This is a genomic window from Streptomyces sp. NPDC055400 (assembly GCF_053644375.1).
The window spans coordinates 686,558-801,900 of record NZ_JBSHLM010000001.1; the positions used below are offsets into that span (position 1 = coordinate 686,558).

A 115,343-nucleotide genomic window follows, 5' to 3' on the forward strand; every position below is an offset into this window, starting at 1 on the left:
TACCAGGCCGTCGACCGAGCCGTGCGGATCATCGAGCGCAGCAGCCGTCTCCTCGGCCTGGATCGGCCCGCCCGCACAGAGCTGTCCGGCCCGGACGGGGCTGCCGTCCAGGTGGAAACCGCGGGCCTGCAGGAGTTGGAGCGGCTGATCAACCTTGCCAGCGACGATGCGGGCGAGGGTGGCCAGGGCTGACGAGGCCGCGGTCCTTCAGCTCTATCGGTCGCTTCCCGCGCAGCGCCGCCGTGAGATAGCCGCAGCCTCCACCCCCGAACTGCGCGCCCAACTCGCATGCATTGAGCGCGATCTGGCGATGGACCGATCGCCCGGTGCTATGGCATCGGTTCTGACTGACGGCCGGGAGATGCAGGCTCCGCACCTGGCGAAGATCGACGCAGCGTTCGAGCAGGTCGCTGCGGGTAAGCCCACGAAGCTGTTGCTGACGATGCCGCCGCGGCACGGCAAGAGCCGCCGGGCTGCCCGCTGGGCTCCGCTCTGGTATCTCCGGCGCCGTCCGGAGCATCGGGTGATGATCGCCTCGTACTCATCGGATCTTGCTGATGATCACGGCCGGTGGATCAGGGATGCAATCCTCAACTACGGACCGCAGATCGGCATCAGCCTCCGAGCTGGCTCCTCCGCAGCAAACCGCTTCGATCTGGCCGGCACCGAGGGCGGCGCGGTCATGGCTGGTGTCGGTGGAGGGCTCACCGGCAAGGGCGCACACCTGGCCGTTGTAGACGATCCGATCAAGGACGCCGCTGAAGCGTCCTCCCCGACGATGCGCAAGCGGCTGTGGGAGTGGTGGCAGGCCGTTCTGTTGACCCGCATCGAGCCTGGCGGCTCGGTCATCTTGATCCAAACTCGCTGGGATGAGGATGACCTCGCCGGCCGGGTCCTGGCAGACGAGGGCGACCGGTGGACGGTCATCGACCTGCCAGCCCTGGCCCTGTCCGAGGATGACGCGCTCGGCCGCCCGGTCGGTTCGGCTCTGTGGCCCGAGCGGTACGACACCGACGCTCTCGCCGAGATCCGCCGCTCCGTCGGCGAGCGTGTCTGGTGGAGCCTCTACATGCAGCAGCCACGACCGCAGGACGGCGGCGTCTGGCAGTGGCCCTGGATCACCAATAACCGCGTCAGTGCGGCTCAGTTCCGCGGCATCGACCTCACTCGGATCGTCGTCGCCGTCGACCCTGCTGGTGGCGAGTCCGCCGTCGGTGACGAGACTGGCATCGTCGCCGCGGCCCGCGACCGTGACGGACACCTCTACGTCCTGGACGATCGCTCCGGCAACCGCGGCGCCGACGCGTGGGGTCGTGAGACCTGCCTGCTCGCCATCGAACTCCGCGCCGACGCCATCGTCATCGAGTCCAACTACGGCGGGGACATGAGCCGCCAGATCCTCAACCAGGCCTGGCAGGAACTCGTGCGTGAGAAGCGCACCGAGAACATGCTCCTGCCCGCCGTGCTGTCCGTGACCGCCAAGCACGGCAAACGACTGCGCGCGGAACCGATCGCCCAGCTCTACGAGCAGGACCGCGTCCACCATGTCGGTGAGTGGCCGAAGCTGGAACAGCAGATGGTGACCTGGGTCGCCGGGATGGACTCCCCAGACCGTATGGATGCCGCAGTCCACGCCCTGACACAGCTCGCCGACCCGGCCGAGAGCGGGATGATCGCCTCGGCCTACCAAGATGGGCGCCTGTCTGGACGTCGATGAGATGTGGGGAGGCCTTGGACGGCACCAGGCCCTATTCCCGCTACAACACCAGGCACGCAGGGACCGCCCGACACGGTGTCTCGCGAAAATCTCTCCTCCCTCGGACCGTTTCTACTGTTCAGCAGCCCAATACTCCGGACAGAACAACTAGTTCGTAAGCATTTGCCACCTCAAGAGGCATTTGTCGGTATCCGGGCAGTGCCCAGCAGCCGATGGTTCAGGGGCCTCGCACAGGCGTTGGGCACCATGAACTTGCTGCTGCCAGACGTCACGCCGCTCGTGATGCCCCTGGGGACGAAGCAGGAACGCCGACTTCCCCAGGGGCATCACGGTGCGCGCACCTCATTCCACATGCCCGTCCCGTGATCTAGGACCGGGACTACACGACGGGCTGGGCCGCCTCTGGCTCACCTACGCTGAAGGTGGCGCGGGGCCGACGTTACGGACCTGCCCCGTGGGCCTACGCAACTTCCTCACCGACGCTTGGTCGTGGCTGAACTACAAACCCGTCATGGCTGGCACGCACGACGGGCGCCCCCATCGTGCTCTCGCCCCTGAACTCCAAGCCAACTGGCTTCCCGAAGACGCGGTACGTCGCTTGGCCGCGTACAAGCTCCTGGGGGCCTACGACTCGAATCAGGCCGGCGAACTCGCCGCCCTGACGGGGAACGAATCAGCAGCAGAGCGACGTGAGTTCGGCGAACCTTCGGTCTTCGTCGACACCGCGCTGGCTCACATGCTCGGCAAGAACCAGCAGATCATCGTGCCCGGCGCCGAGCACGCCAGCGACGACGATCCTTCACCTGAAGCAATCGCGGCGGCAGAGGTCCAGCAACGTCTACGGGACTGGGCAGAAGCGGAGTTGCTTCCGCTGCGGATGCAGGCCGCGGAGCGCAAGGCGGTGCTACTCGGTGACGGCATCTACCTGCTGGCATGGGACCCGTCGAAGAACCGTGTGCGCTTGAAGACGTACGACCCGGGCTTCTACTTTCCCGTCCTTGAGGACGACGCCGACCCCGGCGACTTTCCGAACAGAGTGCACCTTGCCTGGGAGACGCCCGAGGACCCGAAGCAGGGCATCAAGGCCAAGCTGCGCAGAATCACCTACGAGTTGGGGCCGATCGCTCCGCCCACTCACAGCCTCACCGCGCGAGAAGGATTGGTTCAGCGGGAGCTTGCAGAGGACAAAACGGCAGGCCTGCTATTCGCCCCTGGCGATACGCACGTAAAGAAGACCGGGGCCATCGAGCGCATCTACCCCTGGGCGCCGGACAGGCTGTCGGCCATCACCTGCTATCTGACGGATGCCGAATGGCTGTTGGAGGATCTGCGCCACGGGCAAGCCCTCGATGATCTGCCGCTGGACAAGGCCACGTTCTGTACGCGAACCGACGGCGAGGTCCTCAACAAGCTGGACCTGCAGATCGACTTCTTGCCGGTGATCCACATCAGCAACAGCATCGCTGACGGTGAGCACTTCGGTCAGTCTTCGCTGGCCAAGGTCATGCAGGTTCTCGATGAACTCGCGGAGACGGACACAGACTCCGCGAAGGCCTCCGCAACAACCGGAGCGCCGATCATCGGCCTGGCCGGCGCACGGGCGGAGGTCGACCGTGTCACCGGACGGCCCAGGCCCCTGGCCATCCAGCCCGGCACCGTGTTCCAGCTCGCCGATGGCGGCCGCATGGACGTGCTGGACACATCAGGGCAGCTCGCTGAACTGCGGGCCCGCACGGAAGAAGTCCGGGACCGGGCGGCGATCAACGCCCGACTGCCTGCGGTGAGCTTGGGCACCGTGGATCCGTCTGATGTTCCAAGCGGCTACGCCCTGCAACTCTCCTTGGGGCCCTTGGACTCCCTCGTCGACTCGATGCGCCTGGCGCGTGCCCACAAGTACGTACTGCTCCTCAAACTGGTCCAGCGCCTCCATCAAGCTGGGCGGGCAGAGGGCTGGCCGGTGGGCGGAACCCTGGCTGCGCGGCTGGTCTTTGGCCCGCACACGCCGACCGACAGGACTGCCATCCTGGACGAGGTGGTCAAGGGCGTGACGGCCAATGTGCTTTCACTGGAGACCGGGGTTCGGATGCTTCAAGACGCCGGGTATCCGATTGAGGATGCGCGGGAAGAGGTTCGTCGCATCCAGGCTCGTGCGGCACCGCCCAAGGCGAAGCCGCGGGCAGCGCCACAAGAGTCGGAGGTCGGTAGCGGTGAGCAGGAGGTTTGACCTGACGTCGGTCAGTGCTGCCCGGACAGGGCGTAATGCTTTTCCACCTTCACCGACTGGATCTCCACCGTGAAGTCCTCGCCGGTGGGGCTGTCGATGTGCGTCTCCTGCTCGGCGCCGGACTGGTCTGCGTTTGAGCCGTGGGCGCCCAGATCCCGCTTCTGCTGCGTGATCTCGTACTGGGCCGGGGCCTTCCGGCTGCACTCCGGTCACGGCCACAGCGTGCGGATTCACGTCCTTGCCGCCGCGCATCACCTTGACCGTGATCGTGTAGTCCTTGGCATCGTCGGAGTCGTTGTACGCCGTCACCGAGATGTGGGGCGTGTAGGTGCGGTCACCGGAGTTCGGGATGTTCGACGACGCCTTGTCGACGGATTGGTAGGCGATCTCGATGCGGCCGCCGTCGACGGGGATCGTCGTCTGCTCGGCATCGGTGAGGACACGACCCCAGGTGCTGGTGGACTCCTTCGGGGACACCATCCACCAGCCACCCGAGGCCAGTGCGGCGGCACACACCGCGCCGACGCTGACGATCAGTTTCTTGTTCTGCAGCTTGCCCACGGTCCCCCCATGATCTTTTAGTCAAAGGGTAACGAACCGTGCACAGTTGTCGATCTTGCTGCCCTATGTGCGAGACAGGGCTTCTTCGGTGGCGTGCTTCCGACGGCGCAGCAGGGCGAGGACCGCGACGGCGCCAAGAGTCATCCAAGCCTTTCCGAGGATCTGCCCGGGCAGGTAGCCGAAGGAGCCGAAGGCCATCTTCAAGAAGATCAAGCTGTCGGCGAGAAGGCCTACCGCGTTCGAGACGAGCATGGCGACAAGGAGCCCTCGCGTGCGGAGCGGCTCGTAGACGGCGAAGTCCATGGTCTCGGCGACGGCGAAGGCCGCGGCCGAGGCGAAGGCCAGGGCCGGGTCGGCGAGGAAGTAGGAGACGACGGTGCCGATGACTATCGCCGCGAGGATTGCCTTGCGGCCCGCGGCCTCGCGGGCGAGGTCACGGAGGACGAGGGCCAGGCCCACCATGTAGACGCCGGCCGGTGCGGCGCAGCCGAAGCCGACCGGCACAGCTCCGACATGAGTGACAAGCAGGTTGGCGGCGGGGATGGTGGCGATGTAAGCGACGAGCGTGGCTATGCCAGCTGGAGCGGGGACGTTCACGATCTTCTTTCTGTCTCGGTGTGGCAGGACCCTGCCCAGACCTGCGTTGAGCGGAACGAAGGCGGGAGGGCGCCCAGACAGTACAGCGCACAGCACTGACAACAGCGGGTCGTCCGAGCCTCAAGACCCTGGCGCGAAGAGTGCCCCACGCTCACGGCTGATCGAGAAGATCCGGGTCAGCGCCTGCCCCGACTCCGCCCCAGACTTGGGCGGGCGCTCCGGGGATCTCCCCAGATCAGGTACACGCGCGAGATGAAGGCGGGAGGCGTTCACGCTGAGCACGATCGCCGAGTTCGGCCGCGAGACGCATGGTTGGTTTCGGCCATCGTCACGCATCGGCGCATGGCCGCCGTGGACTTCAGTGATCCGCTTTCAGTGAAATTGGACAGTTATGCCAGGTCCGGAGCGAGGGTCCAGTCAGGTATCCCCAGCCATTATCGAATGCGCTTGCGAATGCATGTGAAGCATCTTTGACGCTGTTGTCAGTGCCTCGGTTTAGGCTCATCAGCGTTGGCATACGAGCAGGTGGGGGCGAGAAGAAGGATGTCTTCAGGCTTCGCAGTCGGACACCTCGTCGAGTTCACGGGGGCTCCGGGCATCGGCCGGGTTGGGGCTGTCAACGGCGACATGCTGCGCATCGACTTCTTCGAATCCATAGCGGAGGAGGTCGTACACGCCCAGCATGTGCCGGCCAAGAGTTGCTGGCGTGCCCGGCTCGACCCCGAGACACGGGTCTACTGGCGCCAACCGAGCACCGGAGACTGGCTCGCCGGCCGAGTCACGGGAGAGCGCCTCCCTGAATATTTCATCCAGGTTCCCAACGAGAAGTGGAACGAGCTGGCGAGTGAGCGCGACCTCAGGGTGCGTTGGGACCGCCCCGTCCACAACCCCCGTCAAGTCCTCACGAGCGGCGGCAACGAGTCCGGGTACTTTCGTGATGCTCGGCTGCCCTTCCTGCGCGATCTCGTAGCCCAACGAGCTGCCTGCGCGAACATGGCGGCGCTGCTTTCCTCGGCTGCCGAGATCTTCCCGCACCAGGTCCGTGCGGCAATGACGGTGCTCTCCGATCCGGTACAGCGATATCTCCTCGCCGATGAGGTCGGCCTGGGAAAGACCATCGAGGCCGGCTTCATCATCCGTCAGGCCCTTCTCGATGATCCGCAGGCGCAGGTCACCGTCGTCACCCCCGAACCGCTTCGGCGCCAGTGGGACAAGGAACTCCGCACCAAGTTCTTCATCGACGACTTTCCTTCAGCGCGGATCGTGATCACTTCGCACGGAACGCCGGAGAAGTGGTCCGCCTACCACGACAGTGCCCTCGTCGTCGTGGACGAGGCTCATGCGCTGGTCCAGGACAGCGGTGAAAACCTCACTCCCTACCGCGAACTGGCCGCCTTGGCACATGCTGCCCCGAAGCTTCTACTGCTGTCCGCGACTCCTGTGACCTCTCGCTACACCACTCACCTCGGGCTGCTCCATCTGCTCGACCCCAACCTCTACCGTTGGGACGATCGCGAAGGCTTCGAGCACCGCTACGCCCTGCGCGCCGAATTGGCAGACAGCGTCTACGCCCTGGACGCCACCTTCACCTTCCTGCTGAGGTCAACGCTCGACGACATCCGGCAACTCCTCCCCCATGACCCCGGATTCGAGAACCTTGCGGGTCGGGTCGCCGAGTGCCTCACCGAGGACGATGACCTCTGCGACGGAGTACAACCCGCAGATCTTTCCCTTCGTGTAGAGGAGTTGCGAGGGCACATCAGTGAGACGTACCGCCTGCATCGCCGGGTGATCCGGCACCGGCGCGACCAAGTGGTGCTTCCAGACGACGAAGACGAAGAGAGCGAGCCCTACGCCGTCCGCGGCCGGGAACGCCCGCAAGTTCTCAGCCTGCCCCCCAACTTCGACGCCGTCGAAACCGCCCTCGCGGAGTGGCGCACCGGCGTATCGGACCACTTGCTCGATACCGGCCTCGAAGGCGAGATCACCGCCTACGGACGCATCCTCAGCGTCCTTGTCTCCCGAGCAGGCGGGCCCTTCGATGACTTCGCCGATACTTTGCGCTGGCGCGTAGACGGAGACGCTCAAGCGGCACAACGTGCCGGTCTCAGTCCACAGGAACAAGCCCTGCTCGCCACCCCCGTCCTCATCCCTGCAGAGGGGCAGGCACTCCTCGAACTTGAGAGGCAACTCAACGAGACAGAAGGACACCAGCGGGTGAAGGCGACGGTCAACGCCCTCATCCCGACCTTGAATCGCGGTGGGCGGATCGTCGTCTTCTGTGGTCCCGGGGCACTGGCGCACCAACTCGCAGCGCGCCTAGGAGGCTTGTCCCGGAGCGCGCAGGTTACGGAACACACCCGGCGGATCGGCGCCAAGGGTTCCGAGGACGCGGTCGCAAAATGGCGCACAGCGGCAGGCACGTCGGTCCTCGTCGTCGACGATACCGCCGAAGACGGTCTGAACCTTCAGGTCGCAGATGCCGTCGTCCATGTGCGTCTGCCGTGGAACCCAAACCAGCTTGAGCAACGGATCGGACGCGTAGACCGTTATCGCAACACCGAATCCGTCAGTCAGTCCGATGCCGCTAGCCAGTACGTGCTCATCGCAAGCACCGAGCACGAAGCCCTCGGCACAGCGTGGCTGGACCTGCTGCTCGACGGTTACAACATCTTCTCGAAATCGGCGTCGACACTGCAGGACGCTATCGCGGAAGGCCTCGACGCAGTCTGGACCGACGCGCTGCGGGACGGCCCTGCAGAGCTCGCATCTGCGCAGCAGCGCGTGAAGGATCAGCTTCTCGAAGCTCGCCGGCAGATCGAGAAGATGGACATGCTCGAGGCCATCTACCTTGACGCCGATGGCCGGGACAACACGACCAAGGCTCTCAGAGACCTGGAAGTGAAGTGGAAGGACATCCAGTGCGCTGCCTTCCAGTACACGAGCGAGGGATCTGGCGGCATCAACATTCGACGCTCCGATCACATCGTCGGCGAAACCGTCTTCGACCTCGTAGAGTCCCGGCCGCATGTGCCACCGCGCCTGTACCTGGCACAGACTGCCGCGCTGACGCCGGCCGTGACGCGGGGGACATTCAACCGGTCAAAAGCTCTGCGCTCCCCAGGCACCCGGGTGTTCCGCATCGGCAACCCCTTCATCGACATGCTCTCCTCGCTGAGCGCCATCGACGAACGTGGCCAGGCAACTGCCTTCCAGCGCATTGACTCCAGCCACACGGGGGATCCAGAACCCTACTTCGGCTTCGATTTCCTTGTTGAGGCCGATATTTCGGCAGCAGCAGAGACGATGACCAACCCGGAAGAGGTAAGCCGGGCGTTGCAGCGACAGGCTGACCTTCTGCTTCCACCGTTCACTCGCAGAGTGTGGGTGCGGGCAGGAAGCACCGAGGCGCTGACCCTCGCCACGGCGCTCGAGTGGCTCAACAGCCCTTACGACAACCGGAAGTGCCGGAACTTCAACAACCAGCGGGTTCGTGAGCTCGTCGGCATCTTCGGCGGCTGGTCGGAGTTCCAGCACTCTGCTGAAACCGCCGAGAAGGTCGCACGCAACGAACTCTTCCGCGTCACCGACCTGGCGGCGCTCTGCGCCGAAGCCCAGGAGCGGGCTCGCCGGCGACTTGCCGTGACCCGGGCCCAGGCAGCGGCACGCAGGGCTGCCGGACGACTCTTGCGCGACACCGAGAGCCAACTGGCCGACGTGAACACCGCCAGCCTGCTCATCGACGGACTCACGCAGCCGAACGTACGGCTCATGTCCGCTACATGCGTTGTCCGCGGGGGAAACGGAGCCCAGCGTCATGCGTGACAGTTGGACCGGGGCTCAAGAGCTCTTTGAAACCTGGCCGTTGGTTCCCCCGACGTCCGAGGACACGGAGTACCGCGGAACTCTGCGACGGCTCAAGGACACCCTCGAAGGGCTGATGGAACGCCGGTCTTCATGGCGTGACGTGGCAGCACTGACACGGCAAATCCTTCTTGAAGCCCAAGCCCACGGAAACAACTCTGGCCTCGAAGTCCCGCTCGGCGCACCGCTGCCCACACGGCTGCAGTGGGAACAACTCCACTGCCACGCCCTCCCAGCTGGTCGTCGCATCCTGGTCACAGCCCTGCCATGGCACCCCGACGTATCAGACCAGAAGGCCACCGAGGCCGCCGAGCACGACTTCCAGCAGATTCACCTCGGAGAGAGCCTCCATCAACATCTTGCATTGGAGCCCTGCCCAGCCGACCCCTTCTGGACCCAGGCCCTCGGCGAGGACTACGCCGAGTACAAATCGATCGGCCAGCGCCAAGCAGCACGTGCCGTAGCACTCGCAGAACCAGGCAGCACGGTGATCGCCTGCCTGCCGACCGGCCACGGAAAGACTGCACTCGTGCAGGCTCCCGCACTCCTCTCAAGCAAGCGCAGCGGCGTGACCCTGGTCGTCGTGCCAACAGTTGTGCTCGCCCTGGACATGGAACGCCGCGCCCAAGAGCTGCTGAGCTCCCGCGGCCGGCAAAGCCCTACTGGCCGATACGCCTACATCGGCAACCTAGATGAGAACCTCAAGCAGCAGTTGCGCGAGGACATCCGGTCGGGCAGCCAGCGGCTGATCTTTACGAATCCTGAATCACTCGTGTCCGGCCTCAAGTCCGCCCTCGAAGACGCTGCCGAGGCAGGCCACCTGCAGTACTTCGTCGTCGACGAAGCGCATCTGGTCGAACAGTGGGGCGAGGGCTTCCGACCTGAGTTCCAAACCATGTCCGTCCACCGTCGTACCTGGTTGAGCACCGCCCCTGCAGGACGTGCACCCGTCACCGTCTGCATGAGCGCGACACTGACCGAACAGCAAGTGACCACGCTCGAGAAGCTCTTCGCCGGAGCCAAGCCCGCTGAGATCGTTTGGGGCGCCCAGCTGCGCCACGAGCCCACCTACTACATCGACAACTTCGCGAGAGAAGAGGAACGCACGACGGCAGTCCTTCGTGCCGTCGACCGGCTGCCGAAGCCACTGGCTCTGTACGTGACAGAGCGGAAAGACGCCCGGGCATGGGCTGACCGCCTCCGCACCGCTGGCTACAGGCGAGTCGCCGATGTCGCAGGCTATTCAAGCCCCGACGAGCGTCGACAGGCCGTAGAAGGATGGGGTGGTCGTTCCGCTCTGGGGCCCATCCCTACCCAGTACGACATCGTCGTAGGAACCTCAGCCTTCGGCCTGGGTGTTGACCTCCCCGACGTCCGCAGCGTGGTGCACGCATGCCTGCCGGAAACCGTCGACCGCTACTACCAAGAGGTAGGACGGACCGGCCGGGACGGATGCCCGTCCGTGGCCTACCTGGCATCGGCCCCTCGAGACCTGCCCGTCGCCGAGGGCATCAACCGGCAGGCGATCATTAGGGCCGACACTGCCTGGTCAAGATGGCGGTGGATGTGGGACGTCCGGGATAAGACCTATGCGCGTCCGCGGCACTACCTCGTCAACCTCGACTCGATCCCGGACAACGTCCATGACATCTCCGAAGCCAACCGGGACTGGAACATTCGCACCCTGAACCTCATGCTGCGCGCAGGGCTCATCGAACTCCATGTCCCTGAACCACCTCAGCGGAGCGAAGGCGAACCGCGTGTCGTCTTCCAGGAACGTCTCACCCAGTTCTACGAGTTGGCGTCCACACATGTCGACGTCTCCATCGCGGACACTCAGACCAACGACGAAGGACACTTCCAGGGTCGCTTCGAGACTGAGCGCCGGCGCTCGATCACTGCTCAGAGGACCGCACTTACTGATCTCCGGACCTTGCTGCGCGGCGATCGGTGCACCGGCGAGGTACTCAGCACCTACTACCGGGTGCAACGAGGCGCAGCCCCGCTGCTGTCGGGTATCAACTGCCGAGGCTGCCCTAGCTGCAGATCGACAGGTCTTCCTACAGACAACGGCTTTTACAGACTGGCGGGAGACCCTCATCCGCTAGTTCCTTCCCCCCCGAGGGCCAATCGCGACCCCCTCGGAACCTTGCGTGGCACCGCTTCATGCCTCAGCTTGTGGTGGGGGACCGACGCCGAGCGCCAGGTTAATGTGCCCCGGCTTCTGGAAATGTTGGCCCTTCGCGGTATGAACGTGATCGGCGGGCCAGGGATCACCTCCCGCCAAGCCGAGACCCTCCAGGAGGATGTGGCGCCCCGCCCGATCATCCGTGACACCGACGCAGACCTGCTGCGCTTCTACGACGGCCCCATCGTGTGGGTTCTGGACGATGATCCGTCGTCCGTCGACAGCGTGCTCAGGTCACGACTTGGTTCACCAGACGTGACGTACCTGATCCACCCACGGGGCATGCCACATCCAGAGCGGACCGACCTCCCCTTCACCGCTCTTCATCCTCAAAACTTCCCCGTCCGGAATGCGTTGGAGTCGTTCTGATGGCCCTGATCAACGTGGACGCTTCGCGCCCTGACCCCATGTGGGCAGTCATCCGTCTACTGGCCCACTCGAAGAAGCCTGTATCGCTCAACAGCGCACGCGCCCTATTGAGCCCGCCCACGCTAGCTTCCCGAGAGAAGGACGATGCGTCGGAGATGTTCAGCAAGGCCATCAAGACGCTGCGAGAACTCGGGTTGCTTCACGTTCACGACTCCACCAGTGAACTGAAGCTTGTCGGACCCGCCGCACCTCTCGACGGCCGCGACTGGGATGCCTTCTCCGCTGCTCTACGCGCCGCCGTGCTCGCACCTGAACGCAACAGCGGTTTGGGAGACAACGACGAGCAGAAGGAATCCCGCGACCTCACTCGGGCCCTGGCCTGGTTTCTCGCCCTGGATCCTATGGAGGCTCCAGTGGCTTGGGAGCAAGCGCAGAAGCTCAGGCAGAACGCTTTGAAGCCGGAGGCCGGCCCTGCCATCGTCAACGCTGAGCGTTGGCGGCCGTTCGGAGACTGGGCTCCCGCGTTGGGGCTCGCTGCCCGCCCCCTCCTCTCTGGGGAAGGCAGTAGTCCGCTGACTCCGGACTGCACCGCCGCCGTCAGGTATGTCGCTCAGAGCCTGTGGGAGCCTGGCCAGCAGATTAACGCCGTAGCAGCCGTCCGAAGCATCCGTGAGCACTTGCCAGTGCTGCCGGGCGGCAAATACTCGCGAGCTCTTCAACTCGACAACCCGGGCGACCGTGTGGCCGGGGCTGCCCTCTCCTTTGCACTGCTGCGTGGTAGCGACGAGAAATGGCTGCGTCTGGAACTCGACTCCGATGCCCCTCTAGTGCTGCAGGTAGCCGACCCAGAGCAACCTTCGAGCCCGCGCTATGTAAGCGACATCACGATGCAGGAGGTCCCCAGTGCCTGACTTCCGTGGACAGGTCTGTTGGGACCCCGCGACTGCTGCGAACACCATCGGCGTCGAGGCCATCTCTCCTTCTCCTGCCGTCTTCCGGGCCACGCACGCTCCTTTGCGGATCCAGCGAGCGCGACTCGATGGCCGCCAACTTGTGCGCGAGGGGGAGCCGGTCGATGAACGGGCGGTCCTTGATGACTTCCTGAATCATGAGTCCAACACCGGCGCGCTGCTCATGCCCATCGTGGGCGAGTCTGGTTCTGGAAAGTCGCACCTCGTCCGGTGGGTGCGCGAGCATCTTGATCTTGTCGACGATCAGCCTGAGTCTCGTGAGGTCATCTACCTCGAGAAGCACAGGACGAGCCTGAAGGCAGTAGTGCAAAGCCTGATCGCCCAGGCTGACAGCGATGAGCTGAAGCAGTTGAAGGCGGAGATCGACAAGTTCACCGCTGACATCGACGCATCAGTGCTCGCTCGGCGCCTCATCCATTCTCTCAACGAGACCCTTGTAGCCGAGACAGGGCGCGGGGTCTCGGGGCCGGCGCGGCAGCTCTTCGGCCCTCAGGGGCTCGGGGCACTCCTTGACGATCCGCACGTCAGTGAATTCATGCTCAGGCCGGAGAAGTTTGTTCCTCAACTGGCCACCTACCTCCTGCGGGACCGTACCAAGGGGGAAGGGGACCGCCCTCCGAAGTTCACCGTTCATGATCTTCCGCTGGACATCACCGGCGTCAGCAAGGCATCTGCCCTAGCCAAGAAGTGGGTTCAGGTTCTCAGTTCCAAGGCCGAACTTCAGGAGATCGCAATCGATCTCCTGAACGAGCACTTGGAGACTGCGATTAACCGGAGTTTCAACCTGGGCATGGGGCGCCTGCTAGAAGCTATGACCCTTGTCCGAGAGGAGTACCACCGACAGGGCAAGGAGATCATTCTCCTCATCGAGGACTTTGCCCTCATCCAGGGCGTTCAGAAGGACCTGCTCGACGCCATCGTCGAAGCGGCCCGCCGAGAAGGCTCCACCCGCCTGGCCCCCATCCGCACCCTCATGGCGGTAACCACCGGCTACTTCCGTGACTTGCCGGAAACAGCCCTCACACGCGTACGCGCGAATCTTGGCTACGCCTACGACCTGGATGTGCCCTTCAGCGAGGAAGACACCGGCGAAGAGGCCATCGCCGCATTCGTCGGCCGGTACCTCAACGCCGCACGTGTCGGCAAGGATCGACTGGAGCAAACAGGCGATGCAGAGCCGACGAACGCATGCGACGAGTGCCCTCTGCAGGCACGCTGCCACGATGCATTCGGGGCATCCGCGGACGGCTACGGGCTGTACCCCTTCAACAGGTCGGCCCTGACCCGCGCGGTCCACTCGACTGCTTCGAAGGACGAGCCATGGGCGTTCGTTCCTCGAACCGTTCTGGGAAGCGTGGTACGGCCGGTCCTCATCCAGCACGCAAGCTCGCTGCGGAAAGGAGAGTTCCCGGACTCTTCCTTCTCCGAGGGATTCCCCACTGCTGAGATCGATCAGCCCCTCAGCACAGCCGTGCAACAACTCGTCGAACGCAGCGATCCTGTTGCCGCCGACCGGCGCAAGCGGGTACTTGAGTTCTGGGAAGATGCCGCAGCTCAAGGCATTGAAATCGACCCCACGGTGCTGGAGGCGTTCGCCCTCAGCCCCATGACGGCCGAGTCTCCGGTCCTCCCTGAGCAGCCGCGACGTGCTGCAGAGCCCTCCCGGCAATCCAGCACCCCGTCGAGCACCGCCAAGACGGAGGACAAGACCTATCCACCCTCGGTGCAGCGGAGCCTTCAGAACATCGAGGAATGGGTAACCCGCGGCGACGACCTCAAGCAGGATCATGCTCGGACGATCCGCACAGTCGTTGCCACCGCGGTGGCCCAGCGGTACCGGTGGAATACACCGCTCATGCAGGCGCAAGCCAGCGTGAAAGACAAGGGTTGGCCGAACAATGCCACCGTCGTCAGCATCGAAGGCTCCGCGGTCGCAGGCATCAGCGGTGCTGACAGCGCCCCCATCCAGTTCAAACGGAGCGCGACGAACAGTAGATTCTTCCAAAGCCTGATCCGTGCGCAGTACGGGCTGGATCAGGTCCGTGGGGAAGACGTCCGGAGGCTGGCCACCGTCGCCGAAGAGCACTCCCGTGCGTTGGCAACCAGAGTTCAGCGCAACTTGGAGGTCACAGACGACGACCTCGTATTCGGCCTGCGCGCATCCCTTCTGGGAGCGGTTCTTGCAGGCCGCGCCTGGCCCGGCATGAGCATCGAGGATTTGCTGGCAGCCGCAGTGGACGACGGCGAGAGCTGGAAGGGCGCCGGCACTATGTCGAGGCCTGAGCGGTGGACCGTCGCACTCAACCAGCACCTCGCTGCGCGCAGCGCCCTGGTTAAGCGCATCCGCACCGGGGTCGGCATCTCACAGGGCACCAGAGGAGCCGTGGGCATGATCGATGCTGCCCGGGCAGTCCCTCTGCTGGAACAGGCAGCCGCCAACTGGTCATGGGAAACACCAGTAAGCACCGTCCCGGAATGGATCAAACCTGCAGTCAAACCGTTCGTGTCATGGCCCGCCCTGATCGATGGACAGATCACGATGCTCAACGAGCTGCTCCGAGACATCCGACTGCGGCAACCGCGCAGCACCCCGGGGAAGAACACCCTCGCCAGCATCAAGTCCGCCGTTGACCGAGCCAGAGAGGTCAGCCTGTCGCTGTCAACTCAGCGAGCACGCGATCTTGATTCGCTCCTTGAACAGGCAAGCGCCGTGGAGTGGTCCACGATCTCCGCGCTGGAGGATGAACTGGGGCGTTGCCACGACGACGACCGCCCAGAGGCGACCCTACTCACTGCACGCATCCGCACAGCAGCACAGGACCGCGGATCCTCCATCGAGGTCGTTCGCAACCTGCTGTATGTGGCTGATGAGTGGCTCGATGAAGCCCTGAAGGGTGCTGAGATGCGGGCAAGTTCTTCGGCCGCTAAGAGCGCAGCCGATGGCGTACAAGAACTCGTTGCCAAATGGCGCTCTCTGGTAGCCGAAGGGGCTGATGACCAGTGACCCAGATGTCCGTGTACGAGAAGGCAAAGCTGCTAGAAGATCACGCCTCCCGCATCGCGGACGGCGAAGAGTCCCAGCGTCAAGCCACCCGGGTATCAACTCGGTTGATGGAGCTTCGATCCCAGCTCAACCAACTGCGCTCCCAGTTGGCCGTCACTCAAGCTCTGCAGGCCCGTGGCGCGGGCCTCGACATCGACCTGTCCGGCATCGACGACGGGAGAGCGGGCTTTGAGCGGAGCTTGGGGCCTAGCGGCCTGCCCTCCAATCAGGTGTTCAACACGGCGAAGAAGAAGGCACAGGTAGTTGCTGATCGCCTTGGGGAAGCGAATCAAGCCGCTTGGTCCACGTGGACGGGACAGCTACTCGAGGAACTACCCGTAGCGCGGATCTCGATGCTTCTCGATCCAGGGGCCGAGAAGCAGGCATCCACCCGTCATGCCGAACTTGAGCGCGTGGCAAGGGGCAAGGCATCCAAGGAAGCCATCACCACCTTTGCCGTCACGCATGCCGGCTTGGCTGAACTACTCCAGGGCGCTCAAGACCCGCCTCAGGCACTAGCCGTTCTGCTGGATCGACTGCGCGAGCAGTCCGGTCTCACGCTACGCGACGTCACCGACGAAGAGATCGCGCTCATCCGTGAATACGGGATGGATGCCCACATCAGCCTGAAGAGGAAGGGCTCGTGAACCAGCGCAGCATGGACCAGGACTTTACCAATGAACTCCTCAACCGCCTCGAAGACCTTGAGCTGCCGCTGCTCTCGTGGGGCGTGACGGAGGGCTCGCTCTCTGAAGACGACGTCGTCGAATGTATCGAGTCTGTTCTCCATGAACACCCGAAAGCTCCGGAGAACGTCTCACCTCATGACGTACTCCACGAGATGCGCGGCCTCGCCCTGATCTGGAAGGTGCCCTGGCCGAATGACGGACCGGCACGCTATCGCACCCGATTCGCCGAGTCGCTCCGACTCACAGCCGGACTTCGCCAGCTCTTCCGTCCTCGGGGCGACTGGGCAGGAGAAGCACCGAGTGGATGGTGGCGTCAAGGAAGGCGCCTTGTTGCCGACTACCGGCTGCACACGCGCTATCGGCGCTACCCCAAGCGTGACATCTCTGCCTCAGAGGCGCTCAAGCAGTTGGGGACTTCGCCTAGTTGGGGAGGCCTCCAGAACCGTGTAGCAAAGGCCTATCTGGGTGGAAAGAGCTTGGCAGGCTTCCAGTTGGAAGCGACCCAGGCCGTCTATAAATCACTTGCCCACCAAGACAAGTCCAGCGGAATCATTGTCGGGGCTGGCACCGGTAGCGGCAAGACACTCTCGTTCTACCTGCCTGCGTTCGCCGCAATGGCGGCACACGCTCCGGGCAGCGTCCACACTTTGGCGCTGTACCCGCGTACTGAGTTGTTGCGCGACCAGCTTAAAGACGCGGTCACCGAGGCGAGCAAGGTTGAACAGGCGCTTGCGCAACAGGGGAGGCGCTACCTTCGCATCGGTGCTCTCTACGGAAGCACTCCGAACGACTCCACCGATCCGCGGAGGCTAGCTGCGGGCAGGGGATCGGGTCGTTGGAAGCGGTTCCAAGACGGATTCATCTGCCCATTCCTTCCGTGCCCCAACGACAGGTGCGAAAACGGGGAGTTGGTGTGGTCTGATGAGGACCGCGCCGCCGGCAACGAGCGTCTCGTCTGCTGGCGCTGCCGGTATGAGCTGCCGGACGGGCGGCTCGCCCTCACTCGTAAGTCCCTGCGGAGCAACCCACCCGATCTGTTGTTCACGACGACCGAAATGTTGAACAACTGCAGCGCAGACAGCTTCCTCGAGGGCCTGCTGGGCTGGAGAGGCGGGCAGGTTCCTTCGCTGATGCTCCTGGACGAGGTTCACACCTACTCTGGTGTGCATGGTGCCCAAGTCGCCTACCTACTTCGCAGGTGGCGTGAGGCAGCCCGCAAACCTGTCACGTTCGTTGGCCTGAGTGCGACGCTCCGCGACGCCAAAGAGTTCTTCGCCCAACTCGTCGGCCTTCGCGACAGCGACATCGACTCCATCGCTCCGTCCGAGGACAGCTTGGTGGAGGAGGGCCGCGAGTACGCACTGGCCCTGCGCGGTGATCCGGTGGCAGGGGCCAGTCTGCTGTCGACGTCTATCCAGACCGCGATGCTCTTCGGCCGAGTACTCGATCCAAGTGACGAGACCTTTCTGTACGGATCCACCGGCTTCCTGTTCACCGACGACCTGGACGTCACCAACCGCTTCTACAAGTACCTCCGCGACGCGGAAGGCGACCAGGACCACTTCGGTCGCATGAGCCGACATGGTGACGTACTTGCTGGGCTCCGCTCACGCGCGCGGCCTGAGCCTGAGGCCCGGTACAATGAGGGCCAGTCATGGGACCTCGTAGAGAAGATTGGGAACGAACTCGCTCCCGATCTGCGCATGCACCACTTGGTCATTGGTCGCACGTCTTCCCAGGACGCCGGCGTTAACCACAATGCCAGGCTGACAATCGCCACCGCCTCTCTGGAAGTGGGGTTCAACGACCCCCGAGTTGGTTTCGTGCTTCAGCACAAGGCACCTCGCAATGCCGCCTCCTTCATCCAGCGCCGCGGACGTGCTGGTCGAGCCCGGGGGACGCGGCCAGTGACCGTCGTGACCCTCTCTGACTACGGTCGTGATCGCCTCGCTTACCAGGGCTACGAGACGCTCTTCGCGCCAGAGGTCGCGGCGATCAAACTGCCTCTGCGGAACCGGTACGTTCTCAAGATCCAAGGGGCCCAGGCCCTTCTTGACTGGGCGGGGCGCCGACTGCGCAGCAAGGGGTTCCGGAATGCCGACCCGCGCAGGCTCCTGAAAGCACCGGCAGCGGGAGCTGTGAATCCCCGCTATGAGGCTGAGCACCAGGCCCTCATCCAGGTTTTCGATGAGTTGCTGAACGACGACCGTGTCCAGGACCAGTTCGCAAAGCACCTTGCTAGGGCGCTGCAACTCCCTGCCGACGAAGCGCAGGCCGTGTTGTGGGAACAGCCACGGTCGCTGCTACTAGCCGTGGCACCCACCGCACTACGACGGCTCAACTCCGGTTGGAAGCCACTGGTGACTGACGCCGGTGCCGTGAACGGCGCCATGCTGCCCGAGTACATCACTCGAGCTCTATTTGAGCCCTTGAATCTCCCAGAGGTCGATCTAGAGCTCCCATTTGATGACGGAGATGGAGCCGTCGAGCCGATGCCGATCGGGAGAGCCCTGACGGAGGCGGTACCCGGCCGAGTCAGCCGACGCTTCGGGTACTTGAGCGATGACCATCGCACATGGCTCCCTCTCCCTTCCGAAGGCAGCAACGTTCTGAATCTCACGCAGTTCGTCAGGGACGGCATGCCCGAAGGCCCTTGGCAGCCCCATGAGCACGGCGGGGCAGAATTCGAGGTCGTCAGGCCAAAGCGGATGGGGCTGGTCGAGCCAGATAGCGACATCATCGACCAGTCACAGGGCGTCCCTGTGTGGGGCACCCAGGTTGTTACCCTTGACGATGTTCCGTTCGACGAAGGGATGGTGCCGAAGCCGTCCCCGTGGCAGCGCCGGATCGACGCCGTCAGCTTCGCGACACACGCAGCCGGCAACCCCGTCGAGGTGCGGCGCATGACGATCGGTGCCGAGTGCACGGTCCGCCGTGAACGTCAGGACAGCGAGAACCAGTCCGTCCGCTACGAACTCCGTGGTAAGCCCGCCGCCCTCGGTTTCCGCCTCGGCGTCGATGCCGCCTGTTTCAAGTTGCGCCCCTTGGACGTTGAGGACCCGGCAGTCAAGCGGTACCTGGCCTCGCCGCAATGGCGAGCTCTTGCGTTTTCACACGCAGTCCAAGAAGATCCAGAACTGGCCGATATCTCGAACTTCTTCCAGCAGGAGCGACTCGCTCAGATCTACCTGACGGCCTTCGCGTTGGCCGGTCTTGCTGCCGAGCGCACGAACGCGGAGATCCGCACAGTCCTCTCGACTGGTGGCTGGAGCAGGGACCTGGCAAGAATCTTCCAGGTGCTCTATCGCGATGCCGATTTGTCTGAACAGCACATGGACAACGACCGTCTTGTTGCAGAGCTGAGCACACTGGTCACCCGCGACACGGTCATCGCGGCTCTCAACCGAGCGGCCAGCCGCCTCGTTATCGAGGACGTGTCCGCCGAGTCGGCTGACTTGGCGCGGCGGGCGTACCGAGACACCATGGCCGCTGGGATCCGCGCTGCCGCCCAGCGGGCTTGCCCGAATGCGCAGGACGGCGATCTCATCGTCGATGTACTGCCAGCCGACGAGCCGGACGGGCTGACGACCATCTGGCTCAGCGAGACCTCCGTCGGGGGCCTCGGCGTGATCGAGCAGTTGATCGACTACTACTCGGCGGATCCTCGACGGTTCTGGGGCCTTGTGACGAGCAGTCTCGCGCCCAGTGAATTCGAGTATGTGGATGCCACTTTGACGCGTCTCCTCGAGCACGTCACTGGGGATCCGGGTGGCGCCGCTGCACGTGCTATGGCAACGCTTCGCGCTAACGTGCCGGCACAGCAAGCCCAAGACGCACTCGGTGATCTACGTGAGGCATGGGCCCGATTGGATGGGCCTCCTCGGCATGCGGCAGTTGCGGCCTTGTCCACGCGCTTGCTGCGTCCGGGCTCTGGGACCGACATCGATGCCGCGGCTCTCGCTCTCGTAAGAGCCTGGGCTGCACTCGAAGAGCGTCTGGGGATTGAAGTCGACGCACGCGTCGTGGCCTACGCCGTGGGATCGAACCAACTCGTTTTGTCCGGAGTCCGTGCGCTCAGTGCCGACCAGGTCTTCAGCCTCCTGTGGCCGCGAGGTCACCAGGCTCGTACCCAGGACTTGAAGCACTACCAACCGTACGCCGAAGCCCCCGTACTGGAACGGCTCCTGGTCCAGGCCGCCCACGATGACCGGCTGCCCGAGGTCGATGTGACGCAGCCTGCATGGATCGAGTCGTACGGCAAGCATCTCGCAGAGACCTCCGCTGTCGATCTGATTTGTCCCGCCGGCAAGGAGCAGGCAATGGCGCAGGCCTTGAAGCAGATTCCTGTCACCCACATCGACCGGGACGTACTGCGTATCTACGGAGAGGTTTGCGGAATCCTCCGTCAGCAGAACGAACTCCGGGTCCGCATCGAGTTGCGGGAGGCCTCGCAGTGAAGTCCCAGGAACGCACGATCCGCACCGGGCTGCACACCACTGTGCGCGTCGACACCATGCTGACCTCGGCTCTGATCGCGGAGTTCATTGCTCCTAGCGATCACTTGTGGCTGGTGTCACCGTGGATCACCGATGTCCAGGTCCTCGACAACAGCCACGGCGCCTACGATGCACTGTTCGGCGATGTCCCACCGCAGAGTTGCCGCCTATCCGATGCCATCGCCCGCATCGCACACGGTGGCGCGAAGATCCACGTCGTTACACGTCGTGACGCACACAATGACGACTTCCTGCGCCGTCTCACCAAGGCGGCCGCGCCCGAGCGCGTCCACGTGGCGCAGGATCCGAACATCCACGAGAAGACGCTGTGCGGTAACGACTGGATGCTCAGCGGATCGATGAACTTCACGATTCGTGGCATGGCGAAGAACGACGAGAGAGTGACCTACACGGCAGGTAGCGACGCCGCTGCCCAGGCACGTCTGGACCTGGCCGAGCGGTGGGGAGATGCTGCATGACACAGCCCAAGCACTGGACGCCGGAGCGCATCCAGACCTTCCTCAGAGCGTTCTTTGGAACAGGCAACGATGCCTGGCCCGACATGCGACCGGACTACGCTCACAAGGACCGCACGGAGCCATTCGTCAAGGTTCTGCTGAACGGCGGCGACGCACCTATCGTCCTGCCGCGGTGGGATGCCGACAGCCAACAGTTCGCCATGTACGCCATCGCACGTGACCAGGCTGACGTGACAAAGACAGCTGAGTTGATCGAAGCCTTCGCGGGGCCGACGTACATCTATTGCGACATGGAGCGTGGCGGGCTGCGCCCAGCCCCCCTCAACCCGGATGACCCGGTAGAACACGCCATCTTGGATTTCGCCGGCGAGCGGGTGACCTTCAGGCTGACAACCGCACAGCCCGCGCGTTACCGACAGAGCCTCACCGATGCATTGCTCTTGATGCAGAAGACCTACACAAACCGCCCGCCTCGCCTGTGGCGTGCGGTCAAACCCATCGGACGACTCATCGCGGAGTTCGATGCTGCTCTCGCGGCGGGCGGTGAAGCAGCCTCCCAAGACCTACTGGAGCAGTTGGCAGCGGCCGGTGGACTCACCGCTACAAACCTGGCGCACCTCAGGCTCAAGCGCCTGGATCGCCTCGGTGTGAGCAACAAGGTTCTCGCATTCCCAAACCTGCCGGACATCGTGCACCAGGACCCACCCGCTGCCGTGAAGGCCGCCATTCTCAACGCTGTCTACACGGTGGCCCTCGAAGAGCCCCTCGCTACGCGAGACCTCGACGCGGCTAAAGAGGGTCTCATCGCCCACGGCCGGGTGGTCCCTGAACTGCTGGGCGGCGACCCCCGGTCGTATGGGCCGCAGGCGATGACCGTCGTCTTGCTCGCGGCCGTGATTCTCGACGATGTGACCGTTGTGCGCCGGGCGTTGGCGGCCGTTGAGGAACTGGAGCAGGCGCCCCAGATCGCGGCACTCGTTCTGAGTGAGGCCGAGCGTCTGGCGGCTAAGCCGGTTCCTGATGCGGTGGACGAGGCGTCCTCGAATGCATCCCCTGGCGTTGATGCAAGCGTGCCCATCGAGTCTTGGCCAGAGTTGTTCTCTGCGCTTGCTGAGGGAAGTCCTGCAGGCAAGCAGGCCGTGGAAGACGAGGCGTGGGCGTTGTGGCCCTCCCCGGTGCAGAGCGATGACGTTCTGGCTGAGTTCTTGGACGGGTTGAGCGATGGCGCGGCGGATGAACTGTGGCGTGCTGTCGGTTCGTTCCTCGATGCCGTGGGTTACGACGAGCCGGCGCCGAAGAGCGCGCATGCCTTCATCCGTAATGCCGTGGCCTTCGGCCGCTACGGCCCGGGGGATCTGGCGGTGCTGCAAGCTCTGATGGACATCGCTCTTCGGGCCTCGCCCGCCGCTGACACCTACGGAGAGATCCTCAAGGACGTGAGCTCGGAGTGCAGTCGGTGGATCGCTCCCGAACGAGCCTCGGCCGCCTTGGACTTCGTTGACCGCCTATTTCTTGCCGCGTGTCCTGACGTAGACGCCCGTGAGAGATTGTGTGTCGATCTTCTCGCGCCGTTGTCCGTTCACCGGCACCGTCTTGCGGCAGCTGATCTGGCTTTCGCACAGCGGCTCACCCATGAACTTGGCCTGGCGGGCCTCGATTGGGCTGTCCCCTCTGAGGAGGACGTTCAAGATGACCCCCTCGTGTCGATGCCACCTTCGACCCTGCTCCTGTACTCCCTGGACGAGGCGGTACTCACCAGGTGCCGGGAGGAGTTGCAGAAGATCGCTCCTGCCGTGAAGGTCGCCACCGCCTATGACCACGTTGGCACGCCGCAGTTGCGAGAGAAGGCGCGCAGGGCGGATGTGGTCGTTCTAGCGACGCGTTGCGCCAAGCACGCCGCCACTGGCTTCATCACTCAGCACGCTGGCAATGACGTGCCGATCGAGTACGCGAATGGCAGCGGCTCAGCGTCTCTCCTCCGCGCAGCCGAGCGAGGCCTACGGCGCACGATCGCCGAGAGCGTCTGACGCACTGGTGGTCTCCCCGATCTGATCGGGGAGACCACCAAATGGAACCGCAGACCTTCGGCTACTTGCTGACCAGAGCCTGCAGGTGGGTGCTGAGCTTCCGCACGTCGTTGGCCGTGTTCTGGAGGCCGTTCCAGTTGCGTTCCTCGCCATCCGAGAACTTCCACGTGCCGGATGTCCAGGCCACGTGCTTCTCAAGTCGGCGCAGGGTGATGCGGAGCTTGTCCCAGTTGACCTTGTCGAAGTGGTCGTCTGTGGTGAGTCGGTCCATGACATAGCCCATGGCTTGGATGCCCACGCCATGGGTCAGCCTCGACTCCTTGGGAGGCTTGTTCCACGCATCAGGGAAGAGCTTCTCGACTGCCGACCAGAAGCCCAGAAGGTGCGCCAGCATCGCTTCCTCGTCCCCGGAACCGTCCTCAGCGTTCCGGTACTGGTACAAGGCGCCCTCGTAGATGCTGTGTTCCAACATCCTCAGAATGCTGTTGTCCTTGATGTTGCCGCCAGGCGAGGTGGGGCTGCTGATCCTTCCGCAGAACGGACCGTCCCCCATATTCAGGAGGACCATGAGCTTCGCGGCGAGCTGGCGGCGCGCGTACGAGCGCGGCAACTTGGCAGTGGTTTCCGGCAGGAGTTCATACACAAGCCCCTTGGGCAGGGGTTTGGTCGAGTTGACCAAGATGAACTGCGACCGCTGCTCTTCCTGAGACGCAATGAAGCCCACAGCCGCGACGGGGAACTCTGCAAGGTCAGCGTCCCTGATGGCCGCACTGCGCTGCTGACCGTCCACGAGCCAGGCCGGCTTCTCTTCATCAGCCAGTGATTCGTCGACCGGGATGATCAGTTCGCCGGGGATGGAGTAGCTCACACTGCCGCCGCGGACCGCAGGTTCGAACGTGACGCGATCATCGAAACCGAGAACCAAGGCATTGGGAAGCATCGCCCCTTCGGACTCAAGGTAGCGGCGGATCGAGCGGATGTGGCTCTGGACCTCAGGCCGCTGGTACCCCTGCAGCTTCTTCTGGCTGTCGCGACGGATGCGCGAGACGGCGGCAAAGTCTTCCACCTTTTTGCCGTCGACAGCGAAGCAGTAGATCTCCTTGTCGCCTTGGAGCACCTTGAGGGCGGGAACCTTCAGAACGTAGCGGTCGGCCACATCATCTCCTGTTTAAGTTACTTTGAGTGCTATGCGCGATCTGGACGATTATGTGAGCGGCAGCTTGCGCATCTTGGCTTCGAGCACCGTCATGTTATGGAACCCTCGGCGCTTATTCCGCTCTGTTCCACGGAAGATGACCATGTCGATCTTGTGCTTCTCGCAGAGTTCACATCGGCAGCGATCCCAAGGGCGGTCGACAAGGGTTTCCCTGTAGTCCTTGACCTTCTCTAGCTTCTTGGTGTCACCGATGAGAGCGTGATAGGCGTACAAGGCATCGATGACTTCCTGCACTTCAAAGTCCTTGTCGTCCTCATACTCACGCAGCAGTTTAAGGCATTCGCGTTCGGCCTTAATTGCCGCCGACTGCGACACCACGCCTGCCAAGATCAGCCGCTTCAGGGTTGGGTTCCCGTCGACCTGGGGAACCCTGATCGCCAGGTATGAACCATCGGCGGTGTGGTAATTGTTCTTCTCATCCATGAAGGCTTGCCGGAATGCCGATGTGCTGTCAAAACTGGTGACGTGATACTTGACGAAGCGTTCCATGCTGCCGATACGGGTGATTCCGAGAAGATGGAACCCGACACCACTCTTGCGGATTTTGGAGATTTCCTCGAGGCAGGCAAGGATTTCCGGCGTCTTCAGCGGAACCATGCCCCCCAGGGCGATCCGCTTGTAGCCCATTTTCTGGAGTTGGGCGACACTGTCCGCATAGCTGGCAGGACTCCATCCCTGCGCCGCGCCAATCGGCTCCAGGTGCTGTTTCTTATTAGAGACCAGGCGATTGTGACTCTTCGTGGCTTCGAAGAACTTCCTTGCCAAGTCCAGCGAGATCTCACGACGCTTCACCCATGCCGGAGCAACGTCCTTATCAAGGGCACCCGGCTGGTAGCCGAAGATCACATGGTCGATACTGACCCCTGAGTTGAAACGGCACTCCGTGTAGTAATGGAGCACGTCCTCAACCCTGTACGGGGGCTCCTCTTCGTTAATGTAGTTGAAGGATCCGCAGTCACCGAGGCTCTCCATCGAGTCAGGTAGCCCGAAGAATTTCTTCACGCCATCTCGGTAAAGCCGGTCCCTCTGAGGGGCACTGTACTTTCCGGCTCCCTTAACAGACCCGTCCACGATGGCCTTGCTGACCAGTATCCCGTCGTAGGGCGCGGGCTTTACTGCCTGATGGGCATACAGATCATCCCTCTGGCGAACCCGCTCATCCGGGTACTCATCGTTGATGAAGTCATACCTGGGATAGATCTGATCTTGGCTATCAGGGAAGTAGAACTTCACGACGTGCTCGTCCTCGACTGGAAGTAGATGCGAATCAGAAGGTTCGAGAGGGTACTGATGTGGCGCGGCGTGTTCTGGAGCTCGTCCCAAGGGGTGTTGAGTTCAGGCCAGCTCCCCTTGGTCCATCGGCAGTGGGGGGCGATGAGCGCCAGTTCGGCCTTGGCCCTCTCGTACGCCTCCTGCGAGCCGGGTTCCGCGACAGCCAGTACCCGGTCCATGACTCGATCCATCAGGCGCCCCATCGACCGGATGCCAACGCCGTGCATGAGGCGGCTCTTGGTCGGTGGCACACCCCAGGCATCGGGGAAGGTGTCGCGCACCGCGCTCCAGTAGGTGATGAGGATGCTGCGGATCGTGGCGGTGTCGACTGTACTGTTCGACAGATTCTTGTACGGGAAGAGTGCACCCGACGGCTTCAGAGATTCCTCAATAGCCGAGATCAGGCTGTTGTCCTTCACCACAGCGTTGGACCGCTTGTCTGTGGTGGTTGACGCCTGCTTGATCAGTCCCTTGAAGGGAGAATCGGCGTCATGGTTCAGAGCGTTCGCCAAGACGGAAGGCAGCTTCTTCGCGGACAGCTTCGTCGGCAGTTTGGTGTGCACCTCGGGAAGGAGTTCCGTCACCAAGTTGCTGGGCAGCGGCGACACGGTGTTGACGCGGAGGAACTGGTCTCGCTGCACCTCAATGTCCTCAGCGACGAAGCCGGCCACCGTGATAGGCAGCTTGGACCTCCGCGTACGCGCGAGCGCAAGACTGCGCTGCTGTCCATCCACGATGAAGGCGGGTCTGGGTGCAGTTGGCGACTCCGGCAGGGGAATCTCCAACGTCCCGATCGTTGAGAGGCCGTCCGTGCTGTTCGGCCCGCGGCTCCCCCTGAACCGCACCGAGGTGGGCAGGGCGAGGATGAGGCCGTTGGGAAACAGCACATCCTCGCTGTCGAGGTACTCGAGGATCTGCTTTACGTGCTGCTTCTTTTCCGGCCTCTGGTACCCGAACAGCCTGCCTGCTTCGTCCCGAGAGATCCGCGCCACATCAGCCACGCGGTCAATCTCTCCCGCTTCGAGCGCAAACACGTACAACGGGATGCCCGGATTCTGCTCGATCCGCAGCGCCCTGCGTCTGATGACGTCTTCTGTCACCGCTCCCCCATGGTCTTCGTGTATAGATTCGCGAACCTGCTCTGCTCGCAGGCTTTGCCGTCATCGCGCAAGGCCCGCAGAAGCCGTGTGCGGGAGACGCCTGGCAGCTTCGCTGTCTCCCTCTTAATGAAGACGATCACGTCTTCATCCGACATGGGCTCGCGGTTGTACTTCACTGGCTTCGTGGTGGCTGCCGCCCACTCGCTCCACGCCTTCTGCGTCGCCAGCGATGTGAGCATGCCGTCCTTTGAGTGCTCGAGCCATGACGCAGCCATGCGCACGTTCAGGCTTGTCAACGTCCCCCCCAGCGCGTGACTCAGCCCAGCGTCGGACCGGACTCGGTGAACTCCGGGGATCTCGCGCAAGCCGCCGATGAGCAGCGCCTCGCCTCCGAGATTTCCAAGCGTTTCGAGTTCTTCTTCCATGGCGCTCGCGTAGACCTCGGACAGAACCATGAGTACCGGGCCCTGCTGGCCCAGATCCCGGAGCGTGGCCTGGCCGGCTCGCGCTTGAAGGTGCCCCCACCACTGGCCATTCTCCTCCGCAGAGGTGGCTACGGAGTCGGCGTGCCGTGTGCTGAACGTTGCTGCATAGGCGGGTGCAGTGCGCATCTTCGGCTCTACCGGCTGCAGGCCCAGCCCTGCCGATGCCACCCACAGCTGAGTCTTGTACCCCGCAGCCGAGGCCGCCGCTACCAGACGGCGAGAACGGGTCCAGTGATCACCGCGGTAGAGATCCGCGAGCGAGGGCAAGGACGCTCCGCCGCGCGCGGTCGCGGCCTGGATGCGCTTCTGCCAGTTACTGGAGCGTTGCTTCACGCTGCCCTTCGGCAGGTTCCTGGCACACAGAGCTGCGTCCGGCGTATCGGCCTTGCGGTCGGTACACGTAACTACCAGCGATAGTTGCCTCACGCAGCTCGACTCCCGACAGCGATAACTTGTACTTGGCTGCGGTTACTCTACCTGCCAGTTATCACGCTAGGCTGCACGCGCACACAAAGGGCTAACTAGGGAGTAAGGCATGGAACGTCCTGCGATCGTTCTGCTGAGTGGCGGTCTGGACTCGACCACAGTTCTGGCCATCGCGAAGGACCAGGGCTACACGCCGTACGCCCTCAGCTTCCGGTACGGCCAGCGCCACAGCGTGGAGCTTGAGGCCGCGAAGCGCGTGGTCAAGGCCCAGGGCGCTGCCCGACACGTCATTGCTGACATCGACCTGCGAGTCTTCGGCGGCTCCGCGCTGACCTCCGACATTGACGTACCCAAGCACGACTCCCTCGACCACACCGAGGAAGGCGGCGTGCCGATCACCTACGTGCCTGCACGCAACACGATCTTCCTCTCGTTCGCTCTGGCATTCGCCGAAACTGTCAACGCGAGTGACATCTTCACCGGTGTAACTGCCGTCGACTACAGCGGTTACCCCGACTGCCGTCCCGAGTACATGGACGCCTACGCCAAGATGGCCAACCTGGCGACCCGCGCCGGCGTCGAAGGCACACAGAAGCTCACGATCCACTCGCCTCTCATGGAGATGTCGAAGGCGGACATCGTGCGCGAGGGCCTGCGTCTGGGTGTGGATTACTCCATCACCTCTAGCTGCTACGACCCCGACGAGCAGGGGCGTGCTTGCGGTCACTGCGAGACCTGCCTGCTGCGTCTCAAGGGCTTCGCCGAGGCTGGCACCACCGACCCCGTGCAGTACCAGGACGCTTGAGGATGACCTATCTGGTCAAGGAAGTCTTCTACACCCTCCAGGGCGAGGGCAGCCATGCAGGCCGCCCGGCGGTCTTCTGCCGCTTTTCACGCTGCAACCTGTGGACGGGGCTGGAGAAGGACCGCCACCGCGCCATCTGCCAGTTCTGCGACACCGACTTCGTGGGCACCGACGGCGTAGGCGGCGGGCGGTTCGCCACGCCCGAGGACCTCGCTGACGCCGTTGAGAAGGCCTGGCCCTCGGAGTCCGCCGACTATCGCTTTGTCGTGTGCACGGGGGGCGAGCCGCTCCTTCAACTCGATGAAGCGGCCATCGAGGCCCTGCACGCCAGGGGCTTCGAGGTCGCTGTCGAGACGAACGGCACGCGCGTGCCGCCGTCGGGCATCGACTGGCTGTGCGTGAGCCCAAAGATCGGCTCCGAACTCGTGGTCACAAAGGGCGACGAGTTGAAGCTGGTTTACCCCCAACTGGGCGGAGACCCAGCCCAGTTTGAGGGGTTGGACTTCAGCTTCTTCCGCCTTCAAGCGATGGACGGCCCCGACCTGGAGGCCAACACCCGTGCAGTGGTCGACTACTGCATGAAGAACCCGCGCTGGATCCTCTCTCTCCAGACGCACAAGTATCTGGGAATTCAGTAAATGGAAATCTTTCGCGAGTTCAACTTCGAAGCGGCACACCGTCTGCCGAACGTCCCGGATGGTCACAAGTGCTCCCGGCTCCACGGTCATTCCTACAAGGTGATCGTTCACGTCGAGGCCCCGGTTGACCCCGAGGCCGGCTGGGTCATGGACTTCGGTGACCTCAAGCGGGCGTTCAAGCCGATTGATGCACAGCTTGACCACTACTACCTGAACGACATCGAGGGCCTGGAGAACCCGACCAGCGAGGTCCTGGCCCGCTGGATCTGGGAGCGCCTCCAGCCCAGCTTGCCGGACCTCTCGGCTCTGACGGTTCGCGAAACGTGCACGTCGGGCTGCACGTACCGGGGCGAGTGAGCATGCACGACATCCAGAACGAGACCGACTCTCGCGGTATCGAACTCGACAGGGTCGGTATCGACGGTGTCCGTTACCCCGTGAGCTTCGAGGACGGCTACCTCCGCCAGGAGGGCATCGCGGACTTCGAGGTAACGGTGCGGCTCCAGCACGACAGGCGTGGGACGCACATGAGCCGCATGGTTGCACTCGTGCACGAGCACTTGCAGAGGTTCGATCCTCGCCAGTTGCCGACGGTCCTCAAGACCGGCGCGGATCTTCTGGATGCTCCCGCCATCACCGTGGCGATGGCGATGCCCGTCAGCACGACCGTGGTTGCCCCGGCGAGTGGCCGTGAATCGAAGCAGATTCACGACATCCGTATCGAAGGGCATTGGGACAACGGCAACGTGACGGTGAAGACGGCCGTCACCACAGAGGTGACCAGCCTCTGCCCGTGCTCGAAGGCCATCTCCGACTATGGCGCGCACAATCAGCGCAGCCAGGTCACGCTGACCGTGACCGGCGAGGGCGACACCCCATACCCTCTGCCGGTTCAGAGCGCCGTGCGGTTGCTGTCGTCCTCCGCTTCGGCGCCGGTGGTGCCGTTGGTGAAGCGCACCGATGAGCGTGTCCTGACCATGCAGGCGTACGACAACGCGGTGTTCGTCGAGGACATGGCCCGCACGGTCAGCGCCTCTTGTCGAGACCGGGGACTTCGGCACGCGGTGAGCATCCGCAACCTGGAGAGCATCCACAGCCACGACGCCGTCGCCTACATCGCTGGCTAGCCACCAGATCGCGGGAGATCTAACCCGTTGGCTCTCTGGCCCGGCCCCTGTGCATCGCACAGGGGCCGGGCCAGTTTCGTGGGCCCTGCAGTCACAAAGAGCCGGCGCGGGAAGCGTCGGCTTGCCTTCCGTAGACTCGATCTTGGCGCGGGGTCGTCTGGGGAACAGCACTCTTGAGGATCCGTAGTCTGCCCGCACCATCAACTGTGCTCGGCTACCGCCGGGATGGCCGCCCGATCTATCCCGTGCTCGGTGCTTCCGCTGATGACGCGTCGAACGACGAGGACTCGGTCAGCCTCAGCCAGAAGCACCTGAGCACGCTGATGGCCCGGGAGAAGGACCAGGGTGGCCGGGCTGCGGTCCGTGGCCTGGTCGACAAGTTGGGCTTCTCGAGTGCCTCGGCGCTGGAGGAGTTCGTCACCGGCGCACGTCAGACGGAGCAGGAGCGACTCACTGAGGCGCAGCGGCGTGAGCAGGTGCTCGTGGAGCGGGAAGAGGCTGCCGCTGCCCGGGAGGCTACGGTGCTGGCCCGAGAGCAGGAGGCATCCCGTCGGACAGTTCTGGCAAGCGCCGGTGTAGCCGGACATGACCTCGATGACGCTGTGGCTCTGCTGCGCGTGGCAGAGGGCGTCGACGATGCGGTCCTCAGCGATGCGGTCCAGGAACTGAAGGATCGCCGCCCCGAACTGTTCGCGCGCCCGGCACCCCACACGAGGCCGAGTGTGGCCGCACCTGGTGGTGCCCCTGCATCGGTCCCGCCCTCTCGTCCCGGAACCGTTGAGCGCAAGGCGGGTGCGGCAGGGCTGGAGATGGCCCGCCGGCGTGGGCTGCTCCCCGAATCCGAATGATCTAACTGGCCTGCCAGGCCACGCCCTTTTGGGGACCACGCCCTTACTGCTCCTCGTGGACCGCGCCATCACTCTGGTGAGTGCGTGACCGCACCACACCACCAGGAGATAGCGGCTTGAGTATTCAGCCGTACACCACCTCTGTGACGCTGACCGCTGACCGGGACTGGCTCGCGTCCCGGCACGGCACCGACTCCACCGAGACCATCACCCTCGACCTGGGCAAGCTCACCAAGAACGCTCACTACGTCGAGCCGACTGCGGCTCAGCCTCACGGCTACGTACGATCCGGTGTTCCCGTAGGCCGCGTCACGGCGTCCGGTCTGTATGGGGCGTACGACCCGACGGCGAAGGACGGACGCGAAGTCTTCGCCGGCCTCGTCTATGCCGAGGCAGCGTTCACGCCCGGCGTCACCAAGATTCCCGCGGCACTGTTCTGGCACGGCACCGTCAGCACAGCAAAGGTCCCCGGCGGAATCGACCCCGCCAAGATCGTCCCTAGCCCGGCCGGGGCGCAGATCCGATTCCTCGGGGCGGTGAGCGCATGAGCGTCGCCGACCTCCTCAAGAACGTCTCCGTCACAGACCTGACGGTGTACGCCCGCACGATCCCCAGCCCAGACGATTTCCTGCTCACCAAGACGGTGTTCGCCGAGACGAAGGTGAACGACGTCAAGTGGCGCATCCGCCGGAACAAGCGGCGCGTGAATGCTGCCTCCTACCGGGCGTACGACACGAGCGTGCCGTTCGCGAAGCGGCAGGCCGAGTCCACGCAGACCGAGGGCACCCTTCCCGCCCTCGGCCAGAAGCTGCTCGTCGGCGAGATGGAGCAGCTCCTCCTGGACGCCTCGCGAGGAGCCGACGACGACCGGCTCGTGGAGTTGCTGTACGACGACGTGGAGCGGCACACCGAGGCCATCCGCTCCCGCCTGGAGCTCGCCGCGGGCGATGTTCTCCTCGACGGCAAGTTCAGTCTCCTCGGGGAGAACGGCCTCACAGTCGAGGTCGACTACGGAGTGCCGACCGCGAACATGCCGACTGCGCCGAAGCCCTGGTCCGATCCGGGTGCCGATCCGATTGCGGATGAGCTGCGGTGGATCGACTATCTCGACTCGATCGGCGCACCCGCGCCGGAGATGGTGCTCACCTCCCGCAAGGCGTGGTCGCACCTGGCCAGCAACCAGTCCTACCGGGCGGCCTACTACGGCACCCCGGCCGGCGGACAGACCCCGACGGCGACGCTGAATCCGGAACAGATCAACTCCGTACGCGGCACCTACGGCCTGCCGCCGATCACGTTCTACAAGGCTCAGGTGTGGCAGGACGACGTGTCGAAGCGTGTCCTGCCGGACGACCGGTGGATCATGCTGCCGCCTGACCGGGCGAAGTGGGGCCAGACCCAGTACGGCACCACCACCGAATCGCTGGCGCTGTCGCGCGGCACGAATCCGCAGATCGAGCGGGAGGGCGCCCCGGGCATCGTCATCACCCGCGATGTCGAGGACGACCCGGTGCAGATTTGGACCAAGGGTGCCGCCGCGGCAATGCCAGTCCTCTATTCGCCGGACTGCCACATCACGGCGACCGTCCTGTGAGTGCGGCCATCCAGGCGCTGGGAGTGCTGAGCACCGCCGTGCACGTCCTCGATCCCGTCGAGCGCATTCCCCTCGTACTGCACGCCGGCGATGAGGTAACGGACGCAGCCGTTGCCGAGCAGATCACCAACCCCCGTTGCTGGGAGGGCAGCCAGGTACCCAGCCAGGAGACCGTCCCCTCTCGAACTGCCCGGAAGACGAAGCCCGCCCAGATCTGACTCATGGGGGTGGGGCGGAGCGTTCGCTCCGCCCCACCCCCATCTTCGACTGACTAGGAACTCTCGTGAACAGCGATGTACTCCGCTGGCTCCAAGCCCAGCTCGGCCCGAATACCGATCCCAGTGATCTCGACGACCGGTACGAGCGCCTGCAGTCGGCCCGCGCTGTCGCTTTCGAAGTACTGCACGAGCGGATCGCTGCTCTCGTCGCCGAACCACTGAAGGTCACTGTTAGCGGCGTTGCGACGATCGACAACTCTTCCAACGTTGCCGTGCTCGAACGCCGTGCGGCACAGCTCGATTCCGAGACCGCGCCAGACGACGTACCGGTTACCGGTCGGGACCTGGTGACCACTGTGCAGTTGTGCGCTCGGCCTCGCCGATAGCCGGGCTCTGGGTGTACCAGCCCTGGCGGACAGTCAGGGATCCGGCAGCTGTTTCAGGAGCGCCGCGAGACAACTCATGGGATAGATCACGCCACTTGGCGCTGTTCCGCGTTGCGCCTGCAACGTGTGATGCGGGAGGATGCGCCACTCCACGCATTGTGAGACGTGCGTGACGCACGGGCATGCCGTGGCGGCCCAGTGTTTGGTCGACCAGGGCGCACACCACGACTGATACGGGGGTGGGTGGATGAAGTTCGACATGGGGTCGTCGACCCTGTCGGATCTCGGCAAGAGCACGGTCGGTTCGACTGACGACTTGGGCACGCTGATCCGGTGGCTGGTGCAGGCCGCGGAGCCGTTGGAGGGGAAGTTCAACGGGGCGGGCAAGGCCGCGTTCGACCGGTTCAAGGCGCACACGGACGAAATCACGGACGCGCTGAACGGGTCGCTGGGCGCGATTTTGGGCGGGCAGTCCGGCATGGACACCGCGTTCGGATCCGGTGATCTGGAGCAGGAGGACAACGCCCACCAGAACATGGGTCAATCCAACTTCGACGCGGCCCGCTTCGGCGCCCGATAAGCATGCACAGGGAGAATGTGACGATGGGCCAGAACCAGGACCGCCGCTCCTACGACACCGGGGCGTCCACCGAGGTACAGGGCAGCCTGCAGGGCATCATCGGCCAGCTGGAGCGCGTGCTCGGTGACCGCGACCGTGCGGTGCATGCCGCGATGGCCGACTTCACCGCCGACGGCGTCGCCGACGAGTACCACGGCAAGGAAAAACGCTGGAACCACGCCGCCAACGAGGTCCGCGACATCATCCGCCTCGTGCGCACCACGCTGGAGCAGAACGACGGGACCGCGCAGTCAACGATGGCCAAGGCCCGCGCGGCCGTCGACAACATCGGCTGACCGGCGCCGTATCAAGCAGGAACGTTTCAACGGGGGTTGGGCATGTCTGGGTGGGACATCTCGTCGGCCGGCGTCGAGTTCGTGACCTCGCTGGTCGCGGATGCCATGGACGACGTGGCAAAGGACGTCAAGGCATACGGCACGGATGTGGAGAGCGCGGCCACCTCGGCCGGCACCATCAGCGGACCGTACTGCGGGGCCGCACCGACCGGTCCGATCGGCGCGGCGCTGGCCATCTTCGCCGAGAAGACCGCGGGTGACGTGCTGTTCCTCGGCGCACGGGCAGCGAAGTCGGTGAACGGAGCGCGGGAGGCGACCGCCTACTACGTGGCCGGGGATCTCGACATGGCCGCCCAGGCCGAGCACAAGGCGCTCGGTGCGCCGAAGATCGATCTGCCGGGACAGGGCGGCAAGGGCAGTAAGGGCGGGGACAAGTGATCGAGCCGTCGGGCATATCGCAGTTCACCGGCGACTTCGACCAGCTGGACAAGGACACCTCCGGGCTACGCAGTGACGCCATCGGGATCCGCAACGGCGGCATGGACGTGCACTCGCGCTTCCAGATGCTAGGGGCCTTCTACACCGCCCCGGAAGCCGCCGACCTGTTCGCCACCACCCAGCCGGTGATGGACAAGGCGGACGACTTCGCCACCAAGCTGGAGACGGTCGCGGACGCGCTGGACACCTATTCCATCGAGGCCCGTCCGCTCGCCAAGAAGCTCGCCCAGCTCAAAACGGACGCCTTCGCGTTCGTCGACAGCATCGAGGGCGACGACGACTGGACGTACGACGGGGACAAGATCCACCGTCACCAGGAACTCATGGACGGCGTCGCCTCAGCCGAGAGCGCCTTCAGGGAGGCTGAGCGCCGGGCCGCCACCAAGATCTCGGCTCTGGTGGGCGGCCCGAAGTTTGTGGTCGACGACGGCCACCACACCGTGAACAAGAAGACGGTGATGTACGGCTACGGCCTGGACGTCCTCAAACAGGCCAAGGACACGCCCTGGGGCAGCCCGGAGAGCGAGTCCCACCACGCGTGGGAGGTCGGCTACTGGGCCAAGAGCTACGTCTGGGACGGTCTTGTCGTCGACAACATCTGGGGCAGCATCAAGGGCCTGGGCACCCTGGCCGGCTTCAACGGCTGGGGCAAGGCCGGTGATGCCTGGAGCAACCTCGGCGACGCGATCAGCGGTATCGGGCAGTACACCATGAAGCCGTACGACGCGCTCATGGACTGGGCGTTCGGTCCGGACAAGGAGAGCGCCACCGAGGTTCGGCAGAAGAAGGCCGCCCGGGAACTGGGCAAGTCCTTTGTCGGCTGGGACATGTGGAAGGAGAACCCGGCCCGCGCCGCGGCCACGGTCACCTTCAACGTCTTCACCCTCGGAGCCGGTCCGCTGGCCGTCGCAGCCAAGGGCGGCAAAGCCGGCGCGGTTGCCAAGACCGCCGCCACCGCCGCCAAGATCGGCGAGTACATCGACCCGGTCGCCGTGGGCCTGAGGGCCACCGGCAGGGCCGCCAGCAAACTGCCCAAGCTCTCAGACCTCACCGCCACAATCCGCGCCGGGATCGGCGCCTCGACGGAATCCGGGCGCCTGCACAGCGTCATCGAACTCGACGACGGCTCCAAAGTCGTCGTCGAGAATGGTGAGTTCGTCGCCTACGACAGGCACGGGAACGACATCGGCGAGGCGCCGATGCAGGAACGCTCTGTCACGGGTACCGAGGCCACGCCGGAACAGGTACCAGTACGCGAGCGGGAACTCGCTGAGGTCGGCGCAACCTCACGTGCATCCGAAGCAACCGCGCACGCAGGGAACAACCATCCACCCGGGGCCAGCCACAAGACCCCCTCTGGACGCAGTGGCGGAACTGCCCGCGCTGTCGATACCGACGCATCCGGATCGGGCGTGGGTACAACCCGCAGCAGCCATGCGGGTACAGGCTCTGGCGACGCTCCTGAGGTCAGGAGTGGTGCGCATAGGCCAGAACACGTCAGCGGATCAGGAAGGTCTGAGTCCGTCGGCCCCGACGAACTGCCCCACGGGCATGGCGCAGCCCATACCGATACTCAAGAGCCGCACGAGGGGCACGAGGAACCAGGCGCTGACGGGGATACGGATTCGGCGTCCGCGGCACACCAGCACGGTGGAGGAGACGGCGAGCCCGACTTCACACGTCCCACTCTGCCTCCTGGACAAGCAGAGCTGTCGCTGCGCGAGCTCCGCGCTCTGCGGGCCGGACGGCATCGCTACACCACGGCGGAAGAGATAGGCCGGGAGATGTTCGGTGGTGGCCCGGAGCGGCACTACCGGGTTCCGACTCATGACCACCCCTACTACCCCGTAGAGGCTCCGGGCGGCCGTAAGGTGGACGTGCCAGTGGATCTGCCGGGTGGGCGGACCCTGGCTGTAGAAATCAAGCATTACCTGGAATTCCGTACGGTCAAGCTGGCAGACGGGACAAACCAGGTCGTCAAGGGGGAGGTGCCGCTAAGCAAGGGCATTATCGAGCAGATCAACAAAGATCTAACGTTGCGACGACTGGATCCCAAGTATGATCCGCGCTGGGTATTTTTGCACGCGCCGCCATCCCAGGCCCTCAGGAACTATCTCATCGAAGCCCGTGTAATATTCGTCGAATACGGGCCCGCTCCGAAGAAATAAGCCTTAGTCACAACGGAAGGTGTCATTAATGGTGAGGGCAAGTCTCCCCGGCCCGGACCTCGAGCGATGGATCGAGGAAGGTCGCAGGACGATCCTTGACATCGCTGACATGCTGGGGGTCCCCTCAAGCGCGTACACCAGCGATCCGTTGAACCTTGTTCCGGCCCTCCAGAATTACGTGTCGCGCCTCCCGCTTAGTCAATTCGAGCAGTCGGACTGGGTGACGCTACACAGCGACCTGATGTCGTATGTGGCGGATTTTCTGGTCCGTAGGCATGGCGCCCACTGGCTTGTAGTGGACGACTCGACGACACCTCGCGGCTATCGCTACGTTATTGAGGCGGAGGGGCGTGATGGTGAAACACGCAGGATTGACCCTGCCGATGTCGTTCTCGCAGAGTTTGACAATATGCCCATCGAAATCACCAGGATGCTGGCCAGTGCGGAGCTCACGCTGCGCCTGACATCTCAAGTTGCCGAGGACGAATGACGTCGGCCTCAAGGCGGCACGAAGGCTCGTCCGTGACCGTGCTTATTGCCCGACATGGCATGCCGTCAGGGCCAGATGCCGAACAGTACGCGGAACGTCTCGAACAGTACTTCAGCAGGAAGATCGATCGGCTTGAGGAGTCCGCGTCCACTATCGACGGGGCCTTCAACACATCGGTCCTGAACCTGCGAGCTCGTTGTGTCATCGACCCGCGGGCAGCGGCGGTGGAGACGTGGGAGGCTGTGGTCACGGCGATGCAAATGGGTTCTGCGCTGTTTGCTGTGACCGGCGTGAACGAGGGCATCGTCGAGTGCTGTATCGCCCGCAAGATGCGCAGCTTGCACGCCGTCGGCCCCCACTCCACTGCTGATGCAGGCACCTGGCTGCAGGCGTTCTGGCTGGCTGTCATCTGCCGCGAGCAGGACCGGATGTCGCAGCTGTGCGAGATCCCGCTGGATCGGTTGCGGGCGCCGGAGGGACAATACGACGAGTACATCTACCACTGGGTCGATGCCCTGCAGACGTACTGGCTGCGGCAACCAGGCTGGCAAGAGGCGCTGGTGGAAAAGCTCACGGCCACGTTCCAGGCATCCGATCCGTCGGTGGCGCAGGTTGCCCCGCGTGACCTGCTGGACGGCATCCTTTATCCGCCGATCAACCTCTTCTACCACTTCGTCCGCAAGGACGAAGAGGGCTTCAGTCCCGCCCTGGTCGAGGCGCTGAAACTACACAAGACGTACTGGACCTTGAACGAGGAGCGGGCAGCGGACATTGACGGCACTGTCGCCCTCGGACCCTTGGCCATCGCATGCCTGGCCTACGACGGGGGAATCCCCATCGAGGTCGAGTCCGACTACCTGCCGAAGCACCTCCTCCAGCACAGCTGGCTCGGCGAGTTCCCCACCTGAGCACTGAAACGGACAACGGATACCTGTGGCAGCCGCTGATTACGACAGTCAATTGCTGGAGTCGGTGTCGGTTCGACGCCGGCGGCTGCGCGATGCCGTCCTGTTCGGGGCGCAGCGCCAGCGGCGGTCGGCGGATGAGCGGTTGGGGAAGGTGTTCGCTGGGATTGTGATTGCTGCGGTGCTGTGCGCCGGTTGCGTGGGCTGGTCGTTCGTTTCGCATCGGGTCATCGGGAAAAGCTCCTACGGGGCGCCGGTGCAGCCGTCGGCTTCGCCTTCCGTGACCTCTTCGGCCCGATGATAGGTTCGAACGCGTGATATCTGCGGGGGTCATGAGTCGTACGGGAACGGGTGGGCGTACGGCCTTGAGCCGGGTCACCTTGGTCGGTGAACAGCGGCGGGTCGATCTCGTTCTGCCGTCGCGGGAGCCGATCGGGCTGCTGCTGCCGGAAGTGATGCGGCTGCTCAACGACCGCGCGTCGGCGCGGCCCGCGGTGAGGCATCTGATCACCACGGACGGCTCGGCACTGAATCAGGACAGCACGCTGGAGTCGGCCGGGGTACCGGACGGTGCCGTGCTGCGGCTGGTGCGAGTGGAAGATTCCCCGTCGGCGCCGGTGGTGCACGACGTCACCGATGAGGTGGCCGACGATCTGGACGTGCGGGCCTGGCGGTGGCGGCCCGCGGTGCGTCGTGTGGTGGCCGGGCTGGCCACGGTGTTCTGGGCGCTGGCCGCCGGGGTTCTGGCCCGAGGCGGGTACGAACTGTCGGCAGTCGCCGGTGGACTGCTCGTCGTGGCGCTGGTGTCGGCGCTGGCCGGGGCCTTGTCCGGGCGGGCACGGCAGCGGGGCCTGGCCACCACGCTGATCGCCACGGCCGGTGTTCTGGGCGTGGCCGGCGCCTGGACTGCGGCCGACGCGTACGGCTGGTCCGGCGCCCTACGGCTCGCGGGTGTCGCGGCGGCCCTGCTGGTGGCGTTGCTGCTTGCGGGGTGGTTCTCACCGTTGGGGCGTGGTGCGTTGATCGGCGCCGCGGCGGTTGGCGGGTGCCTCGCGCTGTGGGAGGTGGCAGTCGCGTTGCAGGATGGTGCGGCAACCGCGACCGGGCAGGCTCGGGCGGGTGCGGTGCTTGCGGTCGTGTCGGTAGTGGTGCTGGGGGTGCTGCCGCGGCTGGCGTTGATGGCGTCGGGCTTGCCCTCGCTGGACGACCGGCGTACGGGCGGTGTGTCCGTGAGCCGCTATCAGGTGGCAACCGCGCTGGCGGCCACGCATCGCGGGCTGGCGCTCGCCACAGTGCTCCTGGCTGCCTCTGCGGCCGCGGCGGGTGTGCTGGTGCTGCGGGCCCCGTCGGGGTGGACGGTGCTGCTGGCCGGTGTCGCCACGGTGGTGCTGGCGCTGCGGGCGCGCGCCTATCCGCTGACGGCCGAAGTGGTCGCGTTGCTGGTGGCCGCCGCCGTCGTCACCGTACGGCTGGTCGTGGTGTGGCTGGCGCATGCGGGAGCCGCCGGGCCGGTCGCCGTGCTGGCCGTGCTGGCCCTCGCTCCGCTGTCGGTGCTGGTGGTGGAGCCGGCCGAGCATGTACGGGTACGGCTGCGGCGTGCCGGTGACGTGCTGGAGTCGGTGGGTGTGATCGCCCTGTTCCCGCTGCTCATCGGCGTGTTCGGTGTGTACGGGCGGCTGCTCGGCACGTTCGCGTAGGGATAGGTATGGCTCAGGGAGGGGACTGGCAGCGGGACGTGGTCCGGGAGTTGACCGACAACGCCAGCCCTGCCAGACGGGACAGAACCGGTCCTCCGGTCGAGGCCTCCCCACCGACGCCTCCGGCGCCCGCGGCGGCTGCGGATCCGCGGCTGCCGGGCCCGTCCCCGCAACCGCCGCCCGCCCGGCCGGTACCCCGGAGCCCACGAGAGCCGCGCCTTCCGCTGCCGACCCCCGAATCCGTACCGACCGTGGATCCGCGGCTCGCCCACGCTCTGGGCCGCCCCCAGCACGGTGACTCCCTGGCGCAGCGCACCGGGCGTTCGCTGCGCCGCCTCACCGCGTCGGCCGGCCAGGAGGTCACCGATCAGACCCGCCTCGCACGGGAACTGCAGCAGCCCGTCACCACCGGACGCGTCATCGCCGTCACATCGATCCGGGGCGGGGTGGGCAAGTCAACCGTCTCCGCGCTGCTGGGCCGCACCTTCAACCACTACCGGCACGACCCGGTGCTCACGCTGGAGGCGGATGCAGCACTGGGCACGTTGCCGGCGCGGATGGGCGCGGACTCGGTGCGCTGGTCGTGCGCGGACCTGGCACGGATCCTCACTCCCGCGATGCAACTCACCGACGTCACTGGCTACTTGGTGCCGGTGACCGACGGCGGCTGGCTGCTGCCCGCGAGCCATGGACGCGTCGGTGCACCCCTGGAGGTCCGCACCTATCGCACCGTGACGCTGGCGCTGCGCCGCTACTTCGCTGTGACGGTGGTGGACTGCGAGACCCTGCCCGGCGATGTGGCCCGTACCGCGATGGATACCGCCCACGCCCGGGTGGTTGTGGCTCCAATGACCGCGGAGGGCGTCAACGGCACCCGCAAGGTCCTGGACTGGCTGGCCCAACTGCCGCACGCGGCCCTGTCCGGCACCGTGGTGGCACTCTCCGCGAACTCCCCCGACACCACGCTCGACGAGAAGACGGCCGCCGCGCACCTGCGGGAGACGGGCGTCGCCGTGGTGTCCCTCCCCTATGACCGGCATCTGGCCCAAGGAGGCCCCATCCACACCGCCATGCTGGGCCGGGCCACCCGGGACGCCGCCGTCCGCCTGGCGGCGGAGGCGATGCACCGGGCGGTGAGGGCACGATGACCACTCGCCCAGCTAATGCGACAAGCACGAGCCAGGTGAACACGCCCCGCACGGCGGCGGCTTCAGGACCCGTTCGAGAAAAGGCCCGTCCGTGACCCAGCACCAGATCCACCGGCCCGCGCGCTCCACCCGCCCCCTCGCCACCGCCCAGGCCCGCACCATCGAGCCGCCGCCGAATCTGCCCGAGGGAAAGATCGGCAACGCGGCGACCGCGCTGCTGCCGATGGCCGGCGTGATCAGCTCGGTCGTGATGATGACCATCATCCGCAACAGCCAGTTCGCCGCGCTGGGCGCGATCGTGCTGGTCTTCGCGCTGCTGGGCGCGGTGGCACTGTTCCTGTCCCAGCGCGGCAAGGCGCAGCGCACCCGGCGCACCCAGCGCGAGCGGTACCTCGAATACTTGGAGGAGCTGCGCGACGAACTCGGCGCCAGCGAACGGGAACGGCGCGCGCAGGCGCAGCTGCTCAATCCGCCGCCGGAGGCCCTGTACGACCTCGTACGCGATCCGGCCCGGTTGTGGGAGCGGCGCCGCCAGGACCCAGACTTCCTGCGGGTACGGGTCGGCACCGGAGACGTCCCCGTGCAGGAGCTGCTGGTCGGACAGAACAGCGCCGGCGGGGTCCTGACCCCGCCGGACCCGTTCATGCTCAACGAGGCTCGTGCCCTGCAGAGCAGATTCACCACGGCGACGGACTTCCCGTTTACCGTGCCGTTGGATAGGGCGGGCAACGTCAGCATCGTCGGTGACCGCGACGGCGTGCTGCGTGTCGCCCGCGCCCTGCTGATCCAAACCTCGGTCACGCACGCCCCGGACGACGTGGCCATCGCGCTCGGCATACCCGGCGAGCAGCTGGCCACGTGGGAGTGGGCCAAGTGGCTGCCCCACGTGCTCGATCCGGCCGAGCACGACGGTCCGGTTGCCGCCCGCCGGATCGCGCCCAGCCTGGCCCAGCTGGCCACGCTGTGCCGTGATGATCTGCGGCAGCGCGCCTCGTACGCTGCGGAGGTACGGCGCGGACTGGCGGACCGGGGCGCGCTGCGGATGACCGGCCGGCTGCTGGTCGTCAGCGACGCATACGGCGAGACGGCGAGCGAACTGCCCCGCCCCGACACCGCAGTTGATCTCCCGGACATGGGCGTCACCGTGCTGCACCTGCTGGAACAGCAGGTGCACGAGCCTGACCAGGTGAGCGTCCGCATCACCGTCGACGGCGACCGGATCACCGTAGAGGACCTGCGTTCGGAACCCGTTGCCCACGGAACGTCGGATGCGGTCAGCGTCGCGGGCGCGGAGGGGCTGGCCCGGATGCTGGCCCCGCTCAGGTTGTCGGCGGAGTCCACGGCCGACGGCACCCCGGTCTCCGGGCCGGTGGACTTCCCCGGCCTGCTGGGCATCGCCGACCCGGCCGCACTCGACATCGAAAAGCTGTGGGCGCCACGCAGTGAGCGCGCATTCCTGCGCGTACCGATCGGCTTGACGGACCGCCATGAACCCGTGCTGCTGAACCTGAAGGAGTCATCCGAGCTCGGCATGGGCCCGCACGGACTGTGCGTGGGAGCGACCGGCTCCGGCAAGAGCGAACTGCTGCGCACCCTCGTCCTCGCGCTCACCGCCACTCACTCCCCCGAGAACCTGGCCTTGGTCCTGGTCGACTACAAGGGCGGCGCCACCTTCGCCCCGTTCACCCAACTCCCGCACGTGGCCGGTGTGATCACGAACCTGGAGAACCAGGCGGGCCTCGTCGAGCGCGTCCACAGCAGCCTCGCCGGCGAGGTCAAGCGCCGCCAGCAGGTCCTCAAGGACGCCGGCAACATTGCCGACATCGGCCACTACGCCGCCCTGCGCACCACCCAGCGCCCCGACCTCGAACCCCTCCCCCACCTGTTCGTCGTCATCGACGAGTTCGGCGAACTGATCACCGCCAAGCCGGACTTCATCGACCTGTTCCTGTCCATCGGCCGCATCGGCCGCTCCATCGGCGTCCACCTGCTGCTGTCCAGCCAGCGCATCGAGGGCGGCAAACTCAAGGGCCTGGACACCTATCTGTCGTACCGGCTCGGGCTGCGTACCTTCTCCGCCGACGAGTCGCGCACCGTGCTGGACACCACCGACGCCTTCCACCTGCCCCCGCTGCCGGGCTTCGGCTACCTGAAGGTCGACACCTCCACCTACGAGCGTTTCAAGGCCGGGTACGTCTCCGGCGCCTACCGCGGCCCGGCCCTGCTCGACAAGCAGGACGACGAGCCGCACGCCTGGCCCTACCCGACGTACAACACCCTCGACGCGTCCCAGGCGGACGCAGCCGAGGAACCCGCCGCCACGAAGCGCGAGACCGGACCGACCGTCATGTCGGTCATGGTCGGCCAACTCGCCACCGCAGCCCCGCCGGTACGCCGGATCTGGCTGCCGCCGCTGCCGGACGCCATCACGTTGGACACCGCAGCAGGACCGGTCCAGGCGACCGAGCGTGGGCTGCACCTGGCCGCCGGGCAGGCGGGCGCGATGCGCGTGCCACTCGGCGTGCTCGACGATCCGGCAACGCAGTGGCAGGGCCAGTGGCTGCTGGACCTGACCGTGGCCGGCGGCCACGCAGCGGTGATCGGCGGCCCCCAGTCGGGCAAGACCACCCTGCTGCGCACCCTCGCCCTGTCACTGTCGCTCACCCACACCCCGTACGACGTCGCCGTCTACGGCCTCGACCTGGTCGGCGGCGGCCTGTCCGCCCTCGCTAGACTCCCCCACGTCGGCGGCATCGCCGGACGCGCCGACCACGAACGGGCCGCCCGCACCGTCGCTGAAGTCCGCACCATGCTTGCCGAACGCGAGGAACTCTTCCGCGCCTACGGCATCGACTCCGTCGACCAGCTGCGCCACCTGCGCACCCAGGGCAAGCTGCCGCAGCTCGGCTCCACCGACATCGTGCTGCTTGTCGACGGTTTCGGCGCGCTGCGCGACGAGTTCGCCGACCTCGACGACCAGGTGGCCGACCTCCTCAAGCGCGGCGGCGGCTACGGCATCCACGTCGTCGCCGGGATGCTGCGCTGGAACGACGTCCGCATGGCCACCCAGTCGATGTTCGGGAGCCGCGTCGAGCTGCGCCTCAACGACCCGGCCGACTCGTCCATCGACCGCAAACTGTCCGAGACCCTCTCCCCCGACATCCCTGGCCGGGTCCTGACCGACGGCAAACTGTTCGCGCAGGTCGCGCTGCCGCGTATCGACGCCTCGCCGACCACAGGCAGCCTCGGCCCGGCCCTTGAGGAGGCCGCGCGGACCATCCGCGCCAGCTGGCACGGTGATCTCGCCACTCCCGTACGCGTGTTGCCGACCCGACTGCCCGCGCCGAGGCTGCCATCCGTGGCAGCTGAGCCCCGGCAGGTGCCGATCGGCGTCGACCAGGACGCTTTGGCGCCCACCCTCTTGGACCTGTTCGGGAGCGATCAGCACCTGCTGATCCTCGGCGACAACGAATGCGGCAAGACCAACCTGCTGAAACTGATCGCCTCTCAACTGATCGACCGCTACAGCGACGAGGAGCTGGTCTTCGGCGTCTTCGACCCGCGCCGTGGCCTGCGCGGCGTGGTCCCGGAGCCGTACCGCGGCGGCTACGCCCACAACGCGAAACTGGCTGCCGCACTGGCCACCGGCATCGCGACCGAACTGGAGAAGCGCCTTCCGGAAACGGCCGACCCCGACGCGACCGACACGGAACCCTCGTTCACCGGACCGCGCATCGTCATCCTCGTCGACGACTACGACATCCTCACCACCGCCGGCCAGCAGCCCCTGGCCCCGTTCCTGCCGTACCTCTCCTCCGCCCCCGACATCGGCCTCCACTTCGTCATCGCCCGCCGCACCGCCGGAGCCTCCCGCGCCCTGTACGAACCGCTGCTGACCACCCTGCGCGAGACCGGCACCACCGCCCTGCTCATGACCGGTGACCGCACCGAGGGCCAGCTCTTTCCCGGCCTGTACGCGTCCGCCCAGCCGCCCGGCCGCGGCACCCTGGTCCGCCGCGGCCGCCACCACCAGCTCATCCAGACCGCCCTGGCGGACGAAGCAGCCGAAGAGACCGGACAGTTGTGACCAAGGACGTCATCGCCCTCACCCCCAAAATGCCGGACCTGCGCACCCTCCTCGCGGGCCTCTACGCCGGCGGCCCCGACCTCGGCGTCAGCACCCTCGCCGACGGCGCCGTCATGCAGCTCTGCGCCCCCGACGGCCGCCCCCTCGTCTCCGTCGAAGCCCCCATCCTCATCCAGGTCCCCGGAGAAACCACCCGCCTCCTCGGCACCAGCCCCGGCCTCCCGGACAGCCCCGTTTGGTGGACCGAGGCCCGCGCCTCCACCGCCGTCGCCGAGGGCGGCCAACTGGCCGGCTCCTTCGCCGGACGCCTCGCCACCGTCCTGGGCGGCACGGTCTGGCCCCCGGAGGCGGCCTCCACGGACGTCGTCCCGCTCGCCACGGACATCTCCGCGGTCCCCGTGCCCGCCACCTCGGCCCCCGCGGTCGACGTCCTCACCACCGAGGCGGCCGTGGTCATCCAGGACCGCCCCCTCGTCACCATGACCAGCTGGCTCACCGACGCCCTGCGCAGCGCAACCGCCGAGGACCGCGCCCTGCAGATCGTCACCCCACCCACGTCCCGCCTGACCCTGCCCACCCGCACCGCCCTGCACGGCCACCCCAACCGCTGGGTGATCCAGGACCCCGACCACGGCTTCTACGACGGCCTGTCCGGCGCCGTACTCCACTGGAAGGGCGGTACCTTCACCCCCGTCCTCGACGAGAACGGCACCACCTCCGCCGCCAAGTCCTTTGCTGCCCCTCCGCAGGACGTCGGCGAACGCCAGCTGATCCTCTCCCTGCGCACCCGGCACCCCGCCGACGAAGGCCTGATCCTCGGCCGCGCCCTGGAAGCCGCCTGGCAGCACCTCACTGGGGCACCGCCCGCAGGCTGGAGCACGGCCGAACCCGTCAACCTCCCCTGGAACAAGCGTGAGTTGACCGACCTCGCCCACAGCCGCGCACCCCTACCAACCTGGCTGATCGCCGTCGGCCAGCCGAACTACCCTGCCTTGGCCACTGTCCGCGTTACCCGCACCCCTGCCGGAGTGGAGGAGGACATCACCCTCACCCTCGGCTATGGCATGGACGAGGACCCGCCCCTGGGCGCCATCGAATCCCTCGCCGAGGCCCTTTCCAGCGAGCAGGGACTGACCACCTTGCTGACCTCCGTGCGGACCGCAAGACGCGACCTGACCATTCCCCCATATTTCGAACCCCCGCCCATCCCTGTCTCGTTCACGCTCGGCTCCGAAGCAGTCATGGGCATCAGCCTCGCCCACGCCCTCCGCCCACCCGTCAGCGTCCGCCCGCTCCGGCTAGGTCCCGCCGCCAGACCCGCGTTGCATTACCCCTTGGGTGACGGCACCGATGCCCAGTCCTGGACGACGCTCCAGCAACTCACCGCCCACCTCAAGGACGCTCCCGAAAGGGCAGACTAATGGCCGTCGCGGGGCTGGTAGGTCCTCGCGCCTGTCCTGCCAAGCCTCCTGAGAGACAGGGCACGCTGGGACGCCGGCCGACAGGGCACTGCACTCGGGAACGCGTGGCTCCCAGGTCACGGACGAGCCCATGCAGGCGCTCGGCAGCTGCCGCCTGAGCCGGGCGACGCCGACTCTCCGAATCCCGCAACGGATGACCGAGCGGGAGAGCCGCCCTGCGGGCGAGCTCTGTCTGGCCTCGGTCGCCGAGACGCTTGAGTTCCACAAGCTCGCGACCTACCTGTGCTCCCCGGCGAGCACGTTCACCACGTTCTACGAGACGTGCCCGGTTCTTCATTCCGAGGGCGAGACCCGACAGAGTCGCCTGGTCCTGTGTGACCTGACAGCACGGACCCTCGATTGGCCTGCGCCTGCTCGGCATCGAACCTCCCGACCAGATGTGATCGCACACCGAACGGTCGATGCCAGCACGGCTACGCATGCGTGCTGGCAGGATCGTGCGTCATGCCGACTCATCCGCTGCTGGACGTTGCCTCTGTCGAACGGCTGGAGCCGTACCTGGAAGGCGTAGGTCACATCTTCCGGGCATTCCGGGAGCAAGACTCCGGCTGCGTGTCGTACGGCGTCGCAGTCGGAGGCGAGCGGTGGTTCGTAAAGAGTGCAGCCACTGCGGCGGGAGTAACTTCGTTGGCGCGTGCTCTGGGTGTGCACGGTGCGGTGCAGCATCCGGCGATCGTGCCCCTACACCACCATTTCAAGATCCAGGGCGGCTTGGCGCTGATCTATCCGTGGGTCGACGGAGAGGTCTTGTACCACCCCACCGTCTCCCGCCATGGTGGCCGTTCGGACCCGACAAGCCCGATGGCTCGGTTCCGGAATCTTCCTGTCGCGGACATTCTGCGCTCCCTGGACACGATCCTCGACGCGCACCTGGCCGTGGAAAGAGCCGGATTCGTCGCGGTCGACCTGTACGACGGATGCCTCCTCTACGACTTCGAGGCGCAGCGCATGACCCTGTGTGATTTGGACGAGTACAGGCCGGGTCCGTTCATCCTGGATGCCGATCGACTGCCAGGCTCGCGACGTTTCATGGCGCCGGAGGAGTTCGTTAAGGGCTCGACCATCGATATCCGAACGACCGTGTTCGTGCTCGGCCGGGTCCTGCGTCTGCTGCTGGATGCAGGCGATGACGAACGGAAGTGGCGCGGTTCGTCGTCACAGTTGAAGGTCATTGAGCGTGCCACTGCCAGCGATCCTGCTGACCGGTTCGCCTCGGTTAAGGCTCTGGCACGGGCATGGCGTGGCGCATGCGGTGGGCGCTGTTGATCTCTCTACTGTCATGGTGAGACGGAGCAGCGTCTTGTCTGCCGCGCCTGCGCGAGAGATCTCGACGTCGATCAACGGTCACAGGAGGCAACGGACAACGTCCGCCCGCACGGGGTGCAGTCGGCTCTGGAGGGCGGCAGCAACTATCCACAGCCTGTGGAAAGTTGCTGCCGCCAATCCGTGCGCACCATGGATCGGACATAGCGGACGACGCTCACCCGATCTTTTGAACAAACCACATGCGTGACGTGTCCTGGATAACGATAGTGGCTGCATGGATCCGGTTGTCGTTGCCCGCGCCGTTGTAGAGGAACGTCATCCTGTCGCTCGCGCGGCGTTTCTGGGTGGCAGCGTGCTGACGGAGCGCCGCACGGCCTTGTCCGACTTGGACATCGTGGTGCTGTTGCACGGTCCGCCGGCTCCGTACAGAGAGAGCCTTCAGTACGGCGACTGGCCCGTGGAGCTCTTCGTGCACACCGAAGATTCTTGGCACGCATTCGTGGACCGGGAGATTCGTCAGCGCCGGTCCCCGCTGCTGTGGATGTGCGCGGACGGCGAGCTGCTCTTCGACATGGATGGGCTCGGCGTGAGTCTGACTGCCGAAGCCAGGAAGCTGGCCCTGGCGGGTCCGCCTGCGGCGACGGTGGAGGAGATCGAGGACTTTCGATATTCGATCACGGATCTCCTGGACGATCTCGCTGGGTGTACCGATCAGGGTGAGCGGCTGTTCATCACCTCAGAGCTGGCGAGACGGACAGGTGAACTGGCTCTGGCGCTCGAAGGGGCGTGGGGTGGCGGCGGCAAGTGGCTGGCACGTCGCCTCGAAGACGCAGCACCTGGCCTCAATGCGCGCATGCACCATGCTGTTCGTGGGGCGTTGAACGGGCAGACCGAAGCCCTTGTTGGCGTCGTTGAAGACGTCCTGGCGCGGGCTGGCGGGCGACTGTGGGTCGGGTATCGGCGCAGTGGGACTCCGTGACCGATGGGACGGGCTGCGATGACGCCGATCGACACCGTAGGCGGCTCGTCGGCTCTACCGTGGAGCGATGGCTGAAGCTGTTGAAGGTCGCGCTCCGTTCCAAGTGTTGGTGCTGCCGTACCGGCAGACCGAGGGAGGGCTGCTCTACGCCTTGTTCCGTCGCTTGGACGGCGCCTACTGGCAGGGGGTGGCTGGTGGCGGTGAGGTGGGAGAAACACTGCTCCAGGCCGCCAGGCGAGAGGCGGCCGAAGAGGCGGGCCTGGCCGGCGACTTCGAGTTCATCGCACTGGATGCGCGCGCGACGATTCCGGTGGTGAGTGTCACTGGCGAGTTCACGTGGGGGCCGGAGGTCTTGGTGATTCCTGAGCATGCCTTCGGTGTCCGAGCCGACACAGCCGAGTTGGTGTTGTCGAGGGAGCACACCGAGTACGGGTGGTTCTCCCTGGAGGCAGCTATGTCGGCGGTCCGTTGGGATTCCAACCGCAATGCGCTGTGGGAGCTTGACCAGCGCATCCGCCGCGGCAAGGCGCCCCTAGAGTCATGACGGCCATGGGGACGACGGAGCTCCTCGTCGACCTGGACATGCGGGATGCCGCATACCTGGCGCAAGTAGATTGATCGCCACAACCGGGGGATGAGGGACGAGGGGAATGCATGACGAAGCAGCTGGTGATCAAGCCCATTGGCACAGTGGTCGGAGGGCGTTCTGAGCCCACCGACGACTACTGGGCAGGTACCGAGTCGATCATCCGGTTGAACTCGAACTTCCCCATCGAGACCGTGCAGGGCCTTGAAGCCTTCTCCCACCTCGTGGTCACCTGGCACTTCCACAGGTCGTCACCCACCGATGTCGCCCTGCACGCCCGCAGCCCACGCAACAACCCTGCCTGGCCGCCAACCGGTACGTTCGTGCACCGCAACCATCGCCGTCCGAATCAGCTGGCTACGTCCTTCCCTCGGCTTATCAAGGCCGAGGGCCTTGACCTACATGTGACCGACCTCGACGCGATCGACGGCACCCCTGTCTTCGACCTGGCGCCGTACTTCCCGGAGATGGGCCCCCGCGGCGAAGTCCACACGCCAGAATGGCCGGGCGAGATGCTCCAGGACTACTGGTCAGAGCCCGCCGAGTAGAGATTGCGCGTCGGGTCGTTCGGCGGCGATCCATGCGATGGCGTCTCGTGGCCAGCGACGGCTCGACGCCATGGCCCAGGGTGAAGCCGAGTGATGGAGCAGGCCGCCGAGAAGGGCATGAGCGCCGAGCCGCTGCAGGACTACCTGAACGCGTTCCGGTACGGCTGTCCGCCGCACGGCGGGCTCGGCATGGGGCTCGGGCGGGTGCTGATGGTGATGCTCGGACTGGACTCCATCCGCGAGGCCACCTTCCTGTTCCGTGGGCCGAACCGGTTCACGCCGTAGGGCCCTTGAGGATGGCAGGACCAGCGCCTGGCCCTGCCATCCCAAGGCTGCCGCTATCAGGGGTTTGGTGATCGTGATTCGTTTGTGTGGTTGCTGCATCCCGGTGGCAGTTACGGCAGCGCCGGGGCGCAGGGCATGCCAGGCTTCGATGACATCGGGCAGTTGGCGGGGCAGCGCGGCGGTGAGCATGAGCAGCAGGCCGGGAAGGCCGATGGTGACCGTGCCGCAGTCAGAGTCTCCAGCTTTGCCGGTCGGCCAGCCAGCGCAAGGTGACTTCTCCGCACCAGGTTTGGTGCTGGCGGAGGTGCGGTGACTCTGGCCGCGCTGGTTGTGCTCCTGAGACGAGGAAGACCCCGGCGAGTGCGGCGAGAGCTGCGTCGAGTTGCTCGTCGTGGGCTCCGCGGGCGGCGGGGTGGTTCTTGAAGAGGCTGCTGGCGTCGTGTCCGTCGGCGTGTGCCGTGGCCAGCAGGAGGGTGAGGTCGAACCAACTCGCTCCCAAAACTGGCCAATTCCAGTCGCAGATCCATGCCGTGTTGCTGGTGTCAATGAGGATGTTGTCCTGGCGCAGGTCGTAGTGGAGTACAGAATCCCCGGTAACTGCTTGCTGCCAGCCCGACTCCAGGACGGCGAGGATGTCCACGAGAGCCGCGGGCATCCAGGCGGGCAGGACGGCCGACGGGGTCGTTCCGCCTGCGAGGTTGCGCCAGTCGTCGAAGTCGTCCGTTTCTCCGAGCGGCTTCAAGCCGACCTGCTGGAGTCCGCTTGGCGCTGTCGAGAGTGCTTCCGCGGTGATCGTGTAGGCGTCGAGGGTGGCACCAAGGTCGTTGGGCTTCCACGGAGCGTCGGGCATGCTGCCTTTTACAGCGTCGAACCCGAGGACCACCCATCCGTCCGTGTCTTCGATCCACTTGAGACGGGGAGCTGGCACGACATTCGGCAGCGCCGGGTTGATCTGCGCCTCTCGCCTGTAGCAGTCAGCGATCTGGGGTGCATCGGTGGCGCTGGCTGCTTTGATGAACTGCGTGCCGTCCGTACCGTCGATGACCGCGGCGAAGCCTTGAGTGAACCCGCTTCCGGCGCTTGGCCGTGCGGCTTCGATGCCGCCGAGCTGTCGTGAGATCAGCTGGCGGACGTCTGGCGGGAGGTCCGCCCAGGCAGGCCGTACTGCCGTGGTGCGGTACTCCGGGCGGGGAGTGATGATATTCGGCATTCCGTCAGGGTGAAGGAGGCTCGTTGTTCTGCGCGACGGATTTCTCGCACGGGTCCGGGCTGATCTATCCAGTAGCGGTTACTACTTGGTGGCGACGTCCGCGACGGATCTGCCGCCGGTCATCGCCCGCAGGTTGCCCGCAGGTGCTCCTCGCCGGGGAGCACCGCGCTCGACATGATCGAGGATCAGGACAAGGTCCTGCCAGCCTCATCCAGTACGGCTTTCCACGGGTATTGGCGCCCCGGCGTCTCGGCCCGCGGCTCGGTGAGCGGCCACACCTCGTCTCCGTAGATCAACCGGACCCCCGAATCGTGAAGGGCTTTCATGTGTGCCTCCCATGCGGGGTGGCGAGCATGTGCGGCGTTCACCCGGGGCCAGACGACCACCGGGAGGTCTAGTGCCCCGATGGCCTCGTTGATCTGTGTCAGCGCCTGGTTGTCTGAGATCCCCAGGGCAAGCTTGGCGACCGTGTTCGCGCTCGCCGGGGCGACGACGTAGCAGTCCACTGGCGGATGCGGCCGGGAGCCACCCGGCAGGCGCGGTTCGGCACGCACGGGAAGGCCGGTCAGCCCTTCGAGCTCCGCGCTCTCCCCGCTCGCGCGGAGCCACCGACCCGCGGTCGGTGTGAGCGTGACTGCGACCGTCCAGCCCCGTTCGAGCGCCGGGACCACGAGCCCGGTACGCAATTCCTCGACCCCGCCGGCACTCGATCCCACGACGCCCGGCACCTTGCCCTGCACTGAACTCACCACACCACCCTGCATCATGGGGTCATGGCCAGCAGCTCGGATGAGCGGCTGACGCCGTGACCGGGATTGTTTCCTCATGGATTGTTCCGCACGAGCTGTGGCGAGGCACTCTCGGCCTCCCGTAGCTCGCAAGAAGACTCGGTGACCAATCAGCAACACCTCGCCACCCGCGCCTACGGCACGGGGGCCACTTGGCTGCCCGGCGGTCCCTCTACCAGTGGCAGACCACCGCTACGACCTCCCTGCCATGGCCGTCGAAGAACTGGCCATAACTGGCGGGGCACGGCCGCCGGTATCGGCTGCGGAAACGGCACATTCATCAGGCGCACCCTGACCACAGCATCGCTGCCCACGACTCTTTGGGCAGTAGCTGGACCAGGCCGTGTCCGCTCCCATCTCTCGGCGCCATGAAGACCCGGCCGCAGCCGGAGGAGATACACTGACGGGGCGGTCCGCGAGAGTGTTCTTGGTCACACTCGAATCACCTTCGCGGGCCGTTCTTCGCGCCCTCGCTCGGGACTCCCCCTGGGGATAAGACGGGCAGATGAAGGGGTATCGGGGCCCTAGAATGGCCGTCGTGACAGACAACACTCCACAGAGCCCCGCAAACGGGCCGACCCCTACCAATGAGCTGCCGACCCAGTACGCGCCGGCCGAGGTAGAGGGGGCGCTGTATGAGCGTTGGGTAGAGCGCGGTTACTTCGAGGCTGACGCGAAGAGCGAGAAGCCTCCGTACACGATCGTCATCCCGCCGCCGAACGTCACGGGCTCGCTCCACCTGGGCCACGCCTTCGAGCACACGCTGATCGACGCCCTCACTCGTCGTAAGCGCATGCAGGGTTACGAGACGCTGTGGCAGCCCGGCATGGACCACGCAGGCATCGCGACGCAGAACGTCGTTGAGAGGGAGCTCGCCAAGGAAGGCAAGTCCCGGCACGACCTCGGCCGTGAGGCGTTCGTCGAGCGGGTCTGGCAGTGGAAGGCCGAGTCCGGCGGTCAGATCGCCGGACAGATGCGGCGGCTGGGCACCGGCGTCGCGTGGAGCCGTGACCGCTTCACCATGGACGAAGGACTCTCGCGCGCCGTCCAGACCGTCTTCAAGAAGATGTACGACGACGAGCTGATCTACCGCGCCGAGCGCATCATCAACTGGTGCCCGCGCTGTCTGACGGCCATCTCGGACATCGAGGTCGACTACCAGGACGACGACGGCGAGCTCGTCTCTATGACCTATGGCGAGGGCGAGGACACCATCGTCGTCGCCACCACCCGCGCCGAGACGATGCTCGGCGACACCGCCGTCGCGGTCCACCCCGAGGACGAGCGATACGCCCACCTCATCGGCGAGCGCATCAAGCTCCCGCTGACCGACCGTACGATCCCGGTCGTCGCGGACACCCACGTGGACCCCGAGTTCGGCACCGGTGCCGTCAAGGTGACGCCGGCGCACGACCCGAACGACTTCGCCATTGGCCAGCGCCACGATCTCGAGTCGATCGAAGTTCTCGACGAGCGCGGCATCATCACCGTCCACGGCCCCTTCGAGGGGCTGGACCGCTTCGAAGCCCGCTCCGCCATCGTTGCCGCTCTGCGAGCCGAGGGCCGGATCGTCGCGGAGAAGCGCCCGTACGTTCACTCGGTGGGGCACTGCTCCCGCTGCAAGACGACGCTGGAACCCCGCCTGTCGATGCAGTGGTGGGTCAAGGTCGAGACCCTCGCCAAGGCTGCCGGCGACGCGGTCCGCGACGGTCGGGTGACCATCCACCCGGCCGACATGTCGCAGCGGTACTTCGACTGGGTCGACAACCTCAACGACTGGTGCATCTCGCGCCAGCTGTGGTGGGGCCACCGCATCCCAGTCTGGCACGGCCCGAACGGCGAGCTGGTCTGCGTCGGCCCCGACGAGGAGCCGCCCACGGGTGAGGGGTGGACGCAGGACACCGACGTCCTCGACACGTGGTTCTCGTCCGGCCTGTGGCCGTTCTCCACGCTCGGCTGGCCCGAGCAGACCCCCGATCTGGAGAAGTTCTACCCGAACTCCGTCCTCGTCACGGGCTACGACCTGATGTTCTTCTGGGTCGCCCGGATGATGATGTTCGGTCTGTACGCGATGGATGGCCAGCAGCCGTTCGACACGATCGCGTTCCACGGCATGGTGCGCGACGAGTTCGGCAAGAAGATGTCGAAGTCGTTCGGGAACACGGTCAACCCGCTGGACTGGATGGACAAGTACGGCTCCGACGCGCTGCGCTTCACCCTTGCCCGCGGCGCCAACCCGGGCGTTGACGTCCCGATCGGTGAGGACTGGGTCCAGGCGTCGCGGAACTTCGCGAACAAGGTCTGGAACGCCACACGGTTCGCGCTGATGAACGGGGCCACGGTCGAGGGCGACCTTCCCCCCGCCGAGCAGCTGTCGGCAACCGACCGCTGGATCCTGTCGCGGCTGAACAAGGTCGTCGCCGAGGCGGATGCCTACTACGAGGACTACCAGTTCGCCAAGCTCGCCGACGCCCTCTACCACTTCGCGTGGGACGAGGTCTTCGACTGGTACGTCGAGCTGTCCAAGACGACGTTCTTCGCGGGCGGCGAGCAAGCCAAGGTCTCGGCGCGTGTCCTGGGCGAGGTCCTCGACGTCACGCTGCGTCTACTCCACCCGATCGTCCCGTTCGTCACCGAGACTCTGTGGACGACGCTCACCGGGGGCGAATCCCTCGTCGTCGCCGACTGGCCGAAGGACTCGGGCTTCCGCGACGACGCCGCCGAGAAGGAGATCGAGCTGGTCCAGCAGGTCGTCACTGAGGTCCGCCGGTTCCGCGCCGACCAGGGCCTGCAGCCCGGCCAGAGGGTTCCTGCCCGACTGGCCCTGGACGGCTCCGCGCTGGCCCCGCACGAGGCCGCCATCCGCCAGCTGCTTCGCCTGCAGCCCGAAGGTGAGACATTCAGTGCCACGGCGTCGCTGCCGGTGGCCGGCGCGGAGGTCGCGCTCGACCTGTCGGGCACGATCGATGTCGCCGCGGAGCGCAAGCGCCTCGCCAAGGACTTGGCTGCGGCCGAGAAGGAGAAGGCGCAGGCAGAGGCCAAGCTCGGCAACGAGGCGTTCCTGGCGAAGGCCCCGGACAACGTGGTGGACAAGATCCGCGGGCGCCTTGCGAAGGCCGGCGAGGAGATCACCCGGCTGCAGAACCAGATCAACAGCCTGCCGCCCGCGTAGCAGCGAGTTCAGCGATTGAAGCCCCGGACAATACGTCCGGGGCTTCACTCGCAGGGCGGCCCTACGGGATTCCCAGGCCCTCGAAGGGGCTCGAAAGGGAGAACTCCCGTTGGCGGGCGACCGTCAGGGCCTGGTCGAGGTCGAACTCGGCCATGCGGATCAAATCGACGAGTCGGGACGGCTTCGAGGCTAGAACGTCGCGCGTGATGTCCTCAGCGGAGTCGTCGCGGGGGATGCTTGAGGAACATGGCGTGACGGAGTTGAAGCTCCACGCGCTGCGGCTCGTGGGCAACGCGACCGGGAACCCGGACCTCGAGGTCGTGAACGTCGACCGCTACGCCGACCTTCACCGGCAGATCCGGGAAGCCGCCCTGGGGATCCGGATCGTCTACGACTCCGATCTGTCCCCTGAGCCGGCGGGCGAGCAGTGCTCCAACCTGGTGGCCGGTGGGTGGCTTGACCGCATCGAGTCGGACCCGCGCGGCGCTCTGCCCGTGTCCTGCAAGGCGGTCGGCCGAGACGTGAATGCCTTCCGCTGGGACAAGACTGAGCAGGTGATCAAGTACGAGCCGCGGGCTGACGACGAGTTCGCCGTCGGGATCCCGGACGTGGTGTACGCGACGGCGGAGGTGGGTTGAGATGGCGGCGGCCACAAGGAGTCTCTGGCAGGAGACCCGGACGTTCTTCCCACTCTTCCTCGACCTGATCGAAGAGCGCGGGGCCAAGTCCGCCTGTGTCGTTGGCGCTTCAGACGGCAAGTTCGTACTGCCCTTGGTTCGGCGCGGGATTCGTGTCGTTGCCGTAGAGCGCAACACGACGGCGCTCAATGGCAGTCCAGTCGTCCTGCCCGAGGCTGGCGAGGCAACGATGCCTGGCCTACGCAAGCGGATGGCTGAAGAAGGTCTCTCGAACCTGGTTGAGATCGTTGAGGCCGATATTCTTGATCTGGACTCGGAGTTGGAGCCGTCAGATGCGGTCTGGACAAGCTGCTCGTGGCACTACAGCATCAACCATCGCCGTCCGCTCGGTGAGTTTGTCGGCTCGATGAAGCGCCTGTGCCGGCCACACGGCGGCGTGTTCGGCGCCGAATACATGATGCCGGTCGAGCCACGTCACCTGACCTTGGAGCACTATCCGAAGGAAGGCGGAATGCGGCACTACTTCCCTGGCTGGTCGATCGACTGGGAGACGTATACGCCGCCCTTCCGTGAAGCACCACACGTTGAGCAACTACACGAACACGTCGACCGCATGGGCTTGATCATCGCAACCCACCAGCAGGAAGAGAACGATGCAGACTGAATTCGAAGCACGGTTCCTCGAAGCCGACGCCACAAAGATCGTCGAGCACCTGATGTCACGGTCGGCCACCTGCGCCATGCCCCGCACCCTCATGCGGCGGATCGTGTTCAAGAACAACGACATCGAGGCCCGCGGCGGCTGGCTGCGCCTCCGACAGCTGGGTGAGAGGGCCTTCCTCACCTACAAGCAGGTCACGTCGGATGTGTCGGCAATCGACACCACCCTCGAAGCTGAGGTCGAGGTCGGCGACTTCGACGCGGCGAAGACGCTGCTGGAGGCAATGGGTTTCACCGCTCTGCGCTACCAAGAGAACTACCGCGAAGAGTGGCAACTCAACGGCGTCACCTTCGACATCGACACGTGGCCCGACCTTCCCACATTCCTTGAGGTCGAAGGGCCGGACGAGAACTCAGTGCACGAGGCCGCTGCGGCTCTGGGGCTCAACATCGCGCAGGCCTCGTACGGCACTGTCGATGAGGTCTACCTGGCAGTCCTGGGCCGGGACATCCTCGCTGAGTCGGAACTCGTGTTCACTGCGTAGAGGACCTCGGGTGGGGCAGGCGCTCAGGACGCTGTCCCACCAGTCCCCTGCCCGACTAGGCCCCGCTGGGTGATTCGGGCCAGCCGACGCATGAGAAGGCGATCCCCTTATGGAACAGCTTCAGGGCGCCGGCAGTGAAGTCGACCATGGGTTCAGGAAGGCTGTCTAGGCGGTACCAGTCGATTCCAGCGCACTTGTGCGGTTCTGCGTTGACCGGCTCTCCGCCCCATGACCGGACGCGGAAGAACAGCTGGAGACGCGGATCATCCTCCGCTGTCCAGTGATGGACGGTATGTACGAGTTCCAGATCTTGCTCACGCAAGGTCAGGCCAAGCTCCTCCTCCGCCTCGCGCACTGCCCCGGCAGTAGCTGTTTCTCCGGCTTCAAGATGGCCGGCGGGCACGTGGTAGTGGGCGTCTCACCATCCTGTCCCCGCTCTGAGCCCGAGCAGTACGCGGTCTCCACGTTGGAAGATCAGATGCACCCCGATCACGGAGCGGTAGCAGCCGTCGGTGTAGGTGACCGCGGAAGAGGCAACAGGCGGGCTGTACGACATGACGCGTCCTTGAGCACGAGAAAGACCTGACCAGGTCATAGCTTGCCCTGTCCTCAGCGACCCTGGTGACCAAGTCGCCCGATTCCACCGAATTGGAGCGACCCGCCGGGCAGTGCCTGGCCTCGTCGGCACAGGTCGACCTCAACCCTCTGCCATTTGCTTCCAGGGCGCCGACGGCTCGCCACCCTGGTGTCCCGCTGGCGTCAGCCGACGGTGCTGTGACGGGTGTCGGGCACCTGAGACAACCAGGTAACTGAACCGTTCCGGGTTCGATAGGGACTCCGAACCCGGAACGGTTCAAGCTCCGCGGTGTGAAGGGAGCAGCGGAGGCTCGGAGCAACACTGCGCAGGACACAGGGCGTTGTTCCGGTGGCGGCCTGCGCCCTTTCACGGGCAAGGGCACGGCCCAAGACGAGAGGGTCCGATGTGGATACCCGCGGAGAAGATGTGTACGTGAAGTATCGGGCCCGAAGCGCGTATCACGCTGGTGATATCAGCCCCTGAATGTGCAGCCTGCGAGCCATATCTCTCCGGTGATATGCCCCGCCATCAGCGGGGCACTAGCTTGTCATGGCATCGCCAGCCCGGCTCCGACGCCGCGGCAGCTATCCGCGTGGCAACAGCCGACAACGCTCAGGGGTTTACGCATGGCCAATACTCCAGGGACAAATCCGCTCGCCCCGTATGTTCGCAGCGATCTCCCCGGCCGCTTCAACGAACTAGACGTGCTCCGACGGCACTGGTCGCGTTTCGCGGCGGTGTCGCAGGGGGCGATCGTCCCGCCGTACGAAGTCCTGATCCATCCCTCCAGCGGGTGCAACCTGCGATGCGCTTGGTGCATCGGAGACCATGTTCCTCTCGAGTTGTGGGACGACGAGCGCGAGCAGCTGGTCATGCTCGACGCGGCTAAGAGTGCCGCGGATAGGCTCCCGGACCATCTGACGAACCCGGCGAACATGCTCAAACTCATCGGCGACATCGTCGACTACGAGGTGAAGGCGCCCTACCGGCAGAACGGCGAAGACCACTCGGGGGACTTCAAGGTGGAGGCCGTGTCGTTCTCCGGGTTGATCGGCGAACCGCTCGTCGCCCGCAAGGCGTTGATACCGGCATTCGGTCTCTTGGCAGAGCGTGGCATCCGCTACGGGATCTTCACGAACGCCGTGCTGATGGATGACGCCTGCATCGAGGCCCTGCTTCCAGCCGGATATGTGCACATCAGCATCGATGCAGGAACACCGGAGACCTACGCCCAGCTGAAGTACGGCGGCCGGCCAGCCGGCAAGGTCATGTTCGAGCGGGCCCTCGCCAATCTGGCGCGGCTTGTCCAGCGGCGTGCCGAGACTGGCTCGGAGGTGGAGATCAACACTTCCTTCGTCATGTATCCGGAGAACTTCCACGAGGTGCATACGGCCGCCGGACTCATCCGTGCGGCAGGCGCCGACAGCTTGCGCTTGAAGCAGGACAATTCCGGGCAGCGTCCGCTGGATCCTGACCAGACACGTCATGCCGCCCAGTTGATCGCACGGATCCGCGGAGAGCTCGAGACGGAGGCCTTCCGGCTGTTCGAGATCCACCGGGTCGGTAAGACCGGCGAGATGGCCCGGTCGTGCTCGACATGCTCGATCACCGATCTGATGGCCGCGGTGGGCTCCGACGGCTGCCTGTACCCGTGCAACTACCACCCCCGCCCGGGCGGTTTCAGCTACGGCAGCGCCCTGGAGCAGCCGTTCGCCGCAGTCTGGGAGGGAGAGTTGCGCCGGCAGCTGCGCGGCAGGCTGCCCGTGATCTGCCCGAAGGTGTGCGACCCGTTCAAGAACCGCTCCAACCGGCTCCTGGCAGAGGCCAAGAGCGTCGTGGCGGTCGACGGCATCGATCGACTGGAGGAGCACGTGACCGACCTGGTGGACGGCGGCGCCTACGCGGTCGAGGGGTGACCCGCGTGCAGGACAGCTTATCGAGCGAGGAACTCGACTCCTGGGTGCACCGTCCTACCACTGCCTCACGGCGGGAACACATCGGTGTCGCAGAGGCTGTGGTCGAGATCTACGCGCCGTCGCCGATCGTCGAGTACGTCAGGTGGTACACGGAAGGCTATTTCGGACCTCAGCAGTCCCCGGCCCAGGCACGGCTCTTCGTCCATGAGGTACCCCTGAAACTGTGGGTCTCGGTCCATCAGGCACAACTCGCCCCGCCGCTGCGGCGAGCCGTGCTCCCCTCGGCACCAGACACGATTTGCCTCGTCGACGACAGGCATCGAGCAGTCCACCTCCTGCCGCCGACGGGCTCCGATCCCCACTCCAGGCGGGTGGTGGTACGGATTCTGCGCGCGCTCATCCTGCGTGAACTGCTGCGGAGGGGACACCCGTTCTTCCACGCGGCGTGTTTCTCACTGCGAGGAACAGGCGTGGCGCTGATCGGAGCTCGTACAGCCGGCAAGACAACGACGCTCCTGCACGCCCTAGAGCACCCGGAGACGGTGCTGGTCAGCAACGACAAGTTCGCTCTGCTGCCTGCCACGGAGGGCTCCGAGCCCGCCGTGGCGCTTGGCTTCCCCATCCAGATCGGGATTCGCGCGGGCAGCGTACTCGCTCTGGCCGAAGGCCCGCTGCGGGCGTTCCTCACGCGCAGATGGTCGCAGCAGTACGGCGACCTTGCGGCCCGGTACGAGCGGGACACCCGTCTCCAGTTGCGGCCACAGGAGTTGGCGGCCGCCTCCGACAGTGGAGTGATACCTCGGTGTCGTCTCGGCATGGCCATCGAACCGCACCTCGATCCGCGAGCGGTCACACCCCGCCTGGAGAGGCTCAACGGTGCTGAACGCAGGGCGCTTTGGGCCCGCAACCTGCTGCTCCATCCGGCTGCAGTCTTCCCGGAACAGGCCGCTGTGGCAGACCCGACGACCCGGGCCGAGTTACGGATTCCGCAGATTCCCGCCTACCGCCTGGTCCAACCGCCCGCCGCCGGCCCGCTGACCGTCCAACTGCTCGAAGACCTCATATGCCGCACAGCGGTAGGAGAGTGAGCGAGATGCGCATCCTCGGTATCGCCAGTGATCTGCATATTTCCTCCGCCGCGCTGATCGAGGACGGCCGGGTCGCGGCGGCTGCGGCCGAAGAACGCTTCACCCGGAGCAAGCACACGCGGGCCTTTCCCGCCCGCGCCATCGACTACTGCCTGTCGACCGTCCCCGGGGGTCTGCACGGCGTGGACCGGGTCGCGGTCAGCACGAACCCAGCGATCGACCTGAGCGTGCCCGACGGTCGCCACGCGGGACGCGCCCGCTGGCACCCCGAGGGTCTCTACTCGGTACCGAACAACCTCGCCACCCTGGTGGACGCGCCATACCAGGGGCACGCGACGCAGATCCTGCAGACCGCGGGCAAGCCCCTGCAGATCGACTACGTCTACCACCACGACGCCCACGCAGCGAACGCCTTCTTCCTGTCCCCCTTCGAATCGGCTGCGATCCTGACAGTCGACGGCCGGGGCGAGGACTGCACCGCGCTGAGCGCAATCGGGGGCCGCAACACCTTCGCCACCATCGACACCATTCCCTACCCTCATTCGGTGGGGTTGCTGTACGGCGCGGTCACCCAATACCTGGGCTTTCGGATCGACCGCGACGAGTGGAAGGTCATGGGGCTGGCCGCCTACGGAGATCCCGACTCTGGTGCCTACAAGGCGCTCCGCGACCTCGTCGACTTCGAGGACGGCACCGTCCGCGTCGACCTCAACTACTTCGGCTACTACCTTCGTCCCTCGCGTGGCGCGGTCAGCGAGGCGTTCGTCCGCCGGTTCGGTCCGGCACGCCAGCCAGGTGAGGCGATCACCAGTCGGCATCATGATGTGGCCGCGGCCGTCCAGCACGTCCTTGAGGACGCGCTGCGGTACCTGCTCGTGAACCTGCACCAGCAGACCGGGGAGAGAAGGGTCGCCTTGGGCGGAGGGAGTTTCATGAACTCCGTCTTCAACGGCAAGATCATCTCCTCGACCCCGTTCGACGAGATCTACATCTCCAGCTGCCCGGACGACAGCGGCACCTCGATCGGCGCGGCCCTCTACACCCACTGCGTCCTGCTCGGTGCGGATCGCGGCCCCACGATGACGCACAACTACTACGGCCCGTCCTTCGACCAGACCTCCATCAACGAGGCACTGTCGCGCGCCAAGCTACGGGCTCCGGCCGTGGACGATCCGGCAGAGGTCGCGGCGCACGCATTGGCCGGCGGGAAGATCGTCGGCTGGTTCCAGGGCCGTATGGAGCTTGGTCAACGTGCGCTGGGTAACCGATCGATCCTCGCCGATCCCCGCAGTGCCTCCATGCGTGACCGGGTGAATGACGCGGTGAAGTTCCGCGAACCGTGGAGGCCCTTCGCGCCGGCCGTGCTCGCCGACGACTTCGCCACCTACTTCGGCCCGGAAGCCGCAGTGCCGTTCATGGAACGAACCCTGCCCGTACGGACCGAAGCACAGCATCTCATCCCAGCAGGGGTTCATATCGACGGCACTGCCCGGCCACAGACCGTGACCGTGGACACCAACCCGCTCTTTCACCGGCTGATCACCACATTCCGCGACCTCACCGGCGTCGGTGCCGTCCTCAACACCTCGTTCAACCTCGCCGAGGAACCGATCGTGTGCAGCCCCCAAGACGCGATCCGTACGTTCTATTCTTCGGGCCTTGACCTGCTCGTCCTGGGAAACAGGGTGCTCACCAAGTGACGACGACCATGGGCGCGGAGGAGCTGTCCGCGTGCCTGCGCCGGTACGGGCTGCGGGCAAGCGGGCCGGCACGGCCACTGGCGGGTGGACATGTCGGGGTCACCACTGTGGTGCCAACCGATCAAGGATCGCTGGCCGTCAAACGGTTCGGTAGACGCTTCGACACCGTGCGCACTCGCCTCGCGGCACAAGCACACCAGCATGCGGCCCTGGCCGGGCTGGCCCCGCAGCTGCGGCGGTCACCGGACGGCCACTTGACTGCCGAAATCAACGGTGCCACGTACATGCTCGCCGAGTACATCCACGCGGCACAGCCGCCCGGACTCACCGACTTCGCCGCTGCACTCGCCGCGCTGCACACCCGTTTGGACAGTTTCCGTCCCGGCGGTCGCCACACGGACTTCCTTGAGTTGTCCGACCCTCCCGCTGCAGGCCTGGAGCACGTTCTGCGACAGACTCAAGACAAGGCCCTCCGCGAGGTCGTCAACTGGCGTCTGCGGATCCTTGCGGAATTCGGGCTCGGAGCGCAGGCGGTGGCGAGTGCGCCCAAGAGGTGGGTCCACGGTGACGCGCGACTGGACAACGTGCTCGCCAGGCACACCCCGGAGCAGCACCTGTTCATCGACTTCGACCAGGTCTCCCGCTTCCCGCGGCCCTACGAGGTTATGCGGGCCTACGTTGCCTCCGTCAGTCCTGAGCTGCCCGCCCCGCTGCTGGACTCAACATTCCGGTCCTATCTGAGCGCCTATCAAGCCGTCATGCCGATCCCCGCGGCGGAGCGCGCACTCATGATCGACCTGTACATCACCGTCCAGGCGGCCGAGACCCGAACCTTTACCACGCCCGAGGGCGAGGTTCGCGACATGTCCGCCTTCGCCCATGCCCGTCACCAGCAACTGATGTGGATCACCGAACATCGCGACCTCCTGCGCACGGTCGCGGAGGAGGTACGGCCATGACAGCTCTCGCACTCCTCGGTGGATCACCCCTGCGCACACGCCCCTTCCGGGCATGGCCGCAGTTCGACCAGGCGGAACTCGACGCACTGGCCGGTGTCTTGGACAGCCGCCGATGGGGCGGCATCCACAGCGGATCACAAGGAGAAGCCTTCGAGACCGAACTCGCCGGTTACCTGCAAGTGCCCCATGTAGCCGTGGTCGCCAACGGCACCGCCGGATTGATGATCGCCCTCAAGGCCCTGGGCGTACGGCCGGGAGACGAGGTCATCGTGCCCGCGATGACCTACCTGGCGACGGCCACCGCGGTCTCCCTGCTCGGGGGCCTGCCGGTCTTCGTGGACATCGATCCCGCCACCCACACGATCACCGGCTCCTCGCTGAAGGCCGCGATCAGCGAGAAGACGAAGGCAGTGGTCGCCGTTCACCTGGGTGGTCACCCGGCCGACATGGACAGTCTCGGCGCCGTTGCCGGCACGTACGACATTCCGATCGTCGAGGACTGCGCCCAGTCGCTCGGAGCGACCTGGAACGGCTCTCAGACCGGGTCCTTGGGCAGGATCGGCGTGTTCAGCTTCGCCAGCACCAAGAACATCTCCGCCGGCGAAGGCGGGGCAGTCGTCACACACGACGATGCACTCGCCGCACGCATCGCCTCCCTGCGAGATCATGGCCGCCCTCGCGGGGCCGCCCATCACCCCGAACTCGGCTGGAACCTGCGCCTCAGCGAATTCCAATCCGCTGTCCTGCGCGCCCAGTTGAAGCGCCTGGAGTCCCACCTGGAGGCGAAGGCGAAAGGCGCGGCATTCCTCGCTTCGGCGCTGTCCCGTGTCCCCGGATTGAGGCCCGTGCCCGCGGCTCTCGACCCGCGGGTGACCGCGCACGGCCGGTTCTCCTTCGCCTTCACCTTCGACGGCGAAGCATTCAGCAACGAGGAGGCCAACAGCGCCTCACTCGGGGCCTTCCGCGCCGCGCTGCGGGCAGAGGGCATACCTGTATCCACTCGTGACCTCATCGCATGCCCCGATGAGCCGGTCTACGCCGACATCACCAGCCGCGACTATTCCAGCTCACGGACCGTCTCAGCCGAGCAGGCCCGCGCGGCGTGTTCCACGCTAGTGCTGCTCGGGCAGGCAGCCGGTTCAGGATTGCTGCTCGAGGGGCCGACGGAACTCGCCGATGTCGTGCGCACCGTGGAAAAGATCCACGAGAACCGTCACCATCTGCGCCAAGAACAGCGCCGGCCCGCCCGCCCACGAGTCTCATCCGATCACTGGTCAAGGAGTACGCCAAAATGACCCGAGCCCCCTTCCAGATCCTCGTCGTGCCCTTCCGCCGAGTCGGCGAACAGATCGAATTCGCCGTGCTGCGGCGCGAGGACATGGGCGTATGGCAGGCCGTGGCTGGCGGCGGCGAGGCCGGCGAGACCCCGCAGCAGGCCGCCGCACGCGAGGCCCGTGAGGAACTCGGCCTCGACCAGCCGGTCCCCCTGTACCCGCTGCAGACCACGGCCAGCATCCCGGCACGGTTCTTCGCTGATCGCGACAGCTGGCCTTCCGGGACCTACGTTGTACCGGAGCACTCGTTCGCCACCGACCTCACCGACATCGAGATCAAGTTCTCCCACGAACACACCGCCGTCCAGTGGTTGGACTACAAGGCAGCCCAGGAGGTGCTGCGGTTCGACAGCAACCGCACGGCCCTCGGAGAACTCCATGAGCGTCTGCTGGCCGCCGACCTGCCCCTGCCGGTCGAGTGATCGCCAGTGGCTGACGCGATTCTCCGACCGCGCCGCGCTGTCATACTCGGCCAAGGCTATGTCGGCCTTCCTCTGGCCATCCAGGCAGCGCGGGCCGGCCACCGTGTCGTGGGTTTCGATACCGACGCCCTACGCGTGAAACGGCTCCAGGCAGCAGAGTCATTGAGTCCGGACGTGCCCGCGGACCAGATCACGGCCGTCCTGACCAGCGGCAGGTACACGCCGACGGCATGCCCGGGAGACCTGGCCGGGTTCGACGTCGCGGTCATCGCTGTGCCGACCCCGCTGCGAGACGGCGTGCCAGACCTCTCCGCGGTTGAGCACGCTGGCCAGATACTCACCCCGCACATGCGGCCCGGCTGCATCATCGTCCTCGAATCCACCACCTACCCCGGAACCACCGAGGACGTCCTGAAACCCTTACTGGAGGCCGCGTCCGGACTCACCGCGGGCGCGGACTTCCACCTGGGCTACAGCCCGGAACGCATCGACCCCGGCAACCGAACCTGGACCCTCCAGAACACGCCCAAGATCGTCTCTGGGATCAACACAGCTTCCCTGGAAGCCATCAGCGCGTTCTACGCCGGGCTCGTCGACACCGTCGTCGAAGTCGCCTCCATACGCGACGCCGAACTGGCGAAGGTCCTGGAGAACACCTTCCGCCAGGTCAACATCGCCCTGGTCAACGAAGTCGCCACCTACGCCAAGCAACTGGGTACGGACATCTGGGAGGCGCTGGACGCCGCCGCGACCAAGCCCTTCGGCTTCATGCGCTTCACGCCAGGCCCCGGCGTCGGCGGACACTGCCTGCCGATCGACCCCACCTACCTGTCCTGGAAGGTCCGGCGTCAGACAGGCAGCGCCTTGCGCCTCGTCGAAATGGCTGACGAGATCAACACCTCAATGCCGGCCCACGTCGTACAACGTCTGACCGAGGCGCTCAACCGCCGCGGCCTGCCGGTCAAGGGCTCGCGTATCCTCCTCCTCGGCCTCGCCTACAAGGCCAACACCGGCGATACCCGGCACTCGCCCGCCTTCACCATCGCGCGGCTCCTGATCGCCCAGGGAGCGCAGATCCAGGTGGTCGACCCTCATGTCGAGGAACCCTTCGAGCTGGATGCACACGCTCACCATGCCCACCTCACAGCGGCCCACCTGGCGGCATCCGACGCCGTGGTCTTGCTGACCGATCACGACGCATTCGACCTCCGGCTCGTCGAGCGACACGCGGCCCACGCCCTGGACTGCCGGGCTCGCATGAGCGGCCCGAACATTGAGCGCCTGTGACACCGCCCACTGACCGCGTTTCCCACGAGGACACAGCCTTGGCCCAGAGCCCCTTAGCCTCCGGCGAGATCACCGAGACTGGCCGCTGCCTGGCGCGGTTACCCAAGGCTGATCTCCATCTCCACCTCGAAGGCGGCATGCGGCCCCAGACTCTCGCGGACTTGGCGGAGCCCCGCGGCATGCCGACTCCACAGCTCGGCTACTACCGCTCCTTCGACCAGTTCCAGCACTGCTACCGAGCCGTCGTCAAGTTGATCCGCACGAAAGCCGATCTCCGTCGACTCGTACGCGAAGTTGTCGAGGACGCGGCCGTATCCGGGGCCGTGTGGATCGAACCCCACTTCAACCCAACCACCTATGCCCCCGTTCTCGGCTCGGCTGAGGAAGTGCTCGAGCTGGTCCTGGAGACTGGGTTCGCGGCAGGAAAGCCCCTCGGTGTCGGTTTCGGACTTACCCTCGGCGCCAGCCGCAACCGCGATCCCCGCGAAGCCACCAGACTCGCGCAACTGGCCGCCGCATACGCAGGCCGCGGCGTAGTGGCCTTCGGACTCACCGGAGATGAGTCCGCCAACTCGCCGGCCGCATTCAACAAATCCTTCGCGATCGCCCGGGATGCAGACCTTATTCTCGCGCCCCATTCAGGCGAACTCGCGGGCCCACGAAGTCTCGCCAGCACACTCGACGCACTGATCCCGGACCGAATCGCCCACGGTGTCCGCGCCATTGAAGACCGCGCGCTTCTGGATCGCCTCGCCGACGAACAGGTCACCTTAGATGTATGCCTGACGTCCAATCACACATTGGGAGTCGTCAAGTACCTCGAAGAGCATCCTCTGCCACACATCTTGGAGGCCGGGGTGCGCTGCTCCCTGGGCTCCGACGATCCACTGTTGCTGGGGACCAGCCTACTCACGGAATATCAGCTCGCGCGCTCACATCTGGCGCTGCCAGATGCACAACTGGGAGCACTGGCCCATACATCACTCCATTCATCCGGAGCTCCCGACGATGTCCTCGCCCGGGCGCTTCGCGGCATCGAGGCTTGGATCACCGAACCGTGACAGTGGCGCGACTGCTCCCCGCGTCTCGGCATCATCTCCGAGGAGCGGGGCAGCGAGTCGGCACGAGCCGCCACTCTGCGTGTGTGAACCCACCGGCGCAGCAGCGGCTCTGCGAGCAAGGACTCCGCGATCTCGTACGCCCATCCGACAACGGTCCATGTCCGCGAGTCTATTTTTTCGGTCACCGATAGCTCGGGCCAAGGCTCCCGCGGCTGAGAAGCAGCCGTGCCGCATCGCCTGCGCCCACTTCTTCGTATGATCGGCCATCGTGATCAGGCGGCGCTCCACTGGGCCTGGCTGTCCTCGTTCCTGAGCGTTTCAATGCGGTGGGTCAACTGCCTCGCGGCAGCTTCGTCGCCACGGTCGGCACGACGAATGAAGGAGCTGAGTGTGTGCAGGTCCCGGATTTCACAGAGGACCGGGAGGCCGGGCCACTTCCTGATGTCGTATCCATACCGCCGGCTGAATTCGTCCAGTTCCCCAATACTGCGACCGAAGCGGACGCCCTGGAATGTGTTGGCGAGGTCGATCTCACGCGGGCCGAACGCTGCCTCGTCCCAGTCGCCGAGTCTGATCTCCTGACCGTCCCACAGCGTGTTGCCCGGATACGCGTCGGCGTGGATATGGCCGCGGCCGAGCGGGAACTCCAAATCTCGGAAAGACGCGAGGAGTTCCGCTCGTCGCTCTTTCAGCCAATCGCGCTGTGCCGACGTCAGGTAGGTGCTGCTGTCCAAGGCCGCCATGAGTGAGGAGAGCGGCTGGTGCTCTGGCAGCTGAATTGACGGGGGCGGCAGGTCGTGTAGGGATCGCAGTAGCCTTCCCAGATGGCTGGCTGCAGGAGCGCCCAGGCCTGGCTGTGGGTAGTGCCGCCAGAACGTAACGACGTACGGGGCGTACGTCACTGGCTGAGGGACGTCGACTGGCTCTGTCGCCGGGAAGTCGTTCGCGATGAGCCAGCGTGTGAGCGACACAGCGGTTTCGAGACGCCACTGCTGCGAGGCTGGGCTAACGCGCACCACGACGTCTTCAGCGGCCAGCAGGAACACAGAGGTGGCGTGGTGGCGAAGCTTGATGAGAGAGCGATCTGCCAGTCCTGACGCCCGGCAGGCCATCCGGGCGGCGGACTCAGGAGAGACCGTCATTGTCATGAGGTGAGGGCCTCCGCTCGGGAATCGATCGCCTGATAGCCGCGGGTCGCGTCTGCCAACTCGCGGGCCGTCCGGCTCCGGGCGAGCCGCGGGTCTTCGAGAAGCGTAGCTACTCCCTGCATGGCGTCGCCGAGCTGCCGGATACGCCTGTCTGCCGGGAGTTCAAGGATCGGCTGGAGTTGCTCGCCCGCTCCCTCGACTTCCCCGACGGCGATGCGGGCTGTGACGATGTCGAGGCGCGCCAGGGCCTCGTCACCGTACGACCGGTGTTCCTTCGGACCGCGCTCGTATAGCTGGATGGCCGCGGTTGCGTGCCGCTCGGCCCGCTGGTAATCGCCGAGCAGAGCGTAGGTTCCACCGATGTAGTACTCCTGCTTCGCCTCCGGGAAGGTGAGGAGACCTCCAAACCGGGTGAGTCCGTCAGGAGCGGTCTGCTGTTCGCGGGCGCGTTGGACCTCTTCGATCGCACTCAGAGCAGTGTCGCGGTCGCCGATGCGTGCTGCCGCCCTGGCCTCGATCGCGGCGATCCTGATCCGGGTCTCGCCGCCCGGCGCAAGCCGCATGGCCTGTTGTGTGTAGTCGAGGGCCGTTCGCCGATGAGTGGACCATTCCGCGATCAGCGCGGCAGTTCCTTTGACCCAGGCCCGTAGACCGTTGTGGTCGGCTTGCTCAGCAAGCACCCAGGCCGTCTGGATTTGGGCGAACGCGGACTCTTGGTCCCCGAGATTCTGGGATGCGTGAGCGAGGAGTAGGCAGTTCGTGCCGGCGAAGAGGAACAGTTCGCGGGTCTGGCGTGGCAATTGGTGGCCGCTTAACAGGGAGAAGAGTTGGTCTCTCGTCGTCAGGAGGTCATTGAACAGCGGGTGTAGTGGGGCATGTACGTACTCGGTCGCGATCTTGGTGAGTTGGGCCGCCAGCCCTTCAAGTTCAACATCACTCACGTTGCTTTTCGTGATCTCTTCGGTGAACTGCAGGGACTGCGATGCTGCGTGCGCCGCTAGATGGTGCAGGTCAGTGTTCGCAGGTCGGAACTCGTTGGGACCTGGGCGTGGCGGTGAAAGTTGCGCCGGTGCGGAATGTGCGTCGTGTTCGCGGAACGGTGGGGGAAGCAGGGCGTCAGGTGTCCCGATGCCTCTCAGGAATTTGGCAACCTTGTCGAGGTTCGTGAGCCGCCGGGTTTCGGCTTCGAGCATCGACAGGAAGCCCTGGCTCAGCCCTGTCATGTGCGCCATGTCCTCCTGGCGGAGGCTCGCTCGTTCGCGGATGAGGCGGCTCGCGCGACCAAAGTCCCATGCGGCGATGGCTGTTTGGACTTCGGCATCGAGCCACACGGCGTCCGCGATGCGCGGTCCAGGGTCGGTGTCGAGGCGCCTGTCCCGTGCGCAGGCGGCACACCAATCTTCCGTGTTGTATTGGCTCAACCGGCATCCGCAGTTGGCACAAACGCGAGTGTGCTTCTGCATCGCACCCCCGTTTCTCGTCTGCGCGCGACAGACAGCGTACGAGGGGACACTCGCATGCCCATATCACTTATGTAATACGCCCAGTTGAGAGCTCCTGCTGAGTATCCGTCTCAGTCGCGTTTGAGGGTCGTTGCCCTGATCGCGTCCAAGAGCCGCGCACTGTCTTCGAGGCTGTCGAGCACCACATCGGCTCCGGCTGATGCCAGTTGCTCGCTGGTGGTCTTGCCGGACGCGACTCCGATCACAGGAGCGCCGCCTTCGAGTCCGGTGCGGACATCCTCGAGGGAGTCTCCGATGATGACGGTGTTGGGGCGGGTGAAGGCCGTCCCGTGTTTGGCTTGGGCGCGCTTCTGGGCGACGGCCACGAGGGCTGGGCGGTGGTCGTCGTCGGAGGAGTACCCGCCGATTTCTGTGTCCAGGAACTCGTCGAGGCCGAACGTTTGTAGTTTCAGCAGCGCGTTGGGCTTGAGGTTTCCCGTGACGACGGTCGGCACGTAGTTCGTCTGCTCTTGCACCGCCTTCAGAGCGGACACGGCGCCGGGCATGAGGACGCCTCGCTGACGCAGGTCGTCGGTATGCGCGGCGAGCCGGTGTGGGAGGAGTTCGACCATGCGCGGCAGCAGTTGGGGGACATCCGGGGCCGGAACGCCGTTGTCCAGGAGCAGGGCGCGGATTGCGAGGGGCATGGTGACGCCGGTTCCCCGAGCGGGGAGTAGCTCCGCGGGGCGGCCGACGATCTCGGCGAATGTCTCGCGGTACACCTGTCGGTCGATGTCTCCGACGTACAGCAGCGTGCGGTCGATGTCCCACAGCACGAGGATCTGCTGGGCCTCGGTCACGTCTGGCTCCTTGTTCCCGTCACGGCGGCGGCGCGTTCCAGTACTGCTTGAGCGTACGGGCTGTGGCTCACCGAGTGGATCTGGCGGCGCATTGCCTCGACGTGCTCGTTCAGGCGGGCTGACTGGAGTTGTTCGGCGAGGTCGAGGGCTTCGTGTGCGGTGGCGCACCCGGCTTCGAGGTCGCCTTGTTCGATGTGGGCGGTTGCCGCGCGGGAGAGGAACAGTCCTTTGGTTCGGTGGTCTGCCGGGTTGAGGGCCTGGCGTGCCTTGGTGAAGCTGGCGACGGCGCTGCGCGGGTCGCCCAGGTCGAGGTAGCAGCTGCCTGACTGGCCGTGGATCTCCCCTTCGTTGATCCAGTAGAGCCACCCGGGGTCGTGTTCTGAGCGCCCTTGGGCGCAGAGTTCCGCGGCGCGTCCGAGCGCGGCGAGCGCCGCTTGTCGCTCTCCGAGTTTCGCGTGTCCGCGGGCTTGTCGGGTCAGCAGCATGGCTTCGAGAGCGGGCGTCCCGAGTGCCTGGATTTTGCTGCGGGCTCGTTGTGCGGCGGTGACGGCGTGGTGTGGTGCGCCGGTGGAATAGCCGTGAATGGCGATGTATGACAGGGCGCCGGCACCGAGTCGGATGTCTGTCGAAGCCTTGGCTGCACGGAGCGCGGCATACAGGTATCCGAGCGTTCGGTCGCGCTCGCCGGAGTCGAAGACGAACCAACCCGTCTGGGTTGCGGTGTCGGCGATGATCCCTGCCAGACGCCTGCCTGTTGCCTCGTCGTACGAGGTCTGTTTGACGAGGCTCTTGAGCAACTGGAGGTGGGCGTCGCCCAGATCCGTGAGGGTGCCGCTGCCATCGCTCGCGTCCATGGTCCGCAGGCTGTCGGTGGTGCGTTGGAGGCCATCGAGCAGTTCGTGGGAGAGAGGGCTGCCCTCGGCCGCCCGGCGGAGGGGTTCGGCTTCGGCGGTGTCCCATTGGTTCACAAAGGTGGTGAGTGCTATGCCCGTTGCAGTCAGGAATCCTCGACGGTCCATCGCGCTGCCTCCTGCCGCAGTGTCCAGTGCTGCCACCATACGAGCGGTGGTCCAAGGCAAGGTCGGATCGGCGTCACCGGCAAACTGGACCGGCGGTAACTGCGCCTGTCGGGCCGCGGCTTTCGGGAGGGGAAGCGGGACAAGTTCGGCAGGCACAGCGAGGCCTGTCAAGAACTCGATGATCTTGTCGATGTTGGTGAGGCGACGGCCGCCTGACTCCAGCATGGACAGGAATGGCTGGCTGAGGCCGGTGAGTTGGGCCATGTCGTCCTGCCGAAGGCCGCCACGTAGTCGGATCAGGCGGCTGGCCTGGCCGAAATCCCACGCTGCGAGCGCGTCGCGGACGCCTGGATCGAGCCAGACGCGTTCCGACACGATGGGCGTGTGCTCTTCCAGGACTCTGGAGCGGGCGCATGCGAAGCACACGATGTCGGTGTTGTAGTTGCTGAGTTGGCCACCGCACCGCTCGCAGATTCGCAGCGACTGCTGATGCACGTCATGCCTCCCCTTGAGTGAGCGCGTGCAACTTCAATTACTTCTGGTAGAGCGGGAATCACACAAGTGATATCACCTCGGGAATGTGTGCGCGGGACGTATTGCCGCCAGTCTTGGGCGTCCCGCAGCACGGTATGGAGACGAACCGACCGAGAGCGTGACCATTCGGTCGGACCGGCGCTCGTCGTGTCGCGAAACCTGTCGCTGATCTCGTCCAACGGAGTCCACGTTGTCCACCGCTTCACGAGCAGGGACGGTCCGGAGCCCGCTCCTGTCCCCCCGCTGCCCACATGATCCACGCCACCCGTCAGGAGTGCGTTGCCAACGGGCGGTCCACGGTGGCCATTAGCATCTCCGCCGTCATACTCCTGGGCATTCTCGTCGCCGTCTTCGTCAAGAAGAGCGGACTGAATGCGGTGCACGCAATCGTGTGCATCCTCTTCGGATTCTTCCTGGCCAGCACGTCGATGGCTCCGAGCATCACCCGGTTCGTCACCGGCGTTGCGGACATGATCGGCCAGATTCATTTGTAGAGCGATACGCGCTACAGACGAGCCACTTCCCGGCGCTCCGAACGCTACGCGCCCTGCATTTCGCGGCCCATCCCCACAATCCTCCTGAGGCCCCCAATGACATTCACTCCCAACCTGAATAGCCCGCCGCATCGCGGTGCCCGCGTTCATCTGGGGATCAGCCGCGTCTCTCGCTCGGAGCGTCTCCCTTCTCGATTCGAGGGGCGGTGATGCGTCTCGTGTATAACCCGGCAGGCCATGACGACGACCTGCGCGTAGCCCTGGTCGAACTGGAGGCGGGGCGTTGGAAAACAGCCCGGGATCTGCTGTTGAAGACGGACGTGCAGTGGGCGCTGCGGACATCTCGCACTCAATTGCTGGCGGTGGCAGCCGCCCGGTCGGATGTGGTCGGCGTCTGGCTCGACGAAGAGCCTGACAGCTACGACGCGCAACTCATGAGTGTTCGCGTGGTCGTCGAGCGGACTCTGCGTGCACACCGCCAACGACATCCACAGACCCCGGAGTTCGAGATCAAGGCCCGGCGTGAGGCCCTACTAGCTGCTCGTCGCGCGCCGCACGATCCCGTGCCGTGGGTGTGTCTGATGGCGTTGGCCCAGATCGACACACGGCAACTGCGGCGTGAACACCGCCTGATGTCCGCCGAACCGATGCTGCCGAGAGGTCCGTGGGGTCTGCTCTACGAGATCAATCAGCGCGATCCGTACAACCGCGAGGCCTACCACCGCGTGCTGCAGTTCATGCTCGCCCTCGATGTCCCGCGCGCCGCATCCCTGGCCGCGGTCGTCGACTTCAGCTGGTCGGTGGCGGGGCAGCGACCTGTCGGATCGCCGCTGCTGCTTCTGCCCGTGTACGCGCTGATCGAACAGCGTCGCGCCCGCGTGGATCCGCTGTGGCGGCGCCAGTGGGCAGAAGAGCCTGCGCTCAACTACACGCTCAACGCCTTCCACGACTGGTTCCACAAGGCGCCCACTGGGCTGCGTTCGGTGGCCGATCTGAACCATCTCGCCTATGCGTTATGGGCGGGCCACCAGTACCTGGAGGCAGCTGAAGTCGTCGAAGCGATGGGGCCCTACGCGGCACGGGAGCCCTGGGCCTCGGTGCACGACGGAGCCGCAGCGGCAGATCCCGGCGAGGCACTGGCTCTGCGAGCGCGCGCAGAGTCCCTGTCCTTCGCCCGCACTCACAAATCCCGTGCCGGACCGCACCCGTGATCGCCGTCAGGCACCCCCTAACAGCTTGGCATGCCCCCGTCAATCCTTGTTCTCCTTGATCTCCTGGAGGTCGTTCCGTGACCCGCTTAGATCCAACTCGCCGTGCCACGCCTCGGAAGTCCGATGAGGCGCACCTGCGGGAGCTCGGCTACGAGCCCGTCCTGACTCGCCGCATGGGACCGTTCGGGAACTTCGCGCTGAGCTTCTCCATCATCAGCGTCCTGTCCGGGTGCATGACGCTCTTCGGCTTCGGGCTCGTCACCGGTGGGCCGGCCGTCATGCTGTGGGGCTGGGCCGTGGTCGGCTTGATGGTGCTGGCCGTCGGCGCTGCCCTGGCCGAAGTCACCTCCGCCTACCCTGTCAGCGGTGCCTTGTACTTCATGGCCAGCAAACTGGGGGGTCCCCGCTGGGGCTACGTCACCGGCTGGCTCAACCTGCTCGGCCTGCTGGGCGGGATGGCCGGCGGCTGCTACGGGGTCGCCTTGTTCACTGGTGCGTGGCTGAATCTGCAGTGGGGCTTCACGCCCACCCCGGAGCGGACTCTGGGTATTTTCGCGGTGATTCTGCTGCTGCTCGCCACGCTCAACCTCTTCGGCGTCCGCCTGGTCAGCGTCTTGAACTCGATCAGTGTGTGGTGGCACGTCACCGGTGTCGCGGTGATCGTCGGTGCGCTCGCTTTCGTGCCCTCCCACCACCAGTCGGCGGGCTTCGTCTTCGGTGAGTTCAGCAACCAGACGGGCTGGGACAGCCCGCTGTATGTCGGTTTGCTGGGGCTGTTGTTGGCCCAGTACACCTTCAGCGGCTACGACGCCTCTGCGCATCTGTCGGAGGAGACGGTGCACGCACAGGTGAGTGCCGCCCGCGGCATCGTCCATTCGATCTTCTGGTCGTGGCTCGTAGGCTTCGTGCTGCTGGCCGGGATGCTCTTCGCGATCCAGGACTACGCCGGCACCGTGGGCAGCGCGACCGGCGTCCCCCCGGCGCAGATCTTCCTCGACGCGCTCGGACCCACTGCCGCCAAGGCCCTGCTCCTGGTGGTCATTGTCGCGCAGCTGTTCTGCGCGAACGCCGGACTCGCGTCGACGTCGAGGATGGTGTTCGCGTTCTCTCGGGACGGCGCTCTGCCGTTCTCCACCACCTGGAGGCGCCTGAGCCGCCGGACCAAGACGCCCGTCCCGGCTGTCTGGCTCGCCGTCGCCGTCCCCTTCGTCCTCGCCCTGCCCTCGCTGTACTCCACCACCGCCTACAGCGCGATCACCTCGATCAACGTCATCGGTATCACTCCCGCCTACGCCATCCCGGTCTACCTGCGGCTGCGCGCCGGCAGACGATTCGTGCGCGGCCCCTGGCACCTGGGCCGGTGGAGCAAGCCGATCGGGTGGACAGCCGTGGGCTGGGTCGGCTTCGTCACCGTGCTCTTCTGCCTGCCGCAGACCCGTCCCGAGGGCGGCGGGCTGGTGTCCGTCGACACGTTCAACTACGCGTCGATCGCGCTGGTATCCGTTCTGGTCCTGGCCTGGATCTCGTGGCAGTTCAAGGGGCGACGCTCCTACGAAGTACCGGCCCAGAACTTCGACCGCTCGGCGAGCACGTACGAAGACGAGGTCGTCTGATGACGGGGACTGCCAGCGGCAACGGCGCCATGGCGCGCCTCGCCACGGCGTCCGCTCCCGATTCGGGCAGGCGCTCGGAGAAGTCCTTCTCCCTCAACGATCTGCGGAACCTCGTCAAAGCAGGGGCGATCGACACGGTGCTACTGGCGGTCCCCGATCTGCAGGGACGGCTGAAGGGGAAACGGTACGACGCCGGCCACTTCCTCAAGCGCGTCGCCCATCATGGCGCCGAGATGTGCGCGTACGTCCTGGCCACCGACGTCGACATGAGCCCAGCGGAGGGCTTCGCACTGGCCTCGTGGGAGACCGGCTATCAGGACCTGTCCGTGCAACCGGCACTGCCGACTCTGCGCGTGGTGCCGTGGCTACCGCGTACCGCCGTCGTGCTGGGCGACGCCGTGCACCAGGGCGGCACTCCCATCGACATCGCGCCCCGCCAGGTCCTTCACCAGCAGTTGACCCGTCTGTCCAGGTATGGCCTGCATCCCAAGGTGGGGCTGGAGACCGAGTTCGTCGTCTACAAGGGCACCTACGCGGATACGGATCAGGCCGGCTTTCGGGGCCTGCCTCCGTTGGCGATGGAGAACAGGGACTACTCCCTCGATCACGACCCCGAGTCCGACCGGTTCTTCCGCCGCCTCCAGCGTGCGCTCGCCGGCGCCGGAATGCCCGTGGAGGCGATCAAGACCGAGGCCGGTCCTGGCCAGGTCGAAGTGACTTTCCCCTACGGGCCCGCGGTCACCGCCTGCGACCTGCATCTGTTCTTCAAGCACGCGGTGCGCACCCTGGGCTCACGCGCCGGTCTGGCACCCACGTTCATGGCGGCCCCGGAGACTGGCCGGGGCAATGGCCTGCACCTGCACGTGTCCTTGTGGTCGAAAGGCATCAGCCAGCTCGACGAGCCCGGCGGCGGCCTGTCCCCCATCGGCCGGCAAGCCGTCGCGGGTCTGCTCGACGGCTTGCCGGAACTGGCTCCGTTGTACGCACCGAACGTCAACTCCTACAAGCGGTTCACGCCACGCTCCTGCGCCCCGACCACGTTCAGCTGGGGCTACGACAACCGCACCTGCGCCATCCGCGTGGTCGGCCACGGCGAGGGCCTGCATCTTGAGATCCGCGTGCCCGGCGCGGACGCCAACCCCTACCTCGCCCTGGCCGCGGTCCTGGCGGCAATCGACCACGGCATCGAACACAAGCTCACCCTCGGCCCCGAGGAGACCGGGAACGCCTACACCGCAGGCGGCACTCCCCTACCGCCCACCCTCGCCCACGCCCTCACCGCCTTCCACAGCAGCGCCCTCGCAGGTAGGGCCTTTGGCACGGATGTGGTCGAGCACTATGCGCGTCTTGCCCAACTGGAACTCGACCACGACCGTCGTCTGGTCACCGACGGCGAGCGGCAGCGGTGGCTGGCCCGCGCCTGACAACTGCCCTTCCCCCCGAAAGGATCTACGGTTCTCGTGAGTGTCCGACCTCGCCCGACCGCGACTCTTCTTGATCTCACGTCCGCGCAGGTTCGGGTCGCCGCACACGTTGCGCAGGGCAAGAGCACCGAGGCGATCGCATCTGATCTCGCGATCGCAACGGGCACGGTCAGCGTGCAGTTGAAGCACAGCGGGCAGCGGCTCGGCGTCAGCGGTCGCGCGGCCGTCGTCCACGCCTGCTTCGTCACCGGGCACCGCCAGCGCCCCGCGAAGGCCGTCTTCCCGGGGCCTTCGCGGAGGCGGAGATCACGACCTGGCGGATGGTCGCCGCTGGTGCGACATCGAAGGACTACGCGGAGGCGGCCCGCATCAGCCGCGACGAAGCCGTGCGGCGGGTTCGGGAGCTGCGAGAGCGCGTCGAGGCGGACAACGACCCGCACCTCGTGACGCTGGGCTGGAAGTACGGGGTGCTCGACGAGTCCCTCGTCGAGATGGCCTCAGGCACGGTTCTCCCCGCGCTGGTGCGCAGATGACCAGGTCAAAACGCATTGTCAGAGGGCGTTTGAGATCTCAGCGCGCACCGATTCACCCCAGCCCACCTGTGCATCCTCGCCAAGCTGGCGACCGGTGCCAGTAGTGCGAGCGTGGCCCTCGACTTGGACATCACTACCGGCACCCTGGCCACCCAAGTGCAGGCGATGGGGCGCCGGACCGGTGTGAGCGGGCGTGCCCCGCTCCTGCACATCGCGTATGGCACCCGGCAGCTTCCGCGCCCCGAGCAGGCTGCCTACGGCGGCATCTGGGAAGAGATCGAGTTGCACATGGTCCAGTTGGTCGCTTCAGGGGCAGCAACCCCGGAGATTGCCGACGCATGTCGAATCTCCCGTGACACTGCGAAACGCCGGCGGAAGCTCGTGCGGGATCGTGCCGGGGCCGCGAACGATGTCCAGCTCGTCGCGCTTGGCTGGAGCTACGGGTGGCTCGACGAGTCGCTCGAGGTGAGACCTGCGGACTTCCTCAGCGCAACTCCAGCTCGTGGATGACGTCCCAGCGGTAGGCGTGTCCTTCACGGCGCAGTTCGACTAGTCGAACCCGCTGCACAGGCACAGTCACGGAGTCCAGGGAACGGAGGGGCAGTACGGCGTCTCTCACGAGGTGCGCGGGCATGCGTCGGTTGCTGTAGGCGATGCCGATGTGCGGGCGGAGAGCGGACGTCGGCTTCTTCGGCAGCAGTCCGACTGCGGAGCCGGCTCTGCCGAGGGCGGCGTGCAAGTCGATGGTCGATGTCCAAGGGACCACGCTGTAGCGGATCGCTCCGCGGGATGCGGTGAGCGGCACCGCCCGGAGGGTGAAGGCCTCAGGCCGAACCACATGGGCGGTGGCGATCAAGTGGTCCAACTGCCTGGGGGCTACCTGGTCGGCGGTGCCGATGCGTCCCAGCGTCAGGTGGAGGGCATCTTCGTCAACATCGTCGAAGCCGAGACGCTGGAGCTGCTTCTGGCAGTGGCGTGCTTGATCGATGAGCTGGTCCGCGTCGGGGAAGGTGAGCATCCAGTAGTAGGCGCGGGTCGAGGAGGTCCAGCCGGGCCGGTCCCAGTGGTTGGTCATCTCTTCGACGTTGGCGAAGGCAGCCCAGTCGTGGTCTGCGATCGCCGATGCGTCAGTGGTGCTGGGTGGAGGGGTGGGAGGGAATGCGCCCGGGTCGGCCGTGAGCTGCATCCGCTGCCCCTCTCGTGTGCTCTGTCGGCGGGGACATTTTTGCAGGCTTCGCCGAGTCTCTGGTTTGGGGGTCTGTCTGCCAGGAGCGTAGGGCGTCGGCGTACTCCCTGACGACGGGCAGGTTCCTCCAGTCGTTGGCTTTGGCATGGAGTTCGCCTGCGCGTTGCACTACGGAGCGGATCGGGGGCCCGCCACCGGCTTCGAGGACTTGCCGGCCCAGGACCATCGCGTGCTCGACGTCGGGACGAGGGCCTGCGAGGAGGGCGGTGGCGACGTCGAGGCGGACGAGTGCCTGGCTCCAGGCGGAGTCGGATTGTTCGATGAGTTCGTCGATCTGGTCGGCGTAGGCGAGGACGCGTGGGGCGTTGGCGAGCGCGACGTGGACGGTCGCAGCGTTGGCCAGCGTCCGGGCCGTGCCGTACGGCTCGAAGGAGATGCAGGAGGTCAGTCTCGCGGAGACGGTGTGCTGGCAGCTCAGGTCTTCTGCTGCTGCGATCGCGCGCTCGGCGCCGGCACGGTCGCCGAGTTTGCCCAGCGCCCTGGCGAGCCCGTTGGACTGGAGTCGGATGGCTTGTGGGTGGGCCGGGTCGATCGCGAGTCCCGTGGCGGCCCATCTGACGGCCTGGTCGTAGTGGCCTGCGTAGTAGGCGTTGAGTGATCGCGTGCCGTGTGTCCACATGATCAGCTCGTGGTCGGCGATCTCTTTCGCGAGTTCCTCGGCCTCCGTGCAGTAGGCGTTCGCCAGTGCTTCCCGGCCGGCGTTCACTGCCATATAGCCGAGTAGTCCAGAGGCTTGCGCCGCGAGCCGGAAGAGGGCTTCGCGCTGGCGCGGCGGTTGTCGGCCGTCCAGCCGGTCCTGGATGAAGTTGCGCAGGTTGACGGCCTCTGGAGCGAGGCGTTGTGGGCCTTCGGTCTCATAGCGGTCGACGAGATCCGCCACGCCTTGCTCCAGGAGTCCGGCCGTGGCCGGATCAATGTTGGAGGAGGTGGTGGCGCTGAGCCTTTTCGCGATGTCCAGCGGGTTCTCCCACGCGGGGGTGGATATCGCGGTGAGGGCGGCGTGGGCCTGGAGCCCGTGTGGGGTGGCAGTTCCCGGGATGAGGGTCGGCGCGATGTGCGGGGGGACTTCCATTTGCTGCAGGACAGTGATGATCTTGTCGATGTTGACGAGGCGGCGTGTGCCTGATTCGAGCGTCGAGAGAAACGATTGGCTCAGGCCGGTGATCGTCGCCATGTCCTCCTGACGTAAGGAGGCGATCTGTCGGATCAGCCGGAAGGCTGCGCCGAAGTCCCAGGCGGCTAGGGCTGCGGATACGTCGGGGTTCTCCCACACATGTTCTGGCACCCGCGGCGGCGCTGCGGGCTCGGTCTCGGCGGAGCGAGTGCACGCGGCGCATCGCTCATCGTTGTTGTACCGGCTCAGGGGATTCCCGCACCGGGTGCATCGCCGTTCTTCGTCGCGTGCCACTACCGCCTCCCACCAGAGCGGAGATCCTGGCCGGGATCTGCGTTGGGCGCAATCACCCCAGTGATATCACCAGGCGGATGTGCGAACGCGGGCTTTCCGCCACATCTTTGATTCCCCGTCACCACCCGGTCCGGAGCGTGTCAGCGGACTCTGGTGCCGCCCTGTTCGGCCCGGCCAGAGCCTGCTGGGGGTGGATTGTCAGTGGCTGTTGGCAAGCTACGCACCCACGAGACATCACCATGCGCGCTCAATCGATCACACATGGTGGTGCGTATTGGTTCCACATACGGGAGGACGTACCACCGTGACCGACATGCCCGAGACAGTCCACCGCTTGGTGGCGTCGGTGACCAGCAGCTTCAGCGTCGTCGCCGATCACTCGTCGCCCGGCGATGGACGGCCTTTCGTGTGGGAGGTCGAAGCCCCGGACGGGCGTGGGTGGTTGGCCAAGCTGAACCCGGGTCCCAAGCTGCACCGGCGTGAAGTGCGCGCCTACCAACAAGGCTGGGCTGCTGCGCTCGGACAGGATCGGGCTCCCACTTTGGAGGCCGTGGACGACGAGGCGTGCGCCATCGTGATCACCAAAGTGCCCGGCCGTCCTATCCGGCATCTCCGGCTGGACGCGAAAGAGGAGCAGGAGGCGTACCGCCAGGCCGGTCAGCTCCTCGCGCGACTCAATGCCGCAGATCCCGGGGAGCCCGAGTCGGCGGCGAGTACAGCGAGTTGGGAACAGAGCGTCGAGAAGATGCTCGCCAGTGCCGCGCTGCACCTGACAGCCGATGACGTGGCGGTGCTCCGCTCCCTCACCAGCAGAGCCCCCGCCGAGCTCCCCCGTGTGGTGTCGCACGGCGACTTCATGCCCAGGAACTGGCTGTGGGAGCAAGCCGAACAGCGGTTGAGAGTCATCGACTTCGAGCGGACCTGCATCGAAGCGGCCGTATGGCGGGACTTGCCTCGACTGACGTACCGCATCCTGCGTGGACGCCAAGACCTGGAAGCAGCGTTCAAGGCCGGCTACGGACGCACGCTCACCATTGATGAGCGCCATGCTTGCGCCGCATACGCCGCACTTGATGCCGTCAGCGCCCTGCGCTGGGGCATCGAGCACCACGACATTGAATCCGTCGACGAAGCCCACACCATGCTCCTGCACCTCGAAGCCGAGCACCACGCTGGACTACAAGTGGGCAGGGGGCGATGAGCGACTTCACCGGCACCTCGGGGTTCTACCGGCAGTTCAGGCCATGCCTCCCCAACGAACTGACCGCACTGCTCGATCGGATCGCGCCCTCCGCCTCCCCTCGGCGGCTCCTCGACATCGGGACGGGCCCTGGGTTGGTCGTCGAGGCTCTACTGGACCGGTTCGATGACATCGTCGCCCTCGACCCCGAAGCGGACATGATCGCGGCCGCGGAAGCGTCCTTGCGACCACGTCTTCAGCGCGGGAGCCAGCTGCATCTTCACCACGGGCCGGCCGAGGAGTTCGCCCCGGCTGCGGACTGGCAGCCGCATCTGGTGACGCTCTGCCGTGTCTTCCACTGGCTGGATCAACCAGCCGTGATGAATCGGCTCGGTGAGTACGTCGCACCGGACGGTGTCGTCGCCGTGTTCAGCGACCGCAGCCTGTGGACGGCCGGCAACCCCTGGCAGCGTGCGGTCCGCGACGTCGTGCAGGACTTCCTCGGCGCACAGCGCCGCGCTGGGCGCCGAGCTTTCGAGGCAGGCGGGCCACCGTACGCTGAAGTGCTCCGTGCTTCAGCATTCAGCGAGGTCACCGAGACGGTGGTCCCCGTTCGCCGGACCTGGATCCCAGAGAACGTCATCGGCTACCTGTACTCGACATCGTTCGCGGCCCCGCATCTCTTCAAAGAGCACCGGGAGAACTTCGAGTCTGCGGTGAAGACCGTCCTGGCGCACTTCACCACCGATGGCGTGCTCCTGGAGAACAACGCGTTCACGCTGCTCACCGCCCGACGCCCCTCACCACACGGAAAGCGGTGAACAGGATGGCCGACGTCTGGGGTAACGATCTTGTAGTCGACGTATTGGCTGACCGCTACGGGCTGACGGTCGAGGCCGTCGAAAAGGTTCCGGTCGGGACCGACACCATCAACCGGCGTGTGCTGACGACCGGTGGACACCGATTGTTCGTCAAGGAGTACGCGTCGAGCACCGATGTGAATGCGGCTCGCTCCGCATGGGACATGGCGGAGTTCTGCCGGGCCGCTGATCTCCCGGTACCGCGTGTGTGGCCCGACCGTGACGGCGACCTGGTCGCTCTCGCCGAGGGAAGCGCCTGGGCCGTGGTCGACGAGGCTCCCGGTCGCGTAGCCACCGGGGCGATGACAGTGCCGCGTGCGGAACACATCGGCATGGTGCTCGGGAAGATGCACCGGGTCCTGGCCGCGTACCCGATGCCAGAGCGCGTCCAGGAGTCCCGGTGGCAAACGGAGCCCGTGGCGAATGCCGTGGCGCGTTGCGACAGTGCGCTGTCCTTGGCGAGGCGGCAAGGTGACGACGATCTGCCCCAGATCCGTGCTCAGCTCGACCGACGGCGCCAGGACTTGATCGCCCATGTCGCCCGGCTCCGCGATGGTCTGCCCCCACATCTGGTGACGCAGGCACTTCACGCAGACTTCGTCCGCCCCAACATGCTGGTCCTGACCGATGTCGTCACCGGCATCATCGACTTCCGCGGCGCCCAGGCGTTTCCTGCCTGGGAGTTGGGCCGTGCAGCTTTCGACCCCCGCACGGTCGCTGCCAGCGATCAGTGGCCGGCTTGCGCGACGGCGATGGTGTCCGCGTACCGCTCGGAGAACCCCACCCTCCCCTTGGAAGATGTTCTGGCCTGCGGCCGGATCGCACTGCTCTACATGCTGTTCAGCTTCTACGGCTCGACCACCGCCGAATACGACCTGCCATACGAGGGCAAGGTCGACCTGAAGCAACACTGGCGAGAGCGGCAGACCAGCATTCGCCGCCTCCTCGACAGTCTTGACGATCTTGAGGACACGCTCAGAACCTCAGCTCGCCTCCCCGGGGAGCGCCGATGACCGACGCTGTCAGGCCGGGCTACAAGCGATTGGCCGAGGATCCTGCCTTCCAAGACACCCACTTCGTGGTGATCGACTTCGAGGGCACCACCCCGAAGGGCGCTCCTCCCGAGCCGATCGAGGTCGCCGCGCTAGGCCTGAAGCACGAGCCGGGTCGCGGCCCGGTACGCAGTGGCTTCTCGTTCCAGTCATTGATCCGGCCGCCTGCCCATGCTCCTGTGCTGCCGTTCGGCGTCATACAGAACGGGATCACGCCGGAGGATGTTGCCGATGCCTCACCGGCCGTCACCGTCTTGCGTGCTCTGGACGAGGAGTTGCCGCAGCGGCCCGTGCTGCTGGTGGCCCACCACGCCCCGGTCGAAGGCAACATCATTTACGCATACCGAGAAGCGTGCCCCCGGCTCGCCTACACCCGGATCGTGGATACACGGCTGCTCGCCAAGCACCTCGCCCCTGATCTGCCGGCGTACAACCTCGACGCGCTCTTGGCTCACTACGGAATCCCTCAACCTGCACATCGGCATCGGGCGATGGACGACGTGGGCGTCACCGCCTCTCTGTTCCGCACGCTGCTGACCGAGGCCGCCCGCAGCCACGTCATCACCAGCCTGACCGGTCTCGTCCGCGTCTCCAGCAGGCGCCCACGGGCCGGTGCGCCGACCCAGCTCGAATTGCCCTGATCGCCGACCGCGCCACCGAGGAGATTCCGTTGCCCGAACCTGAACTCACGCTGCCCGCCTTAGAGCGCATTGGTCCCCTGGCCCGGCGCCGCCACTCGATGGAATGGCCCTGGCACGACGGCGAGGACGTGCCCGACGATCTCAAAGTCACGCAGTCCTGGGGGTGGCTGTTCGTCCCGGACGGCCGCTGCATCGCGCTGATCGACACCACGTACATGCTGCCGGTGCTGCCCGGCGGCCAGGTCGAAGACGAAGACCATGACGATCCGTCGGCCACGCTGGAGCGTGAGGCAGCCGAGGAGGCCCAACTCGCCCTCGGGCCAGCCCATTACCTCGGCTACCTGCACGACGAGATCAGCGACGCGTACGACGGCAACGGACCGCGCGCCCGGGTGCGGATGGCTGCCGCCGTCACCCACATCGGTGCCTCCGCCGTGGATCCTGCGACTGGCTCGACCATGATCCGACTACTCGCGGCGCCGCACCGGATCGTCGATCTGTTCGGCTGGGATGAGCAGGCCCGCCGCCAGGCCGATGCCGCGATCCGGGCCGCCTGCGACCTGTGGGGCTATCCCGAGAGCTCGTCGTCGACGGTCAGCGAGATTCCCCTCGAAGGAGGCTGGCTGTGAAGCGAAAGTCCCACACCGGGGAGCTCCAAACAGGGGAAGTGTCCGAATCGGAGCAGCTGCTGTTCGGCGGGCCGCTTCGCTATGACCAGGGCTGGAACAAGCACGACGAGGCGTTCCTGCAGCTGAACTTACGGTCGATGGTGAGACGACTGCCGCACCTGGTCGCGACGACTTGCCAGCTGGCGTGGGAAGCGGACAAGGCTGCTCTGCGGGTTGTGGCCTTGGCGGAGATCGGCCGAGGCATCGGACAGGCAGTCGGTCTCGTCGCGGCGAACCGGGTTCTCGCTCATCTCCTCGGCGACGGCACGACCGCACAGCGGCTGACTCAGGCCGCTCCGGCACTGACCGTGGCGGGGATTGCGGCGTTGATCGGCGCGGTTCTGCGGTCCGTGTCCACGGCCGGCACGGGGCAACTGGAGCCGAAGGTCGAGCGGGTAGCCACCGAGCGGTATCTGACGCACACGGCCAACGTGGAGCTTTCGGCGATTGAGGACGACGAGTTCCACAAGCTCCTCGACAGTGCCTCCTACGGGGCGGGTTCTGCCCGCCGAATGGTGAAGTACTGCCAGAACATCATCACCGCGCTTTTGTCGTTGATCGCTGCGGCGAGTGTCCTCACTATCCTGCATCCGATTCTTTTGATCATGCTCGTGGCGATGACGCTGCCCAGCGCATGGGCTGCTCTGTCGGTCGCACGACGGCGGTACACGTCCTTCCATGCGTGGGTGCAGCACTCGCGGGCCGGGCAGTTGATCAGCCGTCTATTGTTCTCCACCGAGGCAGCGTCCGAGATCCGTGTTCACCACGTCGGCCCGTTCCTGTTGCATCACTTCCGGGCCATGTCCCAGTCGCAGGAAGCCGAGCAGGAGAGACTCGCCCGGCTAGCGGCCCGCACCGGGCTGGTCGCCGCGGCCTGGACGGGAATCGCGGCGGCCGCCGCGTACGCCACGCTCGGTGGTCTGCTGTGGACCGGGGTCATGGCCCTCTCGGTCGGCGGCACCGCTGTTCTCGCCATTCGCAGTGGCTCCTCCAGCCTCAACAGCCTGGTCCTACAGGTCAACTGGGTGTACGAGGAGTCCATGTTCGTCGGCGACCTACACCGCCTGTGCGAGGAAGCCGTCAAACGGACGATCCCCACAGGTGGCCTGCCACTGCCGAAGGAACCGGCACAGATCACTTTCGAGGACGTCGGGTTCACTTACCAAGGCAAGAGCAACAAGCGCGCTCTCGACGGAGCCAGCCTGACCATCCCGACCGGCAAGATCGTCGCCCTGGTGGGTGCGAACGGCAGCGGCAAGACCACACTCATCAAATTGTTGTGCGGGCTCTACCAGCCGGACTCCGGACGCATCCTGTGGGACGAAGTCGATGCCACCAAAGCCTGCCGACAAGAACTGGTCTCCCGGATCGCTGTCGTGGGCCAAGATTTTTACCGTTGGCCCTTCACCGCGGACGTCAACATCAGCATCGGCCGCACCGAAGAACCACAGGACCAAGAGCGGGTTGAGGCCGCGGCCCAATACGCCGGCGCAGAGAGCCTCATCGAGGAATTGCCCCGCAGCTGGAAGACGCTGCTGGCCCGCGGCTACAAGGGCGGCCACAACCTCTCCGGGGGCCAGTGGCAGCTCCTCGGACTGAGCCGGGCGCACTACCGCCGTGGCCAGGTACTCATCGTCGACGAACCGACTTCGGCGCTCGACGCGAAGGCAGAGCAACAGCTCTTCGACCAGATCCGCAGGCTCGCTGACGCAGGTCAGACGGTCATCCTCATCACACACCGCCTCGGCTCGGTGAGGGCCGCAGACCTGATCCACGTCCTCGACGACGGCCGCGTCGTGGAGTCGGGAACATTCAACGAGCTGCTGTCCGATGATGTCGAAGGCCCGAAGGTCTTCCGCGACCTGTACCGGATTCAGGCCGCCCAGTACCAAAGTGAGCCCAACCCCAACGGTGTTCCTGTCCCTTCGCCACGCCCACCTCTGTCCGACGCTCCTCCGTCCCCCACACGCTCATGAGTCCACACACTGTCCCCCGACCCCGCCAGGCCCTGCCTGTGCCGGTCCCGGCGCAGGTCGCCGAATGGGCCAAGACGCGCATCGGCGCCCTCGCCCCGTGGCCGCTCCCCATGGATCTCAGTGGTGCACACTCATGGCGCGTCTCAACGCCGCAAGGGCTCGTCGACATACGCGTAGCCCGTACCGACGTGGACTTCCGGCGTGAGGTAATCGCCTACAAGAAGGCGATCCACCGCCTCGGCCCGAGCCATGGGCCGCGGCTGATTGCCAGCGAGCCGCGGTTGCACACCCTGCTGACCACGCACCCACGTGGCAGGCCCGTCGACGACGAGGCCTCGCTACACATCCTGCCCCGCATCCATCAGGACGCTGGGCGCCTGCTGGCCATCCTGCATGACAGCGTCGACCAGATCCCCGATGCCCGCGCTCAAGCCGTCCGGCACCTCGCCCACTACACCCAGCACATCGTGCGCCGACTCGACCGCACCACCCGGTGGCTGAGTCTCGAAGAGGCCGAGATCGTACGCCGCAGTGCGGATAGGCTCCTGGAGCATGAAGAGGCGCTGCCGGTGGCGTTCTGCCACGGCACGTTCGGGACCTCGGCCTGGCGGTGGAATCACCAAGCCCAGAACCTGTCGCTGACTGGGGTCGGTCGAGCCCAAGTCCTCCCTGCTGTAATGGACTTCGCGCGCAGCAGCGCCTTGTGGTCCGAGCACCCGCATCTGAACAAGGCCTTCTTCACTTCGTACGGCCGCACTCTCGAAGACACCGAGCTGCTCGTCCTCGCCGAGGCTGCTCTTCTCGCCGCGGTGGAGGACCTGCACCACGCCATCGCCCTACGTGACGGCAACGCCCTCACCTTGGCCACCGCTTCCCTCCGCGACACCATCCGCCGCCGATCATCCGCACCAGACCGTGCCGCCGTGCCAGACCGTGAAACCAGTCCGTCCCAGCCCGTCCCGGCCGCGCAGGACTCATCACTGCCGGAGGAGACGAGCTGATGCCAAGCAGCACCCCAATGTCATCTGGCCGGTTCGGCAGCTTGTGGCAGCACCGGGATTTCCGCAGCTACTGGGGTGGTCAAGCCATCACGGTCGCGGGCAGCAGCATCACCACCATCGGGATCTCCGTGATCGCCGTCGTAGATCTGCACGCCTCGACGGAACGTCCTCTCAGCCTTGGTCGGCCTGGCGGAGGTCGGTGACCGTGCAGCCGAACTCCTTTCTCAGCCGTCTGGCCAGGTGGGCGGTGTCTCGGATTCCCCAGCTCTCCGCGATCGCTGAGGCCGGCCGGGAACGGAGGACGGGGTCGCTCAGGTCGTGGTAGATGCGGCGGAGGCGCTCGTGGAGCAGCCAGGCATGGAAGGTGCGTTCCTGCCCCTGGAATAGCTGTTGCAGTCGACGTAAGGAGATGTGGTGCGCGCGGGCTACGGCCGCGCCCGTCAGGTCCGGGTTGCGGATGTTGGCCAGGGCGTATCCCCGGATCCGTTCGAGGAGGCAGAGCCCGGGCAGTTCGACGCGCTCGGCCGGGGTGTCGGCCAGGGCGCTGATCAGCAGGCCGGTCAGTGCGTCGGCCATCGAGCGGGCCGCGCGCGGGGCGGCGAGGGCGTCGAGGTGGTCACCGGCCCCGGACAGTACTGCGGCACACAGGGCCCGTACCCCCGCGTTGGTGGGAACGCTGGTCCCGCTGCGCCGGGTCAGGGCCTTGGCGTGCGGGCCGAGGAGATCCCGGGGCAGGCCGAGGACGACTACCTCGCACTGCTCGGGAAGGACCAGCTCGTAGGTGCGGCTGGTGTCCATGGCGAGGAGTTCGCCAGTGGCGACCCGGTGTTGGCGGCCATCCTGGCTGGCCAGGGCGCTACCGCGGCGGTGCAGGGTGACCTTGAACAGGTCCGGGTCGGTCGAGGACATGATGCGCGGCCCCCGGCGGACCGTGTGCGGGGTGGAGCGCACTATGCCGACGCGTACCAGGCCCTCGCCGGCGGAGTCGACGCGGGCCCGGAAGGGACGCGTGTGGGGGGCGGTCACCCGCAGCGGCAGGAGCAGGCTGGACGCAGCATCCTGCAGTTCCTCGGACCGTGTCATAAGCAAGGACGGCTGCCCGGTCGATCGCGAGGGCGGTTGCGAACGGTCGACCGAGCCGCTCTCCAAGTTGCCTGCGATGCCCGCCGCTTGTTCCCGATCCATGAGTTGTCTCCCCGCCCAGCCGCACCGAACTCCAGTGAAGCACCACCGGCCGCATCGAGGACTGCGCTCGGTGGTGAAGAGACTGCGTGCAATGGCGTGGGCGCTTCCTCATCGTGCTCCTACCGTCGTCACAGGGATGCGGGACCGGGACTGGGACCCGGGGGGAGGGGCGGAGCCGGCGACGGACGGACGGGGGACACGGCCGTCGCAGGAGCCTCCCGGTCCCGCGTACCCCCAATTCCCCCTGGCCTTACGGCGAGCACCACAGAGCACGTACGACCGGAGACCACCCGCCCGCAGAGCAATAGCGCACGAGAGCAGACGCGAGGAGCCGTCCATGCCGGGGGGACCAGCCGAGGATGACGTTCACCGACACGGGTTCCGTGATGGGCGTGCAGGGGGAGAGCCGGGGACCGGTCTCGGTCTCCAGGGACTCCTCGCTCCCGCCGACCGGGGCGCCACTCCCGCTGGACCGGCTCTTCAGGGCGGCGCGCGAGGAACTGCGCTGTGCGCGGGACCGCGAAGAACACGATCCCGGTCCTATGCCGGATGCGCAGGATCTGATCGAACGAGGCCACGAGGCGGCCATGCGAGCCGAAGCCGCCGGACCCGAGGAGGCGGACCTGGCGGGCGCGCGGGCGAAGATCGTCCGATCGCTGAGGCAACTACGCTGGCTCGCGGACGACGCCACGGGAGTACTGGCCGCGGTCGGCGCGGCCCTCGCAGCCGCGCTATGCCTCTTCCCAGGTCCCTGCGTCGAGGGGCCCGCTGCTCGGCGGTCAGCCTTCACCGCCACATCAGGGGGTTGGCGTGTGTCGACGACCTCCACGATGGGGAGGACGACGGATTGAGATCACCGGGCGGGGCAGCTTGCAGCTCAAGTACCCACACCGCGGGCGTACTTCTCCTGCGGTGTGCCCCCGGCGGCGTGCCGGTGGACGGGCACGGGGTCGTGGCGGGTGAACACACCGGCATTGGTTTCGTTGGATTCCACCCAAGTGCCTCATTACCCGTGGGGCCAGACCTCAGCTCAAGCCAACGCCGGGCCTGTGCACTGTCTCCACTGGATCACGACCAGTGGAGTGAACTACCAGACAGATGCAGTCGGCCGCATCGGCGTGTCCCATCAGCGTCCAACGAAGTCCACTAGGCGAACTATCCAAGATCACGGGGTGAGTATGGAGCTGTCGGGTCTTTCCTCTCAAGCAGTCTCGATCGCGGCGGACTTCCTGGGCGGGGTCGTTCAGAACACAGCCACACAGGCCGTGCAAGAACTCATCTCGCGGCGGCTTGCGGGAAGCCCGTCAGGCGCCCAGGCGTATCTCCGGCTCGAACAAGATCTGCCGAACGACCAACGGCGGCAAGAAGCGGCCGATGCACTCAGGGCAGAGGCCGAGGCTGATGCCCAGTTCGCGCAGATGCTGCGCGCGGCTGTGGCAGCCACTCTCGCCGAATCTGTGGGAACGGGTCCCGCGGCCGGCGGCATCACCGCTGGTGGCCTCGACATCGGCGGAAACGTTGGAAACAGGAATCAGCTCGCTGGCCGGGATATCGACAACTCACGCCGCAATGTCAGGATGGGGATCAGTGGGATCGTCCTGCTCGCACTCATCGGCGGAGGGGCGGGCCTCTATCAACAACTTCAGGATGACTCTGCCGATAGGGATTCCCAGCAGGGCGCACCCGCCAACGAAGGAGCATCGGCAGAAGGCCAGGAAACGCAGTGGCCCAGGACGCTGCCGCGAGCGAGCTCACTTGACGACATCGCTGCAATCTTGAAGCCAGCCGTTGGCCCGTGCCTGTCGCTCACCAGGGACGACCCGGAGATCGACCAGGCTGACAAGGCATGGGGAGTGACCCGTAAGGGCTGGTGCCACTACAAGAACGCGAACATTGAGTTCCGCTTGTTCGACAAGGCTGTCGCCGAGAAGCTCCTGAAGAAGAACGACACTACGAGTGCCTCGAACGGCGAGCTGGTTGGCGACGGATTTTCTGTGAACGTGATCGCAGCCGTCGGCGGCGACGAAGGCGAGGCCGCCGTGGCACAAGAGATCAAGGCTGCCGGGTTGATGTCCTTGAACTGTCAAAGGGACTTCGCGCCCTATGACGGCGTGCAGGTGATCAAGGCGGCGACGCCTGGCTGCCGCTACACCGACACTGACGTGCTGTAGTCACCGTTGCTGCACGTCACGTCCGCAAGTTGTCTCCAGCCGCGCTCTCCTCACGAACCCGGTGGTCATCGACGACCACCGGCACCTGCTCCACGCGAAGGTCGCCGCCCAGCTTCACGAGCTGTTCCCCGACGGATCCGCGCCCATGTGGGGCGTGGCGCCCGGCAAGCGGGAAGTCAACGTCTCCAAGATCAAAAGGATGCGCCTGGGCGACCGGGTGTTCTTCACCGGCCAGAACAAGCTGTACCTCGGCGGGACCATCGCCTTGACGTGGCGGAACAAGCCAATGGCCAAGCAGCTCTGGGATGCGGGCGAGAACGGCAGCTCCTTGGAGTACGTGTACGCCCTCTCCGGCATCCGCGGCTTCGACATCCCCATGACGGAAGTCCGCCAGCCCCTCGCCTGGAACCCGAACCGCAACGTCATGGCCATCTCCGTCCTCGGCGACGACGAGAGCGACACCCTGCACTCACTCCTGATACTCGACCCAAAAACGCGCGATGCGCAGCGACGGTGAGAAGCGCGGCCTGGCCAACATCGCGATACTTGCCTGCACTTCGGCTGCGACGCCCTCTACGAGCACGGCTACATCACCGTCGCCCCCCAGGGAGCAACCAAGGTAAGCCCTCTGGCCACGGATAGGAGCTGCCGCCGGGTGCGGACCGAGGTGGCGGCGGTGAGGTGACGCTGGGTCTGCGGGCCGTCTCCGGGTCCGCCGTGCGGGAGGGCCGGACGCTGGTGGAAGAGGTGGACGGCGTATGCCTTGTCGGTTTTGCGGGCGGGACGGCGACGTTCCTTGTGTTGGTGTCTTCGGTGTACCAGCCGCTGCATGGGCACGTTGTGCAAAGATCCGCTCATGCAGCCACTGGCCCCCGACGACCCCTCCTGCATAGGCCCGTACCGCCTGCTCGGCAGGCTCGGTGCGGGCGGCATGGGACGGGTGTTTCTTGCCCGATGCGACGATGGCTCTCCTGGCACTGTCGCGGTGAAGCTGGTCAGGCCCGAACTCGCTGAACTGGCCGAGTTCCGACGGAGGTTCGCCCGAGAGGTGCGGGTCGCGCGGCGAGTGAACGAGCGGTGGACGGCGCCGGTACTCGACGCGGACACCGATGCGAACGTGCCGTGGGTCGCTACTGCATACGTTCCAGGACCGACCCTGCAGGCCGTCGTCCGGGGCGAGTTCGGACCGCTACCGTCCGCCTCCGCGCACATCCTGGCCTACCGGATGGCGCTCGCCCTGCGCGGGATCCATGCGGTGGAACTCGTGCACCGCGACCTGAAGCCGTCCAACGTCCTGCTCGCCGTGGACGGGCCACGCGTCATCGACTTCGGCATCGCGCATGTCCTGGACGCCGCTGCGGACTCACTGCACACCCCGGCCGGGGCACTGATCGGCTCGCCCGAGTTCATGTCGCCGGAACAGGTGCGGGGCGAGCCCGTCTCCCCTGCCAGCGACGTGTTCTCGCTGGGCTGCGTGCTCGGCTACGCAGCGACCGGACGGTCCCCGTTCGACGCCGAAGAGCGCAGCGTGCACTCGGTCCTCTTCCACATCGCATACGAGGATCCGGAGTTGGGTGCCATACCGGAAGCATTCAGCGATCTCGTCAAAGACTGCCTCGCCAAGGATCCCGCGGATCGGCCGGGCGTCGACGAGATCCTGGAGCGGACCCGGCGCGCCCCAGCCGGGGCCTGGCTGCCACCCGAACTCCTCGCGCGGCTCGACCGCGCAGCGGCCCGGCCACTGCCGCACAAACCGTGGCGCCGCGCTGACGCGGAGTCGCCCGCACAGAACACCGGAGTCCAGGCCGAATTCCCCGAACCATCCAGACCCGTCGCACCTCCGGACCCGCTGGAGCTGCCGGAGGCGGGTATCGCACCGCCCCGAATCCGACCGCGCCCGCGCGCCCGGTGGAGCACCTGGCGCAGCGCGGCCGCCACAATCGCGGTCACGGCCGCGCTCGCCGGGCTCGGCCTAGGAGCACGGGCCGTAGAACGGACGGTGTTCGACGAGCCTGCCCCTCGCACGGACCTGAAGCCCTTCACCGGCACCTGGGTGCTGCGCCAGGAGGCCGGTCGCCCTTTGTTCGTGATCAAGCTCGACATTTGGGTGTCGCAGGCAGATGGCACGACCAGGGTGCAGTTTGAAGCAGGGCGGCGTGGGGCCACATGTCTCGGCAAGGCGCAGGCCACGTCGCCGGGCCGGGGTCAACTGCTCCTGAGCCATTTCCGTGAGCAGCAGAAGGCCCCCGAGAACGGCGGCCCCTGTGCACCGGGCCGTATGCTGCTTACCGCAGACGGGGCGAGCGCGGTCGACCCCAGTATTTCCTGGCAGGCGCGAAAGGAGCTGTCCATAGGCGCCGAATCCGTCAACACGGGTGCGCAAACGGTTCCCCCACAGTTCAAGGGCACATGGCGCCGCGGCAACACCACGATTCGCATCCGTGAGAATCCCGGCGATGCCACAGTGACGACGACGGTGACTTCACGCGGACAGCAGTGCACCTGGGACGCCCGGGTGCTGTACATGGATGCGGGCGTGGAGTCTCCGACCCAGTATCTGCACGCGATGCCGGGTCTCCCCGCGAGCGAGGGATGCCCACCGCCCAACGCCGCGTATTCCTACATGCGTGACGAGCACAACCTCATCCGTACAGCCCTGAACACCCCAAGTGATCTGGCTCTCTCCCCTGCGAGTTGATCCCGTTCGTCTCACATTCGGTCTGTGGCGCGGCATCAGATCTGCCAGCTGGCTACGGCGGCCGAGCGGTGACAAGGTGCGGCGAGTGCCGCGCGGTCAGTCCGATGCTCAGAAGATCCTGGACGACTGCGAGCATCTGCGCGATCGGCTGCTGTTCGCCCTGCTCCTGGACACCGGGGTCCGTATCGGCGAGGCCCTGGGCCTGCGTCACGACGACATCGCGATCGCCGAGAAGCAGGTAATGGTGGTGCCACGGCAGAACGACAACCGGGCCCGTGCCACGGCCGGCCGCACACGGACCGTCCCGGCGAGTGCGGAGTTGCAGATCGCCGGCCTGTGGGAGGTCGAGTTCAAGGGGCACTCCCACGACACTGTCCCGACAAGCCAGTTGGCGCTCAGCGAGCCGGAGGCCCGGGCCCTCGTCGCACTACGCACGGAACTGGTGTGACCCCCAGGTCACAGAGATGATCCAGAACGAGTGGACGGGAGGGGGGACAGGATGGGCCTGAAGGGCAAGCTCTATTGGCTCGTTGCGATCGTCGTGATCGGGGTACTGATTGGGATCAACAACCCGCCGCCTGGCCCCTGACCTCCGGTGTGCGTCGGAGCCGAGGAGTCGGGGCATCGGCCGGGGGCCCGGGGCGTTGGTGTGCGCGGAGCCTTGTAGTTGGAGGAGGCCTCCTCCAAGGTCACCACTGCTCGTGACGTAAGGGGCACAGGAGAGAACTGGCAAACGTCATCCCGGTGGTCGGCGACGCCGCACGCGCTCTGTCAGCCGCACGCAAACGATGATGGCCAGGACCGTGGCGGCAAGGACGAGGGCCAGGAGGCCGATGGCTGCGGCGCGTTCTTGGAATCCGGTGTCGGCAACAGACCGGGGTACGAGTAGTGCTCGCTTCTGCGGTGCGGGAATGGGCCTGGCGGGCTGGGCCATTGCGGGGTGTGTGTGCGGTTGTTAGCCTCACTCCGATCTTCACTTGCTGTAGGCATGCCATTACATTCGGGGGTTGGGTATGGAGCGTCCGTGGGAAACGGATCAGAGCGCAGAGTTTTCCCGTCGGCTGGGGCGGTCACCGCAGGAGTTGGGGCTGACCAGTTCCACGGAGACTTGCCCTGACATCTGGGAGCTGACCAACGGCGACGTGGCCGTGATCGGCAGGGTCGCTGCGCCGGAGCTCGTGGCGCGACTTCCCGAGGGAGCGTCGATCGGCCCGGACGAGCGGCTGGTGGTGATCCCGCGCAGCTTGATCGCTGCGGCCAAGCCGGACATTCCCGATGCCTGACCCGGGTAGCAGCGATCGCCCTGGCATGACCGAGGGCAGTTTCGCCGGCATTGACGGTCTGGTGGGACTGCCTGCAAGTTCACGCGGACGCTTCCTTCCCACCACGGACTACTTGTCGGCGTTCCGGAAGGACTACGTCCACGACAGTGTGACGGTGGTCGACAAGGTGGAGTGCGGTCAGCACTTCAGGGAGCCTGGGTTCGCCTCATGGGAGGCGTTCAACCGCGGGGCATGGCAGGAGGCTGTGGATCTCTTGATAGAGGAACGGCCGCGGATGGCCGGGCAGTTCGCGGCCGCCGAGCAGCGGGGCCTCCATCTTCGCCGCGTCCGTTATGTCGAGATTCCTCCGTCGGACTATTTGGTGTGGGAGATGGCCGTGCTGCGGCAGCGTGTTGATCTTGGGGAGCAGATTCGCGTCGTGGTCGGCCAGGGCCAACCCGGCCTACAGGCACCCCCCCCCCCGCTGGTCTTCCGAACTTGTCATTCTCGGGACGTACTCGCTTTTTGAACTGAGGTACAAGCCAGACGGTGTTCTGGCCGGCGCGTATCGGCACACTGATCCGCTGCTGATTGATGCGTGCCGGACAGACTTCGAGGCCCTGTACGCCGCGGGTGAGGATCTTGCGGTCTTCCATGCGCGGGAGACCGAGCCGGTGCTGCGCGCCAGGTGCGCGGGGGATGCGAAGTGGCCGCGGACCCGCGCCCGCCGATGGTGAACCAGCGCCCGAGCGTGAAGCGGCCTTGGTATCGGTCCCGAGCTGCCGTTCTGGCCCTGTCGGTTGTGGCGATCGTCGGCGCTCTGAGTCTCGTGGTCTTGTCGCCATTCGCTTTGCGGGCCTTCGACCCCGGCAAGGACAAGGAGTGGCAGGACGTCAGCGAGATCGCCCAAGCGTATGGGGCGGTGTCGGCGCTGTTGTCCGCGCTGGCGGTTGTTGGTGTGGCGGTGTCCTTGGTGCTTCAGGCCCGTGAAGCGAAGGCGACTCGGCTGCAGGGCTCCAGGACCATGCACATCGACTTGACCAAGATGGCCATGGAGAATCCCGAGTACCTGGACTGCTGGGGCGGCCCCGATTCCACGCGCACGGTGCTGCTGCGCTGTCAGCACATGTACGTGAATCTCGCGATCTCGCACTGGTCCATGGAGTACGAGGTCGGGGACCTTTCCGACGAGTGGGTGGCCGCCGCAGCCGATGAGATTTTCGCCGGCAAGATCGGCCGCTCGTTTTGGGCCCGTGCCCGCGCAAGCCGAATGGCAACGGCCAAGACCCGGCGCTCACGCCGCCTGCACCAGATCATGGACGCACATTACGAGCACGCGCTCCTCACCCCGCCGCGCACAGCTCCTGCCCTGCCCGACCTCGGCGTTCCTGGAGTCACTCCACCGCGTGCGGGTGATCCGGAAAGCGCCGTTCGCAGGGACACCTGACGGGTACGAGTCTGATCCCCAGGAGCAAGCATGATCTGCCTCGACCTCAGAGAAGCGGGGCAGAGCATGGTCAAAGCAGCAGCCAGCTTGCTTTGAATGGGACGTGCTTCACGTTACGGCGGCCAAGCTCGACGCCCCGGGGTCTCTACGTTTGATGATCCGTGGCCCAAGCCGGGTGTGCGGACCGTGCCCGGTCCCGCCCGTCTCGGTTGGAGGTCAGCCACACGCTGCTGGCAGCTCTTCGGGGGCTGATCTTCGCGCACCTAGGGTCAGGATCATGAGCACGTACCTGGAGCCCCAGCGCGTTCGGATCGCTGCCCGCCCGGAGGAGTCCGCGGTCATCGAGATCGACGGGCACGATGTCGCGTCGGCTGTAGAGGCGTATCGGATCACACAGACCGTCGACGAAGGCCCCCAGGTCACCCTGTACGTACAGCAGGGCTGGCGTGGCGTCGAGTTCGACGGCTTGGCCGAGGTGGTCGTGGAGCCCGCCGATGTTCGGCATGTGGTGATCGGCTTCCTTGACGCGGTGGACTGGCAGAAGCTCGATGAGACTGTTCTCGACCGGGACGACTTGGATGGTCGGCCGGGTGAGCTGACCCGCGGGATGCTGGCGCAGCTGAGGGAGTGGGCTGCGGGTGCTTGACCAGTCCGGGCTCGTCCGGTTTGCGGAGCGCCATCTGATGCCGGACAAGGTGCAGGTCAGTCGGGGCAGTGGTGAGGACATGCTCGACCCAGGGACGGGTGACCTTGTGCCGGCGCCGCCGGTGATCGTGTACGAGGACAAGGCGGGGCTCTACGCGCACCAGGAGCGGATCCGCAGCAAGGGCTCGGGGCAGGACGGTGCGTATGTCCAGGAGGTGCGTGCCGGCTACCGGCTGCTGCTGCCTCTTGAGGCTCCGGAGGTCTGGGAGAACGACACCGTCCTGATCGTTGAAGCCCGCGACGAGCAAGCCGTCGACCGCACGTACCGGGTATCGGCGTTGGGTGAAGTGTCGTCGTTCCCGGTGCTGCGCACCGTATGGCTGGAAGAGCACAACCGGAAGCCTGTGGCGCAGTGAGCAGCGCGACATTTCGGGATCCGTCGCAGCTGGCGGCAGCGTTGAACCGTGGCGGGACGGCGGCGGTGTCCGCGGCTGAGACCGCGATGCGGCACGGCGCGAAGGCGCTGGTGGTGCAGGTGCAGCGCAATGCATCCGGTAGGCCCGGCCCACGGGTGATCACCGGCAGGTACCGGGCATCGTGGCAGTCCGACGCGCATCGGGCCGGGCCTGTGATCGTCGCCGAGGTCGGCACGAACGCGCCGCAGGGCAGGCGGCTGGAGTTCGGGTTCGTCGGCGTTGATTCCTTGGGCCGTCACTACAACCAGCCCCCGTTCCCGCACCTGGGGCCGGCTGTCAACGCCTTCGGGCCGGTCCTCGTACGGGAGCTTCGCAACGCGGTCTCGGGGGCGTTGTGAGCGACATGAGCAACAGCCTCGAGGACGCTCTGGCCGGTGTGCTTGCCGAACATGAGCGGGGCCTCCTGGCTCGGGCGGTCGTTGTGGCCGAAGTCCTCGACGAGGACGGAGAGAGGAGCCTGTCGTCCTGACCACGCCTGGGGTGATGGAGTGGGACGCGCTTGGTTTGTGCCTATACGGGGTGCTCAGCATCGAAGGCCCGGCAGCCGCGTATTTCGCAGGAGGCGAGCTGTGATCGAGCGGGCGCCGGTGGGCACGGCTCTGCGTTCCATGCTGTCCGCAGCGACTGGCAGGCCCTGCGGTCTCGGCAAGCTCCCTCTCCTCGACGGGAAACCGGCGCCGCTGCCGTACCTGGTGTTGTATCCACAAGGCGGCCCCGTCGATGGCGCCCCGCTCGCTGACAGAGCAGAGGATGCGCACCTGGCGTACCAGGTGACGGTGGTCGCGGCGCGTGCGGATCAGGCGGAATGGCTCGCAGATCGTGTCCGATTCGCCGTACTCGGCCGTGGGGCCTCTGGCGAGTGGGAGCAGCCGATCGTGCTGGCGGAAGTCGATGTGTGGGCCAGGGAGTTGCTGGTCGACGACGGTGTCGACCAATCCGATGCCGCGCATGGTGTGGTGACCTGTGTGCAGCGGTACAAGCTCTCTGTCACGGCCTGTCCTCCGCAGTATTAGGCACCGGGCGTGACACGGGTGCTGGTCCTGCGGATCAGCTGTCGTCTTTCTCCGTAGAGGGGACGGGAGCGACGCCACCGACGCCGCCCCCGTATCCATCCGCAGGCCCGGCTAAGCAGCAGGAACCGTGTCTGCTTCACGTCCGGCAAGGTGCTGTACGACTGCCCATGCTGCCCAGTCAGCGGAACTGTCGTTCTCCCAGGCACCGGCGTGTGTGCTGTTGACGGGCGCGCCGGTGTCGCCGAAGTGGATTGCGATACGGATGGCCAGGTGCTCGACAGCTTTGATGAGGAGGAGCGGGCTGTCTTTGATCTCTTCCAGCCAGTGCAGTGCGATGCCTGCACCTTCCGGCTTAATGTCGAATTTCGGCGAGGTGAGCCACCCGAGGTCGGTGTCCTGCACGGTCACGGGTGCCGCTACAGGGACGGCTGCTCGGCGGCGGACGGCTATCCCATGTGCGTGGCTGGCTCCGGGGCCCACATAGCCGATCTCGCGGCGCACCCGCTCGACGACTCCTCCAGTACCTGTCCCGATGCCCCAGTACAGCACGCCGCGATCGACGAGGTTGGCGGCAGGCTCGTCCACGATCCCGTCTACCCAGGCGTAGAGCCCTGCTTGCCCATCGATGTTCGCCGCGTCGAGCGGGACTGGTTGCCATCCGAGGCCCAGCTCGGCGAAGGCGAGCGTGACAGCTCTCGGCGTGGTCAGATTGAGTGCGACGGGCGCAGTGAATGTTGCCAAAGTGCCACCTCCACAAGGGGTTTGATTCGACCTGGCGGTTATAGCAGGGAGCACCGACAAAGAGCTTGGCTTCTGCGTCAGGGTCGGTGTCAGTGGTGACTGCGATGCTGACGGCGTGATCCCTTGGAACCTGCTCGCCCTTGACGAAGCCTTGCGCGCCAGCTGGGCCCCTGACACCTGCTCCCCGGATGACCTGGCTCGCTCCGGCTGGCAGCCAGAGAACCCGGCCTGGGGGCACTGCGACGTCACGGCCTTGATCGTCAATGACGTCTTCGGTGGCGACCTCATGGCCGGCGAGGTGCACCTCGACGGGGTCCAGCATGGCTTCCACATGTGGAACCGGCTGGCCAGCGGCATCGAACTCGATCTGACGCGCGAGCAGTTCCGGCGAGGCCAGACCGTCACCGAGGGGCGTGTAGTGGAACGCCCTCCGGGCCCTTTGCGCCGCTGGGACGAGTACCTTCTCCTTCGCAAGCGGGTCATCGAGCACCTCGGTCATCTACCGGAGCCTGCTGTGTGAACTGGGCCGGGATCAGCTCGGATGATGCAGGAGGACGACGCCCTGGCCGGTGGTGGCCAGGGTCAGCCGCAGCGACGAGCCCTCGGTCGGGCACAGCACTACGCTCGTGACGGTTCCCCGGTTGATCACCTTCCGGGAGATGTCCGTAGCTGCCTCAGCTTGTTCCGCATCTGATCTCGTGACTCGTGGGTGGTTCGAAGCCGTGTGGGCGTTCACTTCGGGCGCAGTATGGTGATCTATATGTGGATCTCGGAGCTCGCTGCTTCTCAGTGAGTCTGTCTGCATTCTCACCGCGGAGGTCCCACGCGGACGCCCGACCATCCATTGGTTCGGGCCGGTTCCCCGACAGTGCGTCGAGGGACGGGGCCTCCCATGATGTGTGGCTGCCGTCCCGGAATCGGACAGCAGACCTTGCAGGTAAAGAAGTTTTCCCGGCGCGGAGTGACCCGCGTCTTGTGGCTCAAGACTGTCGCCGACACCGGACACGTTCCCACCCGCGCCGAACTAGCCGCTGGCACCGACCTGACCGATGCGATCGCGGCGATCGACGGCTGGACCCTCCAGAACCAGGCCATTGAAACCCCAGATCTGGGCTCGACGTTCGAGTCGAAGATCCCCGGCACCGATCAGGCCGATGACTCGTCCCTCGGCTTCTACGAGGACAAGGTGTCCGACGAGATCGAGCAGCTGCTGAAGAAGGACGACACCGGCTGGGTCGTCTTCCTCCGCAAGGGCGACGTCGCTGGCTCCCGGTCCATGGACGTCTTTCCCGTCCGGATCGGTTCGCGCTCGCCGAACTATTCGACGGACAACGAGGCCGCGAAGTTCACGGTGAACTTCTCGATCACGGAGAAGCCGACGCAGGACGCGGCCGTACCGGCTGCTGTGGCACCGAAGGTCGAGAAGTGATGCCGGTGTCCGCCGAGAGCAAGACTGCTCCTGCCCCGCCGGCCAAGGCTGTTGCTCGTGATGCGCATTGGGCGAGCAAGCTGGCCCGGCTGCGTGCCCGCCAGCTTCCTGAGTACACGCTAGTGATCTGTGACGACCAGGATGCCAAGCAGCACCTGGACGAGACGCTGCGGGAACTTGCCCGCTGTCGCATGGCGGATGCGGAGAATGGCCGCGCGCACAGTGACGCGACTGCGAAGGCGGAGGAGGAGGTCGAGAGTGCGCAGGAGTTCTTCGACAACCTCTCGATCGAGCTGACCTTCAAGGCGCTGCCGCGGCCCATCCTGGATGGTCTGATCAAGCGTTTCCCTCCGACCGAGGCACAGGCCGAGGACGGGGACGCGTGGAACCCGGAGACGTTCCCCGCGGCGCTGATAGCCGCCGCGCACATCGAGCGGGACGACGAGGGCAACACCGTGGAGGGCATGAGCGAGGAGGACGCGCAGGATCTCCTCGACTCGTGGCCGGTGGCCGAGTCGAACGCGCTGTTCGCGGCGTCGTGGCAGGCGCAGCAGATCGTCCGTACTTCGACGGTGGAGCTGGGAAAAGGCTGATCACGGACGTACAGCTCCGCACTGAGTTGGAGCTGTGTGACCGGTGGGGTATCCCGCACTCGCAGTTCCTCGGTGCGGGCGATGGCCGTTGGACCGAGACCGATAGGGCGAAGGCCCTGACGTACGTGGCCTACCAGCGGAGGGTGTGTGATCAGTGCGGGACCCGGGCTGCAGAGTGGGACGAGCAGCAGGGTGGCGACAGGTTCGCATACGTCACCACGAGTGTGCGCTGCACCGGCTGTGAGCTGATCGCGCACGAGCAGGACCAGGTGCCGGACGGCCCGGACGGATACGGGGTACGTATCGGCTTGGTGCCCCGCGGTATGCAGTAGGGGGTAGTTGAGGGTGGGGGTTAGGAGAGGGGCGCGGGGAGGTAGGGGCACCGGCAGGTGTCGTCGTACACGCTCAGCGTTCAGGCGCGGGCGGACTTCTCCCATCTCCTGTCGGAGATCCGGCAGGCTTCCCGCGCGATGCGCGGTCTGGGTCGCGACACCGCCTCCCTCAGCCGGCATCTCAACCAGATCGGGACCGGTGCCCGCGGGTCTGCTGCCGGGCTGCGGGGCCTTACGCGTGACTCGGATCGTGCTCGTGCTGGGCTGCGCCGTGTCGGTGCGGACGGGCATGCGTCGATGCGGCAGCTCCGTCACGGGCTGCTCGGCGCCCGGCAAGAAGCCCACCACCTACGCGGCCTGTTGGTCGGCGGCGGCATCGTCGCCGGTCTCGCGGAGATCGCGAAGGAAGGTAACGAGTACCAGCGGTCGATCAACAAGTGGGGCGCGGTCACGAACGCGTCCGGCCTGGAGATGGTGCAGGCCGCGGCGAAGGCCCGGGAGCTTGGCGCCGACCTCAAGATTCCCGGCACGTCCGCGGCGAAGGCCGCGGATTCGATGCTGGAGTTGGCCAAGGCCGGCCAGACCAGTACGTCGTCCATTGCGAACGCGCGGGCTGCGATGCAACTCGCTGCTGCGGACAATCTCTCGTCCGCGGACGCCGCCCGGTATTTGGGCGACGTCATGGACCAGTTCGGGCTCAGCTCGAACAACGCAGGCCGGGCCGCCGACGTGCTCGCGGCGTCGGCGAACGCCGCCTCCGGTGGGCTGAAGGACATCTACTACGCGATGTCCTACACGGGCCCGGTCGCCGCCCAGCTCGGCATTTCGATCGAGGACACCTCGGCTGCGGTGGCGATGCTGGCCCGCTCCGGCATCCTCGGCTCCAAAGCAGGAACGTCTATGCGCGGGATGCTCACCAACCTGTCGCGTCCGACAGCGCGGATGAAGCAGGGCCTGGCCGAGCTCGGTATCGAAGCCTGGGACACGCAGGGCAATTTCAAGGGCCTGCGCACGGTCATCGAGGGCTTCGAGAAGGCCCAGAACCGCATGTCCCAGAAGGACTTTCTGGGTTCTCTCGCCGATGTCGTCGGCAAGCCCGCGCTGGCGGGTGCGTCGGCGCTGGCGCATCAGGGTGTCGAGTCTTTCGACCAGATGCACACGGCGATCGCCCGCACTGGCGCTGCCGGGGAGATCGCCGCCTCGCAGACCAAGGGCCTCGCCGGTGCGGTCACGCAGCTCAAGACCCAAGCGTCGAATACCGGGCAGGTCCTCTATGCGGCGGCTGCGCCGGGGTTGGAGAAGGTCACGCGGCTGCTGACTTCCGGGATGGCTGCGGCGACGCCCGGTATGGCGGCCGTCATCGACTACGTCCACGACCTGTACACGCTGGCCGGCCCGTCTGTGTCCAAGGCGATCGCGTCGGGCTTTGATGAGGTCGGCGATTCGCTCGGTGGTCTGGGCGGGCCGTTGAGGGACCTCGCTTTCGATACCGCGGCTGCCGGGTTCAACGTCCTCGTCAACGGTGGCCGCGCTCTTATCGACATCGCGCGCAACGTCGGTTCCGCTGTCTCCCCAGTCGCCGACGCGATTGGCGATGTAGCGGATGAGGCTGATGCGGGTGGGACTGCGCTCGACATCATCGTCACCGCCCTGAACTTGGTCTCCTCGGCTGCGGGCTCCGTGTCGGGTGCACTGGTCCCGATCGGGCACATCGTGGCCGGCCTCGTCCGCGGGTTCGGGGCGCTGCCGGGGCCAGTACAAACGGCGATCATCGCGATGCTCATGGCACGCCGTGTCGCTCCCATGATGTCGCGACTCGGTCAGACGGTGTCCGGCCCCGTCGTGGGCGCGTACCGGTCCCTCGGGGACCAGATGAAACTCCAGCAGACTCTCGCGGCCGCGCAGGGGCAGTCCATCGGCCGGATCGGCCAGGCCCTGGCGGTGGTGCAGACCCGCATCCCGGTGGTGGGGCAGATGGCGAGCGCGTTCCGGAACGCCAACGGGCCGATCACCGGAGTGGCGCGTGCGATCGGTACCGGAGTCGGTGGTGCGGCCCGCGGCCTGATGGGTGCGCTCGGCGGACCGTGGGGTGTGGCACTGGCCGCCGCAGGTGTCGGGCTGTCGATGCTCGCCTCCCACCAGCAGAAGGCGGCCCAGGCGGCTGCCGAGCATCAGTCCCGGATCAGCAGCCTCACCCAGGCGCTGCGAGAGTCGAACGGTGCCGTGACGGAGAGCGTCCGCACCGCGGCCGCCCAGCAGTTGATGGACACCAAGGTCCTTGACGGCAAGGAGCGCCTGGTCGACGTCATGAAGACGGCCGGGGTGCCCATCAAGCAGCTCACGGACGCCTACCTCAGCCAGGACGACGGTCTGGGGAAGCTCCAGAAGCGCATGGAGGACGTTGCCGCGATCAACCTGAAGCCTGTGCGCGGCGGTGGCGTCATGTACAACGACGTGGGCCAGAGTGCGCACGCCGCTGCGGAGGCCCTCGGTTCCGTCAAGGGCGAGATGTCCCAAGCGGTCAAGGACGCCCGGGATCTCGCCGACGTGAATGGTTCCGCGGGCCGGTCCGCAGCCGACGCGGTGGGACCGTTCGGGAAGTTCTCCGACGCGATGCGCCGCCTGTCCGACACGACGGCGGACGCGGACACCCGTGCCCGTGCCCTTCACGACGCCCTGAATATTCTCGCGGGCGGTTCAGTGAACCTGTCCGCTGCTGAGACCCGGCTGAACCGGTCTGTGTCGGATGCGGCCGAGTCGTTGAAGGGCGGCGTCGATAATGCCCAGGGGTACGGCAAATCCCTGCTCAGCGTGGATGGTTCGCTCTCGACGGTCACCCGCAATGGGCAGAAGCTGTACGACCTGCTGCAGGGCCTGTCGACGAACTCTGCTGATGCGGCGCTGGCCGCCTACCAGTACGCGGAGGCGAACGGGAAGTCCGTTCCGGAGGCTCTGCAGGCGGCGCAGAAGCAGATGGAGACGGCCCGCGAGTCCGCTATCTCCACCGCGGAGGGCTACGGGCTGGGTGCGGAGGCGGCAGCGAAGCTCGCCGACAATGCGGGTCTGGTCCCCTCGCAGGTGTCGATCCTGCTCCAGACCGCCGGCATGGACGAGGCGATGGCCGAACTCATCGCCGTGCAGCAGGCGTTGAAGGCGGAGCCGGACAAGAAGACCATCACCATCTCCACTCTTTCCAACGATGCTCGGGAAGATCTGGAGAAGCTCGGCTTCAAGATCAAGGATCTCAAGGACCGCAAGGTTGAGGTGACAGCGCCGACTGATCTGGCGCGCACGGATCTGGACTCGCTGATCGCGAAGATCGCACAGACGCCGGGCGGCAAGCATGTCAACGTCACGGCGGCGACGGCGGCGACGATCAGCAGCCTGGAGGCGGTCAAGCAGAAGATCGCCGGTGTTCCCGGCGGGAAGCGCGTCACGGTGAATGCGCCGACCGGGGAGGCGCGCAAGCAGTTGGAGAACCTCGGTTTCAAGATCGCCGAGGTGCCGGGCAGTAAGAACGTCACCGTCACCGTGCCCACCAGTGGCGCGACGGACGCGGCAGGCCGGATTCAGGGCGCGATCAACGGGATCAGCGGCCGTTCGATCGGCATCGGCGTGTTCCTCAAGCCGACGAGCTCGGACCGGGACGGGAACGGCATCCCCGACATGATCCAAGCCCCGCAGGCCCGTGGCTCGGTGATCGACTACTACGCGAACGGTGGTGTCCGGGAGAACCACATCGCACAGATCGCCCCGGCCGGAAGCTGGCGTGTATGGGCTGAACCCGAGACACACGGCGAGGGCTACGTGCCTTTGCGCAGGTCGAAGCGGCCCCGGTCGCGGGCGATCACCGAGGAGATTGTGCGCCGCCTTGGCGGGGATCCGTCCGGGATCGAGTGGTACGCGGATGGAGGGCTGTCGAACTGGTCGTACCAGCCGCTCGGCAGTTCCGGGTTCTCGGTGTCCGATGTGGCCTCCAAGTCGCAGCGCAAGAGCAAGGGCGGCAAGGAGCACTTCGACCTGGGCATGTTCGAGCGGAACCTGCGCAGGTCCGTACGCACCGCCTCGGCTTGGCGGAACGACCTGGCGACCGTGTCCCGACGGGCCGGCACCGATGTCGCCAAGGCGTTGGAAGACATGGGTGAGGACGGTGTCGCTCTTACCCGCAAGATGGCCCGCGGCTCCAACAAGTACGTGAAGTCGATGGCTGCGCAGCTCAGCAAGCTCGCCGGCACCGCGAAGGCCACGCTGGGCGACTACACAGGGCAGCTCCGCAACGCGGTCAAGGACTCCACGACCTTCCAGAACAACCTCGCCAAGCTGACCTCCAGCGGCTACGGGGCGCTGGCCACACGGCTGGCGGAGCAGGGCGACGAGAACGCCGAGGCGCTCGCCGCCCAAGCTGTGCGCGACAAGAAGAAGGCGAAGCAGGCCAATAGCGCGGCCCAGGCTGCGGGCAAGACCCTCGACTCGGATCAGCTCGGCGACTTCGTGAAGCTCATCGGCGCTCTCGCCAAGGGCCACGGCATTCACGCCGTCGCCGAGTCGACGGGGATCGACGAGGACCGGCTCATCGAGATCGCCAACCGAGGCAAGGGCCAGATCAAGTCCACCGGCAGCAAGGCGGACCGGTTTCTCGCCGACCTGGTGAAGGCGAATGCCGGGAAGGCGTATGCGAACGGCGGTATCTGGGAGCCGGGCGTGTACTCGTCGAAGAACGGGCTGATCAAGTTCGCCGAGCCCGAGACTGGCTCCGAGTCGTACATCCCGCACGCCGTTGCGAAGCGTGGTCGGGCGACCGCTGTGCTGTCCGAGACCGCGGACCGGTTCGGATACGGCCTCGCCCCGAAGAAGCTCGTGAATGCCGCAGGCGGGCGCGCCCGGATCGTCGTGGTGCACCAGGCACCGGCGATCGGCAGCCAGACCATCCACGTCGCGCAGGGCCGTGACTCCGCGGATGACATCGCCTCCGCTGTCTCGTACCAGATGCGGCGGGCCCAGCGCGGGGGTGCCCTTCGATGAGCAGCCCTGAACTGAGCGACTTCCAACTGGACTTCGGCGGCGTCCTCCTTGGGCACGACACCAGCATTCCGATCGCGGAGATCGAAGGCCTTGCCCGTCCTGGCACTCGCGGGGAACTCGTCGAGCAGCCTGGTGCGGATGGCGTGTGGCTGACGCCGGACTGGTACGAGGCGCGCACTCTGCGCATTGACTGCGGCATCAAGACCCCTGGCGATCCTGCAGTTGGGCGGCAGATCCTCGCCGACCTGGAGGCGATCGCCGACAACCCCAGGGTCCGTACGGTCGGCGGCGCGGTGATGCCGCTGCGCATCAAATGGCCTGGCTCCCCCGTCCGCGTGCTGTTCGGCCGGTTGACGAGGCTCGAGGCGACCTGGGCGGAAGCGGCGCACGGCTGGATTCCACTTGACGTCGAGTTCGTCGCCTCCCCGCGCTACTACGCCGACTTCGAGGAGCAGGCGCAGTTGCGGCTGGGCTGGCTGTCCGGTGGCGGGTTCACCGCGCCCGTCCAAGCGCCGATCCACGTCACCAGCGGCAACCCGTTGGGGCAGGACCGGCCGGGCTGGGTGACCAACAACGGGGCTATCGACACCCATCCCGTGATCACTGTGCACGGGCCGTGCGCGAACCCGGTGATCACGCACGTGGAGAGCGGCCGGACCATCAGCCTGCCCATCACGCTCGCAGCCGGCCAGTGGGTGCGTGTGGATACGCGGCCCGGCCAGATCCGGGTGACGCGTGAGAACGGCGGCACCGCTCCCACCACGTCGCGGCTGGACACGTTCGTGCTCCCGCCGGGGCGCAGCGAACTGCGCTGGACGGCTTCTGATCCGACCGCGACTGCCCGCCTGACTGTCGCGTGGCGCGAAGCCTACATATCCCTCTGAAATCAAGGACGTTCGTACACCAATGACCCTCGCGCAAGCCCCTCTGCTCGTCGATGGAGCCACCCACTCCGCTCAGACGTTCCGCATGATGATCAAAGACCTCAGCCGCGGCGGCGAGGGCATCACCGAGGCCGCCGACTTGAAGGTGACACCGCTACCTGTGCCAGGTGCGGGGGTGCAGATCGCTGACGGTTCGGCGGTGATCCGCGGCAAGGCGAACATGTGGCAGGGCTCGTACACCGCGTACAACATCGGTGTCGCGACGGTGCCGGTCGCACCGACCGGTGCGACGCCACGCTCGGACCTGATCGTGCTGCGCATCAGCGACCCGGAGTTCGAAGGCGGCCTCGACCCGGCCAAGGATCAGATCAACGTCTTCGACGTGATCCCCAACGTCGCGTCCACCGCAACCGCCGTCCCCAAGGGCGTGACGGGGATTGCGATAGCCCGCCTCGACATCCCGGCGAACACCGGAACAATCACCGCGGCGATGATCCGAGACCTGCGCAGGGTGGCCAACCCGCGCCGGGAGCGCACCTTGTACAGCGCCTACCCGACGAAGCTGACCAAGGCGTACAAGGATGACAACAAGTGGTACAACTGGCCGGCCGAGGCCAGGTGGATGATCCCCGTGCCCGAGTGGGCGACGAAGATGATCTTCACAGTCATCATTGCCGGGCTCCGCCTGGACTTCGACAGTCTCTACGGCACGTTGCAGCCGGTGTTCGGCACGGTGGTCGGCCAGGGCACGGTCGTGGACGACAACCAGGGCAAGGTCGTCCGCCGCTCCACAGCGATCGTCGCCGACACCCTGACTCTGCCTGCCGCGTACCGCGGGACCAGTCAGCCGTTGTTCCTCCAGGCTCGTATGTCCAAGGACTGGAAGGGTGATCTCAGCGTTGATGCCGGGAGCAGCATCGTCGCGGACGTGGAGTTCACCGAGGGCCCGGTGTGACCTACCGGTACCTCACGCAGAACGCTCTGACCGGCGAGTGGCTCGCCCCGCATCTTCCGCTCACCGACGTCGAGTTCGGCCCCGAACTGAACGGGCCCGGCCACCTCTCAGGATCGCTGTCACCGCGCCTTGCGTGGCTGCACCCTGAGCTCGCTGATCCGGGAACGACACTGATCTACGCCGAGCGCAGCGGTCATCTGCGGTGGGGCGGGCTGATCTGGCAGGCCGAACCGGAAGGCAGCGAGCTGAAGGTGGAGGCCGCGGGCTGGACCTCTTACTTGCAGCACCGGCATGACCTCGACGGTGAGCTCGGCGGCCGCGGCCCATATGTGCGCGCGGATCCGTGCAAGATCGCCCGCGACATCGTGGCGTACGCCCAGTCGATCCCCGACGGGGACCTTGGCCTGAGCGTCGACTCGACGACGTCGACGGCGAAGGTCGGCACTCCCTCCGAGCCGTGGCATTCCCGCTGGTGGGAGACCCCCGTGCTCGGCGACCAGTTCGACGATCTCGTGAAGGATCCGGACTCGCCGGACTACACGTGCACTACCTGGTGGGACAAGGACTGGCGTCCGGTCCGCCGTATCCAGCTCGGCTACCCGCGGCTCGGAACCCGACGGACGGATGTGTCGTTCAGCAGCGGCATCAACATCATCAGTAGCCCGCCCGTCACGTACAGCGCCGACGAATACGCGCAGGTCGTCATCGCTACCGGCAGTGGCGAAGGCCGCTCCCAGCAGCGCGCCATCGAAGCCGTACGCAACCAGCGTCTGCGTCTCGAGCATGTGATGGAGCTGCCCGAGGTCCGCGGTAGAGACGTGCTCGCCAAGCGTGCGAAGGCCGAGCGGGCGTGGCGGCAGTCCCTCGGCCACGTCGAGGAGATCACCGTCCGCGATCACCCGCACGCCCCGATCGGGGCCTGGCAGATCGGTGACGACGTACGCGTCACCGTCCGGGACCAGTGGGCGAACTGGTCGGGCTGGTGCCGCATCACCGGCTGGACCGTACGACCCGACTCCGAAGCCGGCGAGACAGCAACCCTCAGCCTCTCCCGCGCGGACGCCTACCACTACGGCACTGCCGCGTGATCACCCTTCAAGGAACATCGCTTGTCCACTGACATAGGCACCCGCCTGGCGCACTTGGAGAAGCTGCTGCGCAGCTCCGTCCGCGCGCCCAAGCTCGTCAACGCCAGCATCGAGTCCGGCGCGGTCGACGTGTACGACGAGAATGGCTCGCTCCGGGCCGTCATCGGCCAACAGCCCGACGGCACGAGCGGTGTCGTCGCCGTGAACGGCCCACAACCACCCGCTCCATCCGTCCCGGAGGTAGAGCCTGTCCTTGGAGGGCTGCGCATCACTTGGGACGGCTCGCTCGTTGGTACGGATGTCGCACCGCTGGACTTGTCCCGCGTGCAGGTGCATGTGCTGACGTCCACGAGCATGGTGCCGGATGCGCGGTGGCCGACGGCTACGATCGAGGCCGCGTCCGGCGCCTCGGTCACGGTGTCGGTGAACCACTACGGGCCGCTGTGGGTGCGGCTGGTCGCGCTCAACACGTCCGGTGCACCGAGCGTCCCCTCCGAGGCTGTGCGTACGACGGCCCGCCGTGCCGCCTCGGGTGACCTCGGCAGCGCCGTGGTGCAGCAGGGGCACATTGCGGTCGGGGCCATCACCACTCCGCATCTGGCGGTCGGCTCGGTCACTCCCGACCAGCTCGCGGTCGGCCAGGGAACCAACCTGGTGCCGGACCCTGGATTTGAGGGCGCCGCCACGGCCAACGTCCTCGCGGCCGGAGGTTCGGTGTGGTCGTTCGCGCCGGGCAACCGGTCCGGTGTGGGGGTCCGGCTCGACTGCACGGCAGACACCCCCACGCACTTCACGCTGCCGCTGGCGACCGTGCCGGTGCTCGCTACCTCCCAGCTATTTCTCGGCGTCGACATCCTGGCCTCCGAGAACCTCGCCGCGCAGGCGGTGAAGATCCTCGCCCGATGGGAGACCAGTAGCGGCGAAGTCCTGGGCTACGGCGTCGCCGAGACGACAGCGCCCGAGGCGGGTGTGTGGCGGCGCGCGACCGGTCAGGTCGCCGCCCCGCAGGGAACAACCCGCGCCGTGTTCTGCCTGGAGGCGTCTGCGGCCACCGCCGGATGGTGTGTTTTCGACAATGCAGAGGCGCACACGATCTTCGGCGATGCGACCGGTGGTGCTCGTGCCGAGCTCGGCCCGCGCGGCCTGCGTCTGTTCGACGAGGACGGCGAAGAGGCCGTCTCTCTGGTGTCCGGGCAGGCCAACTACCTTACGCTGCGCAACGGGACGACCCGGGTGGCCGCGCTCGGCTCCACCGGCGACGCCTCCTTCCAGAACCTCAACGTCGCCGGGACCGTCACCATCGGCGGCGACGACCTCACCACCCTCAACAACGGGCCACGGGGCATCGTCGCCATCGACTGGATGGCCGCGGCGGTCAAGACGACCACCGGCACGGAGATGGGCTACGTCGAGCTGGCCTTCGACGCCGAGGACGGGCGCATGTACCGCATCGTCTACGACGGCAGCGCAGAGTGCTCCGCCGCAGGAGGCTCGCTGGTCCTGCGGCTGCGCTCCGGCTTCGCTGCCGCTCCGTTGGTCAAGTCGACCCAACTGCAGGAGGCACGGTTCCCGCTCACGCAGACTGTCCGTCGTCATGTGCGGCTGGAGTTCACCGGTGTGTGCGCGCCGGGCGATCTGATCCGTCCTGGCCGAAACCGTCTCCTGCTGACCTTCACCAGCGACTCCGGCTCCCCCGCCGGCCAGCAAGTGACGCTCACCGGGGCCAAGGGGCGGCTGGGGCAGATGACGGTGGAGGACATCGGGGAGCAGGTCGCGGAGACCGGCGTGTACAACACGGGCGGCGCGGTGGTCCCGGACCCTCCGGTGAAGGTTCAACGCACGTACAAGGCTGCGTGGTCGGGGAGTTACGCGAAGCGGTCCGGCTACAACAGCTATTACGGCAACCAGTTGGTCAGCGGCTACTTCTCCGCCAACAACGGTGTCCAGGCTGCGCTCGCCGGGTTCGGTGGAACCCTCGCGAAGGACCTGGCCGGCGCGAAGCTCCTCAAGGTCGAGCTGTATCTGTATGCCAACCACTGGTACTTCGCGTCCGGCGGCACCGCCATCCTCAAGGCCCACAGTCACGCCTCCAGGCCGGGCAAGTTCTCCGCCGATCAGGGCGAGTCGAAGACGGTCACCGGCTGGGCCCGCTCCAGCGGGCGGTGGATCGACATCACGAGCATTTTCGACTCGACGACCTTCCGCGGCGTCGCCATCGACCCCAACACCACCAACCAGACCAGCTACGGCAAGTTCGACGGCGTGGGCCAGGGGCATCCGCCGCAGCTGCGCGTCACCTTCATCAAGTAACTCAAGGAGCAAGAACCTGTGGCCGCCCTGTACGGAGACCTCGTCACCAACGGATCCTTCACCAACGGAACTGCCGGATGGTGGTCCGGCGACCCCAACATGGTCACCCTCAACACCCCGGGAATCGGCCTGGAGGCGAACGCGACCACCGACGCCGCGAACCTGTGGGACGCACCGTTCGGGCAGGACAACATCACTCTCCGCTCCGGGTGCACGTACACGTTGACGTTCACAGCCCGCGCCAGCCAGCCCGACACCACTCTGCGCGCGCAGGTCGGTCTCGGCGCGGATCCGTGGACGGCCGCGATGGACCGCACCGTGATGCTGTCGGCGGTGGACACCCACTTCGTCCTCACGTTCACATCCCCTCTGGACACCGCAGCGGGGCAGGTGAGCTTCCAGTTCGGGCAGGGAACGTCGGTCACTGTCTACCTGACCGAGGTGCGCCTGACGTGCTCCACCGTCCGCGAAGGGTTCTATGCCGACCCGGACTCCAACGCCGCGAAGTGGGTGGCCGCAAACCCGGCCGATTCCCGCGCCGCGAAGATCGCCCGTTCGCTGGTTCGGCGGCCGGCCGCCAAGTGGTTCGGAGACTGGAACAAAGACGTCCAGGCCGACGTGGATGCCTACGTGACAGCCGCGGCTACGGCCGGGCGGCTGCCCATCCTCGTCGCCTACAACATGTTCAACCGGGACAACAGCGGCCAGTCCAGCGGCGGGGCCAACTCACCTGAGGAATACCGCACATGGGTCGATGGCTTCGCCACCGCCATCGGCGACCGACCCGCCCTCGTCATCGTCGAACCCGACTCCCTCAGCCAGCTCGGCAACCTTCCCACCGAAACGGCGCGATCCGAACGCACCGCTCTGGTCGCATACGCCGCCAACGCCCTGGCCGCACGCCCTCTCATCCGCACGTATCTCGATGGCGGCAACGCGACCTGGATTAAGCCCGCCGACATGGCCGTGCGGCTCGCACAAGCCGGGGTGGCCCTCGCACGTGGTTTCGCGATCGGAGTGTCGAACTTCGACTCCACCGATGTCTCCTGCACGTACGGCCACCAGATCGCTCATGCTCTCGCCGGCCTCGGGACTTCTGGTGCACGGTTCGTCGTCGACACCTCCCGCAACGGGAACGGGGCGATGAATGAGAACGGGCAGCACGTCGGCTACTGCAACCCGGCTGGACGCCGTCTCGGTGTACCGTCCTCGATCGGTGTCGGCGGCGCCGACTACCTGCTGTGGATCAAGGTTCCCGGCGACTCCGATGGCATGTGCGGAACCGCGCCGGATGTTCCCGCTGGCACCTTCTCGCCCTTCCTCGCGGAGAGTCTCATCGACGGGCGATAGATCGCCAGGGATGGGCCTGTCGAGGGCATCTCAGGTTCCCCACGGGTCAGGTCACCGACGAGATGACGGCTCATTGGCCGTGTCCCTTGCCCGGTCCATCAGACACCGATGGCGGCGGGCACCCTGTCCCGTCGCATTCAGGTTGGCCGATCCAGACGTACACGGTGCCCCGCGAGGGCGATCAGCTCCACCGGCAGCCGTGTTCTGGCAGGATTGCAGCATGAGTCCTTGGGGGATTGCACTCGTTGCTGCGGGTTCAGCGGTAGCAGGCGGTCTGCCCGTTGCCTGGTTCGCAAGACCCATGAGACGCAGGGCAACAGCCGGGAAGCAGCCGCTTGCTTCCGACCTCCTGACACTTTTCAGCGATGCCGCTCATGCACAGCGGCAGCGGGAAACGCGACGTCCGGCCTATCTCGAGTTCCTCGTACGCGTCGAGGCTGCACTCGGCGCTGCCGATCCGACCAGCGTAGCGACGCTGGAGCAGCGAAGGGCTGTAAGCAGGGCCCTCGACGCTCTGTTGCTGGTCGGTCCCTCCGACGTCGTCGAGACTGCACAGCACCTTGCATCGATCGCGCAGCAGGAGGGACGCTCGCCCAGCGATGTAGAACAGGCGAGGACTGCTTTCCTCACCTCCGCCCGCAGCGCGCTGGGCGTCTTCTCCGGCGATCTCGCGCGCGGGTGATGTCAGCGAGCTGATGGAGTGCCAGGGCGGTCTTCGTGCCGCCTATCCCGCATCACGTCGGGGCACCGTCCGCTAGGCCGTGTTCTGTGAGTCGTTACTGTGCTGGGTGGTGTGGTCAGCTGGCCCGCAGCAGCATGGGGCCCTGACATCACTCGGTGTCAGTGGCTCCGCGTACGGTCTGCCCATGGATGATCAGCGGTCACTTCTTCCTCCAGTAGCAGACTTCACAGCCGGGGAGCCCAGGCTGCGGTCCCCGGAGGTCAGAAACGCGCACGCGTGTACTACGAGTTCGTCTGCAGCCGACGGAGCTGGAGATCGCACATGAGTGGAATATCAATCCATGGAGCTGGAGACGTACGACAGGCGTGGGGCCGGGTGACCGCGTGGCTTGAGCAGCACGCCCCTGGTGTTTTCGCTGCCCTCGGGGGCCCGGGAAGCTCAACGGCCATCAGTGGTGCCGAATTGCGCATGGGGCTCAAACTGCCTACGGAGATGTGGCAGTGGCTGCTGGCGAACGACATCGATGCCGGTAGGCAACCTGATCCCCAATCGTGTCTGGTGGCGCTTGGTTGCCAGGGAGTCCTTCCCAGCGGCGGACTGCTTCTCGGTCTCACGGACATTGAGCGTGTCTACCTCCACAGGGTGGCCATGGAGGAGATGGAACCGTCCGGAGACCCCGACTACCCGTCTTGGCGCCGGGAGTGGGTGCCGATCTCCGCGGAAAGGGACGGCTTCTACGGGAAGTTCCTCGACACGCGCACGGGAAGCGTCGGGTTTTGGACCGAGGGGTCCTTTCCCGAAGACGGTGAATACCCCTCATTGTCCGCCTTCTTCCAGGATGCAGCTGACCAGTTGGGCGGGGCCGCCTCGGGCAATGCAGGCGAGACCACGGGGCGTCGTATGCCCGATCGCAGTTCGGAGGACGAGGCGATACGCCTCTGGGCCCGCGCGAACGGCTACCTCGTCAACGATCAAGGGCGCATCCCTGCAACCATCCGCG

Annotated in this window: 103 protein-coding genes and 2 pseudogenes (2 of these 105 running past the window's edge); 88 read left to right on the forward strand and 17 right to left on the reverse strand. The window is 66.0% G+C overall.

Going from position 1 to position 115,343, the window contains the following annotated elements:
- The 3 genes from ACWIGU_RS02975 to ACWIGU_RS02985 form a co-directional block, all read left to right on the forward strand.
- On the forward strand, nucleotides 1-192 hold the 3' end of the coding sequence (locus tag ACWIGU_RS02975) for a hypothetical protein (RefSeq protein WP_454396745.1). 360 nt of this gene lie to the left of the window's left edge; the window shows 192 of its 552 coding nt (coding positions 361-552); its start codon lies beyond the left edge, outside the window; its stop codon occupies nucleotides 190-192.
- A complete protein-coding gene (locus tag ACWIGU_RS02980) occupies nucleotides 179-1,717 on the forward strand; it encodes a terminase large subunit domain-containing protein (RefSeq protein WP_454396747.1) in 1,539 nt (512 codons plus the stop codon). Before ACWIGU_RS02975 ends, ACWIGU_RS02980 begins: the two co-directional genes overlap by 14 nt.
- A gap of 511 nt (nucleotides 1,718-2,228) precedes the next feature.
- A complete protein-coding gene (locus ACWIGU_RS02985) occupies nucleotides 2,229-3,941 on the forward strand; it encodes a hypothetical protein (protein WP_454396749.1) in 1,713 nt (570 codons plus the stop codon).
- 624 nt (nucleotides 3,942-4,565) lie between these two features.
- Here the strand turns inward: ACWIGU_RS02985 and ACWIGU_RS02990 are convergent.
- Nucleotides 4,566-5,099, reverse strand: a complete 534-nt coding sequence (locus tag ACWIGU_RS02990; protein ID WP_454396750.1) for a VUT family protein — start codon at nucleotides 5,097-5,099, stop codon at nucleotides 4,566-4,568.
- A 543-nt stretch (nucleotides 5,100-5,642) separates the two neighbouring features.
- Between ACWIGU_RS02990 and dpdE the strand changes: the two genes are divergently transcribed.
- From dpdE to dpdD, 8 genes are read left to right on the forward strand one after another with little or no spacing between them, the layout of a single operon-like run.
- Nucleotides 5,643-8,924 (forward strand): protein DpdE, encoded by a 3,282-nt coding sequence (gene dpdE / locus ACWIGU_RS02995; protein WP_454397261.1) that lies wholly within the window; start codon nucleotides 5,643-5,645, stop codon nucleotides 8,922-8,924.
- The gene (dpdF, locus tag ACWIGU_RS03000) at nucleotides 8,917-11,520 is read left to right on the forward strand and encodes a protein DpdF (protein WP_454396752.1); all 2,604 of its coding nucleotides are present in this window, start codon (nucleotides 8,917-8,919) and stop codon (nucleotides 11,518-11,520) included. Before dpdE ends, dpdF begins: the two co-directional genes overlap by 8 nt.
- Entirely contained in the window at nucleotides 11,520-12,431 is a 912-nt protein-coding gene (gene dpdG / locus ACWIGU_RS03005) for a protein DpdG (RefSeq protein ID WP_454396754.1), read from the forward strand. The genes dpdF and dpdG overlap by 1 nt, the downstream gene beginning before the upstream one ends.
- Complete coding sequence (gene dpdH / locus ACWIGU_RS03010) at nucleotides 12,424-15,495, forward strand: protein DpdH (protein ID WP_454396756.1); 3,072 nt, start codon at nucleotides 12,424-12,426, stop codon at nucleotides 15,493-15,495. Before dpdG ends, dpdH begins: the two co-directional genes overlap by 8 nt.
- A complete protein-coding gene (locus ACWIGU_RS03015) occupies nucleotides 15,492-16,181 on the forward strand; it encodes a hypothetical protein (protein WP_454396758.1) in 690 nt (229 codons plus the stop codon). Before dpdH ends, ACWIGU_RS03015 begins: the two co-directional genes overlap by 4 nt.
- Nucleotides 16,178-20,680, forward strand: coding sequence for a protein DpdJ (gene dpdJ / locus ACWIGU_RS03020; RefSeq protein WP_454396760.1), 4,503 nt, complete (start codon nucleotides 16,178-16,180; stop codon nucleotides 20,678-20,680). Before ACWIGU_RS03015 ends, dpdJ begins: the two co-directional genes overlap by 4 nt.
- A complete protein-coding gene (gene dpdK, locus ACWIGU_RS03025) occupies nucleotides 20,677-21,198 on the forward strand; it encodes a phospholipase D-like domain-containing protein DpdK (RefSeq protein WP_454396762.1) in 522 nt (173 codons plus the stop codon). Before dpdJ ends, dpdK begins: the two co-directional genes overlap by 4 nt.
- Nucleotides 21,195-23,225, forward strand: a complete 2,031-nt coding sequence (gene dpdD / locus ACWIGU_RS03030; protein WP_454396764.1) for a protein DpdD — start codon at nucleotides 21,195-21,197, stop codon at nucleotides 23,223-23,225. Before dpdK ends, dpdD begins: the two co-directional genes overlap by 4 nt.
- Nucleotides 23,226-23,286: 61 nt before the next feature.
- Here the strand turns inward: dpdD and dbpB (ACWIGU_RS03035) are convergent, their stop codons facing one another.
- From dbpB (ACWIGU_RS03035) to ACWIGU_RS03050, 4 genes are read right to left on the reverse strand one after another with little or no spacing between them, the layout of a single operon-like run.
- Complete coding sequence (gene dbpB, locus ACWIGU_RS03035) at nucleotides 23,287-24,381, reverse strand: DGQHR domain-containing protein DpdB (protein ID WP_454396766.1); 1,095 nt, start codon at nucleotides 24,379-24,381, stop codon at nucleotides 23,287-23,289.
- Between the two features lie 48 nt (nucleotides 24,382-24,429).
- Nucleotides 24,430-25,674, reverse strand: a complete 1,245-nt coding sequence (gene dpdA, locus ACWIGU_RS03040) for a tRNA-guanine transglycosylase DpdA (RefSeq protein WP_454396768.1) — start codon at nucleotides 25,672-25,674, stop codon at nucleotides 24,430-24,432.
- The gene (gene dbpB / locus ACWIGU_RS03045) at nucleotides 25,671-26,813 is read right to left on the reverse strand and encodes a DGQHR domain-containing protein DpdB (protein ID WP_454396770.1); all 1,143 of its coding nucleotides are present in this window, start codon (nucleotides 26,811-26,813) and stop codon (nucleotides 25,671-25,673) included. Before dbpB (ACWIGU_RS03045) ends, dpdA begins: the two co-directional genes overlap by 4 nt.
- Nucleotides 26,810-27,724 (reverse strand): hypothetical protein, encoded by a 915-nt coding sequence (locus ACWIGU_RS03050; protein ID WP_454396772.1) that lies wholly within the window; start codon nucleotides 27,722-27,724, stop codon nucleotides 26,810-26,812. Before ACWIGU_RS03050 ends, dbpB (ACWIGU_RS03045) begins: the two co-directional genes overlap by 4 nt.
- A 109-nt stretch (nucleotides 27,725-27,833) precedes the next feature.
- On the opposite strand from ACWIGU_RS03050, the gene queC reads away from it, so the two are divergent.
- The 26 genes and pseudogenes from queC to ACWIGU_RS03180 all read left to right on the forward strand — a co-directional run.
- Nucleotides 27,834-28,529 (forward strand): 7-cyano-7-deazaguanine synthase QueC, encoded by a 696-nt coding sequence (queC, locus tag ACWIGU_RS03055; RefSeq protein ID WP_454396774.1) that lies wholly within the window; start codon nucleotides 27,834-27,836, stop codon nucleotides 28,527-28,529.
- 2 nt (nucleotides 28,530-28,531) lie between these two features.
- Complete coding sequence (gene queE / locus ACWIGU_RS03060) at nucleotides 28,532-29,167, forward strand: 7-carboxy-7-deazaguanine synthase (RefSeq protein WP_454396776.1); 636 nt, start codon at nucleotides 28,532-28,534, stop codon at nucleotides 29,165-29,167.
- A complete protein-coding gene (gene queD / locus ACWIGU_RS03065) occupies nucleotides 29,168-29,524 on the forward strand; it encodes a 6-carboxytetrahydropterin synthase QueD (protein ID WP_454396778.1) in 357 nt (118 codons plus the stop codon).
- Between the two features lie 2 nt (nucleotides 29,525-29,526).
- Entirely contained in the window at nucleotides 29,527-30,294 is a 768-nt protein-coding gene (locus ACWIGU_RS03070) for a GTP cyclohydrolase, FolE2/MptA family (protein WP_454396780.1), read from the forward strand.
- A 206-nt stretch (nucleotides 30,295-30,500) separates the two neighbouring features.
- Nucleotides 30,501-31,142: a hypothetical protein gene (locus tag ACWIGU_RS03075; protein WP_454396782.1), complete on the forward strand. Its 642-nt coding sequence runs from the start codon at nucleotides 30,501-30,503 to the stop codon at nucleotides 31,140-31,142.
- A 116-nt stretch (nucleotides 31,143-31,258) separates the two neighbouring features.
- On the forward strand, nucleotides 31,259-31,690 hold the full coding sequence (locus tag ACWIGU_RS03080; protein ID WP_454396784.1) for a head decoration protein: 432 nt from the start codon (nucleotides 31,259-31,261) through the stop codon (nucleotides 31,688-31,690).
- Complete coding sequence (locus ACWIGU_RS03085) at nucleotides 31,687-32,736, forward strand: major capsid protein (protein WP_454396786.1); 1,050 nt, start codon at nucleotides 31,687-31,689, stop codon at nucleotides 32,734-32,736. Before ACWIGU_RS03080 ends, ACWIGU_RS03085 begins: the two co-directional genes overlap by 4 nt.
- Nucleotides 32,733-32,954, forward strand: coding sequence for a hypothetical protein (locus ACWIGU_RS03090; protein WP_454396788.1), 222 nt, complete (start codon nucleotides 32,733-32,735; stop codon nucleotides 32,952-32,954). Before ACWIGU_RS03085 ends, ACWIGU_RS03090 begins: the two co-directional genes overlap by 4 nt.
- A 65-nt stretch (nucleotides 32,955-33,019) precedes the next feature.
- Complete coding sequence (locus ACWIGU_RS03095; protein ID WP_454396790.1) at nucleotides 33,020-33,340, forward strand: hypothetical protein; 321 nt, start codon at nucleotides 33,020-33,022, stop codon at nucleotides 33,338-33,340.
- Nucleotides 33,341-33,587: 247 nt separating this feature from the next.
- Nucleotides 33,588-33,920: a hypothetical protein gene (locus tag ACWIGU_RS03100; protein WP_454396792.1), complete on the forward strand. Its 333-nt coding sequence runs from the start codon at nucleotides 33,588-33,590 to the stop codon at nucleotides 33,918-33,920.
- Between the two features lie 23 nt (nucleotides 33,921-33,943).
- Nucleotides 33,944-34,255: a pore-forming ESAT-6 family protein gene (locus tag ACWIGU_RS03105; RefSeq protein ID WP_454396794.1), complete on the forward strand. Its 312-nt coding sequence runs from the start codon at nucleotides 33,944-33,946 to the stop codon at nucleotides 34,253-34,255.
- A gap of 42 nt (nucleotides 34,256-34,297) precedes the next feature.
- A complete protein-coding gene (locus tag ACWIGU_RS03110; RefSeq protein WP_454396796.1) occupies nucleotides 34,298-34,693 on the forward strand; it encodes a DUF6507 family protein in 396 nt (131 codons plus the stop codon).
- Nucleotides 34,690-36,921, forward strand: coding sequence for a hypothetical protein (locus tag ACWIGU_RS03115; protein ID WP_454396798.1), 2,232 nt, complete (start codon nucleotides 34,690-34,692; stop codon nucleotides 36,919-36,921). The genes ACWIGU_RS03110 and ACWIGU_RS03115 overlap by 4 nt, the downstream gene beginning before the upstream one ends.
- A 28-nt stretch (nucleotides 36,922-36,949) precedes the next feature.
- Nucleotides 36,950-37,411 carry a hypothetical protein gene (locus tag ACWIGU_RS03120; protein ID WP_454396800.1) on the forward strand — a complete coding sequence of 154 codons (462 nt, stop codon included), beginning with the start codon at nucleotides 36,950-36,952 and terminating at the stop codon, nucleotides 37,409-37,411.
- 32 nt (nucleotides 37,412-37,443) lie between these two features.
- A complete protein-coding gene (locus ACWIGU_RS03125; RefSeq protein WP_454396802.1) occupies nucleotides 37,444-38,319 on the forward strand; it encodes an immunity 49 family protein in 876 nt (291 codons plus the stop codon).
- Between the two features lie 25 nt (nucleotides 38,320-38,344).
- A complete protein-coding gene (locus tag ACWIGU_RS03130; protein ID WP_454396804.1) occupies nucleotides 38,345-38,617 on the forward strand; it encodes a hypothetical protein in 273 nt (90 codons plus the stop codon).
- A 31-nt stretch (nucleotides 38,618-38,648) separates the two neighbouring features.
- Nucleotides 38,649-40,013 (forward strand): type VII secretion integral membrane protein EccD, encoded by a 1,365-nt coding sequence (gene eccD / locus ACWIGU_RS03135; protein WP_454396806.1) that lies wholly within the window; start codon nucleotides 38,649-38,651, stop codon nucleotides 40,011-40,013.
- An 8-nt stretch (nucleotides 40,014-40,021) separates the two neighbouring features.
- A complete protein-coding gene (locus ACWIGU_RS03140) occupies nucleotides 40,022-41,161 on the forward strand; it encodes a hypothetical protein (RefSeq protein WP_454396808.1) in 1,140 nt (379 codons plus the stop codon).
- Between the two features lie 91 nt (nucleotides 41,162-41,252).
- A complete protein-coding gene (gene eccCa / locus ACWIGU_RS03145) occupies nucleotides 41,253-45,248 on the forward strand; it encodes a type VII secretion protein EccCa (protein WP_454396810.1) in 3,996 nt (1,331 codons plus the stop codon).
- Nucleotides 45,245-46,669, forward strand: a complete 1,425-nt coding sequence (locus tag ACWIGU_RS03150; RefSeq protein WP_454396812.1) for a DUF6177 family protein — start codon at nucleotides 45,245-45,247, stop codon at nucleotides 46,667-46,669. The genes eccCa and ACWIGU_RS03150 overlap by 4 nt, the downstream gene beginning before the upstream one ends.
- 193 nt (nucleotides 46,670-46,862) lie before the next feature.
- Nucleotides 46,863-47,240, forward strand: a complete 378-nt coding sequence (locus tag ACWIGU_RS03155; RefSeq protein ID WP_454397263.1) for a DALR anticodon-binding domain-containing protein — start codon at nucleotides 46,863-46,865, stop codon at nucleotides 47,238-47,240.
- Nucleotides 47,174-47,995, forward strand: coding sequence for a serine/threonine protein kinase (locus tag ACWIGU_RS03160; RefSeq protein ID WP_454396814.1), 822 nt, complete (start codon nucleotides 47,174-47,176; stop codon nucleotides 47,993-47,995). Before ACWIGU_RS03155 ends, ACWIGU_RS03160 begins: the two co-directional genes overlap by 67 nt.
- A gap of 274 nt (nucleotides 47,996-48,269) precedes the next feature.
- Nucleotides 48,270-48,974 carry a nucleotidyltransferase domain-containing protein gene (locus ACWIGU_RS03165; RefSeq protein WP_454396816.1) on the forward strand — a complete coding sequence of 235 codons (705 nt, stop codon included), beginning with the start codon at nucleotides 48,270-48,272 and terminating at the stop codon, nucleotides 48,972-48,974.
- A 67-nt stretch (nucleotides 48,975-49,041) separates the two neighbouring features.
- Nucleotides 49,042-49,518, forward strand: a complete 477-nt coding sequence (locus ACWIGU_RS03170) for an NUDIX domain-containing protein (protein WP_454396817.1) — start codon at nucleotides 49,042-49,044, stop codon at nucleotides 49,516-49,518.
- 110 nt (nucleotides 49,519-49,628) lie between these two features.
- Complete coding sequence (locus ACWIGU_RS03175) at nucleotides 49,629-50,108, forward strand: SAM-dependent methyltransferase (RefSeq protein WP_454396819.1); 480 nt, start codon at nucleotides 49,629-49,631, stop codon at nucleotides 50,106-50,108.
- Between the two features lie 90 nt (nucleotides 50,109-50,198).
- Nucleotides 50,199-50,393: pseudogene (locus tag ACWIGU_RS03180) on the forward strand (amino acid--tRNA ligase-related protein); the annotation flags it as partial.
- 229 nt (nucleotides 50,394-50,622) lie between these two features.
- On the opposite strand, the gene ACWIGU_RS03185 reads toward ACWIGU_RS03180, so the two are convergent.
- Both ACWIGU_RS03185 and ACWIGU_RS03190 read right to left on the reverse strand, forming a co-directional pair.
- Nucleotides 50,623-51,603: a phosphotransferase gene (locus ACWIGU_RS03185; RefSeq protein ID WP_454396821.1), complete on the reverse strand. Its 981-nt coding sequence runs from the start codon at nucleotides 51,601-51,603 to the stop codon at nucleotides 50,623-50,625.
- Nucleotides 51,604-51,788: 185 nt separating this feature from the next.
- Nucleotides 51,789-52,352, reverse strand: a complete 564-nt coding sequence (locus tag ACWIGU_RS03190; protein ID WP_454396823.1) for a flavoprotein — start codon at nucleotides 52,350-52,352, stop codon at nucleotides 51,789-51,791.
- 577 nt (nucleotides 52,353-52,929) lie between these two features.
- Between ACWIGU_RS03190 and ACWIGU_RS03195 the strand changes: the two genes are divergently transcribed.
- The 4 genes from ACWIGU_RS03195 (at nucleotide 52,930) to ACWIGU_RS03210 (ending at nucleotide 57,406) form a co-directional block, all read left to right on the forward strand.
- Complete coding sequence (locus ACWIGU_RS03195) at nucleotides 52,930-55,563, forward strand: valine--tRNA ligase (RefSeq protein ID WP_454396825.1); 2,634 nt, start codon at nucleotides 52,930-52,932, stop codon at nucleotides 55,561-55,563.
- 251 nt (nucleotides 55,564-55,814) lie between these two features.
- Nucleotides 55,815-56,201, forward strand: a complete 387-nt coding sequence (locus ACWIGU_RS03200) for a hypothetical protein (RefSeq protein WP_454396827.1) — start codon at nucleotides 55,815-55,817, stop codon at nucleotides 56,199-56,201.
- A 1-nt stretch (nucleotide 56,202) separates the two neighbouring features.
- Nucleotides 56,203-56,865, forward strand: coding sequence for a class I SAM-dependent methyltransferase (locus tag ACWIGU_RS03205; protein WP_454396829.1), 663 nt, complete (start codon nucleotides 56,203-56,205; stop codon nucleotides 56,863-56,865).
- On the forward strand, nucleotides 56,855-57,406 hold the full coding sequence (locus tag ACWIGU_RS03210; protein WP_454396831.1) for a class IV adenylate cyclase: 552 nt from the start codon (nucleotides 56,855-56,857) through the stop codon (nucleotides 57,404-57,406). The genes ACWIGU_RS03205 and ACWIGU_RS03210 overlap by 11 nt, the downstream gene beginning before the upstream one ends.
- A gap of 55 nt (nucleotides 57,407-57,461) precedes the next feature.
- Here ACWIGU_RS03210 and ACWIGU_RS03215 read toward each other — a convergent pair whose 3' ends face one another.
- Nucleotides 57,462-57,809, reverse strand: coding sequence for an NUDIX domain-containing protein (locus ACWIGU_RS03215; RefSeq protein WP_454396833.1), 348 nt, complete (start codon nucleotides 57,807-57,809; stop codon nucleotides 57,462-57,464).
- 800 nt (nucleotides 57,810-58,609) lie between these two features.
- On the opposite strand from ACWIGU_RS03215, the gene ACWIGU_RS03220 reads away from it, so the two are divergent.
- From ACWIGU_RS03220 to add, 8 genes are read left to right on the forward strand one after another with little or no spacing between them, the layout of a single operon-like run.
- Nucleotides 58,610-59,899 carry a radical SAM protein gene (locus tag ACWIGU_RS03220; protein WP_454396835.1) on the forward strand — a complete coding sequence of 430 codons (1,290 nt, stop codon included), beginning with the start codon at nucleotides 58,610-58,612 and terminating at the stop codon, nucleotides 59,897-59,899.
- Nucleotides 59,896-60,987, forward strand: coding sequence for a hypothetical protein (locus tag ACWIGU_RS03225; RefSeq protein WP_454396837.1), 1,092 nt, complete (start codon nucleotides 59,896-59,898; stop codon nucleotides 60,985-60,987). The genes ACWIGU_RS03220 and ACWIGU_RS03225 overlap by 4 nt, the downstream gene beginning before the upstream one ends.
- A gap of 5 nt (nucleotides 60,988-60,992) precedes the next feature.
- Complete coding sequence (locus ACWIGU_RS03230; RefSeq protein WP_454396839.1) at nucleotides 60,993-62,687, forward strand: carbamoyltransferase family protein; 1,695 nt, start codon at nucleotides 60,993-60,995, stop codon at nucleotides 62,685-62,687.
- Between the two features lie 8 nt (nucleotides 62,688-62,695).
- Nucleotides 62,696-63,646, forward strand: a complete 951-nt coding sequence (locus tag ACWIGU_RS03235) for a phosphotransferase (protein ID WP_454396841.1) — start codon at nucleotides 62,696-62,698, stop codon at nucleotides 63,644-63,646.
- A complete protein-coding gene (locus tag ACWIGU_RS03240) occupies nucleotides 63,643-64,941 on the forward strand; it encodes a DegT/DnrJ/EryC1/StrS family aminotransferase (RefSeq protein WP_454396843.1) in 1,299 nt (432 codons plus the stop codon). Before ACWIGU_RS03235 ends, ACWIGU_RS03240 begins: the two co-directional genes overlap by 4 nt.
- Complete coding sequence (locus ACWIGU_RS03245; protein WP_454396845.1) at nucleotides 64,938-65,402, forward strand: NUDIX hydrolase; 465 nt, start codon at nucleotides 64,938-64,940, stop codon at nucleotides 65,400-65,402. Before ACWIGU_RS03240 ends, ACWIGU_RS03245 begins: the two co-directional genes overlap by 4 nt.
- Nucleotides 65,403-65,408: 6 nt before the next feature.
- A complete protein-coding gene (locus ACWIGU_RS03250) occupies nucleotides 65,409-66,689 on the forward strand; it encodes a nucleotide sugar dehydrogenase (protein WP_454396847.1) in 1,281 nt (426 codons plus the stop codon).
- Between the two features lie 38 nt (nucleotides 66,690-66,727).
- Nucleotides 66,728-67,750 carry an adenosine deaminase gene (gene add, locus ACWIGU_RS03255; RefSeq protein WP_454396848.1) on the forward strand — a complete coding sequence of 341 codons (1,023 nt, stop codon included), beginning with the start codon at nucleotides 66,728-66,730 and terminating at the stop codon, nucleotides 67,748-67,750.
- 272 nt (nucleotides 67,751-68,022) lie between these two features.
- On the opposite strand, the gene ACWIGU_RS03260 is transcribed toward add, so the two are convergent.
- From ACWIGU_RS03260 to ACWIGU_RS03275, 4 genes are all read right to left on the reverse strand, one after another.
- On the reverse strand, nucleotides 68,023-68,898 hold the full coding sequence (locus ACWIGU_RS03260; protein WP_454396850.1) for a phosphotransferase family protein: 876 nt from the start codon (nucleotides 68,896-68,898) through the stop codon (nucleotides 68,023-68,025).
- Nucleotides 68,895-70,361, reverse strand: a complete 1,467-nt coding sequence (locus ACWIGU_RS03265; RefSeq protein WP_454396852.1) for a helix-turn-helix domain-containing protein — start codon at nucleotides 70,359-70,361, stop codon at nucleotides 68,895-68,897. The genes ACWIGU_RS03260 and ACWIGU_RS03265 overlap by 4 nt, the downstream gene beginning before the upstream one ends.
- Nucleotides 70,362-70,471: 110 nt before the next feature.
- Complete coding sequence (locus ACWIGU_RS03270) at nucleotides 70,472-71,200, reverse strand: HAD family hydrolase (protein ID WP_454396854.1); 729 nt, start codon at nucleotides 71,198-71,200, stop codon at nucleotides 70,472-70,474.
- Nucleotides 71,197-72,714, reverse strand: a complete 1,518-nt coding sequence (locus ACWIGU_RS03275) for a helix-turn-helix domain-containing protein (RefSeq protein ID WP_454396856.1) — start codon at nucleotides 72,712-72,714, stop codon at nucleotides 71,197-71,199. The genes ACWIGU_RS03270 and ACWIGU_RS03275 overlap by 4 nt, the downstream gene beginning before the upstream one ends.
- Nucleotides 72,715-73,052: 338 nt before the next feature.
- Here ACWIGU_RS03275 and ACWIGU_RS03280 point away from each other — a divergent pair, with 338 nt between their 5' ends.
- The 7 genes and pseudogenes from ACWIGU_RS03280 (at nucleotide 73,053) to ACWIGU_RS03310 (ending at nucleotide 78,538) form a co-directional block, all read left to right on the forward strand.
- Nucleotides 73,053-73,247: a hypothetical protein gene (locus tag ACWIGU_RS03280; protein ID WP_454397265.1), complete on the forward strand. Its 195-nt coding sequence runs from the start codon at nucleotides 73,053-73,055 to the stop codon at nucleotides 73,245-73,247.
- A 209-nt stretch (nucleotides 73,248-73,456) separates the two neighbouring features.
- Nucleotides 73,457-74,458 (forward strand): hypothetical protein, encoded by a 1,002-nt coding sequence (locus ACWIGU_RS03285; RefSeq protein WP_454396858.1) that lies wholly within the window; start codon nucleotides 73,457-73,459, stop codon nucleotides 74,456-74,458.
- Nucleotides 74,459-74,631: 173 nt separating this feature from the next.
- Complete coding sequence (locus ACWIGU_RS03290; protein ID WP_454396860.1) at nucleotides 74,632-76,071, forward strand: amino acid permease; 1,440 nt, start codon at nucleotides 74,632-74,634, stop codon at nucleotides 76,069-76,071.
- Nucleotides 76,071-77,495, forward strand: coding sequence for a glutamine synthetase family protein (locus ACWIGU_RS03295; RefSeq protein WP_454396862.1), 1,425 nt, complete (start codon nucleotides 76,071-76,073; stop codon nucleotides 77,493-77,495). Before ACWIGU_RS03290 ends, ACWIGU_RS03295 begins: the two co-directional genes overlap by 1 nt.
- 36 nt (nucleotides 77,496-77,531) lie before the next feature.
- Nucleotides 77,532-77,717: pseudogene (locus ACWIGU_RS03300) on the forward strand (LuxR C-terminal-related transcriptional regulator); the annotation flags it as partial.
- Nucleotides 77,718-77,815: 98 nt separating this feature from the next.
- On the forward strand, nucleotides 77,816-78,028 hold the full coding sequence (locus ACWIGU_RS03305) for a hypothetical protein (RefSeq protein WP_454397297.1): 213 nt from the start codon (nucleotides 77,816-77,818) through the stop codon (nucleotides 78,026-78,028).
- A gap of 111 nt (nucleotides 78,029-78,139) precedes the next feature.
- The gene (locus ACWIGU_RS03310) at nucleotides 78,140-78,538 is read left to right on the forward strand and encodes a helix-turn-helix domain-containing protein (RefSeq protein ID WP_454396864.1); all 399 of its coding nucleotides are present in this window, start codon (nucleotides 78,140-78,142) and stop codon (nucleotides 78,536-78,538) included.
- Here ACWIGU_RS03310 and ACWIGU_RS03315 read toward each other — a convergent pair.
- A complete protein-coding gene (locus tag ACWIGU_RS03315) occupies nucleotides 78,513-79,103 on the reverse strand; it encodes a 2'-5' RNA ligase family protein (RefSeq protein WP_454396866.1) in 591 nt (196 codons plus the stop codon). The two genes, ACWIGU_RS03310 and ACWIGU_RS03315, sit on opposite strands and share 26 nt — an antisense overlap.
- 52 nt (nucleotides 79,104-79,155) lie before the next feature.
- A complete protein-coding gene (locus ACWIGU_RS03320; RefSeq protein WP_454396868.1) occupies nucleotides 79,156-80,448 on the reverse strand; it encodes a hypothetical protein in 1,293 nt (430 codons plus the stop codon).
- Nucleotides 80,449-80,995: 547 nt separating this feature from the next.
- Between ACWIGU_RS03320 and ACWIGU_RS03325 the strand changes: the two genes are divergently transcribed.
- The 7 genes from ACWIGU_RS03325 to ACWIGU_RS03355 all read left to right on the forward strand — a co-directional run bounded on the left by ACWIGU_RS03325 (nucleotide 80,996) and on the right by ACWIGU_RS03355 (nucleotide 88,060).
- Nucleotides 80,996-81,883, forward strand: a complete 888-nt coding sequence (locus ACWIGU_RS03325) for a phosphotransferase enzyme family protein (RefSeq protein WP_454397267.1) — start codon at nucleotides 80,996-80,998, stop codon at nucleotides 81,881-81,883.
- A complete protein-coding gene (locus ACWIGU_RS03330; protein WP_454396870.1) occupies nucleotides 81,880-82,683 on the forward strand; it encodes a class I SAM-dependent methyltransferase in 804 nt (267 codons plus the stop codon). The genes ACWIGU_RS03325 and ACWIGU_RS03330 overlap by 4 nt, the downstream gene beginning before the upstream one ends.
- Before the next feature lie 5 nt (nucleotides 82,684-82,688).
- The gene (locus tag ACWIGU_RS03335) at nucleotides 82,689-83,735 is read left to right on the forward strand and encodes a phosphotransferase enzyme family protein (protein ID WP_454396872.1); all 1,047 of its coding nucleotides are present in this window, start codon (nucleotides 82,689-82,691) and stop codon (nucleotides 83,733-83,735) included.
- On the forward strand, nucleotides 83,732-84,415 hold the full coding sequence (locus ACWIGU_RS03340; protein WP_454396874.1) for a 3'-5' exonuclease: 684 nt from the start codon (nucleotides 83,732-83,734) through the stop codon (nucleotides 84,413-84,415). Before ACWIGU_RS03335 ends, ACWIGU_RS03340 begins: the two co-directional genes overlap by 4 nt.
- Nucleotides 84,416-84,444: 29 nt before the next feature.
- Nucleotides 84,445-85,044 carry a hypothetical protein gene (locus ACWIGU_RS03345; protein WP_454396876.1) on the forward strand — a complete coding sequence of 200 codons (600 nt, stop codon included), beginning with the start codon at nucleotides 84,445-84,447 and terminating at the stop codon, nucleotides 85,042-85,044.
- Complete coding sequence (locus tag ACWIGU_RS03350) at nucleotides 85,041-87,059, forward strand: ABC transporter ATP-binding protein (RefSeq protein ID WP_454396878.1); 2,019 nt, start codon at nucleotides 85,041-85,043, stop codon at nucleotides 87,057-87,059. The genes ACWIGU_RS03345 and ACWIGU_RS03350 overlap by 4 nt, the downstream gene beginning before the upstream one ends.
- 188 nt (nucleotides 87,060-87,247) lie before the next feature.
- Nucleotides 87,248-88,060, forward strand: a complete 813-nt coding sequence (locus ACWIGU_RS03355) for a hypothetical protein (protein WP_454396880.1) — start codon at nucleotides 87,248-87,250, stop codon at nucleotides 88,058-88,060.
- 20 nt (nucleotides 88,061-88,080) lie between these two features.
- Here ACWIGU_RS03355 and ACWIGU_RS03360 read toward each other — a convergent pair whose 3' ends face one another.
- Nucleotides 88,081-88,212 (reverse strand): hypothetical protein, encoded by a 132-nt coding sequence (locus ACWIGU_RS03360; protein WP_454396882.1) that lies wholly within the window; start codon nucleotides 88,210-88,212, stop codon nucleotides 88,081-88,083.
- 19 nt (nucleotides 88,213-88,231) lie between these two features.
- Nucleotides 88,232-89,143 carry an AraC-like ligand-binding domain-containing protein gene (locus ACWIGU_RS03365; protein ID WP_454396884.1) on the reverse strand — a complete coding sequence of 304 codons (912 nt, stop codon included), beginning with the start codon at nucleotides 89,141-89,143 and terminating at the stop codon, nucleotides 88,232-88,234.
- A gap of 461 nt (nucleotides 89,144-89,604) precedes the next feature.
- Here ACWIGU_RS03365 and ACWIGU_RS03370 point away from each other — a divergent pair, with 461 nt between their 5' ends.
- The 14 genes from ACWIGU_RS03370 to ACWIGU_RS03435 all read left to right on the forward strand — a co-directional run bounded on the left by ACWIGU_RS03370 (nucleotide 89,605) and on the right by ACWIGU_RS03435 (nucleotide 98,957).
- Nucleotides 89,605-90,096, forward strand: a complete 492-nt coding sequence (locus ACWIGU_RS03370; protein WP_454396886.1) for a hypothetical protein — start codon at nucleotides 89,605-89,607, stop codon at nucleotides 90,094-90,096.
- Nucleotides 90,097-90,417: 321 nt separating this feature from the next.
- The gene (locus ACWIGU_RS03375; RefSeq protein ID WP_454396888.1) at nucleotides 90,418-91,416 is read left to right on the forward strand and encodes a hypothetical protein; all 999 of its coding nucleotides are present in this window, start codon (nucleotides 90,418-90,420) and stop codon (nucleotides 91,414-91,416) included.
- Between the two features lie 61 nt (nucleotides 91,417-91,477).
- Nucleotides 91,478-91,933, forward strand: a complete 456-nt coding sequence (locus ACWIGU_RS03380; RefSeq protein ID WP_454396890.1) for a hypothetical protein — start codon at nucleotides 91,478-91,480, stop codon at nucleotides 91,931-91,933.
- A gap of 339 nt (nucleotides 91,934-92,272) precedes the next feature.
- Nucleotides 92,273-94,114 (forward strand): serine/threonine-protein kinase, encoded by a 1,842-nt coding sequence (locus ACWIGU_RS03385; RefSeq protein ID WP_454396892.1) that lies wholly within the window; start codon nucleotides 92,273-92,275, stop codon nucleotides 94,112-94,114.
- An 85-nt stretch (nucleotides 94,115-94,199) separates the two neighbouring features.
- Nucleotides 94,200-94,562, forward strand: coding sequence for a tyrosine-type recombinase/integrase (locus ACWIGU_RS03390; protein WP_454396894.1), 363 nt, complete (start codon nucleotides 94,200-94,202; stop codon nucleotides 94,560-94,562).
- A 565-nt stretch (nucleotides 94,563-95,127) separates the two neighbouring features.
- Nucleotides 95,128-95,397 (forward strand): hypothetical protein, encoded by a 270-nt coding sequence (locus ACWIGU_RS03395; RefSeq protein ID WP_454397269.1) that lies wholly within the window; start codon nucleotides 95,128-95,130, stop codon nucleotides 95,395-95,397.
- 25 nt (nucleotides 95,398-95,422) lie between these two features.
- Complete coding sequence (locus tag ACWIGU_RS03400) at nucleotides 95,423-95,905, forward strand: DUF6879 family protein (RefSeq protein ID WP_454396896.1); 483 nt, start codon at nucleotides 95,423-95,425, stop codon at nucleotides 95,903-95,905.
- Nucleotides 95,787-96,113 (forward strand): DUF6879 family protein, encoded by a 327-nt coding sequence (locus ACWIGU_RS03405; RefSeq protein ID WP_454396898.1) that lies wholly within the window; start codon nucleotides 95,787-95,789, stop codon nucleotides 96,111-96,113. Before ACWIGU_RS03400 ends, ACWIGU_RS03405 begins: the two co-directional genes overlap by 119 nt.
- Nucleotides 96,083-96,823: a DUF6082 family protein gene (locus ACWIGU_RS03410; protein ID WP_454396900.1), complete on the forward strand. Its 741-nt coding sequence runs from the start codon at nucleotides 96,083-96,085 to the stop codon at nucleotides 96,821-96,823. The genes ACWIGU_RS03405 and ACWIGU_RS03410 overlap by 31 nt, the downstream gene beginning before the upstream one ends.
- A gap of 277 nt (nucleotides 96,824-97,100) precedes the next feature.
- Entirely contained in the window at nucleotides 97,101-97,469 is a 369-nt protein-coding gene (locus ACWIGU_RS03415) for a hypothetical protein (RefSeq protein ID WP_454396902.1), read from the forward strand.
- On the forward strand, nucleotides 97,462-97,884 hold the full coding sequence (locus ACWIGU_RS03420) for a DUF6093 family protein (RefSeq protein WP_454396904.1): 423 nt from the start codon (nucleotides 97,462-97,464) through the stop codon (nucleotides 97,882-97,884). Before ACWIGU_RS03415 ends, ACWIGU_RS03420 begins: the two co-directional genes overlap by 8 nt.
- Entirely contained in the window at nucleotides 97,881-98,282 is a 402-nt protein-coding gene (locus ACWIGU_RS03425; protein ID WP_454396906.1) for an HK97 gp10 family phage protein, read from the forward strand. The genes ACWIGU_RS03420 and ACWIGU_RS03425 overlap by 4 nt, the downstream gene beginning before the upstream one ends.
- A gap of 5 nt (nucleotides 98,283-98,287) precedes the next feature.
- The gene (locus ACWIGU_RS03430; RefSeq protein WP_454396908.1) at nucleotides 98,288-98,413 is read left to right on the forward strand and encodes a hypothetical protein; all 126 of its coding nucleotides are present in this window, start codon (nucleotides 98,288-98,290) and stop codon (nucleotides 98,411-98,413) included.
- 100 nt (nucleotides 98,414-98,513) lie between these two features.
- Nucleotides 98,514-98,957 carry a hypothetical protein gene (locus tag ACWIGU_RS03435; RefSeq protein ID WP_454396910.1) on the forward strand — a complete coding sequence of 148 codons (444 nt, stop codon included), beginning with the start codon at nucleotides 98,514-98,516 and terminating at the stop codon, nucleotides 98,955-98,957.
- 111 nt (nucleotides 98,958-99,068) lie between these two features.
- Here ACWIGU_RS03435 and ACWIGU_RS03440 read toward each other — a convergent pair whose 3' ends face one another.
- The gene (locus ACWIGU_RS03440) at nucleotides 99,069-99,698 is read right to left on the reverse strand and encodes a hypothetical protein (protein ID WP_454396912.1); all 630 of its coding nucleotides are present in this window, start codon (nucleotides 99,696-99,698) and stop codon (nucleotides 99,069-99,071) included.
- Between the two features lie 115 nt (nucleotides 99,699-99,813).
- Between ACWIGU_RS03440 and ACWIGU_RS03445 the strand changes: the two genes are divergently transcribed.
- The 11 genes from ACWIGU_RS03445 to ACWIGU_RS03495 all read left to right on the forward strand — a co-directional run.
- The gene (locus tag ACWIGU_RS03445; RefSeq protein WP_454396914.1) at nucleotides 99,814-100,218 is read left to right on the forward strand and encodes a YunG family protein; all 405 of its coding nucleotides are present in this window, start codon (nucleotides 99,814-99,816) and stop codon (nucleotides 100,216-100,218) included.
- A 375-nt stretch (nucleotides 100,219-100,593) separates the two neighbouring features.
- Nucleotides 100,594-101,127, forward strand: a complete 534-nt coding sequence (locus ACWIGU_RS03450) for a phage tail tube protein (RefSeq protein ID WP_454397270.1) — start codon at nucleotides 100,594-100,596, stop codon at nucleotides 101,125-101,127.
- Between the two features lie 5 nt (nucleotides 101,128-101,132).
- A complete protein-coding gene (locus ACWIGU_RS03455) occupies nucleotides 101,133-101,720 on the forward strand; it encodes a hypothetical protein (protein ID WP_454396916.1) in 588 nt (195 codons plus the stop codon).
- A 629-nt stretch (nucleotides 101,721-102,349) separates the two neighbouring features.
- Nucleotides 102,350-107,074 (forward strand): phage tail tape measure protein, encoded by a 4,725-nt coding sequence (locus ACWIGU_RS03460; protein WP_454396918.1) that lies wholly within the window; start codon nucleotides 102,350-102,352, stop codon nucleotides 107,072-107,074.
- On the forward strand, nucleotides 107,071-107,958 hold the full coding sequence (locus ACWIGU_RS03465; RefSeq protein ID WP_454396920.1) for a phage distal tail protein: 888 nt from the start codon (nucleotides 107,071-107,073) through the stop codon (nucleotides 107,956-107,958). The genes ACWIGU_RS03460 and ACWIGU_RS03465 overlap by 4 nt, the downstream gene beginning before the upstream one ends.
- 22 nt (nucleotides 107,959-107,980) lie before the next feature.
- Nucleotides 107,981-108,913 (forward strand): hypothetical protein, encoded by a 933-nt coding sequence (locus ACWIGU_RS03470; protein WP_454396922.1) that lies wholly within the window; start codon nucleotides 107,981-107,983, stop codon nucleotides 108,911-108,913.
- Nucleotides 108,910-110,001, forward strand: coding sequence for a hypothetical protein (locus ACWIGU_RS03475; RefSeq protein WP_454396924.1), 1,092 nt, complete (start codon nucleotides 108,910-108,912; stop codon nucleotides 109,999-110,001). Before ACWIGU_RS03470 ends, ACWIGU_RS03475 begins: the two co-directional genes overlap by 4 nt.
- Nucleotides 110,002-110,022: 21 nt before the next feature.
- Nucleotides 110,023-112,311, forward strand: coding sequence for a hypothetical protein (locus ACWIGU_RS03480; RefSeq protein WP_454396926.1), 2,289 nt, complete (start codon nucleotides 110,023-110,025; stop codon nucleotides 112,309-112,311).
- 18 nt (nucleotides 112,312-112,329) lie between these two features.
- A complete protein-coding gene (locus tag ACWIGU_RS03485) occupies nucleotides 112,330-113,661 on the forward strand; it encodes a glycoside hydrolase family 6 protein (protein ID WP_454396928.1) in 1,332 nt (443 codons plus the stop codon).
- A gap of 301 nt (nucleotides 113,662-113,962) precedes the next feature.
- A complete protein-coding gene (locus tag ACWIGU_RS03490; RefSeq protein WP_454396930.1) occupies nucleotides 113,963-114,343 on the forward strand; it encodes a hypothetical protein in 381 nt (126 codons plus the stop codon).
- A 468-nt stretch (nucleotides 114,344-114,811) separates the two neighbouring features.
- On the forward strand, nucleotides 114,812-115,343 hold the 5' portion of the coding sequence (locus ACWIGU_RS03495) for an Lsr2 family DNA-binding protein (RefSeq protein ID WP_454396932.1). It continues 23 nt past the right edge of the window; 532 of the gene's 555 nt are visible here — the first part of the coding sequence; its start codon is at nucleotides 114,812-114,814; its stop codon lies off the right edge, out of view.

Coding starts and splice junctions, on each gene's coding strand:
- ACWIGU_RS03365 (WP_454396884.1), bottom strand. CDS start 89,143: ATGACACGGTCCGAGGAACTGCAGGATGCTGCGTCCAGCCTGCTCCTG.
- ACWIGU_RS03110 (WP_454396796.1), top strand. CDS start 34,298: ATGTCTGGGTGGGACATCTCGTCGGCCGGCGTCGAGTTCGTGACCTCG.
- ACWIGU_RS03305 (WP_454397297.1), top strand. CDS start 77,816: ATGGTCGCCGCTGGTGCGACATCGAAGGACTACGCGGAGGCGGCCCGC.
- ACWIGU_RS03265 (WP_454396852.1), bottom strand. CDS start 70,361: ATGCAGAAGCACACTCGCGTTTGTGCCAACTGCGGATGCCGGTTGAGC.
- ACWIGU_RS03185 (WP_454396821.1), bottom strand. CDS start 51,603: ATGCCGAATATCATCACTCCCCGCCCGGAGTACCGCACCACGGCAGTA.
- ACWIGU_RS03395 (WP_454397269.1), top strand. CDS start 95,128: ATGGAGCGTCCGTGGGAAACGGATCAGAGCGCAGAGTTTTCCCGTCGG.
- ACWIGU_RS03295 (WP_454396862.1), top strand. CDS start 76,071: ATGACGGGGACTGCCAGCGGCAACGGCGCCATGGCGCGCCTCGCCACG.
- ACWIGU_RS03235 (WP_454396841.1), top strand. CDS start 62,696: ATGGGCGCGGAGGAGCTGTCCGCGTGCCTGCGCCGGTACGGGCTGCGG.
- ACWIGU_RS03220 (WP_454396835.1), top strand. CDS start 58,610: ATGGCCAATACTCCAGGGACAAATCCGCTCGCCCCGTATGTTCGCAGC.
- ACWIGU_RS03315 (WP_454396866.1), bottom strand. CDS start 79,103: ATGACCAACCACTGGGACCGGCCCGGCTGGACCTCCTCGACCCGCGCC.
- eccD (WP_454396806.1), top strand. CDS start 38,649: ATGAGTCGTACGGGAACGGGTGGGCGTACGGCCTTGAGCCGGGTCACC.
- ACWIGU_RS03205 (WP_454396829.1), top strand. CDS start 56,203: ATGGCGGCGGCCACAAGGAGTCTCTGGCAGGAGACCCGGACGTTCTTC.
- ACWIGU_RS03210 (WP_454396831.1), top strand. CDS start 56,855: ATGCAGACTGAATTCGAAGCACGGTTCCTCGAAGCCGACGCCACAAAG.
- queD (WP_454396778.1), top strand. CDS start 29,168: ATGGAAATCTTTCGCGAGTTCAACTTCGAAGCGGCACACCGTCTGCCG.
- dpdG (WP_454396754.1), top strand. CDS start 11,520: ATGGCCCTGATCAACGTGGACGCTTCGCGCCCTGACCCCATGTGGGCA.
- ACWIGU_RS03430 (WP_454396908.1), top strand. CDS start 98,288: ATGAGCAACAGCCTCGAGGACGCTCTGGCCGGTGTGCTTGCCGAACAT.
- ACWIGU_RS03160 (WP_454396814.1), top strand. CDS start 47,174: ATGCCGACTCATCCGCTGCTGGACGTTGCCTCTGTCGAACGGCTGGAG.
- ACWIGU_RS03320 (WP_454396868.1), bottom strand. CDS start 80,448: ATGGCGACGATCACCGGCCTGAGCCAATCGTTTCTCTCGACGCTCGAA.
- ACWIGU_RS03465 (WP_454396920.1), top strand. CDS start 107,071: ATGAGCAGCCCTGAACTGAGCGACTTCCAACTGGACTTCGGCGGCGTC.
- ACWIGU_RS03230 (WP_454396839.1), top strand. CDS start 60,993: ATGCGCATCCTCGGTATCGCCAGTGATCTGCATATTTCCTCCGCCGCG.
- ACWIGU_RS03100 (WP_454396792.1), top strand. CDS start 33,588: ATGAAGTTCGACATGGGGTCGTCGACCCTGTCGGATCTCGGCAAGAGC.
- ACWIGU_RS03170 (WP_454396817.1), top strand. CDS start 49,042: ATGGCTGAAGCTGTTGAAGGTCGCGCTCCGTTCCAAGTGTTGGTGCTG.
- dpdF (WP_454396752.1), top strand. CDS start 8,917: ATGCGTGACAGTTGGACCGGGGCTCAAGAGCTCTTTGAAACCTGGCCG.
- ACWIGU_RS03340 (WP_454396874.1), top strand. CDS start 83,732: ATGACCGACGCTGTCAGGCCGGGCTACAAGCGATTGGCCGAGGATCCT.
- queC (WP_454396774.1), top strand. CDS start 27,834: ATGGAACGTCCTGCGATCGTTCTGCTGAGTGGCGGTCTGGACTCGACC.
- ACWIGU_RS03245 (WP_454396845.1), top strand. CDS start 64,938: ATGACCCGAGCCCCCTTCCAGATCCTCGTCGTGCCCTTCCGCCGAGTC.
- ACWIGU_RS03140 (WP_454396808.1), top strand. CDS start 40,022: ATGGCTCAGGGAGGGGACTGGCAGCGGGACGTGGTCCGGGAGTTGACC.
- ACWIGU_RS03285 (WP_454396858.1), top strand. CDS start 73,457: ATGCGTCTCGTGTATAACCCGGCAGGCCATGACGACGACCTGCGCGTA.
- ACWIGU_RS03120 (WP_454396800.1), top strand. CDS start 36,950: ATGGTGAGGGCAAGTCTCCCCGGCCCGGACCTCGAGCGATGGATCGAG.
- ACWIGU_RS03155 (WP_454397263.1), top strand. CDS start 46,863: ATGACCGAGCGGGAGAGCCGCCCTGCGGGCGAGCTCTGTCTGGCCTCG.
- ACWIGU_RS03260 (WP_454396850.1), bottom strand. CDS start 68,898: ATGACAATGACGGTCTCTCCTGAGTCCGCCGCCCGGATGGCCTGCCGG.
- ACWIGU_RS03370 (WP_454396886.1), top strand. CDS start 89,605: ATGACGTTCACCGACACGGGTTCCGTGATGGGCGTGCAGGGGGAGAGC.
- ACWIGU_RS03415 (WP_454396902.1), top strand. CDS start 97,101: ATGAGCACGTACCTGGAGCCCCAGCGCGTTCGGATCGCTGCCCGCCCG.
- ACWIGU_RS03330 (WP_454396870.1), top strand. CDS start 81,880: ATGAGCGACTTCACCGGCACCTCGGGGTTCTACCGGCAGTTCAGGCCA.
- ACWIGU_RS03165 (WP_454396816.1), top strand. CDS start 48,270: ATGGATCCGGTTGTCGTTGCCCGCGCCGTTGTAGAGGAACGTCATCCT.
- ACWIGU_RS03290 (WP_454396860.1), top strand. CDS start 74,632: ATGGGACCGTTCGGGAACTTCGCGCTGAGCTTCTCCATCATCAGCGTC.
- ACWIGU_RS03085 (WP_454396786.1), top strand. CDS start 31,687: ATGAGCGTCGCCGACCTCCTCAAGAACGTCTCCGTCACAGACCTGACG.
- ACWIGU_RS03105 (WP_454396794.1), top strand. CDS start 33,944: ATGGGCCAGAACCAGGACCGCCGCTCCTACGACACCGGGGCGTCCACC.
- ACWIGU_RS03450 (WP_454397270.1), top strand. CDS start 100,594: ATGTGTGGCTGCCGTCCCGGAATCGGACAGCAGACCTTGCAGGTAAAG.
- ACWIGU_RS03325 (WP_454397267.1), top strand. CDS start 80,996: ATGCCCGAGACAGTCCACCGCTTGGTGGCGTCGGTGACCAGCAGCTTC.
- ACWIGU_RS02985 (WP_454396749.1), top strand. CDS start 2,229: ATGGCTGGCACGCACGACGGGCGCCCCCATCGTGCTCTCGCCCCTGAA.
- ACWIGU_RS03070 (WP_454396780.1), top strand. CDS start 29,527: ATGCACGACATCCAGAACGAGACCGACTCTCGCGGTATCGAACTCGAC.
- ACWIGU_RS03335 (WP_454396872.1), top strand. CDS start 82,689: ATGGCCGACGTCTGGGGTAACGATCTTGTAGTCGACGTATTGGCTGAC.
- queE (WP_454396776.1), top strand. CDS start 28,532: ATGACCTATCTGGTCAAGGAAGTCTTCTACACCCTCCAGGGCGAGGGC.
- ACWIGU_RS03175 (WP_454396819.1), top strand. CDS start 49,629: ATGACGAAGCAGCTGGTGATCAAGCCCATTGGCACAGTGGTCGGAGGG.
- ACWIGU_RS03240 (WP_454396843.1), top strand. CDS start 63,643: ATGACAGCTCTCGCACTCCTCGGTGGATCACCCCTGCGCACACGCCCC.
- ACWIGU_RS03400 (WP_454396896.1), top strand. CDS start 95,423: ATGACCGAGGGCAGTTTCGCCGGCATTGACGGTCTGGTGGGACTGCCT.
- dpdD (WP_454396764.1), top strand. CDS start 21,195: ATGACACAGCCCAAGCACTGGACGCCGGAGCGCATCCAGACCTTCCTC.
- dpdE (WP_454397261.1), top strand. CDS start 5,643: ATGTCTTCAGGCTTCGCAGTCGGACACCTCGTCGAGTTCACGGGGGCT.
- ACWIGU_RS03460 (WP_454396918.1), top strand. CDS start 102,350: ATGCGGCAGCTCCGTCACGGGCTGCTCGGCGCCCGGCAAGAAGCCCAC.
- ACWIGU_RS03470 (WP_454396922.1), top strand. CDS start 107,981: ATGACCCTCGCGCAAGCCCCTCTGCTCGTCGATGGAGCCACCCACTCC.
- ACWIGU_RS03490 (WP_454396930.1), top strand. CDS start 113,963: ATGAGACGCAGGGCAACAGCCGGGAAGCAGCCGCTTGCTTCCGACCTC.
- ACWIGU_RS03385 (WP_454396892.1), top strand. CDS start 92,273: ATGCAGCCACTGGCCCCCGACGACCCCTCCTGCATAGGCCCGTACCGC.